Annotated in this window: 100 protein-coding genes (1 of these 100 only partly in view); 47 read left to right on the top strand and 53 right to left on the bottom strand. The window is 44.5% G+C overall.

What is annotated here, in order from left to right:
• Positions 1-609: the final stretch of a tRNA uridine-5-carboxymethylaminomethyl(34) synthesis GTPase MnmE gene (mnmE, locus tag B3014_RS10185; RefSeq protein WP_289244146.1), read on the top strand. Its footprint begins 735 nt before the window's first position; 609 of the gene's 1,344 nt are visible here — the last part of the coding sequence; its start codon lies off the left edge, out of view; the stop codon is at positions 607-609.
• Between the two features lie 5 nt (positions 610-614).
• On the opposite strand, the gene B3014_RS10180 is transcribed toward mnmE, so the two are convergent.
• Positions 615-1,517, bottom strand: a complete 903-nt coding sequence (locus B3014_RS10180) for a LysR family transcriptional regulator (protein WP_289244145.1) — start codon at positions 1,515-1,517, stop codon at positions 615-617.
• Positions 1,518-1,611: 94 nt separating this feature from the next.
• Here B3014_RS10180 and B3014_RS10175 point away from each other — a divergent pair, with 94 nt between their 5' ends.
• From B3014_RS10175 to gloA, 4 genes are all read left to right on the top strand, one after another.
• Entirely contained in the window at positions 1,612-2,409 is a 798-nt protein-coding gene (locus B3014_RS10175) for an SDR family NAD(P)-dependent oxidoreductase (RefSeq protein ID WP_320165416.1), read from the top strand.
• A gap of 14 nt (positions 2,410-2,423) precedes the next feature.
• The gene (locus B3014_RS10170; protein WP_286303448.1) at positions 2,424-3,851 is read left to right on the top strand and encodes an MFS transporter; all 1,428 of its coding nucleotides are present in this window, start codon (positions 2,424-2,426) and stop codon (positions 3,849-3,851) included.
• Positions 3,852-3,955: 104 nt separating this feature from the next.
• Positions 3,956-5,281, top strand: coding sequence for an alanine/glycine:cation symporter family protein (locus B3014_RS10165; protein ID WP_286303449.1), 1,326 nt, complete (start codon positions 3,956-3,958; stop codon positions 5,279-5,281).
• A 55-nt stretch (positions 5,282-5,336) separates the two neighbouring features.
• Positions 5,337-5,891 carry a lactoylglutathione lyase gene (gene gloA, locus B3014_RS10160; RefSeq protein ID WP_273178471.1) on the top strand — a complete coding sequence of 185 codons (555 nt, stop codon included), beginning with the start codon at positions 5,337-5,339 and terminating at the stop codon, positions 5,889-5,891.
• A 57-nt stretch (positions 5,892-5,948) separates the two neighbouring features.
• Here gloA and B3014_RS10155 read toward each other — a convergent pair whose 3' ends face one another.
• The 19 genes from B3014_RS10155 to dsbD form a co-directional block, all read right to left on the bottom strand.
• Positions 5,949-6,128 carry a PLDc N-terminal domain-containing protein gene (locus B3014_RS10155; RefSeq protein WP_289244144.1) on the bottom strand — a complete coding sequence of 60 codons (180 nt, stop codon included), beginning with the start codon at positions 6,126-6,128 and terminating at the stop codon, positions 5,949-5,951.
• A 61-nt stretch (positions 6,129-6,189) separates the two neighbouring features.
• A complete protein-coding gene (locus B3014_RS10150; protein ID WP_289244143.1) occupies positions 6,190-7,611 on the bottom strand; it encodes an efflux transporter outer membrane subunit in 1,422 nt (473 codons plus the stop codon).
• Between the two features lie 2 nt (positions 7,612-7,613).
• Complete coding sequence (locus tag B3014_RS10145) at positions 7,614-10,748, bottom strand: efflux RND transporter permease subunit (protein WP_289244142.1); 3,135 nt, start codon at positions 10,746-10,748, stop codon at positions 7,614-7,616.
• Between the two features lie 2 nt (positions 10,749-10,750).
• Complete coding sequence (locus B3014_RS10140) at positions 10,751-11,914, bottom strand: efflux RND transporter periplasmic adaptor subunit (RefSeq protein ID WP_289244141.1); 1,164 nt, start codon at positions 11,912-11,914, stop codon at positions 10,751-10,753.
• A gap of 11 nt (positions 11,915-11,925) precedes the next feature.
• On the bottom strand, positions 11,926-12,522 hold the full coding sequence (locus B3014_RS10135) for a TetR/AcrR family transcriptional regulator (RefSeq protein WP_289244140.1): 597 nt from the start codon (positions 12,520-12,522) through the stop codon (positions 11,926-11,928).
• Positions 12,523-12,611: 89 nt separating this feature from the next.
• Positions 12,612-13,877: a DUF2254 domain-containing protein gene (locus B3014_RS10130; RefSeq protein WP_289244139.1), complete on the bottom strand. Its 1,266-nt coding sequence runs from the start codon at positions 13,875-13,877 to the stop codon at positions 12,612-12,614.
• 117 nt (positions 13,878-13,994) lie between these two features.
• Complete coding sequence (gene erpA, locus B3014_RS10125) at positions 13,995-14,339, bottom strand: iron-sulfur cluster insertion protein ErpA (protein ID WP_289244138.1); 345 nt, start codon at positions 14,337-14,339, stop codon at positions 13,995-13,997.
• A 64-nt stretch (positions 14,340-14,403) separates the two neighbouring features.
• Entirely contained in the window at positions 14,404-14,847 is a 444-nt protein-coding gene (locus B3014_RS10120; protein ID WP_286303457.1) for a bactofilin family protein, read from the bottom strand.
• 12 nt (positions 14,848-14,859) lie between these two features.
• The gene (locus B3014_RS10115) at positions 14,860-15,552 is read right to left on the bottom strand and encodes a DUF6776 family protein (RefSeq protein ID WP_289244137.1); all 693 of its coding nucleotides are present in this window, start codon (positions 15,550-15,552) and stop codon (positions 14,860-14,862) included.
• Complete coding sequence (argC, locus tag B3014_RS10110) at positions 15,552-16,583, bottom strand: N-acetyl-gamma-glutamyl-phosphate reductase (RefSeq protein ID WP_289244136.1); 1,032 nt, start codon at positions 16,581-16,583, stop codon at positions 15,552-15,554. Before argC ends, B3014_RS10115 begins: the two co-directional genes overlap by 1 nt.
• A 76-nt stretch (positions 16,584-16,659) precedes the next feature.
• Positions 16,660-19,293: a class I adenylate cyclase gene (locus tag B3014_RS10105; RefSeq protein ID WP_289244135.1), complete on the bottom strand. Its 2,634-nt coding sequence runs from the start codon at positions 19,291-19,293 to the stop codon at positions 16,660-16,662.
• A gap of 17 nt (positions 19,294-19,310) precedes the next feature.
• Entirely contained in the window at positions 19,311-20,873 is a 1,563-nt protein-coding gene (gene purH / locus B3014_RS10100; RefSeq protein WP_289244134.1) for a bifunctional phosphoribosylaminoimidazolecarboxamide formyltransferase/IMP cyclohydrolase, read from the bottom strand.
• Positions 20,874-20,905: 32 nt separating this feature from the next.
• Entirely contained in the window at positions 20,906-21,196 is a 291-nt protein-coding gene (fis, locus tag B3014_RS10095; RefSeq protein WP_286303464.1) for a DNA-binding transcriptional regulator Fis, read from the bottom strand.
• A complete protein-coding gene (gene dusB, locus B3014_RS10090) occupies positions 21,193-22,200 on the bottom strand; it encodes a tRNA dihydrouridine synthase DusB (protein WP_289244133.1) in 1,008 nt (335 codons plus the stop codon). The genes fis and dusB overlap by 4 nt, the downstream gene beginning before the upstream one ends.
• Positions 22,190-23,062 carry a 50S ribosomal protein L11 methyltransferase gene (gene prmA / locus B3014_RS10085; protein ID WP_289244132.1) on the bottom strand — a complete coding sequence of 291 codons (873 nt, stop codon included), beginning with the start codon at positions 23,060-23,062 and terminating at the stop codon, positions 22,190-22,192. The genes dusB and prmA overlap by 11 nt, the downstream gene beginning before the upstream one ends.
• A gap of 5 nt (positions 23,063-23,067) precedes the next feature.
• A complete protein-coding gene (accC, locus tag B3014_RS10080) occupies positions 23,068-24,408 on the bottom strand; it encodes an acetyl-CoA carboxylase biotin carboxylase subunit (RefSeq protein WP_286303465.1) in 1,341 nt (446 codons plus the stop codon).
• A gap of 63 nt (positions 24,409-24,471) precedes the next feature.
• On the bottom strand, positions 24,472-24,933 hold the full coding sequence (gene accB / locus B3014_RS10075) for an acetyl-CoA carboxylase biotin carboxyl carrier protein (RefSeq protein WP_286303466.1): 462 nt from the start codon (positions 24,931-24,933) through the stop codon (positions 24,472-24,474).
• A gap of 22 nt (positions 24,934-24,955) precedes the next feature.
• On the bottom strand, positions 24,956-25,393 hold the full coding sequence (gene aroQ / locus B3014_RS10070) for a type II 3-dehydroquinate dehydratase (protein ID WP_286303467.1): 438 nt from the start codon (positions 25,391-25,393) through the stop codon (positions 24,956-24,958).
• Positions 25,394-25,526: 133 nt separating this feature from the next.
• Positions 25,527-27,353, bottom strand: coding sequence for a protein-disulfide reductase DsbD (gene dsbD, locus B3014_RS10065; protein WP_289244131.1), 1,827 nt, complete (start codon positions 27,351-27,353; stop codon positions 25,527-25,529).
• 140 nt (positions 27,354-27,493) lie between these two features.
• Here dsbD and B3014_RS10060 point away from each other — a divergent pair, with 140 nt between their 5' ends.
• The 9 genes from B3014_RS10060 (at position 27,494) to ppx (ending at position 39,747) form a co-directional block, all read left to right on the top strand.
• Entirely contained in the window at positions 27,494-29,140 is a 1,647-nt protein-coding gene (locus tag B3014_RS10060; RefSeq protein WP_289244130.1) for an inorganic phosphate transporter, read from the top strand.
• Positions 29,141-29,329: 189 nt separating this feature from the next.
• The gene (gene phoB / locus B3014_RS10055; protein ID WP_289244129.1) at positions 29,330-30,022 is read left to right on the top strand and encodes a phosphate regulon transcriptional regulator PhoB; all 693 of its coding nucleotides are present in this window, start codon (positions 29,330-29,332) and stop codon (positions 30,020-30,022) included.
• 12 nt (positions 30,023-30,034) lie between these two features.
• Positions 30,035-31,324 carry a phosphate regulon sensor histidine kinase PhoR gene (phoR, locus tag B3014_RS10050; RefSeq protein ID WP_289244128.1) on the top strand — a complete coding sequence of 430 codons (1,290 nt, stop codon included), beginning with the start codon at positions 30,035-30,037 and terminating at the stop codon, positions 31,322-31,324.
• 143 nt (positions 31,325-31,467) lie between these two features.
• On the top strand, positions 31,468-32,424 hold the full coding sequence (locus B3014_RS10045; protein WP_289244127.1) for a PstS family phosphate ABC transporter substrate-binding protein: 957 nt from the start codon (positions 31,468-31,470) through the stop codon (positions 32,422-32,424).
• 136 nt (positions 32,425-32,560) lie between these two features.
• The gene (locus B3014_RS10040) at positions 32,561-34,831 is read left to right on the top strand and encodes an ABC transporter permease subunit (RefSeq protein WP_289244126.1); all 2,271 of its coding nucleotides are present in this window, start codon (positions 32,561-32,563) and stop codon (positions 34,829-34,831) included.
• Positions 34,832-34,842: 11 nt separating this feature from the next.
• Positions 34,843-36,516 carry a phosphate ABC transporter permease PstA gene (pstA, locus tag B3014_RS10035; protein WP_289244125.1) on the top strand — a complete coding sequence of 558 codons (1,674 nt, stop codon included), beginning with the start codon at positions 34,843-34,845 and terminating at the stop codon, positions 36,514-36,516.
• A 3-nt stretch (positions 36,517-36,519) separates the two neighbouring features.
• Positions 36,520-37,362 carry a phosphate ABC transporter ATP-binding protein PstB gene (gene pstB, locus B3014_RS10030; RefSeq protein ID WP_289244124.1) on the top strand — a complete coding sequence of 281 codons (843 nt, stop codon included), beginning with the start codon at positions 36,520-36,522 and terminating at the stop codon, positions 37,360-37,362.
• Between the two features lie 21 nt (positions 37,363-37,383).
• Complete coding sequence (gene phoU, locus B3014_RS10025) at positions 37,384-38,106, top strand: phosphate signaling complex protein PhoU (protein ID WP_289244123.1); 723 nt, start codon at positions 37,384-37,386, stop codon at positions 38,104-38,106.
• A gap of 138 nt (positions 38,107-38,244) precedes the next feature.
• The gene (gene ppx / locus B3014_RS10020; RefSeq protein WP_289244122.1) at positions 38,245-39,747 is read left to right on the top strand and encodes an exopolyphosphatase; all 1,503 of its coding nucleotides are present in this window, start codon (positions 38,245-38,247) and stop codon (positions 39,745-39,747) included.
• A 54-nt stretch (positions 39,748-39,801) separates the two neighbouring features.
• Here the strand turns inward: ppx and B3014_RS10015 are convergent, their stop codons facing one another.
• Complete coding sequence (locus tag B3014_RS10015; RefSeq protein WP_289244121.1) at positions 39,802-42,036, bottom strand: TonB-dependent receptor; 2,235 nt, start codon at positions 42,034-42,036, stop codon at positions 39,802-39,804.
• Between the two features lie 158 nt (positions 42,037-42,194).
• Here B3014_RS10015 and B3014_RS10010 point away from each other — a divergent pair, with 158 nt between their 5' ends.
• From B3014_RS10010 to B3014_RS09990, 5 genes are all read left to right on the top strand, one after another.
• Positions 42,195-42,920: a sulfite exporter TauE/SafE family protein gene (locus tag B3014_RS10010; RefSeq protein ID WP_289244120.1), complete on the top strand. Its 726-nt coding sequence runs from the start codon at positions 42,195-42,197 to the stop codon at positions 42,918-42,920.
• 5 nt (positions 42,921-42,925) lie between these two features.
• Positions 42,926-43,852, top strand: a complete 927-nt coding sequence (locus B3014_RS10005; protein ID WP_289244119.1) for a sigma 54-interacting transcriptional regulator — start codon at positions 42,926-42,928, stop codon at positions 43,850-43,852.
• A 70-nt stretch (positions 43,853-43,922) separates the two neighbouring features.
• Entirely contained in the window at positions 43,923-44,774 is an 852-nt protein-coding gene (locus B3014_RS10000; RefSeq protein ID WP_289244118.1) for a thymidylate synthase, read from the top strand.
• Between the two features lie 30 nt (positions 44,775-44,804).
• Entirely contained in the window at positions 44,805-45,248 is a 444-nt protein-coding gene (locus B3014_RS09995; RefSeq protein ID WP_289244117.1) for a hemerythrin domain-containing protein, read from the top strand.
• A complete protein-coding gene (locus B3014_RS09990) occupies positions 45,245-45,994 on the top strand; it encodes a cytochrome b/b6 domain-containing protein (RefSeq protein ID WP_289244116.1) in 750 nt (249 codons plus the stop codon). The genes B3014_RS09995 and B3014_RS09990 overlap by 4 nt, the downstream gene beginning before the upstream one ends.
• Here the strand turns inward: B3014_RS09990 and B3014_RS09985 are convergent.
• From B3014_RS09985 to radC, 3 genes are all read right to left on the bottom strand, one after another.
• Positions 45,991-47,124, bottom strand: a complete 1,134-nt coding sequence (locus tag B3014_RS09985; protein WP_289244115.1) for a PepSY-associated TM helix domain-containing protein — start codon at positions 47,122-47,124, stop codon at positions 45,991-45,993. The genes B3014_RS09990 and B3014_RS09985 overlap by 4 nt on opposite strands.
• A gap of 6 nt (positions 47,125-47,130) precedes the next feature.
• Positions 47,131-49,149: a TonB-dependent receptor gene (locus B3014_RS09980; protein WP_289244114.1), complete on the bottom strand. Its 2,019-nt coding sequence runs from the start codon at positions 49,147-49,149 to the stop codon at positions 47,131-47,133.
• A gap of 101 nt (positions 49,150-49,250) precedes the next feature.
• Positions 49,251-49,925 carry a RadC family protein gene (gene radC / locus B3014_RS09975; protein WP_286303485.1) on the bottom strand — a complete coding sequence of 225 codons (675 nt, stop codon included), beginning with the start codon at positions 49,923-49,925 and terminating at the stop codon, positions 49,251-49,253.
• 125 nt (positions 49,926-50,050) lie between these two features.
• Here radC and miaB point away from each other — a divergent pair, with 125 nt between their 5' ends.
• The 9 genes from miaB (at position 50,051) to B3014_RS09930 (ending at position 59,098) form a co-directional block, all read left to right on the top strand.
• Positions 50,051-51,391 carry a tRNA (N6-isopentenyl adenosine(37)-C2)-methylthiotransferase MiaB gene (gene miaB, locus B3014_RS09970; RefSeq protein ID WP_286303486.1) on the top strand — a complete coding sequence of 447 codons (1,341 nt, stop codon included), beginning with the start codon at positions 50,051-50,053 and terminating at the stop codon, positions 51,389-51,391.
• Positions 51,392-51,409: 18 nt separating this feature from the next.
• Positions 51,410-52,387 carry a PhoH family protein gene (locus tag B3014_RS09965; protein ID WP_286303487.1) on the top strand — a complete coding sequence of 326 codons (978 nt, stop codon included), beginning with the start codon at positions 51,410-51,412 and terminating at the stop codon, positions 52,385-52,387.
• Complete coding sequence (gene ybeY / locus B3014_RS09960) at positions 52,384-52,848, top strand: rRNA maturation RNase YbeY (protein WP_289244113.1); 465 nt, start codon at positions 52,384-52,386, stop codon at positions 52,846-52,848. The genes B3014_RS09965 and ybeY overlap by 4 nt, the downstream gene beginning before the upstream one ends.
• Positions 52,845-53,711 carry an HlyC/CorC family transporter gene (locus B3014_RS09955; protein ID WP_289244112.1) on the top strand — a complete coding sequence of 289 codons (867 nt, stop codon included), beginning with the start codon at positions 52,845-52,847 and terminating at the stop codon, positions 53,709-53,711. The genes ybeY and B3014_RS09955 overlap by 4 nt, the downstream gene beginning before the upstream one ends.
• On the top strand, positions 53,711-55,216 hold the full coding sequence (gene lnt, locus B3014_RS09950) for an apolipoprotein N-acyltransferase (RefSeq protein ID WP_289244111.1): 1,506 nt from the start codon (positions 53,711-53,713) through the stop codon (positions 55,214-55,216). The genes B3014_RS09955 and lnt overlap by 1 nt, the downstream gene beginning before the upstream one ends.
• A gap of 5 nt (positions 55,217-55,221) precedes the next feature.
• Positions 55,222-56,673, top strand: a complete 1,452-nt coding sequence (locus B3014_RS09945) for a TrkH family potassium uptake protein (protein ID WP_289244110.1) — start codon at positions 55,222-55,224, stop codon at positions 56,671-56,673.
• A gap of 8 nt (positions 56,674-56,681) precedes the next feature.
• Entirely contained in the window at positions 56,682-57,254 is a 573-nt protein-coding gene (locus B3014_RS09940) for a class I SAM-dependent methyltransferase (protein WP_289244109.1), read from the top strand.
• A gap of 123 nt (positions 57,255-57,377) precedes the next feature.
• Positions 57,378-57,578, top strand: a complete 201-nt coding sequence (rpmE, locus tag B3014_RS09935) for a 50S ribosomal protein L31 (protein ID WP_007143969.1) — start codon at positions 57,378-57,380, stop codon at positions 57,576-57,578.
• A 29-nt stretch (positions 57,579-57,607) separates the two neighbouring features.
• Positions 57,608-59,098, top strand: coding sequence for a M48 family metalloprotease (locus B3014_RS09930; RefSeq protein WP_289244108.1), 1,491 nt, complete (start codon positions 57,608-57,610; stop codon positions 59,096-59,098).
• A gap of 1 nt (position 59,099) precedes the next feature.
• Here B3014_RS09930 and B3014_RS09925 read toward each other — a convergent pair whose 3' ends face one another.
• Entirely contained in the window at positions 59,100-61,475 is a 2,376-nt protein-coding gene (locus tag B3014_RS09925; RefSeq protein ID WP_286303494.1) for a penicillin-binding protein 1A, read from the bottom strand.
• 192 nt (positions 61,476-61,667) lie between these two features.
• Here B3014_RS09925 and B3014_RS09920 point away from each other — a divergent pair, with 192 nt between their 5' ends.
• From B3014_RS09920 to B3014_RS09885, 8 genes are all read left to right on the top strand, one after another.
• Positions 61,668-62,726 (top strand): pilus assembly protein PilM, encoded by a 1,059-nt coding sequence (locus tag B3014_RS09920; RefSeq protein ID WP_286303495.1) that lies wholly within the window; start codon positions 61,668-61,670, stop codon positions 62,724-62,726.
• Positions 62,726-63,286 (top strand): PilN domain-containing protein, encoded by a 561-nt coding sequence (locus tag B3014_RS09915; protein ID WP_289244107.1) that lies wholly within the window; start codon positions 62,726-62,728, stop codon positions 63,284-63,286. The genes B3014_RS09920 and B3014_RS09915 overlap by 1 nt, the downstream gene beginning before the upstream one ends.
• Entirely contained in the window at positions 63,286-63,873 is a 588-nt protein-coding gene (locus B3014_RS09910) for a type 4a pilus biogenesis protein PilO (protein ID WP_289244106.1), read from the top strand. The genes B3014_RS09915 and B3014_RS09910 overlap by 1 nt, the downstream gene beginning before the upstream one ends.
• Positions 63,874-63,880: 7 nt before the next feature.
• Positions 63,881-64,438 (top strand): pilus assembly protein PilP, encoded by a 558-nt coding sequence (locus B3014_RS09905; RefSeq protein ID WP_286303498.1) that lies wholly within the window; start codon positions 63,881-63,883, stop codon positions 64,436-64,438.
• A 3-nt stretch (positions 64,439-64,441) separates the two neighbouring features.
• Positions 64,442-66,559, top strand: a complete 2,118-nt coding sequence (gene pilQ, locus B3014_RS09900; RefSeq protein ID WP_289244105.1) for a type IV pilus secretin PilQ — start codon at positions 64,442-64,444, stop codon at positions 66,557-66,559.
• Between the two features lie 83 nt (positions 66,560-66,642).
• Positions 66,643-67,194: a shikimate kinase AroK gene (gene aroK / locus B3014_RS09895; protein WP_289244104.1), complete on the top strand. Its 552-nt coding sequence runs from the start codon at positions 66,643-66,645 to the stop codon at positions 67,192-67,194.
• Positions 67,175-68,260 carry a 3-dehydroquinate synthase gene (gene aroB / locus B3014_RS09890; RefSeq protein WP_289244103.1) on the top strand — a complete coding sequence of 362 codons (1,086 nt, stop codon included), beginning with the start codon at positions 67,175-67,177 and terminating at the stop codon, positions 68,258-68,260. The genes aroK and aroB overlap by 20 nt, the downstream gene beginning before the upstream one ends.
• Positions 68,261-68,267: 7 nt before the next feature.
• The gene (locus B3014_RS09885) at positions 68,268-69,809 is read left to right on the top strand and encodes an SPOR domain-containing protein (RefSeq protein ID WP_289244102.1); all 1,542 of its coding nucleotides are present in this window, start codon (positions 68,268-68,270) and stop codon (positions 69,807-69,809) included.
• Here the strand turns inward: B3014_RS09885 and B3014_RS09880 are convergent.
• The 5 genes from B3014_RS09880 to B3014_RS09860 are packed head-to-tail and all read right to left on the bottom strand — an operon-like array spanning position 69,784 to position 74,912.
• Complete coding sequence (locus B3014_RS09880; protein WP_289244101.1) at positions 69,784-70,932, bottom strand: pyridoxal phosphate-dependent decarboxylase family protein; 1,149 nt, start codon at positions 70,930-70,932, stop codon at positions 69,784-69,786. The two genes, B3014_RS09885 and B3014_RS09880, sit on opposite strands and share 26 nt — an antisense overlap.
• Before the next feature lie 6 nt (positions 70,933-70,938).
• The gene (locus B3014_RS09875; protein WP_289244100.1) at positions 70,939-71,523 is read right to left on the bottom strand and encodes a delta 1-pyrroline-5-carboxylate synthetase; all 585 of its coding nucleotides are present in this window, start codon (positions 71,521-71,523) and stop codon (positions 70,939-70,941) included.
• Between the two features lies 1 nt (position 71,524).
• Positions 71,525-72,907, bottom strand: coding sequence for an aminodeoxychorismate synthase component I (gene pabB / locus B3014_RS09870; protein ID WP_289244223.1), 1,383 nt, complete (start codon positions 72,905-72,907; stop codon positions 71,525-71,527).
• Positions 72,908-72,916: 9 nt separating this feature from the next.
• Positions 72,917-73,963 (bottom strand): hydantoinase/oxoprolinase family protein, encoded by a 1,047-nt coding sequence (locus B3014_RS09865; RefSeq protein WP_289244099.1) that lies wholly within the window; start codon positions 73,961-73,963, stop codon positions 72,917-72,919.
• Positions 73,947-74,912: an ATP-grasp domain-containing protein gene (locus B3014_RS09860; RefSeq protein WP_289244098.1), complete on the bottom strand. Its 966-nt coding sequence runs from the start codon at positions 74,910-74,912 to the stop codon at positions 73,947-73,949. The genes B3014_RS09865 and B3014_RS09860 overlap by 17 nt, the downstream gene beginning before the upstream one ends.
• A 22-nt stretch (positions 74,913-74,934) precedes the next feature.
• Between B3014_RS09860 and B3014_RS09855 the strand changes: the two genes are divergently transcribed.
• Positions 74,935-75,648 (top strand): HisA/HisF-related TIM barrel protein, encoded by a 714-nt coding sequence (locus B3014_RS09855; RefSeq protein ID WP_289244097.1) that lies wholly within the window; start codon positions 74,935-74,937, stop codon positions 75,646-75,648.
• A 26-nt stretch (positions 75,649-75,674) separates the two neighbouring features.
• Here the strand turns inward: B3014_RS09855 and fae are convergent, their stop codons facing one another.
• From fae to B3014_RS09795, 12 genes are all read right to left on the bottom strand, one after another.
• Complete coding sequence (gene fae / locus B3014_RS09850; protein ID WP_007143952.1) at positions 75,675-76,193, bottom strand: formaldehyde-activating enzyme; 519 nt, start codon at positions 76,191-76,193, stop codon at positions 75,675-75,677.
• A 103-nt stretch (positions 76,194-76,296) separates the two neighbouring features.
• Positions 76,297-77,187, bottom strand: coding sequence for a triphosphoribosyl-dephospho-CoA synthase (locus tag B3014_RS09845; RefSeq protein WP_289244096.1), 891 nt, complete (start codon positions 77,185-77,187; stop codon positions 76,297-76,299).
• Positions 77,177-78,091, bottom strand: a complete 915-nt coding sequence (locus B3014_RS09840; RefSeq protein ID WP_289244095.1) for an ATP-grasp domain-containing protein — start codon at positions 78,089-78,091, stop codon at positions 77,177-77,179. Before B3014_RS09840 ends, B3014_RS09845 begins: the two co-directional genes overlap by 11 nt.
• A gap of 6 nt (positions 78,092-78,097) precedes the next feature.
• Complete coding sequence (gene mch, locus B3014_RS09835; RefSeq protein ID WP_289244094.1) at positions 78,098-79,081, bottom strand: methenyltetrahydromethanopterin cyclohydrolase; 984 nt, start codon at positions 79,079-79,081, stop codon at positions 78,098-78,100.
• Positions 79,082-79,155: 74 nt separating this feature from the next.
• Positions 79,156-80,382, bottom strand: coding sequence for a multifunctional CCA addition/repair protein (locus B3014_RS09830; RefSeq protein WP_289244222.1), 1,227 nt, complete (start codon positions 80,380-80,382; stop codon positions 79,156-79,158).
• Positions 80,383-80,398: 16 nt separating this feature from the next.
• Entirely contained in the window at positions 80,399-82,321 is a 1,923-nt protein-coding gene (locus B3014_RS09825; RefSeq protein WP_289244093.1) for a transglycosylase SLT domain-containing protein, read from the bottom strand.
• A gap of 92 nt (positions 82,322-82,413) precedes the next feature.
• Positions 82,414-82,902, bottom strand: coding sequence for a chemotaxis protein CheW (locus B3014_RS09820; protein WP_289244092.1), 489 nt, complete (start codon positions 82,900-82,902; stop codon positions 82,414-82,416).
• Complete coding sequence (locus B3014_RS09815) at positions 82,903-88,773, bottom strand: Hpt domain-containing protein (RefSeq protein WP_289244091.1); 5,871 nt, start codon at positions 88,771-88,773, stop codon at positions 82,903-82,905.
• Between the two features lie 23 nt (positions 88,774-88,796).
• A complete protein-coding gene (locus tag B3014_RS09810; RefSeq protein WP_289244090.1) occupies positions 88,797-90,062 on the bottom strand; it encodes a methyl-accepting chemotaxis protein in 1,266 nt (421 codons plus the stop codon).
• A gap of 24 nt (positions 90,063-90,086) precedes the next feature.
• Positions 90,087-90,635 carry a chemotaxis protein CheW gene (locus B3014_RS09805; RefSeq protein WP_286303514.1) on the bottom strand — a complete coding sequence of 183 codons (549 nt, stop codon included), beginning with the start codon at positions 90,633-90,635 and terminating at the stop codon, positions 90,087-90,089.
• 2 nt (positions 90,636-90,637) lie between these two features.
• Complete coding sequence (gene pilH / locus B3014_RS09800; RefSeq protein WP_286303515.1) at positions 90,638-91,003, bottom strand: twitching motility response regulator PilH; 366 nt, start codon at positions 91,001-91,003, stop codon at positions 90,638-90,640.
• A gap of 3 nt (positions 91,004-91,006) precedes the next feature.
• Complete coding sequence (locus B3014_RS09795; protein ID WP_414673376.1) at positions 91,007-91,378, bottom strand: response regulator; 372 nt, start codon at positions 91,376-91,378, stop codon at positions 91,007-91,009.
• Between the two features lie 262 nt (positions 91,379-91,640).
• Here B3014_RS09795 and gshA point away from each other — a divergent pair, with 262 nt between their 5' ends.
• Positions 91,641-92,915 (top strand): glutamate--cysteine ligase, encoded by a 1,275-nt coding sequence (gene gshA, locus B3014_RS09790; protein ID WP_289244089.1) that lies wholly within the window; start codon positions 91,641-91,643, stop codon positions 92,913-92,915.
• Between the two features lie 5 nt (positions 92,916-92,920).
• Here the strand turns inward: gshA and B3014_RS09785 are convergent, their stop codons facing one another.
• From B3014_RS09785 to B3014_RS09775, 3 genes are all read right to left on the bottom strand, one after another.
• Positions 92,921-94,063: an FIST signal transduction protein gene (locus B3014_RS09785; protein ID WP_289244088.1), complete on the bottom strand. Its 1,143-nt coding sequence runs from the start codon at positions 94,061-94,063 to the stop codon at positions 92,921-92,923.
• A gap of 212 nt (positions 94,064-94,275) precedes the next feature.
• Entirely contained in the window at positions 94,276-95,718 is a 1,443-nt protein-coding gene (gatB, locus tag B3014_RS09780; protein ID WP_289244087.1) for an Asp-tRNA(Asn)/Glu-tRNA(Gln) amidotransferase subunit GatB, read from the bottom strand.
• A gap of 49 nt (positions 95,719-95,767) precedes the next feature.
• Positions 95,768-96,421: an HAD family hydrolase gene (locus B3014_RS09775; RefSeq protein ID WP_289244086.1), complete on the bottom strand. Its 654-nt coding sequence runs from the start codon at positions 96,419-96,421 to the stop codon at positions 95,768-95,770.
• A gap of 148 nt (positions 96,422-96,569) precedes the next feature.
• On the opposite strand from B3014_RS09775, the gene B3014_RS09770 reads away from it, so the two are divergent.
• The gene (locus tag B3014_RS09770) at positions 96,570-97,079 is read left to right on the top strand and encodes an RNA pyrophosphohydrolase (protein ID WP_289244085.1); all 510 of its coding nucleotides are present in this window, start codon (positions 96,570-96,572) and stop codon (positions 97,077-97,079) included.
• Here the strand turns inward: B3014_RS09770 and argA are convergent.
• The gene (argA, locus tag B3014_RS09765; RefSeq protein WP_289244084.1) at positions 97,076-98,377 is read right to left on the bottom strand and encodes an amino-acid N-acetyltransferase; all 1,302 of its coding nucleotides are present in this window, start codon (positions 98,375-98,377) and stop codon (positions 97,076-97,078) included. The two genes, B3014_RS09770 and argA, sit on opposite strands and share 4 nt — an antisense overlap.
• A gap of 117 nt (positions 98,378-98,494) precedes the next feature.
• Between argA and ilvD the strand changes: the two genes are divergently transcribed.
• Positions 98,495-100,348, top strand: a complete 1,854-nt coding sequence (gene ilvD / locus B3014_RS09760) for a dihydroxy-acid dehydratase (protein WP_289244083.1) — start codon at positions 98,495-98,497, stop codon at positions 100,346-100,348.
• Between the two features lie 32 nt (positions 100,349-100,380).
• On the opposite strand, the gene B3014_RS09755 is transcribed toward ilvD, so the two are convergent.
• The 4 genes from B3014_RS09755 to B3014_RS09740 are packed head-to-tail and all read right to left on the bottom strand — an operon-like array spanning position 100,381 to position 104,807.
• Positions 100,381-102,165 carry an ABC transporter ATP-binding protein gene (locus tag B3014_RS09755; RefSeq protein ID WP_289244082.1) on the bottom strand — a complete coding sequence of 595 codons (1,785 nt, stop codon included), beginning with the start codon at positions 102,163-102,165 and terminating at the stop codon, positions 100,381-100,383.
• A 9-nt stretch (positions 102,166-102,174) separates the two neighbouring features.
• A complete protein-coding gene (locus B3014_RS09750; protein WP_289244081.1) occupies positions 102,175-102,942 on the bottom strand; it encodes a heme ABC transporter ATP-binding protein in 768 nt (255 codons plus the stop codon).
• A 7-nt stretch (positions 102,943-102,949) separates the two neighbouring features.
• Positions 102,950-103,990, bottom strand: coding sequence for a FecCD family ABC transporter permease (locus B3014_RS09745; protein ID WP_286306097.1), 1,041 nt, complete (start codon positions 103,988-103,990; stop codon positions 102,950-102,952).
• 16 nt (positions 103,991-104,006) lie between these two features.
• Positions 104,007-104,807: a heme/hemin ABC transporter substrate-binding protein gene (locus B3014_RS09740; RefSeq protein WP_289244080.1), complete on the bottom strand. Its 801-nt coding sequence runs from the start codon at positions 104,805-104,807 to the stop codon at positions 104,007-104,009.
• A gap of 220 nt (positions 104,808-105,027) precedes the next feature.
• Between B3014_RS09740 and B3014_RS09735 the strand changes: the two genes are divergently transcribed.
• From B3014_RS09735 to B3014_RS09725, 3 genes are read left to right on the top strand one after another with little or no spacing between them, the layout of a single operon-like run.
• On the top strand, positions 105,028-107,022 hold the full coding sequence (locus B3014_RS09735) for a TonB-dependent hemoglobin/transferrin/lactoferrin family receptor (RefSeq protein ID WP_289244079.1): 1,995 nt from the start codon (positions 105,028-105,030) through the stop codon (positions 107,020-107,022).
• Between the two features lie 9 nt (positions 107,023-107,031).
• The gene (gene hutX, locus B3014_RS09730) at positions 107,032-107,415 is read left to right on the top strand and encodes a heme utilization cystosolic carrier protein HutX (RefSeq protein WP_289244078.1); all 384 of its coding nucleotides are present in this window, start codon (positions 107,032-107,034) and stop codon (positions 107,413-107,415) included.
• A gap of 10 nt (positions 107,416-107,425) precedes the next feature.
• On the top strand, positions 107,426-107,944 hold the full coding sequence (locus B3014_RS09725) for a HugZ family protein (RefSeq protein ID WP_289244077.1): 519 nt from the start codon (positions 107,426-107,428) through the stop codon (positions 107,942-107,944).
• Positions 107,945-108,014: 70 nt separating this feature from the next.
• On the opposite strand, the gene B3014_RS09720 is transcribed toward B3014_RS09725, so the two are convergent.
• Complete coding sequence (locus tag B3014_RS09720; protein ID WP_284452220.1) at positions 108,015-108,689, bottom strand: TIGR04211 family SH3 domain-containing protein; 675 nt, start codon at positions 108,687-108,689, stop codon at positions 108,015-108,017.
• 164 nt (positions 108,690-108,853) lie between these two features.
• Between B3014_RS09720 and B3014_RS09715 the strand changes: the two genes are divergently transcribed.
• The gene (locus B3014_RS09715) at positions 108,854-109,288 is read left to right on the top strand and encodes an arsenate reductase ArsC (protein ID WP_284452221.1); all 435 of its coding nucleotides are present in this window, start codon (positions 108,854-108,856) and stop codon (positions 109,286-109,288) included.
• Positions 109,289-109,293: 5 nt separating this feature from the next.
• Here B3014_RS09715 and B3014_RS09710 read toward each other — a convergent pair whose 3' ends face one another.
• Both B3014_RS09710 and B3014_RS09705 read right to left on the bottom strand, forming a co-directional pair.
• On the bottom strand, positions 109,294-111,108 hold the full coding sequence (locus B3014_RS09710; RefSeq protein WP_289244076.1) for a GGDEF domain-containing protein: 1,815 nt from the start codon (positions 111,106-111,108) through the stop codon (positions 109,294-109,296).
• A gap of 89 nt (positions 111,109-111,197) precedes the next feature.
• Positions 111,198-112,583: an OprO/OprP family phosphate-selective porin gene (locus B3014_RS09705; protein WP_273178397.1), complete on the bottom strand. Its 1,386-nt coding sequence runs from the start codon at positions 112,581-112,583 to the stop codon at positions 111,198-111,200.
• Positions 112,584-112,750: 167 nt separating this feature from the next.
• Between B3014_RS09705 and B3014_RS09700 the strand changes: the two genes are divergently transcribed.
• From B3014_RS09700 to groL, 3 genes are all read left to right on the top strand, one after another.
• Complete coding sequence (locus tag B3014_RS09700) at positions 112,751-113,275, top strand: FxsA family protein (protein WP_289244075.1); 525 nt, start codon at positions 112,751-112,753, stop codon at positions 113,273-113,275.
• Between the two features lie 115 nt (positions 113,276-113,390).
• Entirely contained in the window at positions 113,391-113,681 is a 291-nt protein-coding gene (gene groES, locus B3014_RS09695; RefSeq protein WP_007143920.1) for a co-chaperone GroES, read from the top strand.
• 46 nt (positions 113,682-113,727) lie between these two features.
• A partial coding sequence (groL, locus tag B3014_RS09690) for a chaperonin GroEL (protein WP_289286957.1) occupies positions 113,728-115,343 on the top strand: 1,616 nt, incomplete at its 3' end.

Raw genomic sequence — 115,343 nt, 5'->3', positions numbered from 1 at the left:
ACCACACGTGATGTACTACGTGAGCAAATTCATCTTGGTGGTTTGCCATTACGTATATCTGATACGGCCGGTTTACATGATGCAACAAATGATATCGTTGAGCTTGAGGGCATTCGTCGTACCCAAAATGAACTGGCTCAGGCCGATCATATTCTATTACTGATCGATGATAGCCAAGGGCTCACTGAACAGGATAGAAAAATCCTGGCTGAGTTACCGGCGAATAAACCTCTCACCATTATCCGGAATAAGATTGATAAAAGTGGTCACCTGACGCAATTGACAGAAGAAGAGGGCTATCCCACGTTGTATCTCTCGGCAAAGTCGGGGGATGGACTTGAGTTATTACAACAACATCTTTATCAAGCCGTCGGGTTTCACCCAGAAGAAGAAGGTGTCTTTATTGCCAGACGCCGCCATCTTGATGCACTGGCACGCGCCAGACAGTCTATCGTCAATGGTTATGACTGCCTCTCAGGAATGGGCGCAGGTGAGTTATTGGCTGAAGAGTTACGTCTTGCACAAAATGCACTGGGTGAAATTACTGGTACCTTCACCACAGAAGACTTGCTGGATCATATTTTCTCCAGTTTTTGTATAGGCAAATAAGACTGTCAGAATTTGTCTTTATGCATCTGTAGCGGCTGCAAACTATTCAGTAAGAAGTCGATAAATAGTCGTATTCTGGCTGGTTGATGCTGGTTTTTCAGAGTAATGATATTAATCGGTGCGCTAATGACAGCCTGTTCTGGCAATACTTGCACTAATTTGCCTGTGCTTAAGTCCTCAGCTACATCCCAATAGGATTTCAGCACGATCCCCATGCCATTTAATGCCATAGCATGTGCCGCCTCACCGTCATTACAACTTATGGCTTGCTGAATGTGTAAGGTTTGGGTGGGAAAGGCCCAGTTAATTTCAGTATGACGACTGATAATAATGCAGTGATGTTGGTAGAGTTCGTCCAAGGTCTGAGGCGTACCATTTTGAGCAAGATAGTCTGGTGACGCGCATAAAATACGATCATTATTCAACAGTCGACGTGCGACAAGTCTGGAATCTGGCAGTTCACCATAACGGATAGCTACATCTATACCTTCTGAAATCATCTCCTCAATGCTGTCACTTAACAGCAATTGGATGATGATATTAGGATGCAGTTGTCTGAACTCAGCAATCAGTTTGACCAAATGACGTCGACCAAAACTGTTGGGAGAGGTAATGGTTAATGTGCCAGATATCTGTTCCGACTTTTGCAGAATGGCTTCTTCGGCCTGTTCTAATTCTGACACAATCCGTTGTGCATAATCATAAAGGGTTTGCCCTTCATCACTGACTGATAACCGTCGCGTACTGCGATGAATCAGTTGTACACCCAGATACTGCTCAAGCTTACTCAGTCGCTTACTGGCGGCAGCGAGCGAGATGCCTAAGGCTTGGGCGGCGGCTGTCAGGCTACCGAGTGTGACCACTTTCTCAAATACTCTTAATCCAAGCAGATCATCAATACGTTTCATTGTTAACTAATCAGAAATAGTGAATTTACATTATATCTATTTAATCAATATTGTCGCTCACCTAAAATGGACACAAATAACTCATAAGGAGAGCATGATGAAAATCGATTTCAACGGTAAAAAAGCATTAGTCACAGCCTCAACGGCAGGCATAGGCTTTGCCATTGCATCTGGCTTAGCCGAGTCTGGAGCAGAGGTCGTTATCAATGGCCGTAGTGATGAGAGTGTAGAGAAGGCGATAGCGCGTATCAAACAACAACTGCCCGAAGCCAAACTTATTCCTGCTGCGGCTGATTTATCCACTGCGGCTGGCTGTCAACAACTTGTCAATGTTGTGCCGGAAGTCGATATTCTAGTCAATAATGCGGGTATCTTCGGTCCAGCGGATTTCTTTGAGACAGATGATGAAACCTGGGATACGTATTGGGCAACCAATGTGATGTCCGGCATGCGATTGTCACGATCCTATCTGCCAGCAATGCAGAAAAAACAATGGGGACGTGTTGTGTTTATTTCGTCAGAGTCTGCTCGCAATATTCCTGATGACATGATCCATTATGGAGTATCAAAGACGGCTCAGTTATCACTGTCTCGTGGTCTTGCCAAACGTGTAGCAGGAAGTGGCGTGACAGTGAATAGTGTGCTGCCTGGACCGACTCTTTCTGACGGCTTTAAAGCGATGATAGCTGATGAAGTAGAAAAAACAGGCCAGTCATATGAACAAGTCGGTCAATCATTTGTTATGGAAGCCAGACCGAGCTCAGTCATACAGCGACCTGCTTCGGTAGAAGAAGTGGCCAATATGGTGGTGTATGTCTGCTCTGAGCAAGCATCGGCGACCAGTGGTGCTGCCCTCAGAGTCGATGGTGGTGTCGTAGACGATATTGTGTAACTGACAGTCATGGCATGCAGTTAGGGCCCATTCTAATCAACAGACGAATAGCGATTGCATTATTAGTGGCGTCGGCGTTTTTTATGGAAACGTTAGACGCCACGATAATCGCTACCGCTTTGCCGGCGATCGCTAAGGATTTTGATATTGCAGCAGCCCATTTATCTGTGGGGGTATCGGCTTATCTTGTGGCATTAACTATTTTTATGCCGCTAAGTGGTTGGGCGGCTGATCGTTTTGGTGCCCGACGAGTATTTTCTTTTGCTGTACTGATGTTTATCACATCTTCTGTGTTATGCGCATTGAGTACAGACTTATTGAGTTTTACGGCGGCGAGGGTATTGCAGGGGTTCGGTGGGGCCATGATGGTGCCGGTTGGTCGCTTAGTTGTTTTGCGAGATACGCCAAAAAGCGAGATAGTCAAAGCGGTGGCGATTCTGACCTGGCCGGCCCTATTTGGTCCTGTGTTGGGCCCGTTTTTAGGAGGATGGATTGCCACACATTGGAGTTGGCAATGGATTTTTCTGATTAATATTCCGATTGGATTATTGATCTTAGTTATTACGCATTTTTTGATTCAACCCCAATCAACGCCTGTTAGGCAAAAAGAACCTTTTGATGTCCGTGGTTTTTTCATGACTGGGAGCGGTTTCGGACTATTTATGGCCGGTGTGGAATGTCTCAGTGCTGGCAGAATCGGTATGGCCTATAGCCTGAGTTTCATTACTGTTGGCATTATCTTGCTGGCTTTATCTGTTAAGCATTTGCTGGGTAGTCAGTATCCTTTATTCAGCTTGAGCCCTCTAACGATAAAAACGTTCAGAATAACGGCTGTGGGAGGCTCGTTTTTCCGTATTGCTGTCGCCTCAGTGCCTTTCTTATTACCTCTGATGTTTCAATTGGGTTTTGGTATGTCGCCCGTCGATGCGGGGACACTGTTGTTATGGTTATTTGTTGGTAACCTCTGCATGAAACCAGCCACCACCTGGATAATGAATACCTTTGGTTTCCGTCGAGTCTTGCTCGTCAATGGACTGATGGTGTCAGTCGGCTTCGCCGCGATGGCCATGTTTACTGTCAATACACCTCACTGGTTAATCGTATTGGTGTTATTTATCAGTGGTCTTAACCGATCCATGCATTTCACTGCACTCAATACTATTGGTTTTGCTGATGTAGGTGAGCAGCAAATGCGTGATGCCAGCACGTTGTTTTCTGTGCTGCAACAAATGAGCAGAGGTATCGGTATTGCTTTTGCTGCTCTGGTCTTGGTTTTTTCGATGTGGTTATTACATGGAACCACGCTGGTGGAAACAGGGGCTGAGGATTTCCAGTTAGCTTTCTGGATCATTGCTGTGTTGGCATTAATTTCAATTGCCGATACCTTGAGTTTATCAAGAGAGGCTGGGGCTTCTATTCTGAAATCTAAAACAGTTTCATGAGCTGAGTTATACCGTTGATAGATTGATTGTTCTTAAAGTTTGACAGCGGTCTGCTTCTCACATAACTTCGAAAGCATTTATCACTTCTCACAGGTTAGATATACATGGAATTTCTTTCACACTGGGTATCGGTTTTCTCAGGCTGGGTCTGGGGGCCGCCCATGCTGATATTGCTGGTTGGAACCGGTTTATATTTAACCGTCATTTTAAGAGGCTTACAGTTCCGAAAATTAGGTCATGCCCTGAAGCTTGTCTTTCACAAAGAAGATAAAGCTGATGGGGATATCAGTCATTTTGCTGCCTTAACTACTGCTCTCGCCGCTACGGTGGGTATCGGCAATATTGTTGGGGTGGCGACAGCGATTTCTTTAGGTGGGCCCGGTGCCGTGTTTTGGATGTGGGTGACAGGACTTGTGGGGATGGCGACCAAATATGCCGAAGCCATGCTGGCCGTGAAATATCGTGAAGAAGGTGAAAACGGTATGCGTGGTGGGCCGATGTACTACATTTCAAAAGGTGTGGGCTTGCCATGGCTTGGCAGCTTGTTTGCGGTTTTCACCATCGGTGCTGCGTTTGGTATCGGCAATATGACCCAGGCAAATTCAGCGGCTGCTGCTGTAGAGCAAGTGTTTGGCGTGGAGACCAGCACAACCGGATTTGTGCTGATGGTGTTAACCGGTTTGGTATTAATCGGCGGAATTCGTTCAATTGGGCGCTTCACCTCAATGCTAGTACCTTTTATGATTGTGGCCTACTTGGGCGCTGCTTTTACGGTTATCGGGATCAATATTGACGAAGTGCCAGCGGCCTTTCATTTAATTTTCTGGCATGCATTTAATCCGATTGCGGCTGGCGGTGGTTTTGCCGGTGCTGCTGTCGCGGCGGCGATTCGTTATGGTGTGGCACGTGGTGTGTTTTCGAATGAATCGGGCTTGGGTTCAGCCCCCATTGCTGCGGCGGCAGCCCGGACGAATGATCCGGTGAAACAGGCATTGGTTTCTATGACTCAGACCTTTATTGATACTCTGGTGGTGTGTACTGCAACAGCGCTGGTAATCTTAACCGCCACAGCTTGGCAGGATGGGGTGAAAGCTAATATCTTAACCAGTGTCAGCTTTGCTGAAACATTAGGTATGACGGGGACCTATATCGTCGCGATAGCGACGGCTCTATTTGCCTTTTCCACTTTAATTGGCTGGAGCTATTATGGTGAAAAAGCACTGGAATATTTACTGGGTGAGAAAGCCATTATCGTCTTCCGTGTCGTGTTTGTCGCTGCAGTCATTGTTGGCGCAACCCGCGAGTTGAAATTTGTCTGGGACTTTTCCGATTTGATGAATGGTTTAATGGCCATACCAAACCTTATCGGGATTTTATTGCTGTCGAAAGTGGTGAAAGAAGAAAGTCAGCGTTATTTCAATACTAAGTGAGCCATCGTCATAAGAATGGTCATAAATTTATCTGTTTTACATTAAGGAGAGCACAATGAGTCGTCATTTTGACAATGCTGAAGGGCTAAGCGAGACACATGATCCTGCCACCCATGATTTTGTATTTAATCAAACCATGTTCCGCATCAAAGATCCGAAACGCACTCTGGCGTTTTACACTGAAGTGATGGGGATGACCTTAGTGAAACGATTTGATTTTCCAGAGATGAAGTTTACCTTGTACTTTATGGCGGCATTATCACCTGAACAAGTGAAAGCGATTTCAACGGATAACGATGAGCGTATCAAACAAACATTTGCCATGCCTGCGATGTTAGAGCTAACACATAACTGGGGTGATGAAGATAACGACGAGGTTAGCTATCACAATGGCAATAGTGATCCGCGTGGGTTTGGTCATATCGGTTTTGCTGTGCCAGATATTGATGCGGCATGTGAGCGATTTGAATCCTTTGGTGTGCCGTTTGTGAAGAAACCGAATGATGGCAAGATGAAAGGCATTGCCTTTATTCAAGATCCAGATGGTTACTGGATTGAGATTTTCACACCTGAACGTCAGCCAGAATTACTAAAAGACCACTTAGGCTAAGCAGCATGTATTAAAAAAGGGGCATTGAGCCCCTTTTTTTATTTGAAATGGTCTAGTCTAGCTTTTGGGTCCAAGTAAGAACCATATTAATAGACCTAGCACAGGGAATAACAACAGGATAAGAATCCATAAGATTTTTGCACCACCGCCAGCAGGGCTATTGGATACCTGGATAATGGCCCAGATAACAATGATTAACCAAATCAGACCTAATATGCCACCTACTTGTAAGTCCATGCTTTTCTCCTTACTTGATGAAATATGGCTAGCTTAAATTAAGCTGCTGACGGACACAAAATTAATTCTGTGAGGGGGCGGCTGTGGGTGTCTCTTCATACAAACCACCACCCAGAGCTTTATAGAGTGTTAATTGATTACGAAGCCTCAACAGACGTGTATCAATTTGATTTAATTCACTGTTAATAGAGCTCCGTTGGGCATCCAATACATCTAGATAGCTATCTATACCAGCGTTGAAGCGATATCGTGCTAATTCCAAACTGCGCTTGGTGGAAGCAGTGAGATCGTTCTGCGCATCCAACTGAGCATCTAGGGTGTAACGGGCTTCCATTTCGTCACGGACTTCTTTGAAGGCTTCTTGAATCACTTGTTGGTATTGGGCGATATTGATATCTTTTTGTAACTGGGCCACATTCAGATTGGCCTGATTCACACCCCAGTCAAGTAAAGGCAGGGTGAACTGTGGTGCGATAGCCCATTGACGACTTGATGCTTCGCCTAGTTGACCAAAGCTCGTTCCCCCAAACCCAAGGGAGGTGGTGAGACTGATACGTGGGAAAAATGCTGCTCTGGCTGCACCAATATCAGCATTAGCCGATTTGATGATGGATTCAGCCTGCATCACATCAGGACGTGATAACAAGACATCAGAAGTCAGGTTGGCAGGAATATCTCGCAGTGTCTTTATTTCATACCAGTCTTTTTTCCACTCATCTTTGTCTAAAGTTTGTGCTACCAGAAGTTGTAAATTGGTGAAGTTCTGATTGGCTTGTTGCTGGTATTGGGCTTCCAGAACTCTTGCTTCATGTAACGCTGTTTCAGCTTGTCTGACATCGAGCTCAGAAGCTAATCCGCTATTAAACCGTTTTTCGATCAGTTGATAACTTTCAGCACGTGCTTCACGGGTTTCAGATGATAATTGCTGTTGAGCATCACTTGCTAACCAACTAAACCAGGCATCAGCCACTTGTGCAATCAAGGTTAATTGCATGCTGTCACGTGCGGATTTAGATGCCAGAAACTGCTGTAAAGCTGATTCTGACAGACTATCGATTCGGCCAAAGAAATCGAGCTCCCAGGCAGATATACCCAGTCCAACACTATAGGTATCCGTAATGCCACTACGACCTATGCCACTTAATGATTCTGGCGTACGCTGACGTGTCACTGAGCCTTCTGCATTGACCGTGGGTAATTTTGCGGCTTTTTGAATACGAAATTGCTCACGTAATTGTTCAACCGTGAGTGATGATACTCTGAGGTTTTGATTATTTGCCAGGGCTTTGCTGATTAACTGCTCCAGTTTTGGATCAAGATAAAAATCTCGCCAGCCAAGCTCTGCAACATTAAGCGTGCTTTCCTTTTGTTGATTGGCGATAGCAATCGTTGGCTCAGGCCTTTGATAATCAGGCATGAGTGAACAAGCCGATATCGTTAATATTGTCGAAATCGCTATCGATAATTTAAGAGGTTTCATCATAATTAGGCCCTTTTCACTTCATCATGTGATGATTTTTTAGTGAGTTTTTCTCGCAGACTAAATACCACAACAAAGAAGACAGGTATAAAGAATATCGCTAAAGCGGTAGCAGTGAAGACACCACCAAAAACACCGGTTCCTATGGCGTTCTGACTACCAGAACCTGCACCGGTGGCGATCATGAGGGGTAACACACCCAACATGAAAGCAAGTGATGTCATGATGATAGGACGCAGCCGCATTCTGACCGCTTCCATCGTGGCATCAATTAATGACATGCCGTCTTCGTACAGTGCTTTTGCAAACTCAACAATAAGAATCGCATTTTTGGATGCGAGACCAATCGTGGTTAGCAGGCCTACCTGAAAGTACACATCATTTGATAAGCCGCGCGCCATGGTGAATAGCACCGCTCCGATAATACCTAATGGTATAACCATCAGTACTGAGAACGGCACTGACCAACTCTCATAGAGGGCCGCCAGGCATAAGAACACAACCATAATAGAGATAGCATAGAGCAGCGGTGCCTGATCGCCAGACTCTCTTTCTTGATAGGACTGTCCGGTCCATTCATACGCAAAGCCGGAGGGAAGCTTGGCGACTAACTCTTCCATGGCTTTCATCGCATCACCTGAACTGATACCTGGTGCGCCTTCACCTTGAATATTCACTGAAGAGACACCGTTGTAGCGCTCAAGCCTCGGTGAGCCATATATCCAACGTCCCTCAGACAGCGAACCCAGTGATACCATTTCATTATCATCATTACGAACATACCATTTTGAGACATCTTCAGGCATCATCCGATAGGGTGCATCGCCTTGTACATAGACTTTTTTGACACGACCATTATCAATAAAGTCGTTAACATAGGTAGATGCCCAAGCGGTATTAAAGGTTTGGTTAATTTGATTTAAGTCCACTCCAAATGCCGCGGCTTTGGTATGGTCCACATCAATCTTGAATTGCGGTGTATCTTCCTGACCATTCGGTCTGACACCGGTTAGGCGTGGATCCTGTGCGGCCATACCCAGTAGTTGATTTCTGGCATTCATCAACGCAGCATGGCCTTGGCCACCCACATCTTTTAGCTGTAAATCAAAACCACTGGCATTACCCAGTTCGGTGATAGATGGGGGAATGATGGGGAAAATCATGGCATTCTTAATGGACGCAAAATATTGAAAGGCGCGTCCAGCGACCCCTTGCACACTCAACTCCTGACCGGGACGTTCATCCCAAGGTTTCATATCGGTGAAGGCCATACCATTATTCTGGCCACGACCAGCAAAACTGAAGCCGATGATCGAGAAAACGGAGTTCACACTGTCTTTCTCTTGATCTAGGTAATAGTCTTCAATTTTATTCATCACTTCAGCTGAGCGTTGTTTTGATGCATTGGCTGGTAATGTCATTAAAGTAAACATCGTGCCCTGATCTTCTTCAGGTAAGAAAGAGGTCGGAAGCTTGGTGAATAAAACCGCCAATACACCTACGATCAATAAATAGATCACCATATATCTGCCAGTACGGTGAATCATGTGACCGACAGAACTTTGGTATTTATTTGTTGCCCGGTTGAAGTTGCGGTTAAACCAACCGAAGAACCCTTTTTTATCATTGTGTTCGTCATCGCCTGCTCTGAGTAATGTGGCACAGAGGGCTGGTGTCAGTGTTAGTGCGACGAGTACCGATAAGGCCATGGCAGAGACGATCGCTACCGAGAACTGTCGGTAAATAACACCGGTCGAACCACCAAAAAAGGCCATTGGTATAAATACTGCTGAGAGTACCAAGACAATACCGACTAAAGCACTGGTGATCTGATCCATCGACTTTCGGGTCGCTTCACGAGGGGATAGCCCATCCTCATGCATTACCCGTTCTACGTTTTCTACCACAACGATGGCGTCATCAACCAACAAACCAATCGCTAACACCATGGCAAACATCGTCAATGTATTGATACTGAAACCGAAGGCGAACAGCACAGCAAATGTACCTAACAAAACAATTGGCACGGCAATAGTCGGAATCAACGTGGCCCGGATATTCTGCAAGAATAAATACATCACCAGGAACACTAAAACGATCGCTTCGATTAAGGTGTGAATAACATTTTCTATAGAGATTCTGACCGAAGGTGTCGTATCGTAGGGATAAACCACTTGTAGGCTGTTTGGAAAATAAGGCGATAATTCGTCAATACGCTCACGAATTTTTTGGGCTGTTTCCAGCGCATTTGCGCCTGAAGCTAAGTTAATACCAATACCGGCAGCGGGTTGTCTATTATATTCAGTTTCAAATTGGTAATTCTCACCACCCAATTCAATACGAGCCACATCAGACAGTTTGATACGTGATCCATCCTCATTCACTCGCAAGATGATTTGGCCGAATTGTTCCGGTGTTTCCAGTTGAGTCTGCACAATAATACTGGCATTAAACTCTTGCCCTTTTACGGCAGGTGCACCGCCAAGTTCACCGGCGGCGATCTGCACATTTTGGGCACTGATTGCACTGGTTACATCAGTCGTCGTCAGTTTGTAATGTGCTAATTTATCGGGGTTAAGCCAGATGCGCATGGCATATTGTGATCCAAAGACCTGAATTTGACCCACACCATTTATACGACTCAATGGATCTTTAATATTAGCCGAAACATAGTCAGCAATATCGTATTTATCCATGCTGCCATCATCAGAATAAAAACCAAGCACCATCAAAAACGCCGCACTGGACTTAGTGACTTCAATACCCTGGTTTTGCACGGCTTGGGGCAGCAACGGCATGGCAGATTGGAGTTTGTTCTGAACCTGTACTTGGGCAATATCGGCATCGGTTCCGGGATTAAAGGTGACCGTTAAGGAGCCTGCACCTGAGGAGTCACTGGTGCCTGACATATAGAGAACGTTATCAATCCCCGTTAGGTTTTGTTCGATCACCTGAATAACGGTGTCCTCAACCGTTTTAGCAGAAGCACCAGGATAGGCAGTACTGATTTCTACTGAGGGTGGGGCGACCGTCGGATATTGGGATATCGGTAATTGAACAATGGAAATTATCCCTGCCAACATAATAATGATGGAGATTACCCAGGCAAAAACAGGGCGATCAATAAAAAATCTAGCCATGATTACGCTCCGTTACCTGCCGTTTGTAAGGTATTGTTATCAATCTTCACTGGTGCATCTGGTGCGACTTTTTGCAGGCCTTCAACAATGATTTGATCGCCGGCAATGAGTCCTGACTTCACAATCCAGTCGTCATCAATAGCCCTGTCCAGTTCCAGTTGACGTAGCTCTACTTTATTTTCTTTGTTGACCACCAAAGCCGTGGCATTACCTTCACGGTCAAACGTGATGCCTTTTTGTGGTGCCAGGATGACGTTGTCCAGCTTCCCTTCTTCAATCGTGGCTTTCACGAACATGCCGGGCAAGAGCAGCTTATCTGGGTTTGGCATAATGGCCCTCAATACCACATCACCTGTAGTTGGGTCTACATTGGCCTCGGCAAATTGTAAGGTGCCAGTTTCTGAGTAAGGACTGCCATCTTCCAGTGTCAGAGTGACTTTAGGGGCTTTCTCTTTGTTTATCTGACGGGCAATGATTCGCTTACGTAAATCCAGTAGGTGTTTCGATGGCTGTGAAATATCAATGTATATTGGGTCGAGCTGGTTGATGGTGGTCAATACAGCAGCTTGTTGTGCGGTTACCAAGGCACCTTCAGTGAAGTTTGACTTACCTATCTGACCTGATATGGGAGCATAGACATGAGTGTAGTTCAAATTGGTCTCTGCCGTCTTTAATGTGGCTTCCTGCACTTTGATATCCGCTTCTGTTTGCTGATAAGTGGCTAAGGCATCATCGTAATCTTGCTGACTGATGGCATTATCAGCAAGCAGATTTTTGTATCTGGCTTCTTTCGATTTAGCTGTCTGGAAAGCCGCCTTGGCTCGCATTAATTGTGCTTTAGCATTGGCCACCTCAGCTTGATATAAAGCGGCATCTATTTGATATAGCTGCTGACCTTCTTCTACTTGAGCGCCTTCTTCAAAAAGACGTTTCTCGATAATCCCATTCACCTGTGGGCGGACTTCAGCTTGTCTGAAAGCTGTAGTCCGAGCAGGTAATACACTGCGTAATGTTACTTTTTGTGGTGCCAGCGTGACCACATCCACATGACTGGTTTGCTTCTTGCCTGCCTGGCCAGCTTGCTGTTGTTGGTCAGACTGACATGCTGTTAATACCAGCAATACAGACAATGTTATGACACGAAGAAAAGAGGGTGAGATTTTCATTAATAACTCCATTATTGAGTCTCAATTTTTGATGTTGATATGGCATTCCATGAAGCATCCAACATGGTATTCAGATCATCCGGGGATATTTTGATAGTGCCTCGAAGCTGTTGCCCTGCAAGGTTGACATAGGGCTCTATACCAAAGCTGCTCAGTACGTCATTGGGTAAATTTTTCAAGATGCCTTGTTTACGACCTTGTTCATATAAGTCAGAAAGTGGCTGTAATTGACGCCAGGTGTCTTGATAAAGATCATCCAGTACGTTTTCAGGCAGGTGATCGAATTGAGGCTTACACAAAGTCATGCACTTATTATTTAGACAAAATTGCCATAGCCGTATACATAGCTCCCGATACTGTTGCTCTAGTGGCAGAGTGGTATCGTGACTCTCAAAAATAGCGTCAGCGACTGTGCTAATAATGTTGCTGTGTAAACTGACTATCAACTCATCTTTGTCTTTGAAATAGAGGTACACAGTACCTGCCGCAACCCCGGCTTCTGCGGCAAGCTGCTTTATAGAAAAACCATGAAACCCTTTTGTGGCTAAAAGCTTTAGCGTTGCCGATAAAATGGCTTGATGTTTATCCTTGCATGAGGATGCACACATGAAATTTTACCCATAAAATGAATGAACGTTCATTCATTTTATGGGTAAAACCCTTTTTAGTAAAGTGTCATTTTGTGATGAATCTCTAGTTATGCAGCTCTGACCGCGTTACGGATTTTTTGTAAACGCTCAATATCAGCATCAAGATCTAGTGCTAATAAAGCACGTTGATAGGCCAAATCAGAATGTTTTTCAACGCACTCAGCAAAACACTCAGGCGAGATTTGTTTTAAAGCGAGTAATGATTTTTGTAGGCGTAGATGAATTTCCAGCATACCAGCACCATCTCTACTGATGGGGAGGAATATATCGTCAAATAAACTATCGAGTTTGACTTCCGGCATGCGTACATAAGGGTAGGCAATATTGTCATTTGAATCGTCAAGTTTTTTATGATCACACCAGAGTGATAGTACTCTCACAGCACGACTCAATATATCGATGGCTGTTCCAGGATCATTAACAGCAGGAGACAGGGCTCTTGATGCAATCTCAGCTAATACGGTGAATCCAAAGCGGGGGTCCTGATCAAATGATCTCAAGTCATTAATGGACAGGGCTTTGATGACGGTTTCATCAATCGAATCAGACTGTTTACCATCATAATAAGCGACAGCTTCACCGGGATGAACAAAATGCCCAGGCTCGATGTATAAACAAATTTCAGTTTCATTAGACTCGGCACAACGATTTAATCCGCCTAAATCGATGTGTTCAATATATCCCACCTTGTTAATATAAACTGCATTCTTGCCCTTCTTTGGTGGATTTTCTTTATCTAAGCGTTTTGCACCAAGACATGGGTAGTCAATACGCTGTTTCATGGCTTGGGTGAGAGCATCTTCCACACGATTCGTGGTTTCACTCAACCGGCCTAACAATGATAGGTGTTCAATCCAACGTAATATAGTGACAACGATGAGGATGATAACGCCGATAGTGACGGTGAAGAGAATCAAACGTCCATTTTCACCATATACATCAGTGCTTAACGCGATAATACCGACCAAACTATATAAAAAAGAACCAATAAAGGTGGCCAGCACATTTTGTGTGGTTGAGTCCTGTCTGACTAATTGCGTTGCCCGTGGTGTCGCACTTGAGCTTGCAGCAGTATAAGCAGAGACCATGACACTGAGGGAAAAGGTGGTCACGGCAAGCATGCTGGAAGCCAGGATATTGAGAATGCCACGGACGGCTTCCGAACCAATTTCAAAGGGAAGTGGACTCTCAATTAAAGACTGCACAGGAATGGCAATGAGTGCCGTTACGATGGCGAGTACAGCGAATAGTGATGCCCTCAACCATAAAGTTCTCGTTAGTTGAGTTAACAACCATCGCCATTTCGAAATCATTGTTTGTCCTTATATCAGCTTCATTTCAGCATAATGAAGCAATTACCCATAGGCAACTCTGCAGGCAAAAAAAAACCGATGACTGAGCATCGGTTCTTTTCAGAGCTTGATTCGTTTCTATGGTGAGAAAGATGAACCACAGCCACAAGTTGTTGTGGCATTGGGGTTTCGTATAACAAATTGAGAACCTTCAATACCGTCTGTGTAATCAATCTCTGCGCCAACCAAGTATTGATAACTGGCTGGATCAATCAGTAAAGTGACACCGCTTTTTTCAACTTGTGTATCACCATCGCTGACATCTTCTTCGAAGGTAAAACCATATTGAAAGCCTGAGCAACCGCCGCCAGTAATGAATACACGTAATTTGAGTTGATCATTACCTTCTTCAGCAATAAGATCGCTGACTTTTGCTGCCGCTGCCTCAGTAAAGATAATTGGGCTGGGCATTTCGCTTGTCATGTCATCACTCCGATAAATGGTTAATTAATAGCCATTATCCAATTCTGACTAAATTAGTCAAGATTTAGCTTTTTTGCTCAAGATGGAATGACTCATTTTCATCAAATACTTCATGCTCAACGTTCAGTATGTCTTCTTCTTCGTCCTGAGCACGAATTAAGTGACCGTTCACTTCACTACCCATTGCCATCTCAATCATGCGGTAATAAAGGTTGCCATTGATACGCGCCTTTGGTGCAAGCTCAACATGTTCGGAGGCAAAAACATTGCCATTTATTTCGCCATTGATAATCAGATTTGGCACGCGAACCTCGCCTTCAATCTTACCTTGGTCACTGATGGTGAGTAGTGAGGAATCTTCGTTGGCGATAATAGAACCTTGAATACTGCCGTCAATGCGTAAACCACCACTGAAATGAATATCACCTTTTATGTGTGTATCACGACCAATTAATGTATCGATACGTGTGGTTGTTTTTTTCTTTTTTGGTTTATCTTTTTTAAACATGATCAACCTCGTTTATGGCAGGGACGGCGTGACTTCCCAGTTAAAAGTACGTGTAGTGAGTGTTTTTTTACCTTGCTTTAACTCAATTTTCAGGCTTTTGGGTTGTTCATTTTGTTCTATGTTCAATGTGCCTTCAAGCACTTGCACGTGTTTTAACTTTAACCCATGTGTGTTGATTAAGCGGGGTTTTGCTTTATCGTCATTGAATTGAAGCGCTACCAAGACATCACCCTTAATGGCTTTGGAAATTTTTTTCCCTTGAGTAATCACAATTCGGTAGAAATACTGGCTTGGATTATCCGGATTTGGCCTCAGGTGAAGTTCACGAATCTGAAGTTCACTACTGGCATTACCCTGGGTAATATTCTGGTAGAACAATAATTCTTTATTCAACTCGATAACTTGATTTTGTAGTCTTTCCAAGTTCGATTGAAGCTGCGAATCAGTGGCATCCTGCATAGCCTGCATTCTTGAAATGTCATTGACCTGAGCGGTGAGCAACTTATTTTGTTCGAGTAAATTCTGGTTTTCTGCGTGTAGCTGTTCGTTTTGTTCTTTCAATGCAGTGATTTGAGCATTTTGCTCATTCTGCCATTGCGTGGTCCAATACCACAGTAATGCTGCTGATATTGCCAAAGTTATTAGCAATATCAACAAGGTACGATATGGACGTCTATGATGGATTACATAGGGTTTATCAATCATCAGGGCATCATCGCAATAACATTAATCCCTGTTTTTTCATCAAGGCCAAACATGATATTCATATTATGGATTGCCTGGCCTGAAGCACCTTTCACCAGGTTGTCGATGACTGAAAGTACCACCACCGTATCACTATTTTGTGGCTGGTGAACGGCGATACGACACACATTACTACCTTGTACACTACGTGTTTCCGGCATTGAGCCGTGAGGCATGACATCAACGAATGGTTCATTCGCGTAACGATCTTCAAATATTTTTTGTATATCCACATCCTGTGTCGTTAGACGACCATATAACGTGGCATGAATACCTCTGACCATTGGCGCTAGATGAGGAATAAACGTCAAATCCACTTTACGCTGGCAATGTTCTGACAATACCTCGCGAATTTCAGGTAAGTGACGATGGCCATTGACACCATAAGCCTTAAAGCTACCACTGGTTTCTGCCATTAACATGGGAATGGCTGCTTTTCTGCCTGCACCACTGACACCAGTTTTAGCATCGGCAATTAAATGCATCGGGTCAATTAACTCTGCTTCCAGTAATGGTAAAAAGCCCAGTTCAGTAGCAGTAGGATAGCAGCCGGGCACAGCGACTAATTTTGCATTTCTAATCTTGTCACGATTTAACTCAGGTAAACCATAAACAGCCTGTTCAAATAACTCAGGACAAGTGTGCTTGGTGTTGTACCACTGTTCCCAAACAGCCACATCATTTAATCTGAAGTCTGCAGACAGGTCGATAACTCGGGTATGTCGTTTGATCAGTTCGGGTACCAGAGCCATTGCCACTGTATGTGGTGTAGCAAAAAACACGACATCGCAATGAGCAAGAATATCAGGATCCGGTTCTGAAAAAGCGATATCAACGTGACCACGTAAGTTGGGAAAGAGATCGCTGACCGGCATGCCCGCTTCACTTCGCGAGGTGATAACCTCAAGTGATACGTCAGGGTGATTCGCAAGTAATCTGAGTAGTTCAACACCTGTATATCCGGTGCCACCAACAATGCCGACTTTGATCATAAGTTACTCTGTCGTCCGATAATAAAGACCAACATGATAAAAGAGCCCAAGCCAAAGCGAAAGTCTGTATCACCGATTATTGATTGAAAAGTTGTTCCAGGCGGCTCTTTTGTTGGATGTATATAGCCGTTGGGTACGGATGGTTATCAGTAAATTGCAGCTGATTGATATAAACAGGATAGTTCTGCTTATTTTTCCTTAAGCTTTGAATAAATTGGCGTACTTGATCAAATAATGCCTCATCGTCTGCAAGCCCTTCGAACCATTTTTTACCACACATGATAGTGCAGGCAGCATCTAAAGCTGGGCTGGCCATATTCACTTGTACCGGTAAAAATCCTTGTGATGTCGATTGTTGGGCGATGGCATTGATTTTCCAGCCTTGCTGACTGTGACTCAGCAAATAGAAGCGGATATGTTCAAATTTATTCACGGTTTTAATGTGTGAGATAAACACATTGAGGTGACTCATCAGTGTGGATTCACTGAGATGCTGAACCTGTTGTCGAATAAGGTTGGCATATTCATCTATGAGGTAATACACCACGGTATTTTGTTCAAGATAGAGAAAAATACTGACCTGTTTTGTTGACTGATACTTTAACAGGGTATTGAGAAGTTGATCCTTATCGAGATAGCTATCCAAAGCCTGAGCAGTGAAGATTGTTGTATTATCAGCAAGGTGTTGCCAAAAACTCTGTGATAACGGACGTCTGACATATTCAACTTGCTCATCGTGCCATTGAAGTTGATAGGGACGGTCAGCCAGGTTAAGCAAAAACTTACCCTGATCCGGGTGCTGTTGATAATGTCGGCAGACTTGAGTCAGTAAAGCTTCCAAGCGCTGGTTTATGGCTTTTTCAAATCCAGGTGTTGGGCACCAGCTACTGATCTTCGGTGTCTTTGCTGGCCGCCACAATAATAGACTGGTTAACAAATCAAGAATGGCTGTTTGGCCCTGATAGAAGCCACTATAGATTTGACCATGGCTGGAAATGAATAAACAATCAACACTTAATATTAAACTCTCTTTAAAAGAGCTATAGTTGAGCGGATCATTCTGTTTGCTGGAAAGCTGAAGCCCTTGTTGCGAGAGCTTATTACTTGGTTGCTGCTCCAAGTTAGGAAAGACGAGTACCTGTTCAACGCTTTCTATATCAGTCACTGTAGCGCGATCTGTTGGAATATCTAAATCCGACATACCCTGACTGATCAGGTGCTTGCTCATTTCGATAACGGCAGAGGTCGTATACTTTTGATGTTGATCTGTCACACTCAGCCAATTGGTTTTAGCAAGCAACTGGTGATTAATAGCCCAGCTTATGACATCGATGAGTTGAGGATGCTGATATAAACCTGTTCTGGCATTGTCAGAGAGTGGCGACTGACTGAGTAACCAGTCCTGCTGCTCTTTGAACCGGTATAAAAATAACCTGTTCTCACTCGGTTCTGGACGCAAAGCTCGTGGCAACATGGGGATTTGGTTGCCTGTCGGTTGAAAACGTAAACGGTATAACTGATTTAAATACGCCGTCTCATTATGGGTATCCAATTGCTCAGATTGGCAATAATGCTGCAAAGCCTGTAGCAAGGATTGAACAACAGTAGCTAAGTTTTCAAACCAGGCCTGACTATTGTTGATATTCAGGCGACGAGTATCCAGCTTTTGTAATTGTGTCGCTGGCCATCGCCACTGGCTGGTCAATTGTTTTACACATTCTCTACGCCAAGGGTGTGGAGGATGTTTGACCTCTATGGAGAGTGCTTCCTGACTTTCTATGTAAACTATTTCTCTAGCTATTTGTTTATTGGCGTCAGTAGCATAGATCTCAATCAGTGCCAATTTCAGGGCTTGGATATCAAGTGCGGTGAAAGCCTGCTCACCACGGTAAATCGTCTGTTTTAACAGGTGAGATAACGTCGGCAATGACCTGCCTGGTTCTAGCAATAGAGCAATATAGAGTAGATCAAGTGTCGCATGACCTGTCAGTAGAAATTGCTGACATGCTTCGAAAGATTTTTTAAATACGGCATTTTTATCAATAGATTCAGCTGGGCCAAAATCAACGAGATTATATTGTTTAAATTTAGCCTGGGTTTTGAACTCATCAACAATGAGATGATGATCAGTCTGTTCTTCATGCGTTAACAACCACCAGTATGGTTCACAACCTGCCAGTACTATACCTTGCGTATAGAATTCTTCCTTTTGCCAGTCCGTTAGCGCAGTATCGTTGGTCAATGCTTTCTCGGTGATTAATTGCGCATTAAGTATCAATCCGTTCTCTGCACACCACTCAGTGATGGCGTCTAACTTTTTTTGCAGTTGATGTCGTTGTTCGATACTTAATAAATCAGAGCAAAGTAACCATAATTCGAATTCGGTTTTGTCTGAGTAGCTGAAGTAGTGATGAGGATGGAGAAGATAAAGACCACGCAATGGATAACGACGCAGAGCGCGTGCACGATGACTAAAGCTACGGTTCAGTTGTTGTGCTTGGCTTATCGTATCCTGAGAAGGACGGTAATCAAGTAAGCCGGCTGGCACATCATCACTAATATACCCTGGCAATAGCTTGGAGTTGATATGTAGAAATAATGGCAGTAATTGGAAAATTAACGCCTGCCGAGCAGGCGCCAATTCGATTAAGTGTTGGAAGCGCTGATAATTTAGCGATTGGAATAAACGATAAGCCTCAACGCGATCCACAAAAAGTCCACGTGTATTTAGTGTCTAAAATGACGCATGCCAGTAAATACCATGGCAATACCATGTTCATTGGCAGCGGCAATGACTTCGTCATCACGCATTGAGCCACCCGGTTGAATCACCGCTTTAATACCGGCAGCAGCGGCGGCATCAAGCCCGTCTCTAAACGGGAAGAATGCGTCAGACGCCATCACGGCACCCGGCACAGTCAGACCTGCATCTTCCGCTTTAATACCCGCAATGCGGCTGCTGACAACACGGCTCATTTGACCGGCGCCGATGCCCACTGTTTGCTGGTTTTTAACATAAACAATCGCATTTGATTTCACAAACTTAGCCACACGCCAAGCAAATAATAAGTCGGCCATTTGCTCTTCGGTTGGCGCCTGTTCTGTGACTACTTTCAGGTCAGCTTTCTGCACCAGTGCTTCATCACGATCCTGAACTAATAAACCGCCATTAACCCGTTTGTAATCCAGACCCGTTTCAGTATTGCTGACAAACTCACCACACGCTAATAAACGCACATTGGCTTTTTGCGCCACAATGGCTTGTGCTTCATCCGTGATAGATGGTGCAATGATGACCTCAACAAACTGACGGTCAATAATGGCTTTTGCTGTATCGGCATCTAATGGACGGTTAAATGCAATGATGCCACCGAATGCTGAAGTAGGATCTGTTTCGTAGGCTAAATCATAAGCTTTAAGTAAGCTATCAGATACCGCCACACCGCAAGGGTTGGCATGTTTAACAATCACACAGGCCGGTGCTTCTGGGAATGCTTTGACACATTCAAGCGCAGCATCAGTGTCGGCAATGTTGTTATATGACAGTTCTTTACCCTGCAACTGTGTGGCTGCACTGATGGTGCCTGAAGCAGGATTTGCTTCAGTGTAGAAAGCGGCATTTTGATGCGGGTTTTCACCGTAACGCATATCTTGTTTTTTCACGAACTGGCTATTAAAGGTGCGTGAGAAAGTGGCTTTTTCATCACCCGTTAATTTACCCAGATAGTTAGCGATAGCACCATCATAATGGGCTGTGTGTTCGAATGTTTTAACCGCTAAATCGAAACGGGTTGCATCATCTACTCCACCATTGGTTTCGATTTGTGCCACAACGTTGGCGTAATCTGCAGGATCAATCAATACCGTCACATCAGAATGGTTTTTAGCGGCTGCACGTAACATGGTTGGGCCACCGATATCGATATTTTCAATGGCCATCGGTAAGGTACAGTCATCACGCGCAATGGTGGCTTCAAACGGATAAAGATTGACCACAACCAGATCAATCGGCGCGATATCATGCTCTGTCATGATGGCATCATCTGTGCCACGACGACCGAGTAATCCCCCATGAATTTTAGGGTGTAATGTTTTGATGCGACCATCCATCATTTCAGGAAAGCCAGTATGTGATGACACTTCTTTTACAGGCAGACCTGCTTCAGCTAATAATTTTGCTGTACCGCCAGTAGATAGCAGTTCTACACCTAACTTGTTTAATTGCTGGGCAAGTTCAAGCACACCTGTTTTGTCAGATACGCTCAATAAAGCACGTTTGATTTGATTCATTGAAAATCACTTCCAGGAGATAAAAAATCGATTTATAAGCCGTATTGCTTGAGTTTTTTACGTAATGTACCACGGTTAATACCGAGAATTTCCGCTGCACGGCTTTGGTTACCATTGGTATGTTCTAGTGTTGCTTTGAGCAGAGGCACTTCGACTTCCGTCATTAACATTTCATACAGGTTGGCAGCAGGATGGCCTTCGAGTTGCTCAAAATAATCGGCCAGAGCACGTGATACACACACACTGAGTGGCGCCGTTGTCTGCTCAGCCGCGACAGCTAGCTCTGCGCATGTTGTTTTATCTTTGGCTAGCGGTTGAGTCATGCGGCTTGTATATCCTGTTGTTCTTGTAGTTGATCAAAAAACTGACGTGTAAAGTCTACTTGTTGCTGCGGCGATTCGAGTAAATTCATTTCCTGACGGAAGGCATTTCCATTACGTAAACCTTTGCTATACCAAGCAATATGTTTGCGTGCCATTCTCACACCTGAATAATCACCATAAAAATCGTACAGGTTTTCTAGATGCTCAATCAAGATCTGACGAATCTCTGCAAGAGAAGGAGATGATAACAGTTTGTTATGCTCAAGGTAATGGAGAATTTGTCTAAAAATCCATGGGTTACCCTGTGCCGCCCGGCCAATCATTAAACCATCGACACCTGTTTTATTGAGGACTTCAGCGGCTTTAAGTGGGGAATCGATATCGCCGTTGGCAATGATGGGTATTGAAGTGACCGTGGCTTTTATTTCTGCAATCGTGTCGTATTCGGCTTCGCCTTTGTAGGCATCAGCCCGTGTTCTGCCGTGAATGGCTAAGGCTTGTATGCCTGATTGTTCCGCAATTCGAGCAATGGTTAATCCATTGCGGTTATCTCTGTCCCAGCCGGTGCGAATTTTTAGTGTGACAGGGACATCTACGGCATTCACTACTGACTCAAGAATGTTGGCAACGAGGGATTCATCTTGTAACAAGGCCGAGCCCGCCATGACATTACAGACTTTTTTTGCAGGGCAACCCATATTAATGTCGATAATATGCGCACCCTGATCCACATTGTGCTTTGCTGCTTCAGCCATCATGACCGGATCGGCACCAGCAATCTGTACGCTTCGGGGTTCAGGCTCACCAGCATGATTCGCTCTTAATAAGGATTTTTTACTGGCCCACAAGGCTTTGTTCGCTGTAATCATTTCTGATACAGCCATGCCAGCGCCCAAGCGACGACAAAGCTGGCGGAAGGGACGATCTGTTACACCTGCCATAGGGGCCAGAAATAAATTATTAGGTAAGTGATATGGCCCGATGGCGATGGTTTTACCGAGCATGACGTGTGCCGCTTAATCGAATCCAATCTTCTTTGACAACTGCTGGCTGCATATCAAACCAGGCTTGATAGCTTTCAGATACTTCCTCTGCTTGTACTTGTAAGATGCCTGACAAGACAATCTCTGCATTGGGCTTGGCAAGGTTAGCAAACAGTGGTGCCAGGGTTTGCAATGGACCAGCAAGAATGTTGGCCAGCAATAAATCACACGGTTCATCCGGACAATCGCCGGGTAAATAGGCTTCGATTTCGACGCCATTTCGCGCCGCATTGGCACGTGTCGCTTCAAGCGCCTGAGGATCGGTATCGACACCAATGACTCGCTCAGCACCCAGCAGTGCTGCCGCAATCGCTAAAATGCCACTGCCACAACCATAATCAATGACGTATTTACCTTTAAGATCGGCTTGATCTAACCAGTTCAAACATAAAGCGGTAGTGGGGTGTGTACCGGTACCGAACGCCAAACCAGGATCGAGCATAATATTGACAGCATCAGCTGCGGGTGGTGTATGCCAGCTAGGACATATCCACAAACGCTCGCCAAACTGGATAGGATGAAAGTTATCCATCCACTCTCTTTCCCAGTCTTTGTCTTCAACAGCTTCTACCCGATAAGACGGTGGATCGGTTATCAGTGTTGATAACATATTGCCGACGTCATCTGGATTCGTTTCAGCATCAAATAACGCCACAATCCGAGTGGCTGTCCACAGTGGTGTTGTCCCTAGATCCGGTTCATAGATAGGTTGATCCGCATCATCTTCAAATGTGACAGCGACTGCACCACACTCTGAAAATGCATCAGACAAGGCATCTGCCTTGTCTGATGTGGTGTTACAAATAAACTGAATCCAGGCCATAGTGATTACAGACCCAGTTTCTTTTCGAGGTAATGAATATTGGTACCACCCGTTTGGAAGTGGGTGTCATCCATGATGTCACGTTGTAATTCAACGTTGGTTTTAATGCCTTCAATACCAATTTCTTTTAACGCTGTTTGCATACGGGCAATCGCGATATCACGCGTTTTACCATAGGCGATCATTTTACCAATCAGCGAGTCATAATTAGGTGGAACACGATAACCACTGTAAATATGAGAGTCCATACGGATGCCGGCACCGCCTGGTGCATGATACGAGGTTATTTGTCCCGGGCTAGGCATAAATGTACGAGGATCTTCCGCATTGATACGACATTCAATGGCATGACCGCGCATGACAATGTCTTCTTGTTTGATAGAAAGTGGCTCACCTGCAGCAATACGGATTTGCTGTACCAGTAAGTCAACATCCGTTACGCGTTCAGTGACCGGATGTTCTACCTGGATGCGGGTATTCATCTCGATGAAATAGAATTCACCATCCTGGTAGAGAAACTCAAAGGTACCTGCACCACGGTAACCAATACGTACACAGGCTTCCGCACAAATTTTACCCATGCGGTCACGCATTTCTGGGGTGATACCAGGAGCAGGTGCTTCCTCGACCACTTTTTGATGGCGACGTTGCATTGAGCAGTCACGTTCACCTAAGTGGATAGCATTACCATGTTGATCGGCAAGTACCTGAAATTCAATATGGCGTGGGTTTTCCAGGAATTTCTCCATATAAACCATACCATTACCAAAGGCCGCTTTCGCTTCACTACGAGTTAATGCAATGGCGTTAAGTAAATGTGCTTCGCTGTGAACTTCACGCATACCGCGACCACCGCCACCGCCAGCGGCTTTGATTATGATGGGATAGCCTATTTCACGAGCCAGACGTAAGTTGGTTTCATCGTCATTGCCAAGCGGACCATCAGAGCCTGGTACACAAGGCACGCCAGCTTCTTTCATGGCTTTGATTGCTGACACTTTATCGCCCATTAAACGGATAGTTTCAGCACGTGGACCAATAAAAATAAAGCCGCTTTCTTCAACACGCTCTGCAAAGTCAGCATTTTCAGATAAGAAGCCATAACCTGGATGGATAGCGGTGGCATCAGTGATTTCTGCAGCACTAATTAAAGCTGGAATGTTCAGGTAGCTTTCATTCGACGGGGCAGGGCCAATACATACTGTTTCATCTGCCAGTAAAACGTGTTTTAAGTCACGGTCAACAGTTGAGTGAACCGCCACTGTTTTAATACCGAGTTCCCAACAGGCCCGCAAAATACGCAAGGCGATCTCGCCTCGGTTAGCAATAACAATTTTATCGATCATAATTTGGTTTAATCCACAATTCAGAGTGAGCAATAGCTATTTAACGAATAGCCCGCGTTACTGTTATTCGATAATGACTAGTGGCTCATCAAACTCAACAGGATCACCATTTTCAACCAGAATAGCTTTTACTGTGCCACTGCGATCAGCTTCGATTTGATTGAACATCTTCATCGCTTCAATAATGCAGATGACATCGCCAGCCGAAACGGATTGTCCGACTTCAACAAAAGGCGCAGCTTCCGGCGAAGATGAGCGATAAAACGTACCGACCATAGGTGAACGCACGGCATTGGCTTCATTTACAGCGCTGCTTGTTTCTGCAACAGCTGGCGCGGCTGCAGGTGCTGCTGGTGCGGGAGCCGGAGCGGCATAGTGTGTCGGTGCTGGCGTGCTGTAAGAAATAGCAGCTGAATGTTGATTACGACTAATGCGTACAGACTCTTCACCTTCTGAAATTTCAATTTCAGATACGTCAGATTCCTGAATCAAATCAATCAGTTTTTTAATTTTACGAATGTCCATGCTAAAACCTTATATTTAGTCGTTATGAGTTTAGTTGTTTGATTGCGGCAGCCAAAGCTAATTCATAGCCTTGAGTGCCGAGCCCGCAAATCACACCGACTGCTATATCTGACAGGTAGGAGTGATGGCGGAATGTCTCGCGCGCGTGAATATTAGAAATGTGTACTTCGATGAAAGGAATTTTGACCGCAGATAAAGCATCACGTAAAGCCACGCTGGTGTGTGTGAATGCCGCTGGATTAATGATGATAAAGTCAGCCTTCCCTTGAACTGCATGAATTTTATTAATCAGTTCGTGTTCTGCATTGGATTGAAAAAAATCGAGTTGATGTGAAGCTGTTTTTGCGATGACATCCAGGCGTTGGTGAACATCGGCCAGCGTATCTGCACCATAATGTTCGGGCTCGCGTGTCCCAAGCAGATTGAGATTGGGGCCGTTAAGCACAACAATATTCGCCATTACGATCCTTCAATTAAGGGTCAAAGATAATAGGCGGAATTGTGCACCAGCAGACTGATGATGTCCAGTTTGTCGAAATAAAAAGCGGCTTTTTGTTGCTATTTTCGCCGAAAAGACGGCTTTCTGAGCATTTCTATGGTTGACTCGCCATTTGGCGAATATGGTCTAAAAAGGTGTCAGCTTTCACAAAGCCAACAAGTCGGTGTTGTGACAGTTCTTGGCCTGTTTTATCGAAAAACAGCATGGTGGGAGGTCCAAACACACGCAGTGCTTTGAGCATTTCTTGATGCACTTGTGTATTTTCTGTCATATCCAGTTGCAGTAATGTGTAGCCTTTCATTGCTGCAAGCACGTCAGGATCTTGGAATGTTGTTCTTTCCATGGTTTTGCATTCCGTACACCAGTCAGCATAAAAGTCCAGCATTATGGGTTGTGTTGTGGATGCGAGACGTTGGTTAAGCTCGTCGAGATCAGCAATTTGAGTAAAAGCAAGGTGCTGAGTTTCTGCTGATTTGCCTGAGCTACTGACTATGCCGTGAAGAGGTTGCCAAACGTTTTGATTACCACTTGCACCGCCTACCATAAGCAATGTGCCATATATAAAGAGTATTAAGCCCAGTCCTTTATTAAGCTTGTTGAAATCTGTTGCATCGATATCAAGTCGGTTAAATGCACCAAGATAGACAGCTGAAACGATCAATAAGCCTCCCCATAAGCTCATGGTCAGCCAGCCGGGAATGATCCGTTCCAGCATCCAGATAGCTAAACCGAGCAGCAGTACACCAAAAATTGATTTGATAAAGAGCATCCAGTTACCGGCTTTGGGTAAGAGCTTACCAGCAGAAGTACCGATAATCAGAAGTGGTATACCCATGCCGATACTCAGCGAGAATAAGGCGAGACCGCCGAGAACAGGATCAGCATGCTGTCCGATAAAAATTAAGGTTCCGGCCAGTGGTGGAGCCAGGCAGGGACCAACAATCAAGCCCGACAATAAGCCCATTACAGCCACGCCCATCAATTTGCCACCTTGTTGTTTGTGACTGAGTTGATGTAAGCGATGCTGTACTGAGTGAGGAAGTTGAAGTTCGTATAAACCAAACATGGATAAAGCGAGGATAACGAATAGCGCACTAAAAGCGCTGATTATCCATGGGTTTTGGAACATCGCTTGTAAATTTTCACCCAACAAGCCTGTCACGACACCAGCGATTGTATAAGTGACAGACATGGCCAACACATACACTAATGATAAGGTGAAGGCTCTGCGTGTAGTGATATGCTCTCCCTCACCGACAATGATGCTGGATAAGATTGGGATCATTGGGAAAATGCAGGGTGTAAATGCCAGTAGCAGACCCAGACCGATAAAACCAAGGATGATTTGCCCCAGATTTTCCTGCTCGAGTTTTTGAGCGATACGGTCTTGCTCGGTAAGTTGGCTGGCAGCAGGCGGGTTGATACCTTGAATATCTTGTTCTACAGCGCCACTTATGGCGGGTAAAGCCAGGTCGATTTGTTGTTCGGAAGGCGGATAACAGATGCCAAATTTTTCAGAGCACCCCTGGAAAAGGGCCTTCAAGGTGAAGGTCACGGCTTCCTCCGGTCGTTGCTTTATCGGAATAATGACAGATAGGGCGTCATGATAAACTTCGACCAGACCAAAGGTCTCATCCTGTTTGTTTTCTCCTGCAGGAAAACTGATGTTGCCAAGCTTTATCTTGTCATTGCCGATGACATCAAACTGTAGTTTATCGCGGTATAGGTAGTTACCTTCCAGCACCTTCCAATGCGCCAAAATACTGTTGGCATCATTCACTTCTGCTCGAAATTGAAACGCCTCTTCTACAAGTGGCGGAACATCGTCGTTGTTACTGAAACCTAGACCATCAAAAAGGCTGCTGCGCGCATGTGCATTAAAAACGCTTAGCAGAAGTATAAAAAATAAAAATTTTTTCATCAGTCTCAAATGCTTGTCAGAAGGTTGTATAACTAGACAATCATAGCAGGCAATAGTTACATCAGTCTTGTTTGGGGTATGCCTTGTGTCACATTGCTGTAATAATTGCGCCGTTTTGGGTCGTTAAAAACGGAATGATCGTGGAAATCAAAGACATCCATAAAATTGAAAAACAGGCTTACAAGAAGAGTCATGGCGAATTAACCAGAATCGGCATGGCCCTTTTTTTTATGGTGGCCGTCTTAGGGTATAGCTTCATCACCAGTGGTGGTGTGCCTAATAATCTTTTTCTGGCGATAGCCACTGTTTTTGGCGCCTATATGGCCATGAATATTGGTGCTAATGACGTAGCCAATAATGTTGGCCCTGCGGTCGGTTCCAAAGCATTGACGATGACCGGCGCTATCATTATCGCGATGATCTTCGAGGCGAGTGGCGCCATCATTGCTGGTGGCGATGTGGTTTCCACGATTAAAAACGGCATCATCGATATCGATAAGTTTGGTCAGCAGAGTGACACGTTTATCTGGGCCATGATGGCAGCCTTATTAGCGGCTGCACTTTGGTTGAATATGGCGACTTTTGCTCGGGCGCCCGTCTCCACCACACACTCCATTGTCGGTGGGGTAATGGGGGCAGGTATTGCTGCTGCTGGATTTGAGATAGTGAACTGGGGCACGATGGGCGCCATTGTAGGATCGTGGATCATATCCCCTGTGATCGGTGGTGTCGTAGCTGCTGCCTTCTTATTTGCCATCAAAAAAACCATTATTTTTCAAGAAAATAAAATAGCTGCATCACTGAAATGGGTGCCCGTTTATGTCTCGATAATGGCATGGGCTTTTGTGACGTATTTGGTGTTAAAAGGTCTGAAGCATATTTGGCCGAAATTCTTAACCCTAATCAATGACTGGTTCTTCACCGTAGAAATCGTTGACAAACCAACTATGCTGCAAGCATCAACCATCGGCTTGATTCTGGCGATTATTTCATTTTTTCTAGTCAAAGCCTCATTGCGCCGTCGTTTGCCGAAATTAAACAATGATCGTGAAAGCATCAATATCCTGTTTACTATTCCGCTGATTTTTGCCGCAGCCTTATTGAGCTTTGCGCATGGTGCGAATGACGTTGCGAATGCGATTGGTCCGCTTGCGGCTATCCATGATGCCGTAATGACAGGAGGCATTAATGCTAAAGCAGGTATACCTTTTTGGGTAATGGCCGTAGGTGCTTTTGGTATTGCACTTGGCTTGGGACTCTATGGCCCGAGATTGATTCGCACAGTAGGCGGCGAAATCACTGAGCTCGATCAAATGCGTGCCTTTTCAATCGCCATGGCTGCTGCCATCACAGTGATTATTGCCAGCCAGCTTGGCTTACCGGTCAGCTCTACACATATTGCTATTGGTGGTGTGTTTGGGGTCGGTTTTTTACGCGAATGGATGGATAAGTCGAGTAGTCTGAAGCAGGAAATTGAGCGCGACAAACAAGAAATACAAGAAGAAAAACGTTTATTGAGTGCTTTACGTAGCGAGCTCAATATGCTGTTGGATAAAAAGCAAAAAACCGCGGCAGATTATCAACGTATCACACAATTATATAGTTCGATTGACCGCGAAAAAGATACGCTGAAAAAAGCGAAGAAAGTACTGAAGAAAGAAAAGAAAAGCTTATATGTCAAACGCGACATTGTAAGAAAAATTATTACAGCCTGGTTAATTACGGTGCCAGCGGCAGCTGTTTTATCGGCGTCATTATTTTATATGATTAAAGGAATTATGAATTAAAACAGGGATGTATGTGTTGACATAAAACTGTCATATAGCCACAGCTTCTGTTAAGAATCTGTGGCTTTTTTATTTTTTGATGGGTTTAATCCGTTGTTATGACAATAAAAATCACGCTTGTTACTAAAATGTCATAATTCAGAGGTAAGATAGCCCTTAATTATCGAAGCAAATAGTTGGACGAATTTTATGGCTACAAGCGTATTAGTGGTTGAAGATGATGCTGCCATCAGAGATATGTTGTCGTTTACCCTTAAGCAAGCAGGTCTAAGTTGTGTCTCAGTAGGTGATGCCGAGTCAGGTCTGGATGTCTTAAAAAATGATCAACCGGACATGATTTTATTGGATTGGATGTTACCCGGCATTGATGGCATAGAATTTATTCGTCGATTGCGTGCAAATGAGTTCCTGGCGAATATTCCAGTTATCATGCTTACCGCTAAAGGTGAGAGTGAAGATATGGTCAAAGGCCTGGCGGTAGGGGCTGATGATTACGTCAATAAACCTTTTTCTCCCCCCGAGCTGATTGCTCGCATCAAAGCGGTATTGCGTCGTTGCCAGCCACCAGAAAATGAAGATGCTCAGAAGTTACAGTTTGCGAATTTGGTACTGGATACAAAGAGTCACCGGGTGACGGTAGATGATGTGCGTGTTGAGTTAGGCCCAACCGAGTTTCGTTTACTGCACTTTTTTATGAAAAATCCTGAACGGGCGTATGGTCGATCGCAGTTACTCGATTACGTTTGGGGAGATACGGTATACATTGAAGAACGCACAGTCGATGTCCACATTCGCCGATTACGCAAAGCGCTGGAACCAACAGGTCATGATCAGTTTATCCAGACCGTCAGAGGTGTTGGCTATCGTTTTTCAGTCGATTAAGCGAACTGAATCATGCAATGGGATAATTGGCGACTGCTAACGCTTGTCAGTCTGGCAGGTTTTGTTGGGCTTTTGTTTGGTCAAATGATGGCTTTTATGTTTGTGGCCTCTTTGGCTTACGCTTTGTGGCTGCAGCATAATTGGTACAAACTCTGGTATTGGTTACAAAAACCTAAAAAGCGGCGCTCCCCCAGTGCGGAAGGCGTGATTGATGATGTTTGTCGTCAAATAGAACAAATGCGCCAACAAAACAGCAATCGCAAGAAAAAAATGACTGATTACCTCAAGCGGTTTCAGTCGGCTACCGCTGCCTTACCTGATGGCATTGTTGTTCTTGGTGAATATGGTGAGGTGGATTGGGCAAATCAGGCCGCCCGGGAATTATTAGGTGTGCGCTGGCCGCGTGATAATCATGTCAGGATTAATAATCTGATTCGCGAGCCTGCTTTTCAACAGCTTCTGGAAAATCATATTCATCTGGGCGGCACAGCAACAGTCAAATCACCCCTAAACGAAGATATTCAACTAGAGGTGAAATTAGTCAACTACATGGGATCAGGCCGGTTATTGATTGCTCGTGATATCACCCAAACAATCAAGCTACAGCGAATGCGGCGTGACTTTGTTGCCAATGTATCGCATGAACTAAAAACCCCGTTAACGGTATTGCGTGGATACCTAGAAGCATTCACAGAGGACACAGATTCGGAGCAGTGGAAGATGGCCCTCCCTGCTATGCGCCAGCAGAGTGAGCGCATGCATATGATGATCAAAGATTTATTGGTACTGTCGCAACTGGAAACAGGGGAGAAGTCCTTACGCAGAGTGCCAACGGATGTTGAAAAATTACTGCATTCAATTATCGAAGATGCCAAAGCATTGGAGCACTTTCATGACCATCAATTTAGCCTTAACCTAGAAACTGATAAATGGCTTGTGTGTGATTTAGGTGAAGTACGCAGCGCAGTATCAAATCTGGTCTTCAATGCTGTGAAATACACACCAGCAGGCTGCTCAGTGACACTGAGTTGGCGTGAAACTGACAATGGTGTGTGCATTGAGGTGGCTGATGAAGGGGAAGGGATTGCCGCTCATCATCTGGAGCGGTTAACAGAACGATTCTATCGTGTTGATAAAGGTCGAAGTAGTGACGCGGGTGGCACAGGACTTGGGCTCGCCATAGTAAAACATGTACTTCAGCGGCACGGTGCCAAGCTCATCATCAATAGTGAGCTTGGTAAGGGTAGCAGCTTTAAGTGCTGTTTCCCTGAAACGTCTGCGGTGGAGAAAATTCCGGTCTAAGTCGCTGGCAAGTAAACAATATTGCCGTTGTAACACAGTTGTCATATTACTTTCATATGCTTGTCACACGAAAAACTCATACTACCTAGCGCTTACGTTAATAACGTTGCTTTTTTTCTTATAATCTTTGGGAGTTGAACACTATGTTCAAGAAAAACCTTGCTCTGCTAGGTGCTGCAATGACAATGGCTTTCTCGCCGCTGACATTTGCGGGTGATGTCGATCCTGCTTTACCTGACTATGAAAAAGTGAGTGGTATTTCAGGTAGCTTGTCGAGTGTTGGTTCAGACACGTTGGCGAATTTGATGACCATGTGGGCCGAAGAGTTCAAACGTGAATATCCAAATGTCAGTATTCAAATTCAGGCTGCGGGTTCTTCAACAGCGCCACCTGCCTTGACTGAAGGCACGTCTAATTTTGGTCCAATGAGCCGTAAAATGAAAGACAAAGAAGACGCGGCTTTTGAAGCGAAATATGGTTATAAAGCAACGCCAATTCGTGTGGCAATTGATGCGCTGGCTGTGTATGTACACAAAGACAACCCAATCGATGGTCTGACAATTCCTCAAGTTGATGCGATTTTCTCTGCAACACGTACATGTGGTTATCCAGAAGACATCACTAACTGGAGTCAGTTAGGTCAGGATTTAGGTAATATTCAGTTATACGGACGTAACTCAGTTTCTGGTACATACGGTTATTTTAAAGATAATGCGCTTTGTAAAGGTGACTACAAAAACAGTGTGAATGAGCAGCCAGGTTCTGCTTCTGTTGTTCAAGGTGTGACTAAATCACTGAACGGTATCGGTTACTCAGGTATTGGTTATAAAACGTCTGGCGTTAAGGCTCTGGCATTAGCAAAAGAAGAAGGTGGCAAAATGACACCAGCTACATTAGACAATGCAGCTAATGGTTCATACCCGCTTTCACGTTACCTGTACGTTTACATCAACAAAGCGCCTAACAAACCTTTGGCACCAATTGATCGTGAATTCGTTAAAATGATTTTGTCTAAAGTGGGTCAAAAAGTAGTCGTCAAAGATGGCTATATTCCACTTCCAGATGCCGTTGTTGAAAAAGAATTGCAAAAGCTGCAATAGAGCAAGCCTTTGCAGATACGAGAGAAGCGCCCCGTTTTTACGGGGCGTTTTTTCTAAATTTATCGCTAAATACACTCCAAATCAGTATGTTTAGCAATGAAGAAAGCAAAAAAATAAACTTAAGTGGTATGGCTAGATGCAAGAACAAACAGTCGAGAATAGTGTATTACCAGCGCCTGGTTCCAAGGTAGCAAAGCGCCGCCGTGCCTGGCGTGAAACCAAAGACCGCGTAGCCAAATATGGCGTGGCGGTAGGTGGTATATCGGTCATCCTCGCCATTGTGCTGATTTTCTTCTATCTACTTTATGTTGTGATGCCGTTATTCCAAGGCGCCAGCCTCAACACGGAAGCTACCTATCACAGCGATACAAAGCAGCCAGTGTTTTTATCCTTGAATGAATACAACACCGTGGCCATGGCAGTGAATGGTGATGGTGGTGTCCGTTTTTTTGAGGCAAAAAACGGCAAGACGATGAATGAAGTCAGCTTGCCTCTGGAAGGAAAAGTAATCAGTAGCGTCAGTGCCGGCGCAGCCACTACCGGAGTATTCAGTTATGGCTTTGCTGATGGCCATGCTTTAGTGTTCAAAGAGCGTTATAAGGTCACGTATCCAACCGGAACACAGCGAGTAATTGTGCCTGAAATCACTTATCCGCTGGGTGAAAAGCATCTCCTTATAGATGCTCAGGGTCAGGCGATTGATTTACTCTCCGTTCAGAGTTACGAAGATAAAACGACTTTTGCCGCTTACACTGAAGACAAACGTTTAGTTTTAAAACGTTTTGAAAAAGAAGCTAATTTTCTTGATGACACACAGTTCACTATCAAGGAAGAGGCACATGAGATTGTGGTTGAAGGCGCTAGTCAGCTGACTAAGGTTAAGCTCGATATTGATCAGCGTGAACTTTATCTGGTCGATGATAAAGGGTTTGTTTATTACTACGACGTACAGAATCTCAATAAGCCACGACTGATTCAGAAAATCAAAGCCGTACCGACAGGGGTCGATATCACTAGCTTTGAGTTCCTCACGGGCGGTATTTCAGTCCTGATAGGTCGTAGTGACGGTCAGATTGATCAATGGTTTCCTGTCAGAGACAAAGACAATAACTACACATTACATAATGTGCGTAGTTTCGATGCACAAAGCAGTCCGATTATTGCCATCGCACCAGAACAGGCCCGTAAAGGCTTTGTCACGCTGGATGAGAGCGGCCACTTAGGTATTTACCACACTACCGCTCATCGCACGCTACTGGTTGAGCCTTATGTTGATAATAATGCCGTTATTGCTTTATCACCTCGGGCCAATGGTCTTATCAGCTTCACCAATAAAGGTGATGTCAGGTTGCTGGATATTGATAATGAACATCCTGATATCTCATGGCATTCCTTATGGGAGAAAGTCTGGTATGAAAGCCGTGATAAACCAGAATATATTTGGCAGTCCTCTTCGGCCAGTAATGACTTCGAACCTAAATTCAGTTTAACGCCGCTAACCTTCGGCACCATTAAGGCTGCTTTCTACGCGATGCTGGTGGCAGTGCCACTCGCTATCATGGGCGCTATTTTCACTGCTTATTTCATGTCGCCACGGATGCGCAGCTTTGTGAAACCGACTATTGAAATAATGGAGGCATTACCAACCGTTATTTTAGGGTTTTTAGCGGGCCTCTGGTTAGCCCCATTGGTCGAAGATCAACTACCGGGTGTTTTTACCTTACTGTTTATGTTGCCCATCATGATTATTTTGACCGCCTGGGGCTGGACGAAACTTCCCAAGCACTGGCGTGAGCGTATCCCGGATGGTTGGGAGCCTGCGATCTTAATTCCTATCGTGCTGCTGGTGGGGTATGTCTCCATGGCTTCAAGTGGCGCAATTGAATTATGGTTATTTGATGGCAATATGCCGCAATTCCTGAATGAAATGGGTATTGATTATGACCAACGAAATTCATTAGTTGTGGGCTTGGTGATGGGCTTCGCTGTCATTCCAACCATCTTTTCAATTACTGAAGACGCTATTTTTGGTGTACCAAAGCATTTAACTATTGGTTCTTTAGCGCTAGGTGCCACGCCATGGCAAACCATGACACGTGTGGTGCTGCTAACCGCCAGCCCTGGTATTTTCTCGGCGGTGATGATTGGTCTAGGACGTGCTGTAGGTGAAACCATGATCGTGTTGATGGCCACCGGTAACACACCAATTATGGATTTTAATATTTTCGAGGGGTTCCGAGCGCTTTCAGCCAATATTGCTGTAGAAATGCCCGAGGCAGAAGTCGCCAGCTCGCATTATCGGGTTCTGTTCCTGGCCGCATTAGTGTTGTTTTTAGCAACGTTTGTTCTGAATACTGTTGCTGAAGTAGTGCGTCAGCGTTTACGTAATAAATACAGTTCGCTGTAGTAGGAAATAGGATGAAACAACGTTCTTCAATGAAAATCTGGTTTGATAGCGGTAAACCCTGGGTCTGGTTAAACGCTGGTGCTGTCAGTATCAGTCTGGTCATGGTAGTGGGGTTAATTGGTCTTATCGCTGTGCGTGGATTAAGTCATTTCTGGCCTGCTGATATTGTCGAGCTGACGTATGTCGAGCCCGGCGAAGAAAAAGTCATGTTAGTAGGGGAGCGGGTTGATCATGAAACTGTGCCAGCAGCACGGTTAGCACTATCTGGTGTGCATTTACCCGAAGGACAAGAAACAGCGAATCGTACTTTATTAAAAATCGGTAACCGTGACTTTTTTGGGCTCGACTTTCGCTGGATTAATGATCCCTGGATAGCTGATACTCAAAAACCTGCGGGACTGATGTCAATAGAACGTCGCGAGTGGGGTAATTTCTATGGCTACCTTGTGAATGTGAAGCAACAAGGTGAAATTGTTGCGGAGGGTGAGCAAGCCTGGGATGAGTTTCAGACCCGACTGGCTCGCAGTAATGCTTTATTCAGCAAAATAAAAGAGATTGAAAAATCGGAGATTGGCAAAATCAATCATGGTCTTGAAGAGCTTCGGATTGATGAACGGCGTCTGGAACTGAATGACGTTGAAAAAGGTAGCCAGCCTTATTTAGAAATAGAAGAAGAGCGCCAACAACTCAATGCACGGTATGCAAAAATCCGTGTGGAGCTGGATGAACTCTATACAGGACTGAACCGGGATCAGATTACCGTCAGGATTGCTGATGGTCGTGAAGCAGACATTCCCATGGCAAAAATTGTTCAGGCCTATAAACCCAATGCCATGACGACACTGCAAAAATTGGGACAATATTTCCATAATGCCTGGGAGTTTGTGTCTGGTGAGCCTCGTGAGGCCAATACAGAAGGCGGTATTTTTCCGGCTATTTTTGGCACAGTCATGATGGTGATGATTATGTCAGTCTTAGTTACACCGTTTGGCGTTATTGCCGCTGTTTATTTGAAGGAATATGCCAGACAGGGCGCAGTAGTTCGACTTATTCGGATTGCTGTGAATAATCTCGCCGGTGTGCCGTCGATTGTTTACGGTGTTTTCGGTCTAGGCTTTTTTGTCTATTTTATCGGTGGCAGTGTGGATGAGCTGTTCTTCCAGGCAAAATTGCCTTCACCCACATTTGGCTCACCAGGCTTATTATGGGCATCGCTGACATTAGCGATTTTGACAGTACCAGTCGTGATTGTGGCGACAGAAGAAGGCTTGTCACGTATTCCTAGAGCAATTCGCGAGGGTAGCCTGGCTCTAGGGGCAACTAAGGCTGAGACCTTGTGGCGGACTGTATTACCAATGGCTGCACCAGCCATGATGACCGGATTGATTTTAGCCGTAGCGCGAGCGGCTGGTGAGGTTGCACCACTTATGATGGTAGGGGTAGTGAAACTGGCGCCGTCATTGGCGATTGATAATATCGCGCCCTACCTGCATTTAGATCGTCAGTTCATGCATTTGGGGTTCCATATCTACGATGTAGGGTTCCAAAGCCCTAACGTTGAGGCCGCCAGACCGTTAGTGTATGCGACCGCCTTTTTATTGGTACTGATAATTGTTGTGCTGAACTTGGCAGCGATTGGTATTCGTAATCGTCTGCGAGAAACTTATAAAGCAAGTGAGAGTTAAACGATGGAAGCAGTGAAAGAACAGAAAAACGTATCACGAGGTATTGATATTGAATCGATGCAACGCGGCCCTCGTGTGACCCTGGACAATGAAACACTGTGCCTGCAAGTGAAAGATTTCAATCTGTTTTATGGTGATAAGCAAGCATTGCACAACATTAATATGCAGATTCCAAAGAACCGCGTCACCGCGTTTATTGGTCCAAGTGGTTGTGGTAAGTCTACCTTGTTACGCTGTTTTAACCGCATGAATGATTTGATCGATACTGTTCGGATGGATGGCCAGTTATTGCTGGATGATATGGAAATTAATTCACCCTCAGTGAATGTGGCAGACTTACGCCGTCAGGTTGGTATGGTGTTTCAGAAACCCAATCCATTCCCTAAATCGATCTATGAAAATGTAGCGTATGGCCTCAGGCTGCAAGGTGTGAATGATCGCTCTACACTGGATAAGGTGGTGGAAAAATCATTAAAAGGCGCGGCACTTTGGGACGAAGTCAAAGATCGTTTGCATGAGTCAGCAATGGGCATGTCTGGTGGTCAGCAACAACGTTTAGTTATTGCCCGCGCGATTGCCATTGAACCCGAGGTTTTATTATTAGATGAGCCGGCGTCAGCATTGGATCCACTCTCTACCTTAAAGATCGAAGAGTTAATCTACGAGCTCAAGGAGAAGTATACGATTGTGATCGTGACGCATAACATGCAGCAGGCAGCACGCGTTTCAGATTACACCGCCTTTATGTACATGGGCGAATTAATTGAGTTTGGTGCCACGGATGAGCTCTTTACTAACCCAAGTAAAAAACAAACAGAAGATTATATTACCGGCCGTTATGGTTAATCGGCGCTGAGGAGAGAAGACATGGTTACAACTACTTCCCAACATATTTCGCAACAGTTCGAGAATGAATTACAGGATATCCGTTCTCGCGTGTTAGCGATGGGCGGTCTAGTCGAGCAGCAAGTTCATAGTGCAATGGAAGCATTAATTAAAGGTGATGCCGATATCGCTCGTGAAGTGATTGCTAATGACGAAGACGTCAATTTAATGGAAGTGAGCATTGATGAAGAGTGCATTCAGATTATTGCACTTCGTCAGCCAACGGCAGGGGATTTACGTCTGGTATCAGGCATATTAAAAACCATTACCGATTTAGAACGTATTGGAGATGAGTCAGTACGTATTGCCAAAATGGCACTGAATCTGTCTGAAAAGGACCGTCCAAAACACAACTACCGTGAGCTGCAAGCAATGGGTAACCATGTGCGTGGCATGCTGCGTGATGCATTAGATGCCTTTGCGCGATTTGATGTCGATATGGCGCTTCGTGTCGCCAAAGAAGACCGTGAAGTAGATGCAGAATATGAAGCCATTCTTCGTCAGCTTATGACCTATATGATGGAAGATACTCGTGCCGTGACGCGTGTCATTGATATGATGTGGTCTGCGCGCTCGTTGGAACGCATTGGTGACCACGCGAATAACATCTGTGAACACATTATTTATTTGGTAGAAGGTAAAGATGTGCGTCACTTGAGTATTGAAAAAGCCGAGCAAGTGATTAAAGGTCAAATTATTGAATAAAAATCGATGGTTCTTATCGCTTTTACAAAAGGCCCGGCTGCATTTTAGACCGGGCTTTTTTATGAAAAAAACGATTTAACATTGTCCACCAGCAATCAGCTAGTGCAGAATAAACCTAAAACTGAACTGATAGGTGCTATGCAAGAAACAAATCAAGATGTGCTGGCGGCCGTAGATCTAGGCTCTAATAGCTTCCATATGATCATTGCTCGAATGCGAGATGGTCACTTCCAGGTGGTGGATCGACTTCGGGAAATGGTACAGCTGCGTGCTGGACTGGATAAACATCATTATCTTTCGCTCGAGGCGCAGGAACGTGCCATCGCCTGTTTAGAGCGGTTTGGAGAGCGTATTAGAGACCTACCTTATGGTAGTGTCAGGGTCGTGGGCACCAACACCTTACGCATCGCTCACAATTCACGCCGTTTTTTACGACAGGCGCGTCTCGCTTTAGGCCATCCCATAGAAATTATTACCGGTGAAGAAGAAGCACGTCTCATTTATCTGGGTGTGGCGCACTCGCTGGCTTTTGATGATAGTCGTCGTTTAGTGATGGATATCGGTGGCGGCAGCACCGAATTCATAATAGGAGATGGCTTTAAAGGCTTGATGCGAGAAAGCCTGGAAATGGGCTGTGTCAGTTTTTCACAAAAGTTTTTTGCTGATGGCAAAACCACAGCAACGCAAATGCAGCATGCCATGCTAGCGGCGGCGAGACGCATCCGCTACATTCAGCGACCTTATCGACAAGCAGGTTGGCAGGAAGCGATTGGTGCATCTGGTACGATTCGCACTGTTGCCAATATTTGTAAAGAACAAGGCTGGGCAGATGATGGCATCATTACTGCCAAGGCATTGGAAAAGATGGTCAATCATCTTATCGAAGCCGGTAGTGTTGAAGAAGCCAAATTACAAGGGTTATCCGAAGAGCGGAATAATGTCATCGCGGGTGGGCTATGTGTCTTGGCTGCTGCCTTTGAGCGACTTGGCATTGAAAAAATGATCGTATCGGATGGCGCTCTTAGAGAAGGGTTATTGTATGACCTGCTCGGTCGTATTCAGCATGATGATGAACGTGACCGTACTGTGCTGGCTTTGATGCGACGCTACCACGTCGATGAAGCCCATGCGGAGCGCGTTGCGGTGATGGCATCACAGCTTTATGAGCAAGTCGCCCATGACTGGGAGCTGGATCATGATGAGTTATTGCACCGCCTGCAATGGGCCTGCAAATTACATGAAGTCGGTTTAGCCATTTCTCACAATCAGTTTCATAAGCATTCAGCTTATTTAGTTGAACATTCAGATTTACCCGGCTTCTCTCGTGAAGAGCAACATGCTTTATCCGTGATGGTCAGAGGACAGCGCCGCTCGTTTCCGAAGAAACATATCAATAAATTACCGGATGAAATGCAACTCACTACACAGCGTTTAACCGTGTTGTTGCGATTGGCTATGGTGTTTAACCGTGGACGTTCTGAGCGTGCGGACACCTACATTAAACTGAAATTAGACGGTAAAAAAATGGAACTGGTCCTGCCTGATGGCTGGTTGAAAGAACATCCACTGACGGAAGCAGACTTAGAGCATGAAGTGGAACAGCTAAGGAAGGTTGATCTGAAGTTAAGCGTCATAGCCTGACTTAATATAAAAAAGGCGTCTCTGATAATCGGTTTCAGAGACGCCTTGTGTCAATCAAAAAGAATAACTGACCGCTGTGTAGAATGAACGACCCATACCGGGAACGGTGACACCCCAAGGTACACCTGAGCCAGACATCGTCATACCCTGGCCAGTATAAGCGCCTGATAAAGGTTCACTGTAAGCCTTATCCAGAACATTTTCGATACCAAAATCAACACGAGCTTGTTTCCATTGGTAGCTGGTGCGTAAATTTAATAAGCCATAACCAGACGTTTCTTGCTCATTACGTTCACTACTCACACGATCCTTAGCGGCAACCACTTGCCATTCCGCCGTGTTATGCCAAGCGCCTTTTGCATGCTGCAGTGTGAATGTCGCATTGAGAGGCATGATGTTGTAGAGATTATCACCGGTATCCCGGTTTTTACCCCTGACATAACTGAACACCGCTTGGCCGCTGAGATGACCCATCTTGTCATCGTGATAAAGATGTTTAGCTAGAGACAAATCAGCGCCATACAACTTCGCCGAGACGTTGTCATACTGAAGATAAACGAAGTCATCGGTCGTGCTCAGATTAGATGCTGTACATACCGCCATCATCCCTGTTTGACCACTGCAGCGTCCAGCATCGATAAAGTCATCTACATAGCTGATGTAGGGGGTGAAAGTGATATTCCAGTCCTGCTGCTCGGCATCATGCCAGTCAGCGGTAAAACTGATGGTGTGTGCGACTTCCGGATCCAGATCCACATTACCGACATAACCATTACCATCACCGGCTAGATTCACCATACGTATTGCCATGCCGTTCGTTGACCAGGCATAACGTTCGTAGAGATTAGGTGATCGTGTTTTCTGAGCATAGCCAAACTCATAGCGAGCATTGTCTGAGGGCGTAAAACGACCCATCAATGTTATGTCGATATTATTATCGGTTTTGCTCTTATCTGCATTGTTAAAAGCTGTCGGGTCATAATTTGTGGCGTTATAACCCTGTACAGTGTCGGCATCCATTTTCACTGTTTCGTGACGAATACCCGCCAGTGTTGTCCATTTTGAATTCCAGTTAGCTTCCCATTCAGCAAAAACGCCATAACGATCACGTTGGCCATTATTGATATTAATGAATGTGTTTGGTGACATCATCATGCCACCTGATGCTTCCCAGTAGTCATCAAGACGGTATTGCTGGATATCGGCACCTATTCGATATAGATCACGCTCATTGGCATTGATTTCAACTTTAGTGCTGAATCCACGATTATCACCTTCCGTTTCCATCGGCATACCATAAGCAGGTGGCGCCATTCCTGTTTGATATAAAAATTGTTTATCATCACCAAAATCCATTTTGTGATGGGTTTTTTCTCTGTAGAGCGAGGTTTCCAATGCCCCCCAGTCAAACAGTCCGTTATAAATGAAATTAATACTATTGCTACGGTTTTCCGTCATATCCATACGTTGGTTGGGGAAGCCTTGGTAAGGAATATTCTGGTGTGCTAGTTTGACTTGTAATAAGTGATTATCGAGCTTAAAGCCAAGGTTTAAAGCGTGGTTACGGGTTTCATAGGCGGTTGATCCGACTTCATCTCCATCCAACCAGCCTCTATCTGAGGCTGCCGGTCCAGCCGCCTTGAAACTATCTGCCGCATCGTAATTATTTGCCTTACTAGTCGAACCTGTGTAATTCAGACTGAAGTTTTCTGTAGCTAATGTCGTGGATAAGTTTGCTCCACGCGCATCGCCATTACTCCGGTAAAACGCCCCGATTTCTCCTTTTGATAAAACACTGTCAGCATCTTTAGCAAACTCCGGTTGTTTGCTTTTGGCGACGATGGTGCCACCTATGCTGTCTCCACCAGCACTGACTGGAGTGATGCCTGTATAGACTTTTAATTCAGAGACATTATTTGGGGCAATATACGAAAGCGGTGGATTCATATGGTTGGCACAAGCTGAAATCAAATCCATGCCATCAACCTTGATCCGTAGACGATCATCAGCCAAACCATGAATGACCGGTAAACTCGCTATGCCACCCGCGCCATAGAGCGATACGCCTGGAATGCCTTTCAATAATGATGCCGTATCACTTGATTGGGCACGTTTTGATTTGAGCGCTTCCAGATGAAGCCCAGCGCTTTCTTGAGGAAAAGGCTGAATGGCTTGCCCAGAAACAGTGACTTTTTCTAGTTCTTCAACATCATGGCTATGCTCGGCATAGGCCATCGAGGGTAGTACAAAACTCAGCACAATGCTAAGTGACAGGCTAGTACGTTTCATTTATCTTCTCTCTCATATAACTCAACCAAAAATCATAGGAAGTTATCTCTATCAAGAAGTATGTTTTTTCAAAAAACAGTGTGTGAAATGACACAAACTCATGCTGAAATGGCATGCTAATCTGATATTTAGTCTAAAAATAAAGAGAAACTGACAGCATGGCTGCTATTACCAGTTCATATATCACCGCTTTTTTACTCGGTTTATTCAGTACAGTTCACTGTATTGCTATGTGTGGTTCGGTTATTGGCGCACTGACCTTAAGTTTGCCTAAAGAGGTTCGTGAGAGTCAGAGACGAATGCTACCGTTTGTGTTCAATTACAACGTGGGTCGTATTCTGAGCTATAGCTTTGCCGGTGTCATCGTGGGGTTATTGAGTTCACCATTAACGCAGCTCAACGCGCATTGGGTGCTCAGAGTCTTGTCAGTCATCGTCATGATTGCCATGGGCTTATATCTAGCAGGCTGGTTTCCTAAGTTTGCTCGTGCTGAGCGTATGGGGGCCCCTTTGTGGCGGTGGTTACAGCCGATAGGTCAGAAGTTGTTGCCCGTGCGTAAAGTTAGTCAGGCCTTTTTCCTTGGTATGGTTTGGGGCTGGTTACCATGTGGACTTGTTTACGCAGCACTGGCTGTGGCGGCAACGGCTGGGGATCCAGTTAAAGGTGGGCTGGTCATGTTGGCATTTGGGGCAGGCACTTTGCCCGCGGTGATGGGGGCTGGATTATTTACAGGAATGTTAGCAGCATTGGGACGTTCAGCAAACTTACGTAAAGCTGCCGGTTTACTGATCATTCTGATGGCAGTCGCGACGCTTTTCTGGCCAATGGAAAGTTTGCATGAACACCATGCCATGCCTGACCATCAACATCAGATGCAGGGGTAAACGTAATGAATGATATTTTAGGTCAATCGCCTGATTTAACTCACATTTTGCGTACATTACCCATGATTGCTCTCAGTGATGCCAGTGTTCTAATCAGTGGTGAAACGGGTACTGGCAAAGAGTTAATTGCTTTAAGCCTGCATGAACAAAGTCGCCGTCGTGACAATGCGCTTATTACGATTAATTGTGCTGCGTTGCCAACTGAAGAGGTGGAACTGGATTTATTTGGTAGAAGTAATGAACAAGGTGAGATTACGTTCCGTGGCCGGTTACTAGCGGCAGAGGGTGGTACGGTTTTTCTGGATGAAGTCGATGCTCTGCCATTATCTGTCCAGGCAAAAGTATTACGCTTTTTAGAAGCGGGTGAGTGTCAGTTGCAGGGAAGTCATCGTTTACATGTTGCCGATGTTCGTATTCTGGCAGCGACCAGTGCTGATTTACCAGCTGAAGTAAAAGCGGGAAGATTCCGCCCCGACTTGTTTTATCGCTTGCAGGTGGTGCCGATTGAGTTACCAGCCCTGCGTGATCGTTCTGAGGATATTTCCTTATTGATGAGACATTACCTGAAAGTTTATGCGGGTAATAATGCTGTAGTGAGACTATCGAAAGAAGCAGAACAGAGTCTTTTGCATTACAGCTGGCCGGGAAATATCAGAGAGTTGCAAAATTTATGTCAACGGCTTGCACTCTTGCACCCTGGAGAATTATTACAGCCCGGTGATCTACCTAGGGAAATGCGTCCGGAAGTCGCCATTCAGCAGCATCAATTTGTGCTACCAGCCAGCGGTATTGATCTCGCAAAAGTGGAACTGGATCTCATTGAACAAGCACTGGATATGGCGGCGGGTAATCGCTCAAAAGCCGCTCGCATGTTAGGGATAAGCCGCGATACACTGTTATATCGGATGCAAAAATATAACCTGTCGCCTTAATGAGGTTGTTTGTCTGAACAAGCAATGCCAAAATCATCAGCAATTTGCAGTGAGAATTGGAGCCTTCTGAGTGAGACAGTATCTGGATTTATGCCAACGTATTATTGACGAAGGCGAGTGGGTTGAAAATGAGCGGACAGGTAAACGTTGTCTGACCGTGATTAATGCTGATTTAGAATACGATGTTGCCAACAATCAGTTTCCTTTAATCACCACACGAAAGAGTTACTGGAAAGCCGCGATTGCTGAGATGCTTGGCTATTTACGTGGTTATGACAATGCGGCAGATTTCCGAGCGATTGGTTGTCGAACTTGGGATGCTAATGCCAATGATAATAAAGACTGGCTGAATAACCCTCACCGCAAAGGTGAAGATGATATGGGGCGGGTTTATGGCGTTCAGGGCCGTCGCTGGCAAAAGCCTGATGGTTCTACCTTAGATCAGTTACAAAAAATTGCCGATGATCTGAAACGTGGTATTGATGATCGAGGTGAGATTCTGACTTTTTATAATCCGGGTGAATTTGATATGGGCTGTCTAAGACCGTGCATGCACACCCACACGTTTTCTGTTTTAGGCGGCACGCTATATTTAACTTCTTATCAACGTTCCTGCGACGTGCCTCTAGGATTGAACTTCAACCAGGTTCAAGTATTCTTTTTACTCAAAATTATGGCTCAGATTTCTGGTCTTAAGCCGGGCAAGGCCTATCATAAGATTGTGAATGCCCATATCTATGAAGATCAGCTGGAGCTGATGCGTCATGTGCAATTAAAACGTGAGCCTTATCCTTCGCCTAGCTTGCATATCAACCCAGAAATTCGATCACTAAAGGATCTTGAAACCTGGGTGACCTTGGATGATTTTGAGGTTAAAGACTATCGCTATCATGAGGCTATTAAATATCCGTTTTCAGTGTGAAATAGCAATGAAATAGGTTAGGAGATGGGCATGAACAGACCATTATTGCTAGTCTGGCAAGAAGAGTTTAGTCAGCAGGTGCCTATTATTGATGAGCAGCATCGTGCCATCCTCGCCACCATCAATTCATTACATTATTTTCTACAGCAGGGGCTGGAGTTTGAGTCCTTATTACCTACCGTTAAGCTTTTGATAAGTTATATCCTGTTTCATTACAAAACAGAAGAGGGCATATTAAATTCAACGGAATATCCAGAGCTCAAAAACTATCAGCAAGCTATGGATAATCTGATAACTGAATTTAAGGTTGAGTGTCATCACGCTAAACAGCAAAAACAGCCAGAGCAAGTCCTTATTTTTCTAAAGAACTGGTGGAACAATCATCTTGAAGAGCATAAAACGATCACACCTTATCTCCATGACTGGAGCGGTGAATATTGCCGTGTAGATAAACAAAAAGAGAGAGAGAAATGAAAAAACAAATGGCTAGGACATTAACGGAATACCCGGTATGGGATCGCATGGTCCGTTGGTTTCATTGGGTAAATGTATTGTCGGTGATTGCATTGATTGCAATCGGGGTCGCTATCTTGAACAGTAAAGCCCTTGGTGTAAGTACAGATGGCAAAATTCTGTTAAAGACGTGGCATGTCTATATTGGTTATGTGTTTGTAATTAATTTAGCTGTGCGATTGTTTTGGACGTTTATCGGGAACCGGTTTAGTCGTTGGGCAGCCATTTTGCCAGTAGGGAAAAAGTATAAACAACAGCGGCAAATATACCTGGAGAGCATCAACGAGGGTAAGCCGGTGGGGTTTGCAGGACATAATCCTCTGGCACGTTTGATGGTGACCTTATTATTTATCTTATTAACGACCCAGGCGGTAACCGGTTTGGTACTGGGTGGCACTGATGTCTATATGCCGCCATTCGGAGAGAGTTTTAAGGCCTGGGTAGCAGAGAGTCCACAGACTGAAGCTTTGGTTGAGCCCTATTCAAAAGATGGTGTTAATGAGGCCGCTTATCAACAAATGCGAGATTTCCGTTCACCCTTCAAAGAAATACATGAAATCGTATTCTGGTTACTGAGCCTGGCTATCATCTTACATATTCTGGGCGTCGTATATAGCGAGCTTCGGGAACGTAATGGTCTGGTTTCTGCGATGTTTACGGGCAAAAAAGTCTTTAAAGACACGCCAGTAGATTGGGACGAGGATTAGATATGACGAGAAGTGGTGCGCTGTCTGGCGCGCCGCTTTTGCTGCCAGCGTAATAAGCCAGTAACAAATAATATTAACGGCACAAAGCCACTGATAAAGATAATAATCCGCCCAGTCAGTCCAAAGACTTCACCGTTATGTAAAGGGTGTAACCAATTCAGGATTTTATCTCCGGCTTTATCAGCCAACCCATCACGGCTGGCGACAATCTGACCATTGTATGCATTCACCCAAACCTGGGTTCTCGGGAAGCGACGACTGGGTTCGCCCTGTTGATAGAAAACGACACGCCAACTATTTTTTTGACTACCCGGCGACTCTACCCAGCGTAACTCAGCGTCGGGGAAAACTGTAAACGCTGACCTTACAGCGGCATCTGCTGAGATAACAGGCTTGTTCGCTTTTTCGTGAAGTGAACGAGTCAGATCGGGGCTTGAGGCTAATGGTGAAAAGGTGCGAATAATGTCATGTGTTTGTGTGGGTAGCGCCAACGCCGCTCCCGTTAAGCTCAGCATTAACAGCACAATAAAACCATAACTGCCTGACAAAATATGGAGATCAAACACCTTTTTGGCATAGCTGGAGCGCAGACGCCAAGCCAACACCTGGCGTAATTTTAGCCAGCCTGGCCACCATAGGACCATGCCAGAAATGAGTGATATCAGACTAATCAGGCCGATGATGCCAATAAAGGTTTTGCCGTTTTTATCTAGTAACAGGGTGTAATGCAGATTGTAGATCCAGGTCATCGCAAACTCACCCCAGAAGCGTTCACTAGTGACGTCTCGTGTGACAGGATCAAGGGTCACCATTAAAGGCGCAAACATCAAGTCGCGAGTTTCAACTGGCGTGTAATAACGCGCCATGATGGGCCAGCCTGAATGCAATGGTTGTTCAATACGCCAGGAATCCGTTCGTGTTGGAAATTGTTGATGTAACCGATCAAAGACAGCTTGTTGCTGACGGACAGGTGCTGTCGACACTGCTTCGATATCTGGATTTAACCAGATATCGAATTGCAGATAAAACACCAAAATACTGCCTGTTAGACCTAATAAGACCAGTAATAACCCTATACTGAGTCCAAGATAGGTGTGAATGTCCAGCCACAGCTGTCGAGCTTTTCTCATGCGTAATTAAAAGTCATATTGAATAGAACCATATATTGAACGGCCATCACCGGGCGAATGCATTGATTCTGAGTTCATCCAAACATACTCATAATAGCGGTCAAAAATATTTTTAAGTTCGAGATCGAGTCTGACTTTTTCTGTCAGTGCATAGCTAGCTGATGCATTAACCAAAACGTATTGACCATACTTATTAGTATTGTTTTCCTGATTTAAATAAGCATCATCCTGCGCACTGACCCAAGAAGATAATTTAAGCTTTGGTGTGGCTTGATAGTCTGCGCCGGCATCAATCAAATAGTGTGGTACATGATCAATCTCATTGCCTTTATTAAGTGGTTTATCTGCACCCGCTTTAAGGATTTCAGAGTCTTGGAATGAGGCAGCGAACCAGAGGCCCAGCTTATCAGTGGCTTGTGCATTAAATTGAAAATCTATGCCTCGACGTTGCGTTTTACCAATATTCTCACTGTCATTGTTCGCGTCACCTAACTTGGTTTTAAACTCACCATCAGCGACTTGCTGCCAGACTGCAACGCGTCCATTCAGCCAGTCTGTAGGAGTGAATTTAAGTCCGACTTCCCAACCTTCGTTAATCGATGCATCGAGATCGTTTGATAATGTGTTTTGTTTATAGCTGGCGGCACCAGAAGCGACCTGAAAGGTTTTGCCCCAGTTGGTGTATACAGCATATTGATCATTAAAAGAATAAACGGCGCTCAGCTTAGGTTGATTGATATTACCGTAATCGTTGATATCGCGATGTGTGCCGTTGTCATTTAAGCTGCCACGCACCGTATCAACACGGAAAGCAGGGACAATTTTCAGTTTTTCAGTGGGTTTATAAATGGCCTGGATAAAGCCGCCATAAATATCAAAATCGAAATTCTGGTTACGTGTCTCTGATGTTCGGTTTCGGTCCAGGTCGACGATATAACGACGACTTTCATTATTTTGCCATTCAGCACTCAGGCCGCCCATCAGGCTGAACTCATGCGCCCAGCTCACATCCGGTCGCCAGGTTAAAGTCGTTAAAGCGCCTTTATGTTCTTCTTCGGTTAATCGTTCGTTATGGTTGCCGCCTGCTGCAAAGGTGACATAACGATCTTCATCTAACTCATTTAGATAGGCCTTGCTGGTCCAGAAAAGATTATCAGTGATATCAATATCCAGATGAGCGCTGAATTGATTCATCATGCGATCACCACCATCTGCCTTGTTATGTGGTCGAGATTGTTCAGGATCATCATGTGCTTCAGCCCGTGTCAGGTAACCCGCTTCTTCACCTTCAGCTTTACCATGTCGCACAATCAAGCCAACTTGGGCACGCCCACTATTGGGTGTGTAAAACCATTTTCCGGAAAAAGTACTTTTTTCAATATCACTATGATGGCGATAACGGTTTGAGTTGAGATAACTGATTGCGTAATTTTGCGAGAAGCCATTGTTTTCTATACCACTGACAAACTGTACATTTCGTGTCGCATAGCTGCCATAAGTGACGCGGACTTTGTTATAGTTACCGCCTTGATGCGTAAAGATGCCAGCATTACCAGCAATATTATGCAAACCGTAGCGTGGGTCATTCGTGCCTCGTACGACTTCGATACTTTCGATTTCCAGAGGTGTCAGCAATTCCAGATAAGGCATATTGCCGGAGTTCTGATTACTGGGAATACCATCGATGAGGAGTTTTACTGCATTAACTTCACCTTCACCATTAAAGCCACGAAAGGAAATTTTGCCAGACTCATTACCCATACCGAACTGCGTTAACATCACACCTGGCATTTGGTCAAAAAGCTGCCATGTGTAATTGACATTTTGATCTTCAATACGGTCTTGGTTCAGCACATCAACAGATGTCGACAGATTACGCGAGGTCAATGGCCCCGTGCTATCTGATGATACAACCAGACTGCCCAAGCTCAGACTGGCATCATCAATTAACCTGTTTTCAGCAGCATAGACATTAATGGTTTGACTCACTAATAAGCCTAGACCGGCTACTTTTATAGACTTCATGATAACTCTCTCATCCGGTTTAACGTAAACCTATCAATGATAGAGAGCCTGAGTTTATTCTAATTAGGTCATTTCACTTGTTAATGAGGCAATTGACATAGTTAGACATGGCCAAGCTGTGCAAGTGAGGTTACATCAGCATCGCCGACGATGATGTGGTCCAGTACTCGGATATCCACAAGGTCAAGTGCAGACTGGATGCGTTTTGTTATGTGAATATCAGCCTGACTGGGCTCAGCAATACCTGAGGGATGATTATGAGCAAGAATAACCGCTGCAGCATTATGTTGGAGTGCTGACTTGACGACTTCACGTGGATACACACTGGCCCCATCAATCGTGCCACGAAATAATTCGTCAAACTGTAGAAAACGATGCTGATTATCCAGGTAGAGGCAGGCAAAAACCTCATGCGGGTAGGCACGTAAACGCTGTTTTATATAACGCATGGTAGTGTCTGCATCGGTAAATGCATCGCCATGTTTCAGGCTGGATTCTAAATGACGACGGCCCATCTCCAGAACGGCTTGTAATTGCACATATTTTGCCTGGCCAAGTCCATGGCCCTGACAAAACTCTTGCTGATCCGCTTCCAGTAAGCGCCGCAACGATCCAAATTCATGGATGAGTTTGCGGGCTAAGTCGACAGCGGAAAATCCTTTTACACCCGTGCGCAGAAAAATCGCCAGTAGCTCTGCATCAGACAATGCCTTAGCACCTGATAATAAAAGCTTTTCTCGAGGGCGATCATCGGCAGGCCAATCCTTGATTGCCATGATTCACTTCCTTGTTGTTGTTGCTTCCCACACTATATTTGCAGTTATTAGTAAAAACAATCACTTGTATGTACTAATCAGCTAAAAAATAGTATCCTGTGCGCCCTTTGACTTTAGCAGAAACTATGGCTGGCAAACTTTATATCAGAACATTCGGCTGTCAGATGAATGAGTACGATTCATCAAAAATGGCAGAAGTCCTGGCGGCATCTCATCAATTAGAACCTACCGATATTCCAGAAGAAGCGGACGTATTGTTGCTCAATACCTGTTCGATTCGTGAAAAAGCTCAGGAAAAGGTCTTCCACCAACTGGGCCGCTGGAAACGCTGGAAAGACTCACGTCCTAACCTGGTTATCGGTGTGGGTGGCTGTGTGGCCAGTCAGGAAGGTGAAGCCATTCGCCAACGCGCGCCGTATGTGGATTTGATTTTTGGACCGCAAACATTGCACCGTCTTCCGGCGATGCTGGAAGAAGTCAAAATCAGCCGCAAACCCAGCATTGATATCTCATTTCCTGAGATTGAGAAGTTCGATAACTTACCTGCCCCGAAAGCAGAAGGCCCGACCGCCTTTGTTTCGGTGATGGAAGGCTGCAGTAAATACTGCACATTCTGCGTTGTGCCTTATACCCGTGGTGAAGAAGTCAGTCGTCCGGTTGGTCCTATTCTGCGTGAAATTCGTCAGTTGGCAGCGCAAGGTGTACGCGAAGTCAATCTGTTAGGCCAGAATGTTAACGCTTATCAAGGTGTTATCGAAGGTGATGAAACTGCGGATTTAGCGTTACTGATTCATTACGTGGCAGCCATTGATGGTATTGAACGGATTCGTTTTACCACGTCTCATCCTGTTGAATTTTCTGACAGCTTGATTGAAGCGTTTGCCGAAGTACCTGAGTTGGTGAATCATCTGCATTTACCCGTTCAATCTGGCTCCGATCGTATTCTGACGATGATGAAGCGCGGTCATACTGCATTGGAATATAAAAGTAAGATTCGCCGATTACTGGAAGTCAGACCGAACTTAAGTATGTCGAGTGACTTTATTGTCGGTTTCCCCAATGAAACAGAAGAAGACTTTCAGGCGACCATGGATTTAATCAACGAGATTAAATTCGACCACTCATTCAGCTTTGTTTATAGCGCTCGCCCTGGGACACCGGCTGCGGCATTTGTGGATTCTGTCTCTGAAGAAGAAAAGAAACGCCGTTTGCAAATTATGCAGGATCGTTTGCGTGAGCTGGAAGATGAACATGCGAAAGCGATGGTGGGCACAACACAACGTATTCTAGTCGAGCGCGAAGCACATCGTGGTGGTGGCGATATGGCAGGTCGTACCGAGAATAACCGAGTGGTAAATTTCCCCGGTGACAGCAGTCTTATCGGTCAGTTTGTCGATGTGTATATCGAAGAAGCCTTCTCGAACTCCTTGCGCGGCGAATTAGTCGCTGATAGCGTTGCACTTTAAGCTCATCGGAATTATATAGTGACTCAAACCTCTCAAGCGCTCGATAGCATCAGCTTCGAGCTAAGCCCAGCAGATAATCCTCGCCTTGCCAACCTCTGTGGTCATTTGGATGAACATATTCGAATGATGGAGCGTGGCTTTGGGGTGGAAATCAATAATCGTGGTGTTAACTTTCAGATTATCGGTCCGGCAGACACGCTGACCTTAATTCAGGAAGTGATTCACGACTTGTACGCCGAAACCGCACAGTCAGTGTTAGCGCCTGAACAAATTCACATGGCGATTCGTAAAAGCGGTGGTGAAGATATATCCGCGGCGACAGAACCAGACAAAGAAGTGGTGATTAAAACAAAACGAGGCTTGATTAAAGCCCGTGGCGAAAATCAGCAAGCGTATTTGCGTCGGGTCATGACCCACGATATAAACTTTGGTGTGGGGCCTGCCGGTACGGGTAAAACCTACCTTGCTGTGGCTTGTGCCGTTGAGGCTTTGGAGCGTGATTTTTGTCGTCGGATTGTACTGGTCAGACCCGCAGTAGAAGCGGGCGAGCGTCTCGGTTTTTTACCGGGTGATCTAGCGCAGAAAGTCGATCCTTATCTCAGACCATTGTTTGATGCTTTATATGAAATGCTTGGGTTTGAGCGCGTGGCTAAATTAATGGAACGTAATGTCATTGAAGTGGCACCACTGGCTTATATGCGTGGTAGAACACTGAATGAATCTTTCATTATTCTGGATGAAGCGCAAAATACCACCACCGAACAAATGAAGATGTTCCTGACTCGTATGGGCTATAACTCTACTGCCGTTATTACGGGTGATATCACTCAGGTAGATTTACCCGGTTCAACACGCTCTGGTTTACGTCATGCCATTGAAGTATTGAAGGATGTGGACGGTATCGGCTTTACTTTCTTCCAGGCAAAAGATGTTGTTCGACATTCGCTGGTACAAAAAGTCATCTTGGCATACGATAAGGCTGATAAAAAAGCATGAGCGTTGTCGTGGATTTTCAGTGCGTTTATGAAGGCGAAAAGCCAGATGAACCACTGTTTACTCAATGGGCTGAAGCGGCACTATCCGAAGTCAATGAAGACTGTGAGTTGAGTATCCGCTTAGTCGATGAATCAGAAAGTGCTGAACTGAACAGTCAGTATCGTGGCAAAAATGGCCCAACCAATGTCTTGTCTTTTCCTTTTGATGCACGCATCAAATTAGAGCCTCGTTTATTGGGCGATTTAGTGATTTGCGTACCTGTAGTCAGAAAAGAAGCACAGGAACAAGGCAAGGCAGAGTTACATCATTGGGCACATATGGTGATCCATGGATGTTTACATTTATTAGGTTATGATCATATTGAATCGGATGAAGCGGAACAGATGGAAACATTGGAAATAAATATTCTGCATCAATTAGATATAGCTAATCCCTATGAATGGCAGGGAGTGGAATCATGAGTGAAGGACGACCGAGTCGCTTAGCAAATCAATCCTGGGTGCGAAAGCTCAGTAATTTATTTCTGGAGCCACAAGATCAGGAACAACTGATTGAATTAATTCGTTCAGCATCTGAACGACATATTCTGGACTCAGAAGCGCTATCTATTGTCGAAGGCGCATTAAGCGTGTCACAAATGCAAGCCCGCGATATTATGATTCCACGCTCACAAGTGGTCATGGTGTCACGTGATGCACCACCTGAAGAAACACTGAAACTGGTCACCGAAACGGCTCATTCTCGCTTTCCTGTGATGGATGATGACCGTGATGATGTGATTGGTATCTTGCTTGCCAAAGACCTATTAACCGCTGTGGTGAACAGCGGTGATTTTAATTTCGACCTGCGCGAAATATTACGTCCCGCTGTATTTATTCCTGAAAGCAAACGTTTGAATGTGTTGTTACGTGAGTTTCGGGCTCGCCGTAATCATATGGCCATCGTTGTAGATGAGTATGGTGGTGTGGCAGGTATCGTCACCATTGAGAATGTACTGGAACAAATCGTCGGTGAAATCGAAGATGAGCATGATATCGATGATGATGCGCCGATTCTGCAAAGAAATGAAAATACGTACACCATCAAGGCATTAACGATGGTTGAAGACTTCAATGAGTTTTTTGAAACCAATTGGAGTGATGAAGACTTTGATACGGTGGGTGGTTATGTCGTTAATCAGTTCGGTCACCTGCCTGAACGAGGGGAAGAAATCACGATTGATCGCTTCCAGTTCACCATTTTGCGTGCCGACAATCGTCGTTTATATCTGATGAAAATGGTGATTTTACCACCTGAAGAAGAGCCAGAAGCTGATACCGAATAATGCAAAAAAGTAATAGGCTGACAATGCAGGGTTGGAAAGGAAATATCGTTGCATTCATGGGTGGCGCTATTTTGCCGCTGGCATTTTCCCCTTTTAACCTATATCCCATTGCCATTCTCAGCCTGATTTTGCTTTTCGCCAGTTGGGATAATACAACACCGAAACAAGCCGCATGGCGCGGATGGTTATTTGGTCTTGGTATGTTTGGTGTGGGTGTGTCCTGGGTGTATGTCGCCATTCATGTTTTTGGCCATACCAGCTGGATTTTAGCAGGCATGCTGACTTTTCTGTTTGTCGCTATCCTGGCTTCTTATCTGGCGTTATTTGGCTGGCTAGTCAAAAAATGCACTTCTCATACATTCACTCTCTTTGATATCGCACTGCTGTTACCCACCATATGGTTTGGCTTTGAATTATTTAAAGCCTGGTTTTTGAGTGGTTTTCCCTGGTTAGAGCTTGGCGTGAGCCAGATAGAAGGGCCATTAGCAGGTTGGGTGCCGGTCGTGGGGGTGAATGCTGTGTCTTTCCTGGTGGCTCTGACGGCAAGCAGTTTGTTTATTGTGTTTAAACATAAAAAGCCATTATTCATTGTGCCTGTTATCGTCATATGGGTGGGAGGACAAGGGCTAAAATCTGTTGAGTGGACTCAGCCTTCAGGCGAAGCTATTAACACTACGATCGTGCAGGGTAATGTGCCACAGGATGTAAAGTGGAGCCCCGAACAGCTTGTCAGTACGCTTGCACTCTATCAGAAGTTAACCGAGCAACATTGGGACAGCCAACTGGTGGTTTGGCCTGAAAATGCCGTTCCTGCTTTTTATCATCAGCTGAAAGATTTTTTTATCGACCCGCTCATTAAGGAAGCGAAACAACACAATACGGATATTTTATTAGGCTTGCCTTTTGAAGATGAAAACGGGCAAGACTATTACAACAGTATGATGGTGGCTGGTGAGGATGCTGGTTTCTACCATAAGCGTCATTTGGTGCCGTTTGGAGATTATGTGCCTTTTGCCTGGTTAAGAGGCTTGATTGCTTTCTTTGATTTGCCGATGTCTGGCTTTGTACCAGGACCAGAGCAACAAAGTCTGTTAAAAGCCTCTGGGCAGCAAGTTGGCATCTCTATTTGTTATGAAGATGTGTTTTCACTTGAAGTTTTGGATTCCTTGCCGGAAGCTTCTATTCTGGTGAATGCGACTAATAATGCCTGGTATGGGGATTCATTTGCGCCGCATCAGCATTTACAAATTTCACGAAGTCGTGCCCTGGAGACTGAGAGACCGTTGGTCCGAGCCACGACAAACGGTATTTCAGCATTTGTTGATTATAAAGGCCGTATTCAGTCACAAACGCCTCAGTTTGAGCAGGCAACGCTGACGACAAACATTCAACCAAGGCAGGGAGCAACGCCGTATGTCACCGCGAAGCGTTGGCCAATATTTATTCTGATAGTGCTTATCATGGCTATTTGGTTTTATTATCGTCGTCAAGCGAGTTTGAGCTAAATATTATGCAGTTACTGACGATTCAGCGCATTCTAGGAATTTTACTGTCACTGTTCAGTATTACCATGCTGCCGCCGGTTTTGGTGTCCTGGTATTACCAGGATGGAGCCAGTAGTGCGTTTTTAACGGCGTTTGTTTTGCTGTTAATCATTGGATTATTGTTCTGGTTACCTGTTAGACACCATCGTAAAGAGCTAAAAATACGTGATGGTTTTATCGTGGTGGTGATGTTCTGGATTGCATTAGGCTTATCTGGGTCACTCCCTTTCTTTTTGACTGAAGTCCCAAAAATGTCGTTTACCGATGCTGTATTTGAGTCGATGTCTGGCTTAACTACAACTGGGGCAACAGTGCTAACAGGACTCGATACACTGCCCAAAGCCGTATTATTTTATCGTCAGTTTTTACAATGGCTAGGCGGCATGGGGATTGTCGTCTTGGCTGTCGCTATTTTGCCCTTATTGGGTGTGGGTGGTATGCAGCTCTATCGTGCTGAGACTCCGGGGCCGATGAAAGATGCGAAACTGACACCTCGCATCACCGAAACAGCCAAGGCGCTCTGGTATATCTACTTATCATTAACCATTGCTTGCGCCATTGCTTTCCGTTTAGGTGGCATGACTTGGTTTGACGCCATTTGTCATAGTTTCTCAACAGTGGCTATAGGTGGTTTCTCCACACATGATGCCAGTATTGGTTTCTTTGATAGCGCCACGATTGAAATGATTACCGTCGTTTTTATGTTGATCTCTGGTATGAACTTCTCGCTACATTTTCTGGCTTGGCGTCATCGTAGTATCAAACATTATTGGAAAGACTCAGAGTTACGAACTTATTTGGCCATTCTCGGTGTTATCTCGGTCGTGACATCCAGTTATCTGTATTTCAGTGCTACCTTTGATAATTTGTGGACTGCGGTCCATCAAGGTGTTTTCCAGACAGTATCTATTGGCACGACTGCTGGTTATACCACTACAGATTATTACCTATGGCCTGGTTTCTTACCTATCCTGTTATTGATGGCAAGTTATATCGGTGGCTGTGCTTTTTCTACGGGTGGCGGCATCAAAGTCATCCGTATTATGTTGCTGTTTAAGCAGGGCTACCGTGAAGTATTACGTCTGATTCACCCTAATGCGGTCTTTGCCATTAAGGTGAATGGTAAAGCCCTACCTGCGAAAGTGGTTGGCGCGGTATGGGGCTTTTTTGCTATGTATGTGTTCTGTTTCAGTATCATGCATTTGTTTTTAATGTCGACCGGACTCGATGTGGTCACGTCATTCTCGGCAGTAACTGCCTGTCTAAATAATCTGGGACCTGGTCTGGGTGAAGTTGGTGCCAACTTTGGTGATATCAATGCTCCATCTAAATGGGTTCTGGCCATGGCTATGTTATTGGGACGTCTGGAAATATTTACATTACTTGTCGTATTAACCCCTGCATTTTGGCGCCGTTAGCTTTGGATGTGCAGAAAAAATGGGATGCCATATATTCAAAGCAGGATGCTGAACTTGCAGCGTCAACGGTTTCACTGGTATTAGAGCAAAATCAACATTTATTGCCGATAACCGGGCTGGCACTGGAGCTAGCTTGTGGCCTGGGGGCGAATAGTCTTTTTCTGAGTGAAAAAGGCTTAAAAGTTCACAGTTGGGATATCTCTGCGGTTGCTATTTATCAACTAGATAAAATGGCCTTAAAAAGAAATGCTGACATTCACACCCAACAGCGTGATGTTATCGCTAATCCGCCTGAGGACAATCTTTATGATGTCATTGTGGTGTCTCATTTTTTGGACAGGGACCTGACGGCAAAGATCATATCGGCGCTCAAACCTGGAGGCATATTGTTTTACCAGACTTTTTGCCGTGATAAGGTCAATGATAGCGGACCTAGCAATCCCGCTTTTTTATTGGCAGATAATGAGTTGCTTAGACTATTTAACGCGCTCAAAGTAAGAGTTTACCGTGAGGAAGCCTTGATTGGACAATGTGATTTAGGTTGGCGAAATCAAGCCATGCTGGTGGCTGAGAAAGTATAAACATAATTTATTATAAATAAACTTGCCTGAAGTCGGGTTGATCTATAAAATAACGCGGTTCTAAAGCTCGTAACCTTATGGTTACAGCAAGATTTTTGCAAACACACATTAACGAGTACAGATATGAAAGCGGATATCCATCCAGATTACACCGAGATCAATGTTACCTGTAGCTGCGGTAACACCTTTAAAACTCGCTCTACACGCACTTCAGACTTGACTCTGGATGTGTGTTCAGAATGCCACCCGTTCTACACTGGCAAACAAAAAATGTTAGACACGGCGGGTCGTGTTGATAAATTCCGTCAGAAATACGGTAAATAATCTGTCGGAACCACAGAATGGTTTGAATTATGATTGACGTATTAGTAAAAGCTAGTACAAGTCACGACAGAATACGAAGCCTCTGCTTAATCGCAGGGGCTTTGTTGTTTCTGGGGCTTGGTGGCTGTGCAACAAACCCGGTAACCGGGGATCAAAACTTCGTCATGTTTGGCGAAGATTCTGAACTGCAAATGGGCAGAGAAAACCATCCCAAAATCATTGCAGAATATGGTCGCTACGATGACGAACAACTGCAACGTTATGTGCAGGGAGTTGGAGAAAAGCTGGCTGCTGTCAGTCACCGTACAGATCTGGTCTACCGATTTACGGTATTAGACTCTCCTGTTATTAATGCGTTTGCTTTGCCGGGGGGGTATATCTATATCACTCGGGGGCTGATGGCATACCTGAACTCTGAAGCAGAACTTGCGGCAGTACTTGGTCATGAAATTGGTCATGTCACAGCCAGACATGGTGTCAGACAACAGAGTGCGGCGCAGGCTGCCAATATTGGTTACACACTTGGGTCATTATTGATACCTGAGCTGCGCAACGCTGGTTCTCAAAATATATTCAACATGCTGGGCGGTGCATTATTGAGTGGGTATGGTCGCGAGCATGAGCTTGAGTCAGATCGCTTGGGTGCTGAATATCTGGCTAGAGCTGGCTATGATCCGAGCGCGATGATTGATGTGATTTCTGTGTTAAAAAACCAGGAAATATTTGCTGCTGCTGAAGCCAAGAAGCAAGGACGTGACTATCAAGGCTATCATGGCCTGTTTGCCAGTCATCCAGATAACGATACGCGCTTACAGGAAGTGGTGGCTGCTGCTGGTAAAAATAAAGTGGCTGATGGCCGGATTGAGAAAGCGGCCTACTTGGAACATATTGCTGGCATGACATTTGGCGATAGTGAGGATCAAGGCATACGATCTGAGAATCATTTTTACCATCTATCTATGAACTTTGCCGTTGATTTTCCTGAGAAGTGGCATATCAACAATAACCCCGACAGTTTGCAAGCGATTGCTCCTGATGGCAAAGCGGTGATAGAGATGGGGGCGGCAGATTTGAATCGTCAGTTATCACCTGAGCAATTTATCAAGCAGCGGTTAAAAATCACGACGATCCGATCTGGCCAGGCTTTTGAAAGTCATGGATTATCAGGTTATACCGGTATTGCTTTAAGTCAGAATAAAACGATCAGGGTTGGGGTGGTATACCTGAATGACAAAGCCTTTATTTTCTTTGGCGGTACTGAAAGTAGCAATATGTTTAGCAGCTATGATCCGGCTTTTCTGACAACGATTAAAAGCTTACATCGTTTAAGAGATGATGAAGTGAAACTAGCCCAGGAATTAAAAATTCAAATTGTGAAGGTGGGTAAAAGTGATAACTATGCTGCGTGGGCAAAACAGAGCAGAATCAGTAATAGCCCAATCGAGCAATTGCGTTTACTCAATGGTGATTACCCGGACGGCGAATTACAGCCCGGGCAGTTAGTAAAACAAGTTCGGTAAATCAGAATAGTTCAATTACCGGTGACGAGCCGCTATCACCTTGTCCTGATAGCGGTGCCATCCGCTTCGGTACATACTCTTCTCTGAAGGTTTCGTATATTGCATCCGTTGCTTCTGGTCTGGCGAGCAAACCCGTGGCAGGATCAATTCTCACTGTCACCATACCCACTGGTGGTTCCAGAGGAGATTCTGGCATACCTTCCAGAGCGACCTTCATAAAGTCTATCCACATAGGCAGGGCAGCACGTCCACCCGTTTCATAACGCCCCAACGAGCGTGGGTTATCAAATCCTACCCAGGCTACAGCGACCAGTTCCGGATGGAAACCATTAAACCAGGCATCTACCTGATCATTAGTTGTTCCTGTCTTTCCTGCGAGATCATTCCGTCCAAGACTCATCGCTTTACGCCCCGTGCCGTGTTTAACGACATCACGCAATAGACTGTTCATGATGTAATTATTCTGTGGTGTCATGATGCGTTGCGCGGCATGGAACTCGTCATTATCGTCATTAGAGGCATCCAGTAAACAGGTTTCACACACGGTATCTGGCGTGGCCTGCATCACAATCTTTCCTGAAGCATCTTCAACACGTTGAATAATGTAAGGTTCTACTCTATAGCCGCCATTAGCCAGTGAAGAATAGGCACGAGCCATATCCCAAGGTGCTGCACTGCCACTACCTAATGCTAAAGATAGATTTTTGTGCATCATGCCCGGTTTAAATCCAAACCGCTCTGCATACTCAACAGCATAGTCTGCGCCGATATCACGCAGCAAGCGGATAGAAACCAGGTTGCGGGAATGAATTAAGGCTTCTCTTAAGCGCGTGGGACCAAAGAATTTGCCGCTGTAGTTTTGTGGGCGCCAGACATTCTCTAAGCCAGGATCATCAAATACGACTGGCGCATCATTGACGATGGTAGCGGCGGTGTAGCCTTTTTCCAGTGCGGCAGAATATATAAACGGCTTAAATCCAGAGCCAGGTTGACGACGAGATTGAGTCACCCGGTTAAACTTATTATTGAAGAAGTCAAAACCACCATTCAAAGCGGTGACAGCGCCATCATACGGTGCAATTGCTACCAGTGCGCCCTGTGCCTCGGGTAACTCAGCCAGCTCCCAGTTCGAACTGGTTAATTGTTCAACTCGAATAATGTCACCGGCCTTAATCGCATCGGTGATTTTCTTTGGCACAGCGCCTCGGCTATTGGTACTCAGTTTTTTCTGAGCCCATTTCACCGCATTGAGTGGTAAATGTGCGTAACCCCAGTTCCTGATGTATAACTCAGCTTTTTCGTCAGTGGTTTCAATCACAAGGGCTGTTTTTAGTGGACCAATATTGTCGTAGTCTTTCAGAATTTTATCGAGAGCTGCTCGATCTGATAGGTCCTCTGGTAAAGCTATATTGGTGACTGGACCGCGATAACCATGTCGACGATCGTAGTCTAACAGTGCAGTCTGTATGGCTTTATTAGCAGCTTGTTGATGCTTGGCACGAATTGTTGTGTAGACATTAAAGCCATTGGTATAGGCTTCTTCACCAAACTTGGCGATTAGGTCTGTACGTACCATTTCTGAAACGTAAGGGGCATATACTTTGATTTCCGGACCGTGATAGCTTGCCGTAACGGGCGCTTGTATAGCCTGATCGTAATCTTCTTTTTTGATAAAACCCACTTCCCACATACGGCGTAAAACATAATTGCGTCTGATAGTGGCTCGTTCTGGGTTTGCAATAGGGTTGTATGCTGAAGGTGCTTTGGGTAAACCGGCGATCATGGCCATTTCTGATAAAGATAATTTATCTAGTGGTTTGCCGTAATAGACATTAGCCGCTGCGCCAACACCGTAGGCGCGGTTGCCTAAATATATCTTATTCAGATAGAGCGATAAAATGTCTTCTTTGGATAAAACTTTCTCAATTTCAAGGGCGAGAATAATTTCATTTAATTTTCTTAAATACGTTTTTTCATTAGATAAGAAAAAATTGCGCGCAACCTGCATAGTAATCGTACTACCACCTTGCGATTTTTCCCCTGTCACTAACAAAGAATAAGCCGCGCGGATAATACCTTGATAATCAACACCAGGATGTTGGTAGAAGCGATCATCTTCCGCCGCTAGAAAAGCATCAGCAAGCGATTTCGGGATTTCATTGTACTCAACAGGGATACGTCTTTTTTCACCAAATTCGGCCATTAACAGGCCTTCAGAACTGAAAATCCGTAGCGGGATTTGTAACTGTGTTTCCTTGAGGGTATTGGTGTCTGGCAGTTTCGGCGCCAAAAAGAAATAGACAACGCCAACGGCGATAAGTGTCAACAACGCTAGAATTAAAATAAGCTTTGTAGTGAAACGAATAAATCGATGCATGTAGACTTGGCTGTTATGTAAGAAATGATGTGAAAGTATATATTGAGTCACAAATAATAACAGTGAGAGAGTTCAAATCACTAGTTTTATTGATATATTTAGGTTGACAACCCCAATAATCTTAATAAACTACTTTAAGTAAGAGTGCTAAGTGGGCTTATGCAATTGAATCAACGGGAATTGAGGCGATAAATGTTCGGACGAAAAAAATCCCCTTTGCTAGGAATAGATATCAGTTCTTCGGTAGTAAAGGTATTAGAACTGAGTAAAAAAGGTGAGAAGTACACTGTCGAGTCATATTCCGTTGAGCCATTGCCTGTTAATGCCGTGGTGGAAAGCCGCATTGAAAATAGAGATGAGGTCGCTGGAGCGATTAGACGAGCAGTCAAACGTTCCGGTACCAAAGCCAAAGAAGCCGCTGTTGCCGTGTCTGCGAATTCTGCCATTAGCAAAATCGTTTCTTTCCCTGCTTCATTATCAGAACGTGAGTTAGAAGAAAACGTATTAATGGAAGCAGAAAATTATATTCCTTATCCGCTGGATGAAGTCCGTTTGGACTTTGAGATATTAGGTCCTTCAGCTGCTGATGTTGAGGCTGTGGATGTGTTGCTGGCTGCTTCCCGACGTGAAAATGTAGACGTACGTACCGAAGTCGTAGAAAAAGCGGGCTTAAAGCCAAGGCTGGTCGATGTTGAAGCGTACACCATGGAAAATGCTTTCGAGTTAATCGCGCGTCAATTACCACATCATGGACAGGGATTAACTGTTGCTGTAGCGGATGTGGGGGCCACCTTAACGACCTTACATGTTTTAGTCGATGGCAAGATTGTATTTACTCGGGAACAAACGTTTGGTGGCAGGATGTTAACCGAGGATATTGAGCGCCATTATGGTATGTCATACCAGGAGGCCGGACGTGCTAAAAAGGATGGCAGTTTACCCGACGACTATGGCCCAAAAGTGCTTGAGCCATTTAAACGTTCGATGGCCATGACCGTCACGAGAGCATTACAGTTTTTCTTTTCCGCGTCGACACAGTACCAGTCTATTGATCATATTATCTTGGCTGGAGGCTGCGCATCTATCAATGGTATCGATACGATGATTGAAGAAGAAACGGGTACTTCAACCTCTATTGCGAATCCCTTTGCTGAAATGATTCTTGGTTCACGAGTGAAGATTCAGGCATTGAGTAATGATGCTCCCTCGATGATGATTGCTTGCGGCTTGGCAATGAGGAGTTTTGACTGATGGCACATATCAATTTACTGCCATGGCGTGAAGAACGAAGAGAAGAGCGGCAGAAACAGTTTTATTTAGCGATGGGCGCGACTTTTTTGTTTGCAGCCCTTATTTTTTATCTTGTAATGAGTTATGCCAATAGCTTGATTAGCGAGCAAAATCAAAGAAATACCTTATTACAAACAGAAATCGCCAAGTTAGATATCAAGATCAAAGAAATTCAAGATCTGGAGCAACAGAAAAAACGCCTGCTAGCGCGTATGCAGGTTATTCAAGACCTACAGGAAAGCCGTCCCAAAGTGGTTAAAGTGTTCGACTCCATCGCTCGAGTCGTGCCTGAAGGCATCCATTTGGAAAAAGTAGTACGGACAGGGAACACCATTACATTCAGTGGCACAGCAGAATCGAATGCCCGAGTATCTGTGTTCATGCGCCAACTAGATGAAAATCCGGAATACGGCGAATCTCGTCTACAAGTCATCAAACGCACATCCAGCAACAACAATGCAATTAGACAGTTTACGGTGGAAGTAAACGAATCAACTGATGCTACTCAGGAGGATAAATAATGGATCTCTCCTCTATCAATGAATTGGATTTTAATGAAAGTGGTGAGTGGCCAACGCCGATAAAAATTATTGCTGGTGTTTTGATATGCCTGTTGGTCTGGGCAGGAGGCTATTACTTCATATTGAAAGATAAGCAGGCAGAATTGACAAAGCTTGAACAGAAAGAAGTGGAGCTCAAACAAATTTTTGAGATTAAACAAGCTAAAGCTATCAATCTTGAAGCTTACAAAGAGCAATTAGCTGAAATGCGCGTGATGTTCTCTTCCATGCTTGAGCAGTTACCTAAGAAAAGCGAAGTACCAGATTTACTCGTGGATATCACCCGAACAGGGTTGATAAACGGCTTGGAGTTTGAGTTATTCAAACCTGAAGGTGAAAGACCTGTAGATTTTTATGCTGAACTGCCGATACAAATGACGGTAACCGGTACCTATCATCAATTTGGCGAGTTTGTCAGTGGGGTAGCATCGTTACCACGAATTGTCACGCTTCATGACATCAGTATGGGGCCTATGAGTCAGGCAACAGGTAAGATGACAATGAATGTTACCGCCAAAACATATCGTTATTTTGATGATGATAAATAGAGTGACAATGAATATGAAAACAATTCACACATCATCAAAAGCCTTATTAAACGTAATCGGTACTCTATTAGTGATGTTGTCTTTGACTGCATGTGATCAGGATAAAGCTGACTTAACCGTGTATATCGCCGAGGTAAAAAGTCAACAGAAATCAGATATAGAACCGATACCTGTCATGAAGCCTTATGAAAAATTTGCTTATGCAGCGTCAAGTTTACGTGATCCGTTTATTCCTACTGTTATTGATGTACCACAACCTGCACCAGAACCTGTCATAGATAATGGTATTCGCCCTGATGAAAACAGACGAAAAGAAGTGTTAGAGTTTTTTGACTTATCTCAGTTGCAGTATGTTGGTACGTTAGAGCAAGAGCAGGTCTGGGCACTTGTTAGAGCACCTGACGGTGTTATTCACCGTGTGCAAACAGGCAATTACATGGGGCAGAATAACGGTAAGATTATGGAAATCAGCGACTCAAAGCTGATTCTCAAGGAAATCGTTCCTCAGGGCGGTGGTGGATATATTGAACGAGAGACTTCCGTTCCAGCGGTAGAGGTAAACTAGTCAATGAAAATGATGAGAGATCAAAAAGTCATGGATACACAGCAATCATTAGAAACCAAATCCAGCTGGAGCGTTAGATTGAAACATCATTTATTCTGGCTAACTGCTCTATTTGTAGCTAATACCGCTGCTGCGACAGATATAACTGCTGTGGATTTCAGTGCGTTGCCTGGTGATAAAGCGAAGATCCTGGTCCAGTTCTCGGATGACTTTCCTGAGCCACACAGCTTTTCAACGGATGACCCAGCTCGCATTGTGATTGATTTTGCTGGAGTAAAAAATGCACTCCCACAAAGAGTGAAACAGGTGAATGTTGGCGTCACCAAAAGCATTGCGGCTGTAGAAGCTGGTGACCGCACACGAATGGTTATCAACTTACTGCAAAAAGTGCCATACACCATTACACGAAACAATCGTCAGATGACTATCAGTATCGATAGTGCCAATGTAGCGAAAAATAAAACATCTACCGGTTCTGCATTAAACAGCGTCAAGGATATTGATTTTCGACGTGGAGACGATGGACAGGCTCGTTTAGTGTTAAAGCTGGCTAATGACAACGCAACCATGGATGTGAAACAACAACGTGGAGATATTGTTGTCGATTTGAGTAATGTGTCGTTGCCGGAAAATCTTCATCGCCGTCTAGATGTGATGGACTTTGCCACGCCTGTTCAATTCATCGATACAGAAAGTAAAGACGGCGGCACACAGTTAACGCTAACCACAAAAGGCAAATATGAGCACCTTGCCTATCAATCTGAAAATACATTAGTGGTTGAAGTAAAACCTGTTGCCGATGACGAGTTGAAAAAAGGTGGGCGCAATGAGTTTGGTTATACTGGCGAAAAACTCTCACTCAACTTCCAGAATATTGAAGTGCGGGCTGTACTTCAGCTTTTAGCTGATTTTACAGGCATGAACCTCGTTACCAGTGACACCGTGACTGGCAACCTGACTCTACGTCTAAAAAATGTTCCCTGGGATCAAGCTCTGGATATCATCTTAAAAACGAAAGGCCTTGCCATGAGACAAAATGGCAATGTGATGTTAGTTGCACCAGCTTCAGAAATCGCCGCCAGAGAGAAACAAGAACTGGAAGCTCAAAAACAACTTGTTGAGTTAGAGCCACTGTATACGGAGATTAAAGAAATCAAGTTTGCTAAAGCCGATGAGCTGGCAACCTTGTTACAAGGTGACGGTAAAGAATCGGGTTTCTTATCTGCCCGAGGTAATATTACGATTGATGCCAGAACTAATTCTCTGTTAATTCGTGATACGGCAAAAGGTCTGACTGAAATCAGTCAAGTCATTGAACAATTAGACAAACCTGTCAGACAAGTATTAATAGAGTCACGTATTGTTATTGCAAATAATGACTTTGAGAATGAATTAGGTGTTCGTTTTGGGGCGTCTGGTCGTAGCCGAACCTTGGGTGTGGGTACGTCTGGCTCATTAGATGGCTTGACCGTGACTGATGGTGTGAGTAATCCAAACTTGGTCACACCCGCAACCGGCACACGAACATTAGGTCAGGATTTAAATGTGAACCTTCCTGTGACAGATGCTTCTGGCACCATAGGACTTGCTTTAACAAAACTTCCACTAGGAATGATACTAGAGCTTGAATTATCAGCCATGGAGACCGAAGGTAAAGGTGAGGTTATTTCTTCACCACGAGTGATTACCTCTAACCAAAAGCAAGCTACCATTGAGCAAGGGACAGAAATACCGTATCAGGAAGCAACATCAAGCGGCGCAACGAATGTGTCGTTCAAAGAGGCCGTGCTGAAGCTGGATGTGACACCTCAAATTACACCTGATGATCGTATTGTGATGGACTTAGAAGTCAGCAAGGATGCCGTTGGTAGTTTATTCAATGGTATTCCGAGTATTGATACCCGTAAAGTTCAGACACAAGTCTTAGTTGACAATGGTGAAACAGTAGTTTTGGGTGGGATTTATGAACAAACAAAATCTGACACGGTAGAGCGTGTCCCGTTTTTTGGTGATTTACCTTACGTTGGCTTTATGTTCAGAAATACGAATAAAACAGATTCAAAACGTGAATTACTGGTTTTCATCACACCCAAAATTGTAAAAGAAGGATTTCAATACTGAAATCAGTCATTATCGGTTAAAATGAAAAAGCCGGATCTTATGTGATCCGGCTTTTTTGTCATCAGCATTTGGATTAAACCACTTTGAGTTTAGGAAATATATTTCTTGTTGGGCCGATGGGCGCAGGTAAATCTACAATAGGTAGACAGCTTGCAAAAGCTCTACACAGGAAGTTTTACGATAGCGATAAAGTTATTGAAAAGCGAACAGGTGTGTCTATTTCCTGGATATTTGAAATGGAAGGGGAATCTGGCTTTAGAGACAGAGAATCAAAAGCGATTGATGAATTAACTGATTTGAAAAAGGTAGTTGTGGCTACTGGTGGCGGTGCGGTTTTGTCTGAACAAAATCGTCAATGGCTTAAAACGCGTGGCCAGGTTATTTATTTATCTGCATCGGCAGAGCAATTATATCGACGTACAGCCAGAGATAAAAAACGTCCCTTATTACAAAACACCGATAGACGTAAACAAATTGAAAACTTACTCTCAATTCGAGATCCTCTCTATCGTGATGTGGCTGATATTATTGTAAAAACAGGTGAGCAATCTGTTCAGCATACCGTCAATGAAGTGATTCGTAAGCTGAAAGAATTAGACAAAAAAAGTGAAACGCATGAAAACGCTACAGGTTGAATTAGCAGAACGCAGTTATCCCATTTATATCGGGACTGAGTTATTGTCACAGAAAGAGTTGCTAAGCAAGCATATCAAACGTCGCGAAGTCGTGATTGTGACGAATGAGACCATTGCACCTTTATACCTTGAGAAAGTGAGTGCTTTACTGACCGAGTTTAAGTGTGAATCTGTCATTTTGCCGGATGGTGAGTCGTATAAAACTCTCGAGGTAATGAATCAGATTTTTGATAAGTTACTCTCGGAGCAGTTCTCAAGGCAAGTGACATTGATTGCACTTGGAGGGGGCGTTATCGGTGACATGACAGGGTTTGCTGCGGCATGTTATCAACGGGGTGTACCATTTATCCAAATACCCACCACCTTGTTATCACAAGTTGACTCTTCCGTGGGCGGAAAGACTGCGGTGAATCATGCTTTGGGTAAGAACATGATTGGCGCGTTTTATCAGCCGCAATGTGTCATTGCGGATACCAACACACTCAATACCCTGGATGATAGACAATTAGCTTCCGGTATAGCGGAAGTCATCAAATATGGCTTGATTAATGATTTGGCTTTTTTTGAATGGCTGGAAAACAATATTTCAGCGTTAAAGCAGCGTGATCCACAGGCATTAGCCTATGCTATCGAGCGTTCATGTCAGGATAAGGCCGATATTGTTGCTAAAGACGAGACAGAACAAGACGTTCGTGCATTATTAAATTTAGGTCATACTTTTGGTCATGCCATTGAAACGGGCATGGGCTATGGCAATTGGTTGCATGGCGAAGCGATTGCAACCGGGATGTTAATGGCCGCCGATCTGTCAGCAAGACAAGGTTGGATGTCAACTGAGGATGTTGCACGTATACGAGATTTATTCATTGCTGCAGGGCTACCAGTTGATGGACCACAACAAATGTCTTCTGACGACTTTATGTCATTAATGTCAGTTGATAAAAAAGTTCAGGATGGAGTCATTCGCCTGGTGTTATTGAAAGGCATAGGCAAAGCCATTATCAGTGATAATTATGATGCAGATAAACTGCGTGAAACACTGATGGCATTTCAAAAAGAACTATAGGTGCTGAATGAGTGATATTGCTGCAACATCGCCAGAGCCAGCATATATCACTAAGCTGGCTTTACGTCATCTTCCTTTCTCTGAGGTAAAAGAGACGCAAGACTTTTTCGATGGCCGCTATATCAAGCAACGACGTTTACTGATATTACATTTATTAAGATCTACTACTACTCCCATTCTGTTGCAGGCAGATTCAGGGGCAGGTAAGACAACGTTATTACAGCAACTACAGCGTCAGGCACCGTCTGATATACGGTTTTACAGCTGGCAGAAAAATGTGTCAGCTGCTGAGCAGTATCAAAGCATGTTAAAAATATTAGCGACTGAAACGGCTTCGACACGAGATGAAACAGCGCTAACGAATATTTTAAAAGAGCGGTTCGGTCATCTAAAAAAACTCAACATTACTCCTGTCTTACTGGTTGACGATGTGCACTTGTTGACGGAGGTTGAGCAGCAAGTCTTACAAGTCTGTCTCAGCTGGCAAGATGAGCAGAAAGAGCCAGTCATGCAAGCTGTCATAGCAATGACGGCAAAAACACCCTTTACGCTTATTTCCACGCAATGGATGGATTTACCGCCATTAGAGCTTATTGAAACAGAAGCGTATTTATTACACCGCTTGAAATACGCTGGACTTCAGGGAGATAGCCCTTTCACCCAAAAAGAGATTCAATATTTAAGTAAGACATCAGCAGGGAATCTGGCAAAACTGAATGCCTTGGCGCATCAGCAATTATTAGGCATCAAAGCCAAAAAGTGGCGTACCAGACCTTCTATCAGCCTTGGAAACGTCCATTGGCTAAGATGGGGTGGAGGACTTTCGCTGGCCATTGTTATTCTGCTTATCCTAAGTTTTCAGAATCAAATCAATGAATGGATTACAGCCTCTACCACAACTGAAAATCACCTCGATTTGCCGGAAGATATTACAACCGAAGATGAGAAGCTGGCCACGGTTATTGTTGGGGATGAGCAAGAAAAAGCAGCAGAAATGCTCTCGGAACGTGAAAAGTTAGAAGCGCTACTTGCTGAAATTCCTCCTCCAGCGTCCCAGGAAAGTGAGGCTCCAAAGGCCATAGAGCCAGAACCACTCAGCGCACCTGTTCCTCAGCAACTTTCTGAGCCTGAAGAACAACCCCTCGCCGAGATATCAGTGGAAGAGCTGTCAGGGGAAAACACCAGTCAGCAATCACGTCAGGAAGCTACAGATAAAGCTGATGAGGATATGCTGAGCGCTGTTCACCAAAGAGACTGGATTCTGTCTCGTCCAGAAAAAAGCTATACATTCCAATTAATGGGATCGTGGGAAGATAAAGAAGTCGATGACTTTATCAAGGAGCATGGGCTGAAAGGCGATGTTGCCCGCTTCACCAGCTTACGCGAGAATAAACCATGGCATGTGCTTATTTATGGTGTTTATCCATCTAAGCAAGCAGCCCTAAAAGCCAGTAATCAGTGGTCTGGTGCCATGAATAATTTGCCAACCTGGTTACGTCGATTTGATAGTGTACAAAAACAAATCAAAGAAAAGGGCGTAGCACCCTAAGAATATTGTCTGCGCTTGTATCGAGTCCTGCAAAAACGACACGATAATACAAGGTTTGATTTAATTTAATAGTAGAAATGGTGCCATTTTTAATTAATGATGTTAAATCATGATCCTGGTTGAGCTTGAAGCAGACAATACCTGTCCCATGATTGATCACTTTACACTTAGCTTGTTCAAGTGCTTCGGTAAAATGTGCTGCTTGTGCAAGACGATAAGCCATTTTTTCAATAAACCATGTTTTGCCCAGCAGCTTCCAGTTTAACCATAAGGGAAGAAAAACCTCTCCTCCATAAGAACCACCAATGGTCATCTCGGGCGGCTCTGATAGGTAATCAATCGCACTCATCAATTCTGGGGCTTGATGGCTAAATAAAAGACTGCATGGTCTAGGTTGGAATAATGCTTTATGGGGGTCGAAACTCAAGCTATCGACTTTCGATATGAGTTGTTTAAGCTCATTAGCCTGTAAAAGCATAAAGCCTCCCCAGGCGCCATCTACGTGTAACCATGAGTCATATTTAGTCGCAATTGCTGTTATCTCTTCGATGGGATCCACAGCCCCCGTGGCTGTGGTTCCCATATTAGCAATAATGGCAAGTGGTGCAGTCTCTGCACATTTTTCTTCTAATGAGGCGAGGTGGATTTGTTGACGCCCGTTACATTCAATTACTTCAAAAGTGATACCGAGAATATCACAGGCTTTGGCTATGGAATAATGGCACGCTTCACTGCCATAAATCACGTTTTTATTAGTGTCTGACTGCTTTCTCGCCTGCCATAAAGCCTGTAGATTTGAGAATGTTCCACCATGAGTAAATTGGGTGTAAGTAAATCCAAACTCTTCTGCCAGCGTGTAACGAAGTTCTGTTTCAGCTTGTTTGAGTTTGGGATAAAGCTCAGGAGATAACAGATTGCCATGATGGTGCAATGCCAACTGCATACCTAACTGACTGTATGGTGCCAGATCGGGTGTCATATGAGCTGCCCAACATGCATTCTGGTAACGGCTGGCCTCTTCGACAAGATCCTGATAACTGATATCAGACGAAAGATTTTCCCGTGCATTATCTGCTTGTGCTGTCTGGCTTATTCCATCCTCAGCATCATAGTTATGTTTCATGTTTGTTCATTGCAGTACAAGACCTTTGTCGGGAAACAAGGCTTGCTGTTGAAAGTGAAACAGGCGTGTCATAACGGGCTGTTGATGGAATAAGGGCAGAAAGCCACTGTCCAGGACGTTATGATTAATTAAAGATTTTATCTGACTAGAAATAACGGTACTGCGTTTAATGATGCTGAGCTCATCCGCCTTGAGTGACTGACTCAGCCACAAGGCCATGCTATCTGAAGTAATATTCCAGCTATGTTTTAACTCTGCTACAGACAATACTCTATGATCGGGAAGCCAGATATATAAACCATTTTTCAATAGCGTTGTCTGTTGCTCACCTGGGTAGTAGAAAGGGCGACAATTCGGTGCTAGATCTTTTATTAATAAACCAAATTGTGACATGGCTAAGATGGCCATATGATGTGCTGTCGCATCACTAAAGCGGTGTAAACGTTGAGCATGCCGAACTTCATCAGCAAAAGGGCCACCGCCAGGTACGATAATCACGGTTTCGTATTCGCTGGCTCGACTTAATAATGTTAGCCATTGCTTAAGTTCTGGCGTATGAAAAAGACTACCACCCAGTTTAATAATTCGCATGTTATTGTAAAAATTGAATTAGGTTAATCATTGCTGCTGCTTTATCGTGCACTTCCTGGTATTCCTCATCTGCATCAGAGTCTGCCACAATTCCGCCTCCAGCCCAGAATCTTAGACGATTATCACTGAATACCATGGTGCGAATAGTAATGTTGGTATCCATATTACCATCAAAACCAATATAGCCGATGCTTCCACAGTAGACACCGCGACGTTGGGGTTCAAGCTCTTCTATAATTTCCATTGCTCGTAGTTTTGGCGCGCCAGTTATAGAGCCGCCAGGGAAACATGCTCTGAGTAAAGTCACCGCTGACTCTGTCTTGGCCAAGGTACCTGTAATCGTGCTCACGAGGTGGTGGACAGTGGCAAAGCTCTCCAATGCAAAAGGGTGAGGGACCTGAATACTTCCCGGTTCACAAACCTTACCAATATCATTCCTTAGCAGGTCGACAATCATTAAGTTCTCGGCACGATCTTTTAGGCTGTTTTGAAGTGACTCAGCAAGCAATCGATCTTTTTCAGGATTATGGCGATCGCGAGGTCTTGTTCCCTTGATAGGTTTTGTTTCTACCTGTGTTCCCTCAACACGCAATAAGCGTTCTGGTGAAGAGCTTAAGACCGAGACGGTACCCGTATCAAAATAGGCTGAAAAGGGCGCTGAATTTTGTTTTCTTAAAGCCTGATATGCCAACCATGAATCACCTTCAGCATTAACTTCGAAGCGCTTTGCCAGATTAACCTGATAACAATCGCCCTCAGTAATGTAGTTTTTTATTTTTTTGAAAGCTGACTTATACGATGTCGTATCGAAGTTACTTTTTAATCGACTGGTGATATTGAATGTTCTTGCTTGCTTGTCAGCTAAGGAGTTCAAGGTTTTGAGCAAGTCTGACCATCTATCCTCTGTATGAGGATCAAGACCATGACTAACCAGCCAGCTACGTTTCAACTTGTGATCAACGACGACTGCCCAGTCATAAATGCCCACTGCCATGTCTGGAATCTGTTCAGCATCTTCAGCCACTGCTGGTAGTGTCTCCAGATAGCGACCTAAATCATAAGCAAAGTAGCCAATCGCACCACCGGTAAAAGGTAATGATGTTGTGTCTTGTTTGTAGCGCTGTAAAAGATCATTGAGCAGTAGAAAGGGGTCGGATGTCACCGTTTTTTTATTCTGACTCTCTGAGATCACTGTTGTGCCATCAGTCGTTTCTAATGTCATAAATGGGGCAGCAGCCAGAATGTCAAAGCGGCCAATATCGGGTGAAGTATTGGCACTATCCAGCATCACTGGCCAAGGAAAGTGACGGATACGGCAAAAAAGCTCAGCGCTATCTTCAAGATAAGGGAGTTCAGTGGTTAAACGTGGGTATTCAGAGTTCATCATGTTATTTTACGATAACTGCTGTGCAGCAAGAAGCGCTAATGCCGTAGCGGGAGCATAGGATGCAGCATCAGGATGATGCTGACAGAAGGCAGCGTAATCCACATAAGGGCGATTGAGTCGTGATGCGCATTTCTCGACGATGAATTGACCAATTCCGGCACCTATAATCGGACTTGATGGTTGCCAATCAGGAAATTGACTTAATACTTGATAGCAGCCATTAAGGATCTGTTGCATTTGCTTCTCAGCAAAATAAGCGGCTACATTTTGCCATTGTGCGTCGGTGGCATCACGGGCGTCAGAGCCCAACATTCTGGCTAACCGTTGTTGGCTATGCGTTTGAGTCCATGGCTGGCCATCAGTACTACTATCTTGAATATCGCTCTCATTGAGTTGATTCAATATCAGCCAGATATCAGCACTACTGGCAAACCATTCTGCAGCCAGGGAAACCCGATTGCCGTGTAATGGGGCAGCATCACTTATCGCCATTAACGGTGTTCGTATCGCACCGGTATAAACCAGCTCGCCCGAGCATTGTCGTCCATAATCGGTTGTGGCTGTTGCCGAAACTTGGTGACGATCAATCCCAATGATATCGCAGGTCGTGCTGCCGATATCAATGAATACCGCCTGTTCAATATGTTGAGCAGCAAGCAATGCACTTGCTTGCCAGTTCATTGAAGCAATATTCTGCCATTGCTCAATCGCTTGATTTTTTGTTAGCCAAGTTGCCTGACCAGCAAAGAAACGCACGTCACTGTTATTGAGGTGAGCGTCAATAGTTTCGACAATCGCTTTCACTCCTTCTTGGCGATCAGGGAAGGCATCTACGAGTTCTCCTGTCATGGTAATGTAATGACCAGCCGTAGCTTTGGGTAATAGAGCAAGGGCAGATCTGATGCTTTCATTCAGGGCATCAATGCCTTTCCATAAGGCGCAGGGGAGTTGAAAGACATGTAGTAAATTTCCCGTTGCATCAGCATAAGCCACTTTAAGGTGTGCGCCACCAATATCCCAGCCGCAAAATGCCATATTAGTTTGTGTTGTCATGGTTGAGTGCTTGTATATGTGTATTCAATAATCTTGCAGGATTTGTTTGGCTTCGCATGGCTGGTTCTGCATAGGTTGTGGTCAGTCGCGGATTGACTTCTACTACATAAATGACGTTGTCAGTTTTGATAAGATCAACACCAACGAAGCCCCATAGCCCTGGGATTGCCATACGAATCTGTTCAGCGATTTCTTGTGCTTTCTCAATGGATAGCATATCAAATCGTTGGGCTTCAAATGCCTCTAAGTGCAGCTGTTGCTGATGTTTTTTTACATGCTGAATATTGACGGATAGTAAGTGAGACTTTTCACCTGTCATAAACAGACTCAAGCTTAGGCTGTCACCGTAAATATATGGCTGAACAATAAACCGGTCTTTGTTTAAGGTTAAAAGCTGATGTCTGGCATCAATACTGTTGAATAAATACGTGTCCTCACAGCCGGCACCATCTATGGGTTTTAAGACCCACTGATGGTGATCATGATGATCTTTGCAAAGCCATTCATCGGCTGTGAAGGTGACAGATGTCTTTATCTGATAAGCTTTAAATTGCTGATAAGTTCGGTATTTATCAGTACATAAAAGAATAGCCTCAGTACGGCAGTTGAGGATGGTTTTGGATTGTTGTTCGAGACTTTGTATTAAATCAAACAATATTAAATCCGTTTCGGGCGCGATAATGAGAAACAGGTCATAGCGTTGCTGGCATTGTAACCAAGTCTGATTGAATTGCTTCTTAGTTTGGATAGGGTAGGTGGTTATACGTTCTGTTGAGAAGGGTAAAGCAGGAAGTCGCTCATCTCGCATAATGGCGATGTGATGACCATATGCCTGTAAATCCTGACAAATGCTTGCCAGCATTAATTCACCTTCGTGCATCAAACCAGCGGAAAAAACCGTTTCTGATAACGCGCCACTGGTAAGATGTTCGTATATAAAAATTGTCATTTAAGCGGACATATTAAGAACTATGAATATTATACCTGTCATTGATATTCGTGATGGTATTGTTGTGCATGCACGGGGTGGCGAAAGAGCAAACTATCAGCCACTAAAGTCATTATTAACTCAGTCTGTGAAGCTAGAACAAGTCATTGATGATTTACTCGCGTGGTACCCGTTCAAACAGCTTTACATTGCCGATCTCGATGCGATTGAGCAAAAACAACATACGCCTCAACAATATCAACATTTAATCGACACATTTCCACAACTGAGCCTCTGGCTTGATGCTGGTATTACTGAGATGAGTGCGTATTCATATTATCCGATGTCGCCACAATTACGTCTTGTCCTTGGAAGTGAAACGCTGACAGATCTGCAATTGTTAAAAGCGCCGCATGTCAGACAACAGTCAATTTTGTCTCTGGACAAGAAGTCTGGATCCATTTTGGGCAGTGAAGAAATAGCAAAAGAGCCAGCTTATTGGACACAAACATGTATAGCCATGAGCTTAGATAATGTAGGTACAGATAAAGGACCAGACTTTGACTGGCTCAAATCATTAATGAAAGAGCAAGAATGCGTGAAATGGTATGCTGCGGGTGGAGTACGTGATGAAGCTGATTTAAGTCAGTTAGCACAAATAGGTGCCACAGGGGTATTAGTAGCCAGTGCATTGCACACTGGTAAATTAGGTCGCTCGACTATAGAACGATTAAGCAGGGACATCACTCTTCCGTAGAAGAGTGATGTATGTAAGCTTAAATCTTACTTAGCACCAAATGGGTGTTCGCTAGATTTGTATTGTGCAACAACGTCAGCCGCTTTTGGCTCACGAGCAACAGCACGTTTGATAGCTTCTTTAGTAGCGCGATAGTTCCAATCTTGGATTTTTTCATCGCTATCAGCAGTTGGAGAAATGAATACGCCAACGCAGATAAAGCAATCATCAGCTTCACCAGCTGGGATAGTGCCATCTTCAACACATTCAGCAACAGCAAGTGAAACACCACGCTGTGCTGGGCCGAACATTTGAACGGCTTGTTTCATGTTTTTGATGGTGACTTTGTTGAACATTACAGTTGCAGGCTTAACCATTAAGTTAGGCGCAACAACAGCCAACAAGCCATTAACCCCTTGTTTCTGGTCGGTGAGAGTACGGCAGAAGGCATCTTCTGCTGCAGAACCACGTGGACCCATGATTAAGTCAATGTGTGCAACGTTGTCTAAGTCACCATCTTCGATGACCAATGATTCACCTACAAGTACGCGATCGATAACTGGCATGTTATATTTTCCTGTTCCAAAAAAATTGTCAAAAAGGCTCATTTTTTTCCCTCCTTATTGTGAAAGGAAGGGTTTATACGTAATAAAGGAACGTATCACCTGCTCAGTGCCGTCCGCTAAATGCTTCGTGGTACTGAAATTCATTAAAAGAAAGCAATTGCTTAAATTTATAAAGCAACAAGGTGGCTGCAATAAGATCAGCCGATGTCCCTGGATTAATTGCTTTCTCTTTTAATTCTTTATCCCAGTGAGTGAGTGCATCAAAATGGGTCTCTACAGTACCCGTTTCTTCTATTTGGATCACAAACTGTTTTGCTCTCTCACTGACTTTGGTTGCCAGCGCAGTGGATTGCTTACGGGATATCAAGCTATCCAACGCCTTCGATAACAACTTAAGATACGCGAAAGCCGTTGCCCATTCAACACTTTCCCCAGAATTTATCGCTTTTGTCAATGATGGCAAACTCAGATCCCATAGCGTGTTGAAATTATTGATATATTGCTGTGCAATTTGATCACGATTTTTTGCTAAATCCATCGCTTCAAGCAAGGTAATGGTTGGTACTGCGCTGATATCCTGTTGGTCTTGTTTACCTAGTCCACCCGCTTCAGCTAAACGAATGGCTTGGTAGCAATCGATGGCATCATCTACAGTCAGATTATTGAGTACGACTTGAAGACGTTCTGGAAGTTCGTCAAAGGTTTCACACGACTGAACAGCCTGACACAGTGGTGCAAACAGTAAAACAATACCTAAGTTGGTATTGCAGTTGACAACACGTCGGGTTGCCTGAATCGATTGCAAAATACGTTCACCTACGGTCAAATCAGGTTTTGCCATAACCGGGGCGATAGCGTGAGCACTTTTAATAAAATCTTCCACCACCATATTATGCCCATCACTGATGACATTAACATTACCGGGTTTGGGGGCAGAGACCTCTTGCTCACAGGCCCAGAATACAGCGTCTTTTAAATCTGACTCAGAGAGCATGGGTCGCTTGTTTTTGTTCAATACGTTTGACTAATGCTTTAGCCAGGTGCATAGCCACATCCGTTCCGGTAGCTTGATAGAGTCCTTTCCAAGCTGGAACACTGTTCACTTCTAACACGGTAAAGTGTCCATTTTTATCCCTGATCAGATCGACACCGGCATAGTCTGCATTCACTGCTGCCGTCGCTTTGACAGCTAATTGCCTCATCTCTTCGGTGACCGTGGTAGCAAAACAGCTGGCTCCTTGAGCAAAATTGGTTATCCATTTATTGGCGCGTCGGCTCATGGCGGCGCAGACTTCATTATCAATGACCAATAGACGCCAATCCTGCCAGATACCTTCAAGTTCTGGTGCAATATATTCCTGCAGATAATAAGCACCACCAACAGGAGGAAGTTGTTCGAATTGCGATAATTCTTCGATTAAGGTGATACCTTTACCTTGGCAGCCGAATAACGGTTTCATCACGATTTTATTACCCATATTCAATTCTCGGGTAATGATCTGTTTGGCCATATTGCTGTCTTCGCATGCCCAGGTTCTTGGCGTGCTCAATCCAGCCTGATTCAGGCGTAATGATGTTCTGGCTTTATCTACCGTGTATTCGATAGCCGTTGCTGGGTTAAAAACAGGAATTCTCAATTCAGCTAAGGTATGCAGGACATCCATGCGAAGGGTGATTTGTTCGAGAAAACCTGGCGCAATACCTCGAACCATTGCGGCGGCGGGTAATTCATTCTCAAAGCCGGGAATAAACAAACCGGTCGGGGAGTCTAGATCGATTCGACATGCCGCTAAGTCTGTTAACACTGCTTCGATACCAAACTGGCTCAGTGAATGTGTTAATTGTTCACTGTGCCAGCCGTGGGTATCGTTAAAAATAACAAGGCGGTTTGACGCCATAGTGATTTAAAGTCCGAAAGAAAGATTGAGTAATTCCTGATTCAGCTCACCAGCAGTGAAGCTTTTACCTGTTTTTGTGCTAGTCACAATCACTTTACCTGGACTGAACAACATGCCATCAATTTTGAAAAAGTCATATTCATAAGATTTAAAGATGTCGGCAAAGGGACGGCCATAGTCTGATGAAGTATTACTAGGCATTTTTTCAGCCAGATCTTTCGCTTCTTCATCTGTAGCATCAACAAATAAATGTACTTGGCCACCAAATAAAATTGCATCATTAGTGCGGCCCATGGCAGTCATAAAGTCACCACCTGGAGGCGCGACTGGCGTTGAGCCATAACCATCAACAATTTTTTCTAACGGGAAATGCAGTTCGTGTGCTTTATGCATGGCGACTTCCAGGACACGGATAGCAATTTGCATCACACCAGCCAGACTCGAGGTAGGCGTCAAGATGAACGTGAGGTTTTCAGGCTTAATACCACAGTTATTGGCCACTTTTTCAGCCACTTCTACTGGCGGGAAACTATCCACTTCCAGAACAATGACGGTTGATTCAGCTTCGTCTTTGTAACCAAACTCTTTGAAAATTTCTTCTCTAGCTGCCAGCGCACGACCGGGGCCAGAGCCTAAAGCAAAGAACTTACTGTCTTCGCTTTTATGAGATAAGCTCCATCCGGCATATTGACTGCCGAGGCAACTTAAAACGGGGGTCTTAGCATGGACATTAACTGACCATGGCCAGTTGGCAAAGCCACTGTTGGTACCCATGGTGGCCGTACCCAGCCCACCCATACAAATTTCACCAATAAGACGTCCGGCTTCCAGCCCGCCGTTACAGTTAATGCCAGCATCAACCACCCGAGTGCCATTGCTTAAGGTGCTGATTTCAAGTTGTAATGCTTCAGCATTATCAATTAAGGCATCCACTAATGGTTGGCAGGCAGCGTTTACACTGGTCCATTTGGCTGAAATGTCTGTGCTCATTGTAACGTCCTATAGATAGAGTCGAAAAAAAGGTTCATTAGATTATACGTGATGAAGGGCTGGCTTATGCAAGGTCATGGCGCTGCTCGGTAGTGGGATAAGACCCCCTCAATTGCATTGAGTCTATGTTGGCGAATTGCCGATTTGATTTGCTCGCCTGCTAAACCTTGATCAAGTAATGGTTTGATATCGACCTCGGCAGCGTGTTGATAACAAGCCGAAAAGGCATCTTTTTCAGGATAAGCGGCGGTTTCATACCCTGGTCGACCACGAAAGTCCGCTTCACCTGCCAATAAAAACTGTTCAAACCGGTGAGGACGGCGGAAGCTATCCAAACTTTCAAGCACCTCTAAAACCCGACTGGCATCAAGTTCAAATAATAAGTGAACATCGGTATGAAACTCTGCGACTTTTGCGGCAAGCGAACTGATATCTTTAGGTACTCTCAAGCGCTGGCATAACTGTTGGGTCAGTTTAATACTTGTCGCTTCATGACCGGCATGACTGGGCAGTATATCTTTAGGTGTCAGACCTTTACCCAGATCGTGGCATAAAGCAGAAAATCTGACAGCCAGGTCTTCGGTTAACTTTGCAGCCTGATCGATAACCATCATCACATGCACACCAGTATCGACTTCAGGGTGCCATTTGGGTATTTGTGGCACACCAAACAGACGATCCACTTCAGGGAATAAAGTGGATAGCGCATTCACCTGTCTGAGGCTAGTGAAAAATACGGAAGGTTGTTCTGTTTGTAATGCTTTTGATAACTCTTGCCAGACCCGTTCAGCCACCAAGTGTTCAAGTTCGCCACTGGCTACCATTTGTTTGATTAGCTGTTGAGTTTCATCGGCAATAGTGAAATTGAAGCGAGCTGCAAAACGAGCGATACGTAGTACCCGAACAGGATCTTCTACAAAAGCAGGTGATACATGCCTGAGAATGCCTTGTTCAAGATCACGAATGCCGTTGAAGGGATCGATAAGCTCACCATCAAGTGATTCGGCAATGGCATTGATGGTTAAATCACGACGTGCGAGATCATCTTCTAAGGTGACGTCTGGCGAAGCATGGACGGTAAATCCCTGATAACCATGTCCTGATTTGCGTTCAGTTCTGGCAAGTGCGTACTCTTCCTGCGTCTTAGGATGAAGAAACACGGGAAAGTCTTTCCCTACTGGTTTGTAACCATTTTCCAACATATAGTTGGTTGAGGCACCAACGACTACCCAATCACGATCCTTGACAGGTTTTCCGAGCAGTTTGTCTCTAACACAACCGCCAACAAGATACGTTTTTATCGTGTCGATAACGACCTTACTCCGATTTTATTCTAGGCATTCTTTCTGACAACGGTTTAATTGATTGGTTACGTTGACTATCAAAAATAGCTGCATAGCTCATGACCGTTTGGACATAGTGCCGGGTTTCATTAAATGGAATATTTTCAGCCCAAATATCAGCATCAAGTGAATTATCAGGTAACCACTTACTGACACGATGTGGTCCTGCATTATAGGCGGCAGTGGCTAATACAGGATTTTGTTGATTCTCATCATACATGCGACGTAAATAAGCACTACCTAGTTCGATATTACGCTCTGGACGATACAGTTCGTTAAGCTGTTTTAATGGACGATTAATCAGTTTAGAAATCAGGCGACCAGTATCGGGCATCAGCTGCATTAGTCCCATTGCACCAGCATGTGAGCGGGCTTCTGGGTTGAACGCACTTTCCTGACGAGCGATGGCTAGTAACCATGACGGATCTAAACCTTGTGCTTTACTGGCCTGACGCATGGCATCATCATAAACGACAGGGAAACGTAAATCTAAAGCATCCCAATATTGGGCTTTACCCAATAAGGCGATGGTTTGATTATGCCAACCCCATTCGTGAGTCAGCATCGCAATCATTTGAAGTTCACGGTCCGGCCGCGTTTGTTTCAAATGGTAAGCCTCTCTGCGTGCTTCCAAGTGCATACCTTGTATATAGAACTCATGTAAGCGTTGGATTGCAGATTGTTTTTTTAACGCTGCCATGTCTTGTTGAGTCACCGGTATAGGGCGGTGATTCATTTTATAAGGCTGGGTTAGATGATCAGAAGCCAAGAAAGAGTAATAATCGCGCTTACCTAAAATGGCTGAAAATGTTTGATTAGCAGCTTGTTTTTTCCCTAGTGCTTCCTGACTTCTGCCTAACCAATACTGCCAGCGTGTTGTACCCAGCTCATCAATATTCATCAATTTGATAGCTTTTTCAGCGGCTTTCCAGTCTTTTTGCCATAATGCGGCACGCACCTGCCATTCACCACCCGGAATATCACCAAAGTAACGCAAAGCTTTTTTATCACGGTTAAGTGCGGCCCATTTTCCAATCGCTTTTCTAGCTTCAATCGTATCTTGTTGGCTAAAATTGTAGCGCGTTTTAATGTTTGACCAGCTAGTGAATGCTTGCTCCGGCGAACGTCTGGCTAGTCGTTGCAAACCATGAATAATCATTTCACGATTGAGGGCCGTATCAGCGCTTAATGAGCTATTCTTGGCAAGCCCGTTGAATACAGAGAGGGGATTATTATGTATCGCTTGCCACTGCTTCACCAACTGCTGATTATCTACTGGGTTGGCGGTTGATTTAGCTAGATAAGTCGCCATAGAGAATTGATTGGCACGCAAGGCCAGCATCATACGTTGATAGCGTAAATCATTGTTTAATAAACCCGCCGTCTCCCAAGCTGAGAATACGGGATCACAGGCTTTTTCTTGTGAGTGGGGGACCAGCCATAACTCAGGCGTAAGTTCAAAAGCTTTTTGTTTCTGACCCGAGGCTAGTAATGCTTGCAGGTAATAGCACTGCCTTGTTGCTGATTGTGGAGGCTGGTAAAAATTCAAATAGTCGGACCAACGATTTTGTTGAGCTAACTTATTTAGCCAAAACATACGTAAACGTTCAGCATAGAAACTGCCATCTTCTTTCTTTAAAAACTCGCTGACAGAAGCGTTGCTGGCCTGACTCAGGCGTCCATTCAGATATAGATACTGTAAATAACCTTGTAGTGGATAGCCATCAAGTTGTTTATGTAGCATTTGATAGCGTGATATTTGATTATCTTGTAGCGCTTTTTTTGCTTGCTGGAACAAATGTCGTTGTTCAGTTAGTTGCACAGCATTATCGCTATAAGCCAGTGGGCTCATCAGTAGACAGAGAATGAAAAACGGCAGTGTTTTGATAATGTTCATGAGGCCTATCTTAAACCATATACGCAGACAAAATCAGCCTATCTGTAAAGAAAATATGAGTGCGATTGATGACGTAAATAGATGATAAATTTTCAATCGTTTTTAGCTGATAAATTTGCGTTCTTTATGGCGATTTCCAGCGTATCAAGATTAGGAATAAAGGCCACTTTATTACCCACTTTTATTTGGCAATACAGATAATCAGAGTTGTTCTGGTCGTGTGTCATTTTAAGCGCCGAAGCGTTTAGCGTAATGAGTTGTGGTGAACCTGTGCAAGGAATCGCATAATACCCAATATCGGCATCAGCATTAATGCCTTCGATAATGCACAGTTTGTTAGCAGGATAAAGTGTTTCTATATTTTGCTTGAGTAAAGTCTCAAGATCGACAACAGCTAATTTTTTTTGTTGCCATTCGACCCACTCTAACCAAGGAGTCATCTTCGTGGCCGCTTGTTTAATCGTTGCTTTTGGAAGCACTTCCGTTATCGTGCTGTTTGGCAGCAGTAGGTAATGTTTCTGCAGTGGAATCAGCATGCAGTGCACGAATTGAGCTTGGGCAGGTTTTTCCATATCTGACATCTACTGTGTGGTTTCCTGAAAACTGACTTTACCCAGCAATTTCTGCATCTGCCAGATGAGTTCTTCTTCTTGGTAAGGTTTGCCCAAATAGGCATTCACACCGATTTCCAGGGCTCTTTCACGATGTTTATTCCCTGTTCTTGAGGTGATCATGATAATTGGAAGATGCCTGAATTCTTGGTCATTACGTACAATCGAGGCGAACTCAAAGCCATCCATGCGAGGCATTTCAACGTCTAACAGAATAATGTCGGGCTTCTGCTCATGTAATTGCGATAGCGCATCAACGCCATCACGAGCTGTCATGACTTCGAAGCCGATACGACGTAAAAGATTGCCTGTCGCTTTGCGCATGGTAATAGAGTCATCGACGACCATCGCGGTTGGCAGTCTGTCTTGTAACTGTTCGAGTTCACGTTCGAGGTTAATCGCATCGTCAGTATCCAGAGAAATATTCTGGCTACTATCCATCAGTGTGGGTATATCCAATATAAAGACCACCCGACCATCCCCAAGAATGGTGGCGCCGTTGATGGCTGTAATATGACCAAGTTGTGTACCGACAGATTTAATGACAATTTCGCGGTTGCTGACAATATCATCCACTAACAAGGCAATGCGTAAGTCACCAGAGCGGAACAGAAGCAGCGGCATTTGATGTTTCAGATTATCAGACAATGATAGTGGTTTATCGAGCAATGAACTCAGCGGCATAAACCGGTATTTTTCACCCTGAAAATCATAATGCGGTTTATGTGTGCCCAACATTAATTTGATGTCACGAACGCTGATACGTTCACCTGCCGTGATGGTATTTAAAGGCAGGGCGTACTGTTCATCCTGAATGCGAATTAATAAGGCCTGGATGACAGACAAGGTTAATGGCAGACGAATTGTAAATGTACTACCTTTGCCTCGTTCAGATTTGATACTAAGACGGCCTTTCATACCGCGGATTTCATTGCTGACAACATCCATGCCAACACCTCGGCCAGCAAGCTGAGAGACATTGTCTGCGGTACTAAAGCCTGAGCTCAAAATCAGCTGAATCAGCTCATCTTCTGATGGCATATCATGATGGTTGATAAGGTTCATGGATAAGGCTTTTTCTCGCACCTTATCGATATTGATTCCTTGCCCATCATCACTGATATTGATGACAATTTCTGAACCTTCACGTGTGATAACTAATGACAGCAAACCGTTAGCTGCTTTACCGTGGTTGAGCCGATCTTCGCTATCTTCAATTCCATGCGCAATCGCATTACGAAGAATATGCTCCAATGGGGCGACAAGGCGGTCAAGAATCGTTCTATCGATATCGAGTTCAGAGCCTCGAATTTTTAACTCGACTTTTTTACCTAACTCAGATGCTGTTTGTCTGACGATGCGTTCAAGTCGACCAACAATGCCACTGAAAGGTAGCAAACGGGTGGTCATCAGACCTTGCTGTAAGTCGGTATTAAGCCGTGACTGCTGCAACAGAATTGCATCAGTTTCCCTGACCAAGGTATCCATCGAGTGACTGATGTCATGTAAATCAATGACGCTTTCAGTTAGCCCTCGAGATAACTGCTGAATCATGGAAAAACGATCCAACTCTAATGGATCAAAATCCGATTCATTCTTGAGTCGTTCATCTTCATAACGGAACAAAATCTGAGTTTCCGTTTCAATTTCCAAATTACGCAGCTGATCATGTAAACGAGCAACCGTCTCTTCCATTTCGTGAAGTTGCTGACGCAGTGCTATATGTTGTTGCGTCACCCGATCACGCGAAATACTGACTTCGCCGGCAAAGTTTGTCAGATAATCCAGAAGATCAGCACGAACTCTGACTTGCTCGACATGTTGAGGCGCTGGTGGGGTATCAGTTTGAATCGGGCTGACTGGTAATATATCGGACGCGGTATCGATATCTCTTTCTGCTTGTCTAACTTTTTCTGGTGCAGGTAGCGGTCTGTCTTCAATATGTAAATCCTGGCCTTCCGTGCGTGTGGATATCTCGGCAATCAAAGATAATGCCGTTTTCACCGGCTGGTGATTGGCTAATTGTTCCTGCATTTCCGCCAGCTTATCCTGACAGCGTTGCAGTAAATCAAAGAAATCCTCATCGGCTTCTTGTAAGCCATCGCTGACGGCCAACACTAATGTTTCGATTTGATGCGTCAAATCGGCCATAGGTGAAATACCCGTCAGCCTTGCGCCTCCTTTTAGCGTGTGTAAGTCACGCTGGAGCTGCAATATATCTTGTTCAGTATGAGTATGGCTCACCCAGGCTTTGATGATTTGACTGCTTGAGTCGAGTAGCTCTTGTGCTTCTGCGGCAAAGGCTGACAGCAAGTCATCATCCATATCTGCAGGTATGGCGTAGTCTGTTTCATCCAAGCCCATATCCTGCTGATGACGTGTTTTTTGAGCTAGGTAGTTATCAACCCGAGCAGAAAAATCGGCAGAGGTGGAAAGCGGCTTATTCTGTAATAAGCTTTCAATAAACTGGTTTAACTGCTCATACCCCTGTTCCAGTAAGGCATTTAAACCAATATCTTGAGGATGGCATTGATTAATGAGCTTGTTCAGGCTGGCATACGTGTTAGCAATGAGGGTTTGTTGTGCATCGGATGCCGTTTGCTCTAACTGCCGCAAGGTTGAACTAATGGCAAGCAGATTGTCCTGATCCGTGGGCACCAATTGCCACTGTTTTAATTGCTTGGTGTAATCTTCAAGGAGTTCATCCGTTTCTTCCAGCAAGATCATCAGAAATTCAGGATCAATGACTGGTGCCAGTGCCGTTTCTCCAGACGGTGTCAGTTCAGAAATATAGGATGATAATGTGATCAGGTCAGGCTGTTCGCTCTGATTCATCACGTGTTCAAGCAGTTTGTCTAGGCCATCAACCACCTCATGCATCAACGTCATCTGATGATTATCAAGCACAGTATCGTTCATATGGAGTTGCTTAACAGCTTGATCCATTTCTGTGGCAATCATCGCCATGGTTTTTATGCCGGCAATATTGGCACAGCCTTTTAATGAGTGAACCGAGCGTAAAACTGGCGAAGTGATTTGTCTGGAAAAAGCGATATCGTTGAGGCTTTGCTTCAGTGTTGAAATATGTTGTTGTGCTTCTGCCACAAAGATATTGAGCAACTCATTATGCTCTTCTTCTGCAATTTCATCCGCTTCCTGTTCAGATAATGTTTTTGCTTTGATGTATTGATCGACAGATGTGTTGTCTTGAGCACGTTGAATCAGGTAACGGTCAACAGAGCTTATGGGGGACAGTATTTCTTCTACAGGAATACTTGTGCGGAATGCCTCAATTTCTTTTAAACGATCCTGCTGGGCAATATAGCGTGCGACACTCGTTTGTTGAGGTTCAGTAGTGGTTGTTTCATGCTCTGTATGCAAACGCTGTATGTAGCTTTCAACGCTGGTCATAAGTGGACTTTGCTGCTTCTCTAGCCCCCACTTCATACGAATATATCGTTCGACGCCCGTAGGCAGAATGGGATCTATTTCAAAAACAGGTTTGTCCGGGAAATATTGCGCATCTTGCTGTGCCTGATACGTTGCTAAATCGATATCTAACCTTGCTGCATCACGTGCTTGACGAATTTGGATATAACGTTCAACAGAGGTGCGTTGGTCCTGCTGTCTTTGCGCTTTTACTTCTTTGAGTAAGGGATTTAAGCACCTTTCTTTTAGTTCATACAACGCATCGATGTTATCTGGCGAACTGGTATCTGCTTGAGTGAAACGTGACAGTAGCTCTGGTAAGAGTTGATAACTGTCTTGTACTAATTTTTTGACAAGATCATTATCGTCTCGGCTGCCCTCAATGACGTGATTCAACACATCTTCAACAGCCCAGCAAAGATCGGCAATGACCTGAGCCTCTGCCATACGCCCGCTACCTTTAAGCGTATGGAAGTGACGCCTTGTTTCATTTAATGCTGCCTGATCCTGCTGTTGAATCCAGGCAGGAATGTGGTGCGCTAGTTCCTGTAACACTTCTGTGGCTTCTTCAATGAAGATAGCAGCTACTTCAGCATCAATACCCTCAGCAAAATGCCAGTCTGCGTCAGCGCCTGAATCTGTGCCGGCAATGTTGGGTTGGTCAGTTGATACCTCGACTGGGGATGAATGAACGGTATCATCGATAAAGTCATATGGCTCAATACGCTTATCCTCAACGGATAGCGCAGGTTCGGCGGAAGTCTCTGTGTCAATTATGACGTCTTCATCAGTCGCTGTTTCATATTCATTATCGAACTGCAGCAGTTTGGTTTTAGCTGTTGCCAGATAATCGTCATCAGCCTGTCCGTGATGACGCACGCCCTCCATGTATAATTCGCAGCAAGCAATGATATCAGCCAAACGTTGCAGCTTAATCGCCGAGAAGGTTTTCTCCCCTGCGTGATAATCAGATAGTGTCTCCGATGTCATTTTCACGATCTCGGCCGCAGCAGCCTGGTCCAGCATATCAAGACTGCCTGCAATCAAACTTAACTGTTGTTCTGTTTCTCCTAAGCCATCAACATAGCGTTCTGATCGCTCCATTAATGTTAGTGTTTCTTTGATATTACTCAGCTCTAGCAAACATTCGGTCATGACTGTTTGGCGCAACTGGTCACTGACGTTTGCCTGTGTCGTAGATGCCAGTAGGGCTTCTGCCTGTAATAAGCTATCGGCAAGTTGCGTTAAGTCATCTTCACTGGGAATATCACCGCGACTGCTTATCGCATTGAGTTGCTCTACCTGATGATGTAATAGATTGCTGGCTTCATACTCTGCAAGTAAAGCCAGTGTGTCTGACATGCTTTGTAATTGTTTTGATGTCGACTCAATCACATCAATATCAACATCGCCATCATGAACGTGTTGATTTAACTGTTCTTTTATATCCTGAAGTTGCTCAAGCAAAGCAAGGTGAGCATCACCCAGCGCATTGTCACTCATTCCATAGATACGGGAACGTTGATCAAAGAAATACAGTTTTAACGTCGCTTTTAGTAAGGTGACATGTGGGCCACGGCTGGTCGCTTTGGCAATGGCTAATAACAGCTGTTTTTCCAAGTCTGCAGGAAAATCCAATTGTAGGGCGGCTTCACCGGCTTCGCTATGTTGCTTAATTGGTTGAACCAATTTACCCATTAGGGGTTTTATTTGCCCGGCAGACGTCAGTCCTTGGTGTTCAATAGCTTCAATGAAAGCTTCGGCTGTCCACCAGAACAGGCAGACTTTTTCTTGGTGGCTGGATAAGCGAAGAAAATGCACGATGGCATACATTTGCCTTAGGCTGTCATTATCTTGCTGACGTAACCATTGCAGTAGCAAGACTTGGAAAACATGTCCCAACTTACGTTGTTCAATATTCAATGCTGGAAGTTTTCGGGCTGGATTGGGTGCAATGCTGTCTGGTAGAGCAATGGAAAGCGTTGGATTAAACAGCTCGATTTCAGTTCTGGTATCTGCTTTGCAGACTTTTCTCAGCTCGTTAATGATATCCAGCAGGGACAGTGGGTGATCCAGAAAGTCGTTATTCAGCAGTTTGATGTAGTTCGGTAATAGTAATAACGATTTTACAATGGCATCCTGCGCCGCTGAGGTATCTGTTACCTGATTATTTTGAAGGGCTCTGACGGCTTTTTGTGTTTCTTCAGTCAGCATTGACGCACCGGACATATTAATCATATCCAGTGTCCCTTTCACCTGATAAAGAGACTCGATAGTATCGGTAAGAAGCTTCTCTTCAGCCTGGCCATCGAGAAAATTATTCATGGCCGCTAAGGCATGAGCAAGAGACTGCTGCAATTCATCTTGCAGCCAGACTAATGCATCGTAATTGCCTTTGATGAGTTGTGCCATTAGATGACTATCTCCAAATAAGCTTAGCGAGGTAACTTAAAGCCAGATACAGACTTACGCAGTTCGTTTGTTAACTCTAGAAGTCGACCAATCGAAGCTGCACTCTCATTGGTGCCGGTAGAGGTTTGCATAGTGATTTCCTGAATAACATTCATGTTCTCAGAGGTCGTCACCGCAGCCGTTGCCTGTTGTTTGGCATTATCGGAGATATTGTTGATAAGTTCTGCCAACTGGTGAGAAACACTTTCAATTTGCTCGAGAGAGGTACCGGCATCCTGTGATAGTTTTGCTCCGGCAACGACTTCGGTTGTGCTTTGCTCCATCGAGCTGATGGCTTCATTTGTGTCGCTTTGAATCGTTTTAACCAGGGCATCAATTTGGCGTGTAGCGTTACTGGAACGTTCAGCAAGGCGCTGAACCTCATCCGCTACCACAGCAAAACCGCGACCAGCTTCACCAGCCATCGCAGCCTGAATGGCTGCGTTCAGTGACAGAATATTCGTTTGTTCAGCGATATCATTAATCAGTTCAACAATATCTCCGATTTGTTGTGAGCTTTCACCTAAACGTTTGATGCGTTTTGATGTTTCTTGAATTTGTTCACGGATGGTATCCATACCATGTATTGCTTTTTTCACCGCACTGTTACCCTGGATAGCCAGAGATACAGATTGTTGCGCTACATCAGATGATTGGCTGGCACTACGAGATACTTGCTCGATAGAGCCTGCCATTTGATTGATAGACGAACTGACTTCGGTAATTTGTTGTGCTTGATGCTCACTGGCATCGGTCAGATGTAAGGCAGTTGCTTGTGTTTCTTGCGCTGCAGAAGCAACCTGCATGGTGGTAGAATTAATTTGCTCAACCAGACTTCTCAATGCGTCTATAGTGTAGTTAACGGAATCAGCAATAGCGCCTGTGATGTCCTCTGTCACTGTGGCACTGACGGTAAGATCACCATCAGCCAGATCACCCATTTCATCCAGTAATCGAAGAATCGCATCTTGATTGTGTCTGTTTTGTAATTCCATTTTATCCAGTGACACTTTCAACTGCTGAATAGAAGGCAGGCACAGATTAATAGCTGCCAGTGTAGAGAGAACAAACAGTATGGCTACACCAATGCTGATATAGAGCAAATTGGGGTAGAGGAGTGTGTACATACCCGTTGCAATCAGCCCTAAGCCTGTCAGGGTGAGTATAAACAGAATGATAAACGCGGCCAGTCCCGGCCAGTTCTTACTGTTTTTCAGCGACGAAAATAAAAGCTTGCTGGTTGAGTTCATATACCTAGTCCTGATATCAAATTATTATGCGGCAGCATTAATAAACCTTTCATCTTCAATAAGTTTCGAGAAACTGAAAACGTCCCATTGTATGTCTTGCTGGTAAACACTACCTGTTAAGTAAGGTGTAATTTCTTTATGTGCTTGCGTGTCGAGAGAGTCTGGCTCACGTTGAAAATGCTTGAGTCCATAGACTTCATCTACTAATAAACCACTGTTGATGTCTGCATCGTTGATAACAATAATGCGGCTTCGTTTAGATAATCTGCTGGGTTTATCAAGAAGATAATGCTTTAGATCCAAGACGGGTAATAGTTCACCACGAAGGTTAACGATGCCATATACCCAAGCTTTAGCTTTTGGCACGGCGGTAATGTGGTCGGGGACGGGAAAGACTTCTCTGGAATCGTTTAGTGGAATCACAAAATGCTGACCAGCAAGACGAAATCCGATGGCTGTCCAGCTTTGCCCAAGCGATTCTTGCTGTGTTAACCCTGCCGCTTTTTGTCTGCTACGGCGTTCGACATCTTGCAATATGGCAATAATGTCTTCGGGTGTTTGTGGTTGCATCATAGTCATTTATCCAGCAACGATTGAATCTGTTCAATAATCTCATCCTCTGAGACCGGTTTGCCAAGATAACCTTTGGCTCCCTGGCGGAGTCCCCACATCTTATCGGTTTCCTGATTCTTTGAGGAAACAATAATGATAGGAATGTGACGAGTGTCATCATCACGACTTAAAAGACGTGTAGCCTGAAAGCCATTCAGGTTAGGCATAACCACATCCATCAATACTAAGTCTGGTTGTTCTTCTTGTGTAATACGAACTGCTTGCTCACCATCTTCTGCAACCAGAACCTGATGACCATGTCGTTCTAACAGTTTTTGAAGCACATATACTTCGGTAGGCGAGTCGTCAGCGATTAAAATTCGAGCCATAAATTAATTTGCGTCCTGAGTTTTTTCCAGCAAATGTGTTCGGATGGCACCGAGTAAATCTTCACGAGTAAAAGGCTTGGTTAAATATTGTTCGGCCCCTACAACGCGTCCTTTTGCTCTATCAAATAAACCATCCTTGCTGGAGAGCATTACTACGGGTATGTCCCTAAATTTAGGGTTATTCTTCACTAGTGCACAAGTCTGATAGCCGTCCAGTCGTGGCATCATAATATCGATAAATAAAATATCGGGATGATGGGCACTAATGATGGGTAGAGCTTCAAATCCATTGTCAGCCGTTAACACATCACACCCTGCTTTTTTTAATAGTGTTTCAGCTGTGCGGCGAATGGTGTTGCTATCATCAATCACCATCACTTTCAGACCGTTAAATTCGTTTTCACTCTGGCTCACGACTATGCTATACCTGAATTATTTTATAATTGTAGTGCACACGAAGATAACCCATTTTTGTGTTACAGGCTAGTGATGACTTGAGTTGAATAATCATCTCAGCGAACTGTAAATTCACAACGGTTAAGTATGAATGACTTGAAATATCAAATTTGTGTCCCATGTCTCTTCTTATCGACATTTATACTCAACTCTACACTTTAAAACATAAGCGAGCTTAACCATGACTTCTGGCGTCCCACACTTAACCACCGCTTTAAATGGTCCTCTTCTAAAGTTAGAAGCCATATTGCTAGAAAAGCAGACACAAGTTGAAACATGGTTAAGAGAGCAGTGGTTAAAAACGCCTTCGCCGTTTTATGCTTCTGTCGATCTCCGAAATGCGGGGTTTAAGTTGGCGCCTGTGGATACGAATTTATTCCCTGCTGGGTTTAATAATCTCAACGCCTCTTTTATGCCTTTGTGTATTCACGCTGCTCAGGCTGCTGTTGAACGAACCTGTCCAACAGCAAAACGCGTATTGATCGTGGCTGAAAATCATACGAGGAACTTGTTCTATCTCGAAAGTTTGGAAACCTTACGTGACATCTTCCAAAAAGCAGGTATGGAAGCTCGCATTGGCAGTTTATTAGAAGAGATTGAAGAGCCTACGAGCATTGACCTGCCATCAGGTAAGCAAATTACGCTTGAGCCATTAGTCAGAAAAGGTAATCGTGTTGCCGTGGATGACTTTTCACCCTGTCTGGTTCTGTTAAATAATGACTTATCTGCCGGACGGCCAGCTATTCTCGAAAATCTAGAGCAAGAGGTTATTCCACCATTACGCGCAGGCTGGTCAACCAGAAAAAAATCTGATCATTTCACTCAATATAATCAAGTCGCAAAAGAATTTGCTGAGCAGATTGATATAGATCCGTGGTTAGTATCCCCTTTGACATTGCAATGCGGTGAAGTGAATTTTAAAGAAAAGTCGGGCATAGAGTGTCTCGCCAAAAATGTGAACAATTTGCTGACATCTATTCGAGCCAAATACGCTGAATATAATATCGACAGAGAGCCATTTGTTGTTGTGAAAGCCGATTCCGGTACCTATGGGATGGGCATTATGACGGTTAAAAGCGCCGAGGAAATCGAAAACCTCAATCGTAAACAACGAAATAAAATGTCATCCGCTAAGGAAGGTTTGGTGGTGGATAATGTGTTGGTTCAGGAAGGCGTTTACACCTTCGAGACATTGGGGGAAGAAAAGGCGGTAGCTGAACCCGTTATTTATATGATGGATCACTATGTGGTGGGTGGCTTTTATCGTGTACACACAGGGCGTGGGGTTAATGAAAATTTAAATGCGCCAGGGATGCATTTTGAACCACTGGCCTTTGCTCAGTCCTGTAGCACACCAGATCAAACAGATTTGCCTGATTCGGAACCGAACCGCTTTTATGCCTACGGTGTCATCGCCAGATTAGCGTTGTTAGCAGCAGCGAGAGAAATCGCCTGATTTAATCAGGCGTTGTGCTCACTCAGATAAGCGATAGTCATGGTTTGGTTGTGCAGTAAACTGTGACTATCATCTTCCCCTGAACAGATTTCACCATTTGAATAGAATCCGGTGATGCCTGTCTGCATACCCAATAGTCTTTGCACAGCAAACACTTCGTCTGATACCTGAGATTCCATGACTAATTTACGGCCAACACAGCTTACGCAAATAGCTAAGGCTTTATCGTTTATGTTGACGTCTTTTTGTAATATTTGTCTGGCTGCTTCACTGGCACCTAAGACCAAGCGGTCATGGTCAGACTTTAAGAACCGAACAGTAGACCCTTCTTTTATATTGCCTGCAAAGGTCAAGCTATTATCTTGTTCATTAATCGAGAGGAGTGTTCTGATGACATTAACATTCTTCTCGTCCATGATGGCAAAGGGGAAATTCAAGCCAGAAGCAGGTAATTCATTGGCGTAATAGCCTATGTACATCTTGTAAAGTGGTAGAGCGGGTTTATTGTCTAATTCATACACCACATTTTTGTTTGAACGCGTAATTTTTCTTGGGGGGCCGTATGGTTGCCAGCCGCCTAAGGCACCACTGGTAACGATGGCATCTTCTCCGTAAATACCAACAGCGATCACTGTACGATCCTGAATTTTGTCATTGTTGATGAGTAAGGTTTGCTTGAATGCAGCAGAATCGCCTGCTAGACCACCTGTGATAGGAATATTGGGCAATATCTCCTGGAGACCTTCTACCAGTTCAGAACCATTAACATTCAAACCGTCACTGAGAACAAACACGCCTTTGAGATCATCCATTTTTAACTCAGCGGCAATTTGAGCACCCAGTGCATGGGATTGCTCCATACTATTAACCGGCTTGCTAATAAAGCGGAGCGTGCTTCGCTCCCACTGCATGGCTGTGATGTGGATGCTGTCATCATAAACACCATCACCTGTAATCTCGCCCGATGTGGTGCAACCGATGATTTCGGCGTTTGGGTAGCGTTTTTTTATGGTTTTAGCAAAACCTTTATCGTTGAAGCGGCTGACTGAGCCGAAAACGAGTACCCAGTTGGCTTCAGGGAGGGGAGAGGCCGACGGTAATTTATTTAAACCCGTCTTGGCGGGGAGGTGCTCCTGTACAAACTTCATTGGTTGGTCAACCTTTGCTCCATCATTGGCTTTTAGCGCCGTAGTCAAAAAAGCGTAACAAATCCATCGGGTGATACTACATCGTTTAGCGATTAAGGGGAATCGGGTCGCTTGTAATTTGTGAGATGCCTCACAATGAATGCAGAAAAATCGGCCATAAAAAAAGCCGCTCAGTGGCGGCTTTTTTTGATGATTGGCTCATGTGTCAGGAATTATCCATTTAGTTTTTTCTTCAATAATTCATTTACCTGGGCTGGGTTAGCTTTACCTTTTGACGCTTTCATTATTTGGCCAACGAAGAAGCCAAGTAATTGTTCCTTGCCATCACGGTATTGCTGCACCTGATCAGGATTATTCGCCAATACTTCATCCACCATAGCTTCAATAGCGCCAGTATCGGTGACTTGTTTCAGGCCTTTATTTTCGATGATCGCATCGGCATCTTTACCTTCGCCTTTCCACAATGCTTCAAACACGGTTTTGGCGATTTTGCCTGAAATGGTGTTATCACTGATTCTGTTTAAGACACCAGCAAGCTGTTCAGCATTCACCGGCGATTCAGAAATATCCAGGCTTGCTTTGTTCAGTGCACCGGATAGTTCAACAATAACCCAGTTAGCACATTGTTTCGGATCATTGCCCTCAGTGGCCGCTAATAATGATTCAAAATAAGTGGCCAGCTCACGGCTGCTGGTGAGTACTGAGGCATCATACAGCGATAGGCCTAACTCTTTAACAAAGCGATCACGCTTTTCGTTGGGTAGTTCAGGCAATGTGGCTTTAATATCAGTGATCGTGGCTTGGTCAATAATCAGTGGAAGCAAGTCAGGATCAGGGAAGTAACGATAGTCATTCGCTTCTTCTTTACTACGCATCGCGCGAGTTTCATTTTTATCGGCATCGTACAAACGCGTTTCCTGAACGACTTCACCACCTGACTCCAACACATCAATTTGACGCTCAACTTCGTAGTTAATAGCGCGCTCAACGTTACGGAAAGAGTTAATGTTTTTCAGTTCGGCACGGGTACCAAACTTTTCCTGGCCTTTAGGGCGAACTGAAACGTTAGCGTCGCAACGGAATGAGCCTTCCTGCATATTGCCATCACAAATCTCAAGATAGCGAACCAGTGAGTGGATTTTCCTCATATAAGCAACCGCTTCTTTTGCGCTGCGCATATCAGGTTCAGACACAATTTCTAACAATGGTGTGCCTGCTCGGTTTAAATCAATGCCTGTTTGACCGTCAAAGTCTTCATGTAGTGATTTGCCAGCATCTTCTTCGAGATGAGCACGAGTAATACCGATAACTTTTTCAGAGCCATCTTCCAGTTCGATACTGATGTGGCCTTTTCCGACAACGGGTAATTCGTATTGGCTAATTTGATAGCCTTTTGGTAAGTCAGGATAGAAGTAATTTTTGCGGGCAAAGACTGAACGTTCAGAAATCTCAGCATCAACGGCAAGACCAAACTTAATCGCCATTCTGACAGCTTCTGCATTAAGTACCGGTAATACGCCCGGCAGACCCAGGTCAACGGCACATGCTTGTGTATTCGGCTCTGCACCATATGCTGTAGCAGCACCAGAGAAAATCTTAGACTTGGTGGCGAGTTGGGTATGAATCTCTAACCCAATAACAACTTCCCATTCCATAATGACGGCCTGATTGTGAATGATAAAAAACGATGAATTGTAACAATTATTAACGCAAACTGAGAATTTTCCAGCCTTTTTCCTTAGCAAAGGCTTCAAGCTTCTCATCGGGATCAACGGCGACAGGGGTATCGACCAGTTCTAACAGTGGGATATCGTTATGAGAATCACTGTAGAAAATACTGTTTTCCATTGTTTCATCCCGGTGGTTTAACCACATTTTCAAGCGTTCGACTTTACCACGCTGAAACGAAGGCGTGCCTGAGACTTTGCCGGTAAACGCGCCATCAATCATTTCTGGATCTGTGCCAATTAAATGTTCAATGCCCAGGAGCTCCGCGATAGGCTGAGTCAGGAAACTATTGGTGGCGGTGATAATCAGTAAAGTGTCGCCTTTGGCTCGATGCTTTTCGATGAGTTCGATGCCGGCTGGCAAAATGATCGGTTTAATTTTTTCTTCGAGATAGGCCGCGCGCCAAGCTTCTAATTCCGACATGGAGTGGTTGGCGTATGGTGTAAAGACAAATTCTAAAAATGCGTAGATGTCGAGTGAGCCGTTAATGTATTCCTGAAGAAAATGATCATTGCTAGCCCGGTAGGCCTTCTCGTCTACAATGTTATTTTCACACAAGTAACGACCCCATAAATAGTCGCTATCACCAGCCAATAAAGTATTATCCAAATCAAAAATTGCCAACGCCATGGTGCTGGAAAAGTCTCCGTTTTAATCAAAAATGCGACTATTGTATGTCAAAATGCATTGCATACTGACAGTGCTTTTAATAATCTAATCGCTAATTGAGAATAAACCGCTGGGGGCGATTGCGCTCAGCCAGCTAGAGACTTCAGTCGTGATTGATAAAGATGGCTTCAGGCCTAACGTAGGGATCATACTCTGTAACGAAGAGAATCAGGTGTTGTGGGCGCAACGTGCGCAACATGATTCGTGGCAGTTTCCTCAGGGGGGGATCAAGTCCCATGAAACTCCTGAGCAGGCGGCCTATCGTGAGCTTACGGAAGAGGTAGGTTTACTGCCAGAACATGTTGAGTTAATTGCAATGACCCGAGGGTGGTTGCGCTATCGCTTACCTAAACGTTACCTGCGATATGGAAATAAACCGCTTTGTATTGGCCAAAAGCAGCGCTGGTTTTTAATGCGTTTTACCGGTAAGGAAGAAGACGTCAAGCTTAATCTGCATGAAAAACCAGAATTCGATGATTGGCGCTGGGTGGATTACTGGACGCCGGTGGATGAAATTGTGTTTTTCAAACGCCGTGTTTATGAAAAAGCACTCCATGAATTTGCGCCATTATTATTTCCGGAATATCGACGTCAGTTAAATAACAAAAAAAGACGTTAATCCAGTTCTTTTCTGAACACACGCGATTTGCGCTGGTAATTGTATAGGGCTTGTTTTGCGACGGGGAGATCAGCTATTTCTGCTGGTTTGAACCCATGCTCTAAAAACCAGTGCGCCGTTTGAGTGGTTAACACGCACAGATTATTGATGCCTTGTGCTTTTGCTGACTGCTCCAATACCCCGAGTAATTGTTGACCGCGACCATGACTCTGGTATTGATTCGACACTGCCAGGCAAGCAAGTTCTGCCATATCATTATCAGGATAGGGGTAAAGTGCCGCGCAGGCTACAACACTGCCATCACGCTCCATGACCGTGAAGTGATCGATCTCTCGTTCTAGTAACTCTCTTGAACGTTTTACGACAACCCCTTTTTCTTCTAACGGCTGAATCAACTCCAGGATACCGCCGACATCATCAATCGTTGCTTGTCTTGTGGTTTCAAAAGAGGTGGACGTGACCAGCGTACCAGCGCCATCACGGCTGAATAATTCCTGTAATAAAACACCGTTAATGGCTCTATCCAGAATATGTACTCTGGTGACGCCAGCTTTACAGGCTTTAACCGCTGCATGCAATGAAGGGTGGGAACTGAGTGTTTTTTCTGCCTCATTCACCGTCAGTTCGCGGGGCATCGTTTTGTTACTGTGACCAATAAAGATCAATTTATCTGCGCGTAATGCTGTGGCCACTTCTGTCGCGATAGATTCAGCTGAAACGTTAAAGCTTTCGCCCGTAAGGGAGTAACCCAGAGGGGGCAGCAAAACAATATTACCTAATCCCAATTGTTGATTGATGCCTTCAGCATCGATACGACGCACTTCACCGGTATGACCCAGATCCACACCATCTATGATGCCAGCAGGTCTGGCAATTACCAGGTTGCCACTGATACAACGGATGCGTGCATCGGCCATTGGCGTATGTGGTAATCCAAAGGACAGTTTCGATTCGATATCAAGGCGCAGTTTCCCAATGGCTGCTTTGGCAATAACCAGGCTGATATCATCGGTCACTCTCAAACCATTGTGATATCTAACAGGTATGTTTTGCTCGATACAGCTTGCTTCAATCTGAGGTCTGGCACCATATACTAAAACCAGTTTAATCCCTAAGCTGTTCAGGATAGAGATATCATGGAGCAGGGGCTCGAATTCCTGGCTATCGATGGTTTCACCATCAAAAGCAATCACAAAAGTCGCGCCACGATGACTATGAATATAAGGCGCAGCGGTACGAAACCAGCTGGTTGTGGTGGCTAAGTTTTGTGGTGTAACTGGCTTTACAGTGTCGTTCATTCGTTTCTTTTTATCTCAGACTCGGCACGCTTGCCAAGTGTCGTGTAAAATTTATCAGATTATTACCATGTGATCTAAGGGTTACGTGGGGCAAAACAGATTTTGGAGAGATTTCGCATGCCTCAATATCGTTCAAGAACATCTACCGCGGGTAGAAATATGGCTGGCGCTCGCGCACTGTGGCGGGCGACAGGAATGAAAGATGATGATTTCAATAAACCTATCATCGCTGTTGCAAACTCGTTTACACAATTTGTTCCCGGACATGTTCATCTAAAAGACCTTGGCCAACTGGTTGCGCGCGAAATTGAAAAAGCGGGCGGTGTGGCAAAAGAGTTCAATACCATTGCCGTTGATGATGGTATCGCTATGGGGCATGGCGGCATGCTTTACAGCTTACCATCGCGCGACATTATCGCTGACTCTGTTGAGTATATGGTCAATGCGCACTGCGCGGATGCCATTGTTTGTATTTCAAACTGCGACAAGATCACACCCGGCATGTTAATGGCCGCTATGCGACTCAATATTCCGGTGATTTTTGTTTCTGGTGGACCAATGGAAGCGGGTAAAACAAAACTCGCTGGTAAAGACGTCAAGCTGGATCTGGTGGATGCCATGGTGCAGGCAGCGGATGAGCATGTCAGTGATGCGGATGTCGAACAGGTTGAGCGTAGTGCCTGTCCTACCTGTGGTTCATGCTCTGGTATGTTTACAGCTAACTCAATGAACTGCCTGACGGAAGCTTTGGGGCTATCATTACCAGGCAATGGTTCATTGCTTGCTACACACGCGGATCGCAAAGAACTGTTTCTGGAAGCAGGTCGTCGCATCGTCGATTTAGCTAAACGCTACTATGAAAATGATGAAGAGGATGTATTACCGCGATCTATTGCGACAAAAGCGGCGTTTGAAAACGCCATTGCCCTAGATATTGCGATGGGTGGTTCAACCAATACCGTGCTGCACTTATTAGCGGCGGCGAATGAAGCCAAAGTCGACTTTACTATGGCTGATATTGATCGCATGTCACGTAAAATTCCGAATTTATGTAAAGTCGCGCCTGCCACCAACAAATACCACATGGAAGATGTACACCGCGCTGGTGGTGTCATTTCTATTCTTGGTGAATTAGCGGCTGGTGGTTTATTGCATACTGATGCGCCCACAGTTCACAGCAAAACCATGGGTGAAGGTTTAAAACAATGGGATGTGAAACGCACAGACTATGAGCCTGCATTAACACGTTATCTCGCTGGTCCTGCTGGTATTCCAACACAGGAAGCCTTCAGTCAGAACTGCCGTTGGCCAGAGCTGGATTTGGATCGTGAAAACGGCTGTATTCGTGATGTCGAACATGCTTATAGTAAAGATGGCGGCTTGGCCGTGTTGTATGGCAATTTAGCTGAAGATGGTTGTATTGTGAAAACGGCCGGTGTGGATGAGTCTATTCTGACTTTCTCTGGTCCGGCACGCATTTTTGAGTCTCAAGATGACTCTGTCGCAGCTATTTTAAGAGGGGATATCAAAGAAGGTGATGTTGTCCTCATTCGCTATGAAGGACCCAAAGGTGGACCAGGCATGCAGGAAATGCTGTATCCCACCAGCTACCTGAAATCTAAAGGTTTAGGTAAAGCCTGTGCCTTATTAACTGATGGACGTTTCTCCGGTGGTACATCGGGTTTATCTATTGGTCATGCTTCACCTGAAGCGGCGGAAGGCGGGAATATTGGTTTGGTGGAGGAAGGCGATATCATCCATATCGATATTCCTAACCGTAAGATCAATGTTGAGATAAGCGACGAAGAGCTGGCGCATCGTCGTGCCGCTATGGAAGCGAAAGGCGATGATGCCTGGAAACCCGTTGCGCGTGAGCGTGAAGTGAGCCTAGCTCTTCAGGCCTATGCCGCATTGACTACCTCAGCGGCGAAAGGGGCTGTTCGGGATGTTGAACAACTCAAGCGTCGATAGAAAATAAATGAGCCCGGTTTATCCGGGCTTTTTTATATCTGTTGTGCGTAAAGTTTTTGGTACAAACCGTCCTGATTAATCAATGAATCATGGTCGCCTTCCGCAATAATTTCTCCACCGTCAAATACGATAATGCGATCGGCTTGTTTCACGGCGCTGAGACGGTGAGCAATAATAATGGTTGTCCGGTTTTCCAGATACTGCTCTAAAGCATTATGCAGTTGAAATTCGGTATCACTATCTAAGGCTGAAGTGGCTTCATCCAAAACAACAACACTCGGATTCACTAGAGCCATACGTGCAATTGCCAGACGTTGACGTTGTCCACCCGATAATTTCACGCCATCACGGCCTATGATGGTATCCAATTGTTCTGGAAGGTCTTGGATGACGGTTTCTATCTGTGCGATACGAATAGCTTCCCATATAGCATCATCTGAATATTGACGTCCCATCGTAATGTTTTGACGCACGGTATCATTAAACAAAGCGGGGCTTTGTAATACTGTGGATACGTGTTCACGAACCGTGTCCAGGCCAATTTTACTCACGGGTACATCATTAAAAAATACCATGCCATCATCAGCTGGATATAAACCTAATAACACATTGACTAAGGTAGACTTTCCGGCACCACTAGCACCGACCAGTGCGACTTTTTCACCTGCTTGGATATTCAGGGATACGCCGCTGAGCACTTTATTATTATCGCCGTATTTAAAGTGCAGGTTCTCAATGCGAATACTGCTGGGTTGTCCATCTACAAATGGATTCACGTCGTTTTGGTAACGCACTTCTTCATGCATGCTGAACAGACTATTCAGCCTCGAAACCGCTGCGCTGGCAGAATAAAATGAATATTGAATATTCAGAATCTCTTGTACCGGACTCATCATAAACCACAGGTAACCAAAGACGGCGAACATCTCACCAATACTTAAATTAGAGAAAATCACCATAAACATACTGACAGCTCTGAACACATCAAAGCCAAACAGGAAGATCACAAATGAAAAACGGTTTGCGGCATCACTTTTCCAGGCAAACTCTGAGGCATGGTTTCTAACCTGACGTGCGTTATCAATGACGCGAAGCAGATAGTGTTTTTCACGATTAGCGGTGCGTATTTGTTGAATACCGTCTAAGGTTTCGGTCAAGCTTTGTTGGAAGATTTCAAAAGCAGAATTTTCTTTCCTTTTAAGCTCCTTGACGTGTTTACCCACCACCATAGTGAAATAGATCACCAGCGGATTCATAAACAAAATTAATAACGCCAGTTGCCAGTGTAAAAACAGCAATATCACTGCTGTACCAATAATACTCAGCGTTGCTACGATAAATCGACTGATGGTATTGCCGATAAAATTATCAATCACTTCAATATCGGTAACAAAATGTGAGGCAATGCCGGCGCTACCTCGAGTTTCATATTCGCTGATGGCAATTCTACCCAGCCGTTTAATCAGTTTTTGACGAATCCTGAAGGTGATGCGTTTGGCAATAAGGGTGAAATAACGTGACTGAGCCACATTCAAAATGACCGATGCCACACGTAATACCAATGTAAATAACAACACAGCCAAAATATATAAAACCGGACCATGCCAGCTATCGGGACTGAATTGCTGAATAAAGGCGACGGTTGGGCCTGGCTCTTCAAGTAACACTTCGTCAACCATCAGAGGCAATAATAGAGGAACAGGCACGGCACAGAGTGTCGCCAGAAGCGCGATGATATTGGCTTTGACGAGATGCTTTTTGTACAGAAGGGCTTGCTTGAGAATGCCGCTCAGCTCATAGCTGCTTTTGTCAGTCATATAAAGTCATTAAATTAGAACGTTGTTTCCTGCTTGAGTGATCAGTTTCTCAGGAACATAACCCCAGACCGCACTGACGGTATCAGATGTTAATATCGCCTGTGGTGAACCTTGAGCAAACATTTTACCCTGATTTAGCAACCAAATCTTATCGGCATAACGCGTTGCTTGGTTAAGATCATGCAAAATGGCCACGATCGAGAATTGTGATTCATGACTAAGCTGACGAACGAGTTGTAATAAATGATGCTGTTGACCTAAGTCTTGTGCTGATGTGGGTTCATCCAACAAAACAACAGGTGGTTTTTCGGCTTGTGATACCTGGAGTAATATTCGCGCTAGCTGCACGCGTTGCCGCTCTCCACCAGAGAGACTGGTAAAAAAGCGATCTGCAAATTGCCAGGTATCGGTTTTTTCCATCCAAAATCGTGTTTGCTGAGCTAACTCATCAGCAGATAGAGACAGCGGCGTCGCACCTATTGCCACGACTTCACTTGCACTAAAGGGAAAGGTTAATTGTGATGATTGGGGCAAAATACCTAAGTGTTTCGCACGCTCTCGACGAGACCATTCATTTACATTTTTATCATGCAAAAAAACATGACCTGAGCTAGGTTTCCACTCGCTAGTAATGGCACGAAATAAACTGGTTTTTCCTGCGCCATTAGGGCCCAGCACGGCAATAAACTCGCCCGGCTCAACATCAGCATGCTCGATATGGAGAATGGAGCGTCCACCATGAGCAATGTTGAGATGATTTAAAGTTAAACTGGTCATCGTCATCCTACAATGTACTTAAGCGCTGACGTTGCTGTAATAGAAGAAAAACAAAAAAGGGTGCGCCAATCAATGCTGTCACTAAGCCAACCGGAAGTTCGGCTGGAGCGAGCCAGACCCGTGCTCCCACATCAGCCAGTAATAACAGGGCCGCCCCTGCAATGGCAGATAAAGGTAATAGGCGTGTGTGATCTGGGCCTAATGTCATACGTATTAGATGAGGCACAACCAAACTGATGAAGCCAATAATGCCTGAGGCAGAGACGGCAATACCAATGCCAATCGCTGTCGCAATGATGAGTTGGCGTTTGAGTTGTTCAGTATGGATGCCTAAATGTGCCGCTTCAGCTTCACCCAGCAATAAGGCATTCAGGGCTTTGGCGTAATACTGATAGAAAAGTATCAAGCACAGGCAACAGCCAGCACATAACCACAACATAAAAGGTGTGGCGCCATTTAAGGAACCCATGCCCCATAAAGTTAAATCGCGTAATGCCTGATCATTGGCAATAAATGTTAGAAAACCAATCACGGCACCGGTAAATGCGGCGACCGCGACCCCGGCTAATAACAGAATAAGCACGGAAGTATTTCCTTGGCTGGATTGGGCCAGTCGATACACTAATAAACTGGTGACTAACCCACCCACAAAAGCCGCTACAGGTGTGGCAAAAACTGAGAAACTTACGGGAAATATTACGATGGCAAGTGCCGCCCCAAGCCCTGCACCAGAAGACACACCAATGATGCCTGGATCAGCCAAAGGGTTTCGAAACAAGCCTTGTGTGACGGCGCCACAGATGGCCAATAAGGCGCCAATAAACAAAGCTAGCAGCGTACGAGGCCAGCGAAGATCCCAGATAACGACCTTCTCATAGTCATTTAGACGGCTAAGATCGGTATGGAATAAACCGTCCCAGACAGTTAACAAACTCTGCCAGCTTGATAACTTCATGGGGCCAGATGTCAGAGATAAAATAATACCGATGACAAGCAGGCTGATCAGAACTGGCCACGCCAGCTTTCGGAATAGCGATTGGTAGGGCATAGTCACGAGTCGATGGCTAGTAGAGTTTATCTGCCAGTCGTTCAGCTTCCGCCAGAGCACCGAGGCTGAGCCCGGCAATTAAGGTCGCTGCATTCACACTCACTATCTGATTATTTTTAGCCGCTTGGCTATGTTGCAGTAATGGCTGACGTTTGACGAGCTTGTTAGCGCTATCCAAGCTGTCAGAACGACTACCAACCAGAATAATATCCGGATTGACGGCTAATAAGGCTTCAACAGAAATAGATTTGTAACCACTAAACTGGCTGATATTTTTACCGCCCAATAGTTTTATGAGTGCATCGCCAGTGGTATCGGTGCCCGCTTGGGATAAACCACGCTCACCAATATCGAGCAGGAATACCACAGTTGGCTTATGTGTCGGCTGTTTTTCTAGCAAGGCTGCCTGTCTTGTTTGAAGCTGTTCGATAAGCTCTTGCGCTGCTGATTCAGCATGAAGCCGAGAGGCTAACAGCGTTATATTTGTTTCAAGTTGCTGCAATGTCGTTGGACTATCAAGTTCGAGAACAGGAATATGTGCTTTTTTGAGAGCCGCGATAGCGGGGGCAGGCCCCATATGGTTACTTCCGATAACTAAATCAGGATGTAACTGGAGCAGCCCTTCTGCAGATAATGTTCGATGGTAACCTAAATTTTCAACTGGCTGAGATAACAATGGCTGACTGGTTAAGTCTGCAGCAACAATACGTTCACCCAATCCCAAATTAAGCAAAATCTCGGTGGCATTGCCATCAACACTGACTAGGCGCGAATTATCAGAATCCGCATAGCTGGTTGAGGCTGTGAGTAAAGCCATCAGTAAAAGCCATAGTGAGCCGAAAAGAGAAGGGAATATTTTATTCTTCATCATATAAAGTTCAGTCGATATATTAGTCATAGTGAAAAGGGGGATACACAACGCACAGCATTCTACTTGATATCTGCTAAATTGTTAATCTATATGTAAATGATAATTGATCTCATTATCGTTAAATGGTAATTTTCTCGACATATTTTTCAAGTCAGGAACAATTACGATGAAATTAAGAAAGTTAGCCTTGCTAATGCAGGTGCCTGTTTTATTGACAGTAAGTGGTGGCGAAGCCTTTGCTGCGGAACAAAGCCTCGATGAAATCACGATCACAGCGACAAGAAACACTGACGGTGATAGCTCAAGCCGCAATATCAGTGTCGTGAGTCAGGATGATATTGCACGACAACAAGCCACTTCTGTTCCTCAAGTTATTAACTATTTACCTAATGTCACATTAACTGGTGGCCCTCGTGAACAAGTTCAGGGAGTCAATATCCGTGGCTTGGGTGGAAACCGTGTTTTGCAATTGATTGATGGGGTTAGACAGAATTTTGAATCAGGTCATCGACCTACGTATTTTTTAGACCCATCACTCTTAAAAAATGTTGAGGTACTTCGAGGGCCGAGCAGTTCTTTATGGGGGTCAGGTGCGTTAGGTGGTGTTGTGTCACAGAATACTATTCATGCGGCTGATCTCTTGGATGGAGATAATCTGGGCGGCTTTGTGAAACAAGGTTATCAATCAAACGGTGATAAGTGGACAACAACCGGTGCTTTGGCTAGTCGTTTTGGCAATGTTGATTTGCTGCTATCGGGTTACTATCGTGATGGCAATGACTTGGAACTGGGGAATGGCGATGATCTGCAAAACTCAGCAAATCGCGACAAAGGTGTGTTAGCTAAGCTGGACTGGTTTATCGATAGCGATCAAATGGCGACATTTAACTTTCGTCGCTCGTACAATTACGGTGGCATTCCATCAAATGGGGCAGCAGATGTTTCCACATCAAACTTCTTGATAGATAGAAAAACGCAGACAGATCAAGCGTCATTTGACTATCAATACAATCCTAACAACCCGTTGTTGAATACCAAGCTTACTTTGTATTGGGATCGTACTAAAATGGATGAAAGTCGGACTTCGGATGGACGCTTTGATGACACTGAAATTCGGACAGTGGGAATGAATATTCATAACCGTAGTGAGTTTGGTGAAATAGCTGTTATCTACGGGGTGGATGGATATCAGGATAAATTAAATGCAGATCGCGGTGGTGTCGATAGGCCATTACCGCCAACGGCAACGACCGATGTATGGGGGGCCTTTTCAGAGATTCATCTTCCTGTAGCAGAGAAGTGGCATGTGGAGTTAGGCGCTCGCTATGATTATTTCAAAACAGAAGCAGAAAACTTAAACGAAGAACACAGTGATAATGCGTTTTCTCCATCTGCTGCTTTAGTTTGGCAGCCAACCGATCTGTTAAATGTCGCATTACGTTATGATGAAGCTTTTAGAGCACCCTCATCCGAAGAGCTCTATACATCTGGAACGCACTTTTGTATGGGGCCAGGATTTTGTAATACCTTCCTTCCAAACTCGGATTTGAAGCCAGAAGAGTCTCAAAACTGGGAGTTAATGACTCAATATACAATGGCTGATGTGTTGAAATCGTCTGATTCATTAACGTTAAACGCTAATATTTTCCATAACGATGTAGATAACTTCATCGAACAACGAGTTGATGACCCGGTCTTTTTCCCTATTCCCAATCCAGGTAATACCTATTACAGAAATATTGATAAGGCAGAGTTGCAAGGTTTTGAGCTAGCCATGAATTATCAATTGAATACATTCAATGTCCTATTGAGTTATGGCCAAACCAGGGGGCAAGATAAGAATACGGGAGAAGCCATCTCGTCAATCCCTGCAGATAAATGGGTATTGGATATGAATAATGCTTGGCTTAAAAATACCCTCAAAACAGGTTTGAGGCTAACGCGGATTGAAAGTCAGAAGCATCGACCGAATGATATCAATACTGACTATGAGCACTATACCTTAGTGGATCTCTACACAAGCTGGACACCGAAAGATGTTAAAAACTTAACGATTGATCTGACTGTGAATAATTTGACTGATCAACACTATCGTGTCGCATTTCAACAACTCTATATGCCGGGCAAAGATATTCGTCTCGGTGTGAAGTATGATTTTTAAGGAGCAGCTATGTCTAATGAAGTAACAATGCCAGGTGAGCAGGCTCAAGCATTACTCGAGCAACTGGCTGATTGGGGTACGATGACGACCATCGTATTGCATGGCGGCAGTGTGTTTGAGTTTATGGGGCCTTTTCCGAAAGGCTCTGTAGCGGAAGGTTTTTATAATTTATCAGGTCCGGTGCCAGGCTTTCATGGACACTTAAATCTTAAGTTAGTAAACAATATTCGTTTTCAAGATAAACAGCATCGTGGTCGAGAGAGTTACGCGTTTGTTTTTGAAAATGCCGAGGGCGAGGTGATTTTTAAAGTCTTTCTTGGCCGAGATGAAAAAGGCGAGTTGTTAGCAGAACAAAAACAACGTTTTCTGACAATGCAGCAACAATATCAGTGAGAGTAGAGTAATGAATAATAAAGGGTTAGAAGAGAAAATCAGTCAAGAGATTATGGCGATGGTCAACAGCAGAAAAAGTCTGCTGCTATCCTCATTAACCGAAGAAAATGAGCCTTATGCTTCCTACGCGCCCTTCGCGGTGGGAGATGATTGTTTATATGTATTGATCAGTGAAATCGCGGTTCACGCTAAAAACTTGCAGCATCACCCCAGAGCCTCAGTATTAATTATTGAGGATGAAGACTCTGCTGCGGAGTTATTTGCTCGTCTTCGTGTTCAGTACAATGTGACCACAGAACTATTGCCTGTCGATTCTGCAGACTGGAATGTCGGTATTCAGTGTTTAACCGATCGTCATGGCGATCGCATACAAAACCTAAGTCAATTGAGCGACTTTAAGTTATTTAAGCTAACCCCTATCGGTGGCCGTTATGTGAAAGGCTTTGGTAAGGCGTATCAGATTGATGGTGGCTCTCTAGCTGGAGAAGGCTTGTCTCACCTGAGAGATGGACATAAAAAACGTGCTTAATAGACTGGCTGTATGAAGCAAAAAAGGACGCTCGATGCGTCCTTTTTTTTGACGAGATAATAATCTGTTATCAGAGGCTGCCCCAGCTATCCTTTTTACGAACTTTCAGTCGCGGTAGGATGATGCCCAACAAGATACCTGCAAATAAAACAGCGGCACCTATAAGGAACCAGCTTCGGGTGCTGTTATCTTTCAAGGCATTGTTTTCGATAACTAATGACTGGTTCTCATGATCAATTTCTTGCAGTTTTTCTTTCAGTTGACGATTTTCATTATCTAAAGCCACAGCATTTGATGCGGTACGACGGAGGTCGTCCAGTTCTTTGCTCAAACGTTGTGACTTTTCTTTCAACGACATGTTTTGTGTATCAACGTCGGAGTTTTGATTACTGAGTGATGAAATTTCTTCTTTGTATTTAGCGATTTCAAGTTCTAAATTGGCCACACGCTTTTGACTGGCTTCAAGTTGGTCACGAGCACTCGGTGTGTTGGTCAGATAACGGGTTAACACCCAGCCTTCAACGCCATCTGTCGTTCTGACTTTTGAATAACCTGCTGGATCCGTTTCCAGTACTTCGAGTCGTGTACCAGACTCGAGCATTTTACGGATATTGAACTTCACGCCTTGACCATTACGCATGGTGATTTCGAGCTTATCAGATACATAACGTGTGGTTTGAGCTTGAGCTAGGACGGGAGTCAACAGTGCCGCTGAGATGAGGATGTGTGCGATCAGTTTTTTCACAATGGACGTCTTTATTCTTTGATAAACAGGCATTTTAACAGAAGCGATGCTGTTCGCTTCAAGTCTGAATTAGTAATTAACAATAAATCAGAATGTTATGTCGTCGTAACGGCGTTGTCATATTGGTTTGTTAAGGTCGGCCTGCTATAAAGAAAGGGTTAGAAATGGAAAAGATTAGAGTCATGTTTTTGTGTACTGGCAATTCGTGTCGGTCACAAATGGCTGAGGGCTGGGCAAGAGCATTGGCCAGCGAAGAAATTGAAATAAAATCGGCTGGTATTGAAGCACATGGACAAAACCAACGTGCCATCAAAATTATGTCTGAAGTCGGGATTGATATTTCTCAGCAGGAATCGATTCGTGTGAATGGTGAAATGCTGGAATGGGCTGATTTGTTAGTCACACTATGTGATAACGCTGAGGAGCAGTGCCCTCTACTCAGCCCTCATACAGTTAAGGTGCATCTGCCTTTGCCTGATCCGGCCAAGCTGCGGGGTAGTGAAGAGGAAGTGATGGCGATCTTCCGTGAAACACGTGAGAAAGTACGTCAGCGTGTCGAGTTTGTACTCGAACAGGTTGCTTACGAAGCGGCTGTTTAAGCTGATTATTTCTCCGTGACCAAGCGTATTTTCGGTTTCTGATTAATCATATTTTTTTCTGTCGCCTCTAGCTGATAGAGACTGTTACCAGCTATTCGTTTAGCCATTGATTTTGCCTTACTGGCGTATTCGGTCAGATCAATCTCTGCCTGGATATTCGGGAAGTCTAAAATACGCACAGCACCTATCGATAAGCTAAGCAGTGAATAAAAGGTTTCATTGCCATGGCGATCAACCGCATTGATGCCTGCTTGTTGCAGATGACGCAAATTGTATAGCTGTGGGTAAAGTGCCTCAAATGCTTCTAGAATCTTTTGGCAACGCTGTCGCCAGTCTTTACTTTCAAACAAGATGATAAAATCATCGCCACCCACATGCCCAACAAAGTCGATTTCCTGGTCGACATGTTCAGTTAATGTTTTAGCTGTGAGGCTAATCACCTTATCGCCTTTACCGTAACCATAAATGTCGTTGTAGGGTTTGAAGTTATCCAAGTCAAAATAGCAGACAGTGACATCCCGATTTTGCTCGATAATCTCACGGGTATGTTCACTTAAAGGCACATTTCCTGGCAGACCACTCAGCGGGTTGGCATGGCGAGCCATGGTGATTTGCATATCGGTAATCTGACGTAGCAAGTCCATTAAACTACCTACACCGCGATAACGACCTTGCTCAGTAATGACGAACGCACTGTGCTGGTGATGTGCTTCCTGGCTGGTGATTTGATAACTAAGTTTTTTCAATGGCAGCTCAGTTTCAACCACGATAGGATTTTTATCCATAAAGTCTTTTATGGGTTTTCTTCCGTACAGTTCACGACCAAAACGGCTGGCGTAAAGTGTCATAAAATCATCGCGCCACATGATACCCACGACACGATTATTATCATCAACTACCGGCAACGCATTCAGTTTTAACGCTTTCTGAAAACGATCAGAAATATGCTCAATGGTATCGTTATGTCTGACCGGATCTAAATCTGTCAGCAAGCTGCTAACAAGGGTATTCGCTCTTGGACGACCTGTTCGTTGTATCGTTGTTTCTTTGCGTTGGGCAAACAGACTGTTATCGAGTTCTTTTTGTGGATTACGATTAGGACGGCCAAAGTAATAGCCTTGTACAAAGCGCATATCCAGACTTTGTGCGGTGATATATTCCTGACGAACTTCAATGCCTTCACCAATCACCTGGCAGCCGATACTTTGAGCAATATCAATCATGGACTGCACAAATTGGCGCTTTTGCCGATCTTCATGAATATTCTGCATAAAGTGGCGGTCCAGTTTCACAAAATCAGGCTTGAGTTCAGACCAGGTGCGTAAGCCAGAATAGCCCGCGCCCAAATCATCAATCGCAATCGAAAACCCCATATCGCGATAATGTTCAGTGGCTGTTCGCATTAATTCATAGTCATCAATCGGATACTGTTCAGTGAGCTCAATGATGACTTGTTCTGCTGATAAACCAGCTGACTCAACATATTGTAAAGTCAATCCGTGTGGATAATTATTATCCAGCAGAGCAACAGGCGTCGTATTGATGAAGAGTTTTTCTTTCAGGCCGAGTTGACCATAGCGTTTGATCGCCGTTTCTCGACAGAGTAAATCCAGCTCAGCCAGACAATCATGCTTGAGAGCGGTATCAAATAAGGTCACAGGCGAATGGAGGGGGCCATCAGATGGACCACGAATCAGTGCCTCATAACCAAAAATCTGTTGGTTGTGTAACGAGATAATAGGTTGAAACAGAGCTGTCAGACGTCCATGACTGAGAATTTCCTGTAATGAGTGATAGTGGTGTAATTCTTCTTGCGTCATCGTCTTATCTTCTCTTGCTAATATCTCCTAATCAGAAAAAAGCCCCACCCTGGGGTGAGGCTTTTATCAGTGCTTTCCAGTGTTAAGACCTACCAGAATGCTTGCGCACGGAATTTAAGTGCAGATGGTTCTGCATCTGAACTTGCGCCATCGACAGTCAGATCGGTAACTTTGTCGTAGTTCAGCATTAAACGAATATTTTTACGTGGAATGTAGTTCACACCCAATGTAAATTTATCTGCTTCGTCTTCAGTTTGTACACTTCCGCCGACTAAACCTTCGGTTTCAATGTTTTCAAAGCGAGCAACTAACTGCCACGCACCATATGGAGATTTAGGTGAAACGCCAGAGTTATAACCTTTTTTCCACTTGTAAGATTCACCCGTCAGGAAGTAACCAGCTTCAACTGAATAGCCAGTGAATTCTTGATCTGAGTTTGAGTTACTTTCAGCTGTGTAGTCTACGTATTCAGCTAAAGCGTGGAATGGGCCATAGATACCTAAAACATCAGCTGTGAATGCTTTTGAGCCATCATAATCTGCTACAGAAGTGTCAATTGGACGCTCTGAAGTAATGTGGCTAACAGCACGTTGACGGTAGCGGAATGAACCATCACCGTTACCACGGTTCAAATAACCCAAACCAACTTGTAACATGTGTTTGCTGTCTTGCATAAATGGTACGAATGAACCGCGAACTGCCCATGTATCTGCATCATCTACATCAGTTTCACCACCGTCGATTTCACCGCTTGTTAAAGATGATGCTAATAACCAACGATAATCTTTGTCATTCAACTGGAATGCAACACCACTCTCACGAGCAGGTGATAAAGCTGAATCAGCATAGAATGGGCGATCAATAAAGCTCATGTATTTAGAGCTAGCTTTAGTGTTATAACCAAAAGCTATGTGAGATTGACCAAGTTTTACACCCCATTTGGTGCTGTCGTTTAGTTTGTTGCCGTAACCAACATAAGCATCTTTAATTGATGCATCACCGCCAGCAAAGTCAGCTTCAAATTTGTAGCTCCAGTCATAAATCGAACCTTGGAAACCCAAACGTGCACGACGTAATTCAGTTCCTCGACCTTCGTTATCACCTACACCTGCAGTACCATCGTATAAACCATCATTGTCTACAGAGATGGCATCCCACATCACACGACCGATAGGTTGGAATTCCCAGTTACCTTCTCTGTCTGCAACAACTAACTTGCCATCAGTGGTAATTTTTGGCATATCTGCAGTTGCTTCAGCGACTTGTTTTTTCACTTCAGCTTGAGCAGCTTCAGTTTTTTCTTGATCAGCTGCTGCAGCGTTTTTCAGCATGTTGTAGTCTTCTGCACTGATGGTGCCTTTGTCACGAAGGACTTTTAACAGGTCAGCCATCGCTTCGTTGTTTGCCTGAGCAGGCAACATTGCTGCACCAAACAAGGTACCGGCAATTAATAAAGATGTTGTTTTCAATTTCAAGGGACTATCCTCTAGGTTGGTTTATCAATTCGGTAAGAGCCGAAGTCCCGCACACCTTAGGCTTGTTATGTTTCAGCATGATGAAGAAAACGTTACAGTTTTGTGACATTGATACAAAAGCTGACTTTTGTTGTATTTAAGCGACAATGGTGATCAGGCCTTGAAATATGGAAAACCGCACCAATATCCATCTATATAACCATGCCTTTGGACGTCCTATGTTTCGAATTTTATTACTGATTTTTTTAATTATCCCCATCGTTGAAATCTATGTGTTGATACAGGTTGGCGATGTGATTGGTGCATTACCGACTATATTTATGGTGGTGGCCACCGCTGTTCTAGGTGCGTTTTTACTTCGTTTACAAGGTTTTCAAACATTACAACGAGCACAAAGCTCCATGGCCAGCGGTCAAATTCCTGCCACAGAGATGTTGGAAGGGGTGTGCTTGGTTATCGCTGGGGCGATGTTACTAACCCCCGGGTTTGTCACCGATACCTTTGGTTTTTTGCTACTAGTGCCAGCCGTCAGGCAGAGTGTGATTAAACAATTAGCCAAGAATAGTCGTATTTTTTACACACAAAAGCGTGGTGATGCTTTTTCACAACAACGCTATCGATCAGATTATCGTGAAGGTGATGTGATTGATGGGGAAGTGGTCGATGACGATGATAAACATCATCTTCGATAAAAATTTTTAAATTTTTTTGCTTAGCCCCCTTGAAAGCGGGTTTTGTAACCCCATTCTATGAGTTCCCTACAATTTAAGTTAGTCATTAATAGACATTTTTTCGGAGGAAATACAGATGAATCTTCGTCCCCTTCATGATCGTGTGATTGTTCGTCGCATGGAAGAAGAAACAATGAGCGCTGGCGGTATCGTTATCCCTGATAACGCCGCAGAAAAACCATCTCGCGGTGAAATTCTTGCTGCAGGTGATGGCAAGGTTACAGATTCAGGCGAAGTTCGCCCTTTGGCGGTAAAAGTGGGTGACAAAGTACTGTTTGGCAAATATGCCGGTACTGAAGTTAAGGTTGACGGTGAAGAACTGTTAGTCATGCGTGAAGATGACATTGTTGCTGTTATCGAAGGCTAATCCCTGGATTCATTTGCTTTATTAAAGAATAAGAGGAATAACTACAATGGCTGCTAAAGAAGTCAAATTTGGTGCAGACGCACGTCAGTTAATGGTTAAAGGTGTGAATACACTGGCTAACGCAGTAAAAGTCACACTGGGACCAAAAGGTCGCAACGTTGTTTTAGATAAAAGCTTCGGTGCACCTACCGTCACGAAAGACGGTGTTTCAGTCGCGAAAGAAATCGAACTGGAAAACAAATACGAAAACATGGGCGCCCAAATGGTAAAAGAAGTGGCTTCGCACACTTCTGATGCTGCTGGTGACGGTACAACTACAGCGACAGTTCTAGCACAAGCTATTCTGCGTGAAGGTATGAAAGCCGTTACTGCTGGTATGAACCCCATGGATCTGAAACGTGGTATCGACAAAGCAGTTCAATCTGCGGTTGAACAACTGCGTACTATGTCATCACCATGTGATGATGATAAAGCGATTGCTCAAGTCGGTACTATTTCAGCTAACTCTGACGCTTCAATCGGTAAAATTATTGCTGAAGCCATGCAAAAAGTCGGTAAAGAAGGCGTTATCACCGTTGAAGACGGTAGCGGCTTTGAAAACGAATTAGACGTCGTTGAAGGTATGCAGTTTGATCGTGGCTACCAGTCTCCATACTTTGTTAACGACCAACAAACTATGACAGCAGAACTGGAAGATCCGTATGTGCTGTTATTCGACAAAAAAATCTCAAACATCCGTGATTTGCTGCCAACTCTAGAAGCTGTCGCGAAATCTAGCCGTCCATTATTGATCGTTTCTGAAGATGTGGAAGGTGAAGCGTTAGCCACACTGGTTGTGAATAATATGCGCGGTATCGTGAAAGTCTGTGCAGTTAAAGCGCCTGGCTTTGGTGACCGTCGTAAAGCGATGTTAGAAGATATTGCTGTTCTGACTGGTGGTACTGTGATTTCTGAAGAAGTCGGTCTGAGCCTGGAAAAAGTGACTTTGGATCACTTAGGTCAAGCGAAGAAAATCACTGTCAGCAAAGAAAATACCACTATCGTTGATGGTGCTGGCCGTGCAGATGAAATCCAAGCACGTGTTGAACAAATTCGCACACAAATCGCTGAATCTTCTTCTGACTACGACAAAGAAAAACTGCAAGAACGTGTCGCTAAATTAGCTGGCGGTGTAGCTGTTATCCGTGTTGGTGCGGCTACCGAGATGGAAATGAAAGAGAAGAAAGCACGCGTTGAAGATGCGTTGCATGCTACTCGTGCTGCGGTTGAAGAAGGCGTCGTCGCTGGTGGTGGTGTTGCATTGGTTCGTGCAGAAAGCTCTCTGGGTGAACTACGTGGTGACAACCATGATCAAGACATGGGTATCAAAATTGCGCGTCGTGCAATGGAAGAGCCTTTACGTCAAATCGCTACAAACGCGGGTGCTGAAGCATCTGTTATCCTGAATGAAGTTGTTGCAGGTAAAGGTAACTATGGTTACAACGCGGCAACAGGTGAATACGGCGATATGATTGATATGGGTATTCTTGACCCAACTAAAGTCACGCGTACTGCATTACAAAATGCAGGTTCTGTTGCTGGTCTGATGCTGACAACAGAAGCGATGATCGCTGAACTGCCAAAAGAAGATGCACCTGCAATGCCTGATATGGGCGGCATGGG

Origin of the sequence: Methylophaga sp. UBA678, assembly GCF_002299105.1 — a bacterium.
Classification (GTDB): domain Bacteria; phylum Pseudomonadota; class Gammaproteobacteria; order Nitrosococcales; family Methylophagaceae; genus Methylophaga; species Methylophaga marina.
This window is presented reverse-complemented; position numbering and strand designations above follow the sequence as displayed.

Coding starts and splice junctions, on each gene's coding strand:
- pilQ (WP_289244105.1), top strand. CDS start 64,442: ATGAAAATGATGAGAGATCAAAAAGTCATGGATACACAGCAATCATTA.
- B3014_RS09810 (WP_289244090.1), bottom strand. CDS start 90,062: ATGAACTCAACCAGCAAGCTTTTATTTTCGTCGCTGAAAAACAGTAAG.
- B3014_RS09845 (WP_289244096.1), bottom strand. CDS start 77,187: ATGCTCTCTGAGTCAGATTTAAAAGACGCTGTATTCTGGGCCTGTGAG.
- B3014_RS09710 (WP_289244076.1), bottom strand. CDS start 111,108: ATGACGCAAGAAGAATTACACCACTATCACTCATTACAGGAAATTCTC.
- aroB (WP_289244103.1), top strand. CDS start 67,175: ATGAAAACGCTACAGGTTGAATTAGCAGAACGCAGTTATCCCATTTAT.
- erpA (WP_289244138.1), bottom strand. CDS start 14,339: ATGACAAGCGAAATGCCCAGCCCAATTATCTTTACTGAGGCAGCGGCA.
- gatB (WP_289244087.1), bottom strand. CDS start 95,718: ATGGAATGGGAAGTTGTTATTGGGTTAGAGATTCATACCCAACTCGCC.
- pstB (WP_289244124.1), top strand. CDS start 36,520: ATGGAAGCAGTGAAAGAACAGAAAAACGTATCACGAGGTATTGATATT.
- gloA (WP_273178471.1), top strand. CDS start 5,337: ATGAGTCGTCATTTTGACAATGCTGAAGGGCTAAGCGAGACACATGAT.
- B3014_RS09740 (WP_289244080.1), bottom strand. CDS start 104,807: ATGGCTTTACTCACAGCCTCAACCAGCTATGCGGATTCTGATAATTCG.
- B3014_RS10015 (WP_289244121.1), bottom strand. CDS start 42,036: ATGAAACGTACTAGCCTGTCACTTAGCATTGTGCTGAGTTTTGTACTA.
- B3014_RS09910 (WP_289244106.1), top strand. CDS start 63,286: ATGGATCTCTCCTCTATCAATGAATTGGATTTTAATGAAAGTGGTGAG.
- dusB (WP_289244133.1), bottom strand. CDS start 22,200: ATGCTCGGTAAAACCATCGCCATCGGGCCATATCACTTACCTAATAAT.
- B3014_RS09860 (WP_289244098.1), bottom strand. CDS start 74,912: ATGACAATTTTTATATACGAACATCTTACCAGTGGCGCGTTATCAGAA.
- B3014_RS09920 (WP_286303495.1), top strand. CDS start 61,668: ATGTTCGGACGAAAAAAATCCCCTTTGCTAGGAATAGATATCAGTTCT.
- B3014_RS09930 (WP_289244108.1), top strand. CDS start 57,608: ATGATTGACGTATTAGTAAAAGCTAGTACAAGTCACGACAGAATACGA.
- mch (WP_289244094.1), bottom strand. CDS start 79,081: ATGAGCACAGACATTTCAGCCAAATGGACCAGTGTAAACGCTGCCTGC.
- B3014_RS10005 (WP_289244119.1), top strand. CDS start 42,926: ATGAATGATATTTTAGGTCAATCGCCTGATTTAACTCACATTTTGCGT.
- B3014_RS09915 (WP_289244107.1), top strand. CDS start 62,726: ATGGCACATATCAATTTACTGCCATGGCGTGAAGAACGAAGAGAAGAG.
- B3014_RS09755 (WP_289244082.1), bottom strand. CDS start 102,165: ATGACTGACAAAAGCAGCTATGAGCTGAGCGGCATTCTCAAGCAAGCC.
- argC (WP_289244136.1), bottom strand. CDS start 16,583: ATGATCAAAGTCGGCATTGTTGGTGGCACCGGATATACAGGTGTTGAA.
- gshA (WP_289244089.1), top strand. CDS start 91,641: ATGACTTCTGGCGTCCCACACTTAACCACCGCTTTAAATGGTCCTCTT.
- B3014_RS10135 (WP_289244140.1), bottom strand. CDS start 12,522: ATGTGTGCATCCTCATGCAAGGATAAACATCAAGCCATTTTATCGGCA.
- ilvD (WP_289244083.1), top strand. CDS start 98,495: ATGCCTCAATATCGTTCAAGAACATCTACCGCGGGTAGAAATATGGCT.
- B3014_RS09700 (WP_289244075.1), top strand. CDS start 112,751: ATGGAAAACCGCACCAATATCCATCTATATAACCATGCCTTTGGACGT.
- B3014_RS09840 (WP_289244095.1), bottom strand. CDS start 78,091: ATGGCGTCAAACCGCCTTGTTATTTTTAACGATACCCACGGCTGGCAC.
- miaB (WP_286303486.1), top strand. CDS start 50,051: ATGGCTGGCAAACTTTATATCAGAACATTCGGCTGTCAGATGAATGAG.
- groES (WP_007143920.1), top strand. CDS start 113,391: ATGAATCTTCGTCCCCTTCATGATCGTGTGATTGTTCGTCGCATGGAA.
- B3014_RS09795 (WP_414673376.1), bottom strand. CDS start 91,378: ATGGTGATTGATGATAGCAACACCATTCGCCGCACAGCTGAAACACTA.
- rpmE (WP_007143969.1), top strand. CDS start 57,378: ATGAAAGCGGATATCCATCCAGATTACACCGAGATCAATGTTACCTGT.
- B3014_RS09985 (WP_289244115.1), bottom strand. CDS start 47,124: ATGAGAAAAGCTCGACAGCTGTGGCTGGACATTCACACCTATCTTGGA.
- B3014_RS10180 (WP_289244145.1), bottom strand. CDS start 1,517: ATGAAACGTATTGATGATCTGCTTGGATTAAGAGTATTTGAGAAAGTG.
- B3014_RS09785 (WP_289244088.1), bottom strand. CDS start 94,063: ATGAAGTTTGTACAGGAGCACCTCCCCGCCAAGACGGGTTTAAATAAA.
- B3014_RS09745 (WP_286306097.1), bottom strand. CDS start 103,990: ATGCCCTACCAATCGCTATTCCGAAAGCTGGCGTGGCCAGTTCTGATC.
- B3014_RS10150 (WP_289244143.1), bottom strand. CDS start 7,611: ATGATGAAACCTCTTAAATTATCGATAGCGATTTCGACAATATTAACG.
- B3014_RS09725 (WP_289244077.1), top strand. CDS start 107,426: ATGAATAATAAAGGGTTAGAAGAGAAAATCAGTCAAGAGATTATGGCG.
- accC (WP_286303465.1), bottom strand. CDS start 24,408: ATGATCGATAAAATTGTTATTGCTAACCGAGGCGAGATCGCCTTGCGT.
- B3014_RS10045 (WP_289244127.1), top strand. CDS start 31,468: ATGTTCAAGAAAAACCTTGCTCTGCTAGGTGCTGCAATGACAATGGCT.
- B3014_RS10130 (WP_289244139.1), bottom strand. CDS start 13,877: ATGATTTCGAAATGGCGATGGTTGTTAACTCAACTAACGAGAACTTTA.
- prmA (WP_289244132.1), bottom strand. CDS start 23,062: ATGGCCTGGATTCAGTTTATTTGTAACACCACATCAGACAAGGCAGAT.
- B3014_RS09885 (WP_289244102.1), top strand. CDS start 68,268: ATGAGTGATATTGCTGCAACATCGCCAGAGCCAGCATATATCACTAAG.
- B3014_RS10145 (WP_289244142.1), bottom strand. CDS start 10,748: ATGGCTAGATTTTTTATTGATCGCCCTGTTTTTGCCTGGGTAATCTCC.
- B3014_RS09955 (WP_289244112.1), top strand. CDS start 52,845: ATGAGTGAAGGACGACCGAGTCGCTTAGCAAATCAATCCTGGGTGCGA.
- B3014_RS10170 (WP_286303448.1), top strand. CDS start 2,424: ATGCAGTTAGGGCCCATTCTAATCAACAGACGAATAGCGATTGCATTA.
- B3014_RS10165 (WP_286303449.1), top strand. CDS start 3,956: ATGGAATTTCTTTCACACTGGGTATCGGTTTTCTCAGGCTGGGTCTGG.
- argA (WP_289244084.1), bottom strand. CDS start 98,377: ATGAACGACACTGTAAAGCCAGTTACACCACAAAACTTAGCCACCACA.
- pilH (WP_286303515.1), bottom strand. CDS start 91,003: ATGGCTCGAATTTTAATCGCTGACGACTCGCCTACCGAAGTATATGTG.
- B3014_RS10010 (WP_289244120.1), top strand. CDS start 42,195: ATGGCTGCTATTACCAGTTCATATATCACCGCTTTTTTACTCGGTTTA.
- B3014_RS09875 (WP_289244100.1), bottom strand. CDS start 71,523: ATGCGAATTATTAAACTGGGTGGTAGTCTTTTTCATACGCCAGAACTT.
- ybeY (WP_289244113.1), top strand. CDS start 52,384: ATGAGCGTTGTCGTGGATTTTCAGTGCGTTTATGAAGGCGAAAAGCCA.
- hutX (WP_289244078.1), top strand. CDS start 107,032: ATGTCTAATGAAGTAACAATGCCAGGTGAGCAGGCTCAAGCATTACTC.
- B3014_RS09945 (WP_289244110.1), top strand. CDS start 55,222: ATGCAGTTACTGACGATTCAGCGCATTCTAGGAATTTTACTGTCACTG.
- B3014_RS09715 (WP_284452221.1), top strand. CDS start 108,854: ATGGAAAAGATTAGAGTCATGTTTTTGTGTACTGGCAATTCGTGTCGG.
- pabB (WP_289244223.1), bottom strand. CDS start 72,907: ATGAACTCTGAATACCCACGTTTAACCACTGAACTCCCTTATCTTGAA.
- B3014_RS09990 (WP_289244116.1), top strand. CDS start 45,245: ATGAAAAAACAAATGGCTAGGACATTAACGGAATACCCGGTATGGGAT.
- B3014_RS10115 (WP_289244137.1), bottom strand. CDS start 15,552: ATGATTGATAAACCCTATGTAATCCATCATAGACGTCCATATCGTACC.
- pstA (WP_289244125.1), top strand. CDS start 34,843: ATGAAACAACGTTCTTCAATGAAAATCTGGTTTGATAGCGGTAAACCC.
- B3014_RS09735 (WP_289244079.1), top strand. CDS start 105,028: ATGAAATTAAGAAAGTTAGCCTTGCTAATGCAGGTGCCTGTTTTATTG.
- B3014_RS09980 (WP_289244114.1), bottom strand. CDS start 49,149: ATGAAGTCTATAAAAGTAGCCGGTCTAGGCTTATTAGTGAGTCAAACC.
- fae (WP_007143952.1), bottom strand. CDS start 76,193: ATGCCAGTTATCGATCGCGTACTTGTAGGTGAATCATTGGTCATCGAA.
- fis (WP_286303464.1), bottom strand. CDS start 21,196: ATGACTCAACCGCTAGCCAAAGATAAAACAACATGCGCAGAGCTAGCT.
- lnt (WP_289244111.1), top strand. CDS start 53,711: ATGCAAAAAAGTAATAGGCTGACAATGCAGGGTTGGAAAGGAAATATC.
- B3014_RS09820 (WP_289244092.1), bottom strand. CDS start 82,902: ATGTCAGATATGGAAAAACCTGCCCAAGCTCAATTCGTGCACTGCATG.
- B3014_RS09925 (WP_286303494.1), bottom strand. CDS start 61,475: ATGCATCGATTTATTCGTTTCACTACAAAGCTTATTTTAATTCTAGCG.
- B3014_RS09805 (WP_286303514.1), bottom strand. CDS start 90,635: ATGATGCAACCACAAACACCCGAAGACATTATTGCCATATTGCAAGAT.
- B3014_RS09775 (WP_289244086.1), bottom strand. CDS start 96,421: ATGGCGTTGGCAATTTTTGATTTGGATAATACTTTATTGGCTGGTGAT.
- B3014_RS09995 (WP_289244117.1), top strand. CDS start 44,805: ATGAACAGACCATTATTGCTAGTCTGGCAAGAAGAGTTTAGTCAGCAG.
- B3014_RS09865 (WP_289244099.1), bottom strand. CDS start 73,963: ATGACAACACAAACTAATATGGCATTTTGCGGCTGGGATATTGGTGGC.
- B3014_RS10175 (WP_320165416.1), top strand. CDS start 1,612: ATGATGAAAATCGATTTCAACGGTAAAAAAGCATTAGTCACAGCCTCA.
- B3014_RS10120 (WP_286303457.1), bottom strand. CDS start 14,847: ATGTTTAAAAAAGATAAACCAAAAAAGAAAAAAACAACCACACGTATC.
- purH (WP_289244134.1), bottom strand. CDS start 20,873: ATGAATCAAATCAAACGTGCTTTATTGAGCGTATCTGACAAAACAGGT.
- B3014_RS09825 (WP_289244093.1), bottom strand. CDS start 82,321: ATGAACATTATCAAAACACTGCCGTTTTTCATTCTCTGTCTACTGATG.
- B3014_RS10140 (WP_289244141.1), bottom strand. CDS start 11,914: ATGAAAATCTCACCCTCTTTTCTTCGTGTCATAACATTGTCTGTATTG.
- phoB (WP_289244129.1), top strand. CDS start 29,330: ATGGCTACAAGCGTATTAGTGGTTGAAGATGATGCTGCCATCAGAGAT.
- B3014_RS09905 (WP_286303498.1), top strand. CDS start 63,881: ATGAATATGAAAACAATTCACACATCATCAAAAGCCTTATTAAACGTA.
- B3014_RS09815 (WP_289244091.1), bottom strand. CDS start 88,773: ATGGCACAACTCATCAAAGGCAATTACGATGCATTAGTCTGGCTGCAA.
- accB (WP_286303466.1), bottom strand. CDS start 24,933: ATGGACATTCGTAAAATTAAAAAACTGATTGATTTGATTCAGGAATCT.
- B3014_RS09855 (WP_289244097.1), top strand. CDS start 74,935: ATGAATATTATACCTGTCATTGATATTCGTGATGGTATTGTTGTGCAT.
- phoR (WP_289244128.1), top strand. CDS start 30,035: ATGCAATGGGATAATTGGCGACTGCTAACGCTTGTCAGTCTGGCAGGT.
- ppx (WP_289244122.1), top strand. CDS start 38,245: ATGCAAGAAACAAATCAAGATGTGCTGGCGGCCGTAGATCTAGGCTCT.
- phoU (WP_289244123.1), top strand. CDS start 37,384: ATGGTTACAACTACTTCCCAACATATTTCGCAACAGTTCGAGAATGAA.
- B3014_RS10155 (WP_289244144.1), bottom strand. CDS start 6,128: ATGGACTTACAAGTAGGTGGCATATTAGGTCTGATTTGGTTAATCATT.
- radC (WP_286303485.1), bottom strand. CDS start 49,925: ATGGCAATCAAGGATTGGCCTGCCGATGATCGCCCTCGAGAAAAGCTT.
- B3014_RS10040 (WP_289244126.1), top strand. CDS start 32,561: ATGCAAGAACAAACAGTCGAGAATAGTGTATTACCAGCGCCTGGTTCC.
- B3014_RS09750 (WP_289244081.1), bottom strand. CDS start 102,942: ATGACCAGTTTAACTTTAAATCATCTCAACATTGCTCATGGTGGACGC.
- B3014_RS09880 (WP_289244101.1), bottom strand. CDS start 70,932: ATGAAACATAACTATGATGCTGAGGATGGAATAAGCCAGACAGCACAA.
- dsbD (WP_289244131.1), bottom strand. CDS start 27,353: ATGAAAAAATTTTTATTTTTTATACTTCTGCTAAGCGTTTTTAATGCA.
- aroQ (WP_286303467.1), bottom strand. CDS start 25,393: ATGGCGAATATTGTTGTGCTTAACGGCCCCAATCTCAATCTGCTTGGG.